The 112,829-nt window shown below is 68.1% G+C and carries 108 protein-coding genes and 1 other RNA gene (1 of these 109 only partly in view); 66 read left to right on the top strand and 43 right to left on the bottom strand.

Annotated elements, in window-relative coordinates:
- Positions 1-634: the 3' portion of a histone H1-like repetitive region-containing protein gene (locus ACV229_RS11890; RefSeq protein ID WP_448083329.1), read on the top strand. Its footprint begins 29 nt before the window's first position; 634 of the gene's 663 nt are visible here — the last part of the coding sequence; its start codon lies off the left edge, out of view; it ends in the stop codon at positions 632-634.
- Between the two features lie 202 nt (positions 635-836).
- On the opposite strand, the gene ACV229_RS11895 is transcribed toward ACV229_RS11890, so the two are convergent.
- The 10 genes from ACV229_RS11895 to ACV229_RS11940 all read right to left on the bottom strand — a co-directional run bounded on the left by ACV229_RS11895 (position 837) and on the right by ACV229_RS11940 (position 9,419).
- Positions 837-1,310, bottom strand: coding sequence for a glycine zipper 2TM domain-containing protein (locus tag ACV229_RS11895; RefSeq protein WP_448083330.1), 474 nt, complete (start codon positions 1,308-1,310; stop codon positions 837-839).
- A 19-nt stretch (positions 1,311-1,329) separates the two neighbouring features.
- Positions 1,330-2,268, bottom strand: a complete 939-nt coding sequence (locus ACV229_RS11900; RefSeq protein WP_448083331.1) for a carbohydrate kinase family protein — start codon at positions 2,266-2,268, stop codon at positions 1,330-1,332.
- A gap of 90 nt (positions 2,269-2,358) precedes the next feature.
- The gene (gene tpx, locus ACV229_RS11905; protein WP_448083332.1) at positions 2,359-2,862 is read right to left on the bottom strand and encodes a thiol peroxidase; all 504 of its coding nucleotides are present in this window, start codon (positions 2,860-2,862) and stop codon (positions 2,359-2,361) included.
- A 73-nt stretch (positions 2,863-2,935) separates the two neighbouring features.
- The gene (locus tag ACV229_RS11910; RefSeq protein WP_448083333.1) at positions 2,936-4,621 is read right to left on the bottom strand and encodes a DUF3426 domain-containing protein; all 1,686 of its coding nucleotides are present in this window, start codon (positions 4,619-4,621) and stop codon (positions 2,936-2,938) included.
- A gap of 45 nt (positions 4,622-4,666) precedes the next feature.
- Entirely contained in the window at positions 4,667-5,569 is a 903-nt protein-coding gene (gene prmA, locus ACV229_RS11915; protein WP_448083334.1) for a 50S ribosomal protein L11 methyltransferase, read from the bottom strand.
- A gap of 3 nt (positions 5,570-5,572) precedes the next feature.
- Complete coding sequence (gene accC / locus ACV229_RS11920; protein ID WP_059609294.1) at positions 5,573-6,940, bottom strand: acetyl-CoA carboxylase biotin carboxylase subunit; 1,368 nt, start codon at positions 6,938-6,940, stop codon at positions 5,573-5,575.
- Between the two features lie 85 nt (positions 6,941-7,025).
- Complete coding sequence (accB, locus tag ACV229_RS11925) at positions 7,026-7,505, bottom strand: acetyl-CoA carboxylase biotin carboxyl carrier protein (protein WP_448083335.1); 480 nt, start codon at positions 7,503-7,505, stop codon at positions 7,026-7,028.
- Between the two features lie 65 nt (positions 7,506-7,570).
- Complete coding sequence (aroQ, locus tag ACV229_RS11930) at positions 7,571-8,023, bottom strand: type II 3-dehydroquinate dehydratase (protein WP_448083336.1); 453 nt, start codon at positions 8,021-8,023, stop codon at positions 7,571-7,573.
- Positions 8,024-8,218: 195 nt separating this feature from the next.
- Positions 8,219-8,767 (bottom strand): TlpA family protein disulfide reductase, encoded by a 549-nt coding sequence (locus tag ACV229_RS11935; protein ID WP_448083511.1) that lies wholly within the window; start codon positions 8,765-8,767, stop codon positions 8,219-8,221.
- Positions 8,768-8,774: 7 nt separating this feature from the next.
- Entirely contained in the window at positions 8,775-9,419 is a 645-nt protein-coding gene (locus ACV229_RS11940) for a UDP-N-acetylmuramate--alanine ligase (RefSeq protein WP_448083337.1), read from the bottom strand.
- Positions 9,420-9,655: 236 nt separating this feature from the next.
- Here ACV229_RS11940 and mpl point away from each other — a divergent pair, with 236 nt between their 5' ends.
- The 17 genes from mpl to pyrF all read left to right on the top strand — a co-directional run bounded on the left by mpl (position 9,656) and on the right by pyrF (position 28,376).
- Positions 9,656-11,050: a UDP-N-acetylmuramate:L-alanyl-gamma-D-glutamyl-meso-diaminopimelate ligase gene (gene mpl / locus ACV229_RS11945; protein WP_448083338.1), complete on the top strand. Its 1,395-nt coding sequence runs from the start codon at positions 9,656-9,658 to the stop codon at positions 11,048-11,050.
- Positions 11,047-11,616, top strand: a complete 570-nt coding sequence (locus ACV229_RS11950; protein ID WP_448083339.1) for a YqiA/YcfP family alpha/beta fold hydrolase — start codon at positions 11,047-11,049, stop codon at positions 11,614-11,616. The genes mpl and ACV229_RS11950 overlap by 4 nt, the downstream gene beginning before the upstream one ends.
- 84 nt (positions 11,617-11,700) lie before the next feature.
- Entirely contained in the window at positions 11,701-13,803 is a 2,103-nt protein-coding gene (locus tag ACV229_RS11955) for an RNB domain-containing ribonuclease (RefSeq protein ID WP_448083340.1), read from the top strand.
- A complete protein-coding gene (aroE, locus tag ACV229_RS11960; RefSeq protein ID WP_448083341.1) occupies positions 13,800-14,666 on the top strand; it encodes a shikimate dehydrogenase in 867 nt (288 codons plus the stop codon). The genes ACV229_RS11955 and aroE overlap by 4 nt, the downstream gene beginning before the upstream one ends.
- A 17-nt stretch (positions 14,667-14,683) precedes the next feature.
- Positions 14,684-15,421: a monofunctional biosynthetic peptidoglycan transglycosylase gene (mtgA, locus tag ACV229_RS11965; RefSeq protein ID WP_448083342.1), complete on the top strand. Its 738-nt coding sequence runs from the start codon at positions 14,684-14,686 to the stop codon at positions 15,419-15,421.
- 441 nt (positions 15,422-15,862) lie between these two features.
- A complete protein-coding gene (locus tag ACV229_RS11970) occupies positions 15,863-17,479 on the top strand; it encodes a S10 family peptidase (RefSeq protein WP_448083343.1) in 1,617 nt (538 codons plus the stop codon).
- Between the two features lie 99 nt (positions 17,480-17,578).
- On the top strand, positions 17,579-17,974 hold the full coding sequence (locus ACV229_RS11975; protein ID WP_448083344.1) for an EF-hand domain-containing protein: 396 nt from the start codon (positions 17,579-17,581) through the stop codon (positions 17,972-17,974).
- A 363-nt stretch (positions 17,975-18,337) separates the two neighbouring features.
- Complete coding sequence (locus ACV229_RS11980; RefSeq protein ID WP_448083345.1) at positions 18,338-19,240, top strand: IclR family transcriptional regulator; 903 nt, start codon at positions 18,338-18,340, stop codon at positions 19,238-19,240.
- Complete coding sequence (locus tag ACV229_RS11985) at positions 19,237-20,262, top strand: 2-dehydro-3-deoxygalactonokinase (RefSeq protein ID WP_448083346.1); 1,026 nt, start codon at positions 19,237-19,239, stop codon at positions 20,260-20,262. The genes ACV229_RS11980 and ACV229_RS11985 overlap by 4 nt, the downstream gene beginning before the upstream one ends.
- 29 nt (positions 20,263-20,291) lie before the next feature.
- Positions 20,292-20,969, top strand: coding sequence for a 2-dehydro-3-deoxy-6-phosphogalactonate aldolase (locus ACV229_RS11990; RefSeq protein ID WP_448083347.1), 678 nt, complete (start codon positions 20,292-20,294; stop codon positions 20,967-20,969).
- Positions 20,969-21,748, top strand: coding sequence for an SDR family oxidoreductase (locus ACV229_RS11995; protein WP_448083348.1), 780 nt, complete (start codon positions 20,969-20,971; stop codon positions 21,746-21,748). Before ACV229_RS11990 ends, ACV229_RS11995 begins: the two co-directional genes overlap by 1 nt.
- Before the next feature lie 103 nt (positions 21,749-21,851).
- Positions 21,852-22,847, top strand: a complete 996-nt coding sequence (locus ACV229_RS12000) for an arabinose ABC transporter substrate-binding protein (RefSeq protein WP_448083349.1) — start codon at positions 21,852-21,854, stop codon at positions 22,845-22,847.
- Between the two features lie 65 nt (positions 22,848-22,912).
- A complete protein-coding gene (araG, locus tag ACV229_RS12005) occupies positions 22,913-24,433 on the top strand; it encodes an L-arabinose ABC transporter ATP-binding protein AraG (RefSeq protein WP_448083350.1) in 1,521 nt (506 codons plus the stop codon).
- A gap of 76 nt (positions 24,434-24,509) precedes the next feature.
- Entirely contained in the window at positions 24,510-25,523 is a 1,014-nt protein-coding gene (araH, locus tag ACV229_RS12010) for an L-arabinose ABC transporter permease AraH (protein ID WP_448083351.1), read from the top strand.
- A gap of 19 nt (positions 25,524-25,542) precedes the next feature.
- Positions 25,543-26,352, top strand: a complete 810-nt coding sequence (locus tag ACV229_RS12015; protein ID WP_448083352.1) for an SDR family NAD(P)-dependent oxidoreductase — start codon at positions 25,543-25,545, stop codon at positions 26,350-26,352.
- A gap of 68 nt (positions 26,353-26,420) precedes the next feature.
- On the top strand, positions 26,421-27,494 hold the full coding sequence (locus tag ACV229_RS12020; RefSeq protein WP_448083353.1) for an aldose 1-epimerase: 1,074 nt from the start codon (positions 26,421-26,423) through the stop codon (positions 27,492-27,494).
- 39 nt (positions 27,495-27,533) lie between these two features.
- On the top strand, positions 27,534-28,376 hold the full coding sequence (gene pyrF / locus ACV229_RS12025) for an orotidine-5'-phosphate decarboxylase (protein ID WP_448083354.1): 843 nt from the start codon (positions 27,534-27,536) through the stop codon (positions 28,374-28,376).
- Between the two features lie 118 nt (positions 28,377-28,494).
- Here pyrF and ACV229_RS12030 read toward each other — a convergent pair whose 3' ends face one another.
- From ACV229_RS12030 to thiL, 3 genes are read right to left on the bottom strand one after another with little or no spacing between them, the layout of a single operon-like run.
- Positions 28,495-28,995 carry a CinA family protein gene (locus ACV229_RS12030; protein ID WP_448083355.1) on the bottom strand — a complete coding sequence of 167 codons (501 nt, stop codon included), beginning with the start codon at positions 28,993-28,995 and terminating at the stop codon, positions 28,495-28,497.
- A 30-nt stretch (positions 28,996-29,025) separates the two neighbouring features.
- Positions 29,026-29,577, bottom strand: coding sequence for a phosphatidylglycerophosphatase A family protein (locus ACV229_RS12035; RefSeq protein WP_448083356.1), 552 nt, complete (start codon positions 29,575-29,577; stop codon positions 29,026-29,028).
- Entirely contained in the window at positions 29,567-30,565 is a 999-nt protein-coding gene (gene thiL, locus ACV229_RS12040; protein WP_448083357.1) for a thiamine-phosphate kinase, read from the bottom strand. Before thiL ends, ACV229_RS12035 begins: the two co-directional genes overlap by 11 nt.
- Before the next feature lie 177 nt (positions 30,566-30,742).
- On the opposite strand from thiL, the gene ACV229_RS12045 reads away from it, so the two are divergent.
- The 3 genes from ACV229_RS12045 (at position 30,743) to ACV229_RS12055 (ending at position 34,427) form a co-directional block, all read left to right on the top strand.
- On the top strand, positions 30,743-33,043 hold the full coding sequence (locus ACV229_RS12045; RefSeq protein WP_448083358.1) for an NADP-dependent malic enzyme: 2,301 nt from the start codon (positions 30,743-30,745) through the stop codon (positions 33,041-33,043).
- 369 nt (positions 33,044-33,412) lie between these two features.
- Positions 33,413-33,844 (top strand): ribonuclease, encoded by a 432-nt coding sequence (locus ACV229_RS12050; protein WP_448083359.1) that lies wholly within the window; start codon positions 33,413-33,415, stop codon positions 33,842-33,844.
- 16 nt (positions 33,845-33,860) lie between these two features.
- Positions 33,861-34,427 carry a barstar family protein gene (locus ACV229_RS12055; protein ID WP_448083360.1) on the top strand — a complete coding sequence of 189 codons (567 nt, stop codon included), beginning with the start codon at positions 33,861-33,863 and terminating at the stop codon, positions 34,425-34,427.
- Positions 34,428-34,661: 234 nt separating this feature from the next.
- On the opposite strand, the gene ACV229_RS12060 is transcribed toward ACV229_RS12055, so the two are convergent.
- From ACV229_RS12060 to speE, 3 genes are all read right to left on the bottom strand, one after another.
- A complete protein-coding gene (locus ACV229_RS12060) occupies positions 34,662-35,429 on the bottom strand; it encodes a 16S rRNA (uracil(1498)-N(3))-methyltransferase (RefSeq protein ID WP_448083361.1) in 768 nt (255 codons plus the stop codon).
- Entirely contained in the window at positions 35,426-35,842 is a 417-nt protein-coding gene (locus tag ACV229_RS12065) for a VOC family protein (RefSeq protein ID WP_448083362.1), read from the bottom strand. Before ACV229_RS12065 ends, ACV229_RS12060 begins: the two co-directional genes overlap by 4 nt.
- 167 nt (positions 35,843-36,009) lie before the next feature.
- Positions 36,010-36,867 (bottom strand): polyamine aminopropyltransferase, encoded by an 858-nt coding sequence (speE, locus tag ACV229_RS12070; RefSeq protein WP_448079337.1) that lies wholly within the window; start codon positions 36,865-36,867, stop codon positions 36,010-36,012.
- A gap of 230 nt (positions 36,868-37,097) precedes the next feature.
- On the opposite strand from speE, the gene tkt reads away from it, so the two are divergent.
- Positions 37,098-39,170 (top strand): transketolase, encoded by a 2,073-nt coding sequence (tkt, locus tag ACV229_RS12075; protein ID WP_448083512.1) that lies wholly within the window; start codon positions 37,098-37,100, stop codon positions 39,168-39,170.
- A gap of 88 nt (positions 39,171-39,258) precedes the next feature.
- Positions 39,259-40,269: a type I glyceraldehyde-3-phosphate dehydrogenase gene (gene gap, locus ACV229_RS12080; RefSeq protein WP_006485712.1), complete on the top strand. Its 1,011-nt coding sequence runs from the start codon at positions 39,259-39,261 to the stop codon at positions 40,267-40,269.
- 191 nt (positions 40,270-40,460) lie between these two features.
- Here gap and ACV229_RS12085 read toward each other — a convergent pair whose 3' ends face one another.
- Positions 40,461-41,363 (bottom strand): LysR family transcriptional regulator, encoded by a 903-nt coding sequence (locus ACV229_RS12085; RefSeq protein WP_448083363.1) that lies wholly within the window; start codon positions 41,361-41,363, stop codon positions 40,461-40,463.
- Between the two features lie 151 nt (positions 41,364-41,514).
- Here ACV229_RS12085 and ACV229_RS12090 point away from each other — a divergent pair, with 151 nt between their 5' ends.
- The 4 genes from ACV229_RS12090 to ACV229_RS12105 all read left to right on the top strand — a co-directional run bounded on the left by ACV229_RS12090 (position 41,515) and on the right by ACV229_RS12105 (position 46,051).
- A complete protein-coding gene (locus ACV229_RS12090) occupies positions 41,515-42,288 on the top strand; it encodes an SDR family NAD(P)-dependent oxidoreductase (RefSeq protein WP_448083364.1) in 774 nt (257 codons plus the stop codon).
- A 196-nt stretch (positions 42,289-42,484) separates the two neighbouring features.
- Complete coding sequence (locus ACV229_RS12095) at positions 42,485-43,954, top strand: MFS transporter (protein WP_448083365.1); 1,470 nt, start codon at positions 42,485-42,487, stop codon at positions 43,952-43,954.
- A gap of 70 nt (positions 43,955-44,024) precedes the next feature.
- Complete coding sequence (locus ACV229_RS12100) at positions 44,025-44,981, top strand: 2-hydroxyacid dehydrogenase (protein ID WP_448083366.1); 957 nt, start codon at positions 44,025-44,027, stop codon at positions 44,979-44,981.
- Positions 44,982-44,992: 11 nt separating this feature from the next.
- Positions 44,993-46,051 carry an L-idonate 5-dehydrogenase gene (locus ACV229_RS12105; protein WP_448083367.1) on the top strand — a complete coding sequence of 353 codons (1,059 nt, stop codon included), beginning with the start codon at positions 44,993-44,995 and terminating at the stop codon, positions 46,049-46,051.
- 220 nt (positions 46,052-46,271) lie between these two features.
- Here ACV229_RS12105 and ACV229_RS12110 read toward each other — a convergent pair whose 3' ends face one another.
- Positions 46,272-47,471, bottom strand: coding sequence for an MFS transporter (locus ACV229_RS12110; RefSeq protein WP_448083368.1), 1,200 nt, complete (start codon positions 47,469-47,471; stop codon positions 46,272-46,274).
- Between the two features lie 362 nt (positions 47,472-47,833).
- Between ACV229_RS12110 and cynR the strand changes: the two genes are divergently transcribed.
- A complete protein-coding gene (gene cynR, locus ACV229_RS12115) occupies positions 47,834-48,739 on the top strand; it encodes a transcriptional regulator CynR (RefSeq protein ID WP_448083369.1) in 906 nt (301 codons plus the stop codon).
- 208 nt (positions 48,740-48,947) lie between these two features.
- On the opposite strand, the gene ACV229_RS12120 is transcribed toward cynR, so the two are convergent.
- Positions 48,948-49,670, bottom strand: coding sequence for a FadR/GntR family transcriptional regulator (locus tag ACV229_RS12120; protein ID WP_448083370.1), 723 nt, complete (start codon positions 49,668-49,670; stop codon positions 48,948-48,950).
- Positions 49,671-49,885: 215 nt separating this feature from the next.
- Here ACV229_RS12120 and ACV229_RS12125 point away from each other — a divergent pair, with 215 nt between their 5' ends.
- The 3 genes from ACV229_RS12125 (at position 49,886) to ACV229_RS12135 (ending at position 52,845) form a co-directional block, all read left to right on the top strand.
- On the top strand, positions 49,886-51,208 hold the full coding sequence (locus ACV229_RS12125; RefSeq protein ID WP_448083371.1) for a C4-dicarboxylate transporter DctA: 1,323 nt from the start codon (positions 49,886-49,888) through the stop codon (positions 51,206-51,208).
- A 90-nt stretch (positions 51,209-51,298) separates the two neighbouring features.
- Positions 51,299-52,306 carry an allantoicase gene (alc, locus tag ACV229_RS12130; protein ID WP_448083372.1) on the top strand — a complete coding sequence of 336 codons (1,008 nt, stop codon included), beginning with the start codon at positions 51,299-51,301 and terminating at the stop codon, positions 52,304-52,306.
- Between the two features lie 14 nt (positions 52,307-52,320).
- Positions 52,321-52,845, top strand: a complete 525-nt coding sequence (locus tag ACV229_RS12135) for an ureidoglycolate lyase (RefSeq protein ID WP_448083373.1) — start codon at positions 52,321-52,323, stop codon at positions 52,843-52,845.
- A gap of 82 nt (positions 52,846-52,927) precedes the next feature.
- On the opposite strand, the gene fur is transcribed toward ACV229_RS12135, so the two are convergent.
- On the bottom strand, positions 52,928-53,356 hold the full coding sequence (gene fur / locus ACV229_RS12140) for a ferric iron uptake transcriptional regulator (RefSeq protein ID WP_448083374.1): 429 nt from the start codon (positions 53,354-53,356) through the stop codon (positions 52,928-52,930).
- Between the two features lie 142 nt (positions 53,357-53,498).
- Between fur and bamE the strand changes: the two genes are divergently transcribed.
- From bamE to ACV229_RS12185, 9 genes are all read left to right on the top strand, one after another.
- Positions 53,499-54,314, top strand: coding sequence for an outer membrane protein assembly factor BamE domain-containing protein (bamE, locus tag ACV229_RS12145; RefSeq protein ID WP_448083375.1), 816 nt, complete (start codon positions 53,499-53,501; stop codon positions 54,312-54,314).
- A 57-nt stretch (positions 54,315-54,371) separates the two neighbouring features.
- The gene (gene dapB / locus ACV229_RS12150; protein WP_448083376.1) at positions 54,372-55,169 is read left to right on the top strand and encodes a 4-hydroxy-tetrahydrodipicolinate reductase; all 798 of its coding nucleotides are present in this window, start codon (positions 54,372-54,374) and stop codon (positions 55,167-55,169) included.
- 18 nt (positions 55,170-55,187) lie between these two features.
- A complete protein-coding gene (locus ACV229_RS12155) occupies positions 55,188-55,856 on the top strand; it encodes a MotA/TolQ/ExbB proton channel family protein (protein WP_448083377.1) in 669 nt (222 codons plus the stop codon).
- Positions 55,857-55,880: 24 nt separating this feature from the next.
- Positions 55,881-56,342, top strand: a complete 462-nt coding sequence (locus ACV229_RS12160) for an ExbD/TolR family protein (protein WP_448083378.1) — start codon at positions 55,881-55,883, stop codon at positions 56,340-56,342.
- A gap of 287 nt (positions 56,343-56,629) precedes the next feature.
- The gene (leuS, locus tag ACV229_RS12165) at positions 56,630-59,224 is read left to right on the top strand and encodes a leucine--tRNA ligase (RefSeq protein ID WP_448083379.1); all 2,595 of its coding nucleotides are present in this window, start codon (positions 56,630-56,632) and stop codon (positions 59,222-59,224) included.
- 40 nt (positions 59,225-59,264) lie between these two features.
- Positions 59,265-59,816 (top strand): LPS-assembly lipoprotein LptE, encoded by a 552-nt coding sequence (locus ACV229_RS12170; RefSeq protein WP_448083380.1) that lies wholly within the window; start codon positions 59,265-59,267, stop codon positions 59,814-59,816.
- 19 nt (positions 59,817-59,835) lie between these two features.
- The gene (gene holA / locus ACV229_RS12175; protein ID WP_448083381.1) at positions 59,836-60,951 is read left to right on the top strand and encodes a DNA polymerase III subunit delta; all 1,116 of its coding nucleotides are present in this window, start codon (positions 59,836-59,838) and stop codon (positions 60,949-60,951) included.
- 128 nt (positions 60,952-61,079) lie between these two features.
- Positions 61,080-62,351: a glutamate-5-semialdehyde dehydrogenase gene (locus ACV229_RS12180; RefSeq protein WP_448083382.1), complete on the top strand. Its 1,272-nt coding sequence runs from the start codon at positions 61,080-61,082 to the stop codon at positions 62,349-62,351.
- 17 nt (positions 62,352-62,368) lie between these two features.
- Positions 62,369-62,791 carry a CopD family protein gene (locus ACV229_RS12185; RefSeq protein ID WP_448083383.1) on the top strand — a complete coding sequence of 141 codons (423 nt, stop codon included), beginning with the start codon at positions 62,369-62,371 and terminating at the stop codon, positions 62,789-62,791.
- A gap of 97 nt (positions 62,792-62,888) precedes the next feature.
- On the opposite strand, the gene ACV229_RS12190 is transcribed toward ACV229_RS12185, so the two are convergent.
- On the bottom strand, positions 62,889-63,737 hold the full coding sequence (locus ACV229_RS12190; protein ID WP_448083384.1) for a MurR/RpiR family transcriptional regulator: 849 nt from the start codon (positions 63,735-63,737) through the stop codon (positions 62,889-62,891).
- A gap of 295 nt (positions 63,738-64,032) precedes the next feature.
- Between ACV229_RS12190 and edd the strand changes: the two genes are divergently transcribed.
- The 4 genes from edd (at position 64,033) to ACV229_RS12210 (ending at position 68,640) form a co-directional block, all read left to right on the top strand.
- The gene (gene edd, locus ACV229_RS12195) at positions 64,033-65,889 is read left to right on the top strand and encodes a phosphogluconate dehydratase (RefSeq protein WP_448083385.1); all 1,857 of its coding nucleotides are present in this window, start codon (positions 64,033-64,035) and stop codon (positions 65,887-65,889) included.
- A 25-nt stretch (positions 65,890-65,914) separates the two neighbouring features.
- Positions 65,915-66,541, top strand: a complete 627-nt coding sequence (gene eda / locus ACV229_RS12200; RefSeq protein ID WP_448083386.1) for a bifunctional 4-hydroxy-2-oxoglutarate aldolase/2-dehydro-3-deoxy-phosphogluconate aldolase — start codon at positions 65,915-65,917, stop codon at positions 66,539-66,541.
- Between the two features lie 220 nt (positions 66,542-66,761).
- A complete protein-coding gene (locus ACV229_RS12205) occupies positions 66,762-68,123 on the top strand; it encodes a GntP family permease (RefSeq protein ID WP_448083387.1) in 1,362 nt (453 codons plus the stop codon).
- 13 nt (positions 68,124-68,136) lie between these two features.
- The gene (locus ACV229_RS12210; protein WP_448083388.1) at positions 68,137-68,640 is read left to right on the top strand and encodes a gluconokinase; all 504 of its coding nucleotides are present in this window, start codon (positions 68,137-68,139) and stop codon (positions 68,638-68,640) included.
- Positions 68,641-68,697: 57 nt separating this feature from the next.
- Here the strand turns inward: ACV229_RS12210 and ACV229_RS12215 are convergent, their stop codons facing one another.
- Positions 68,698-69,360 (bottom strand): TetR/AcrR family transcriptional regulator, encoded by a 663-nt coding sequence (locus ACV229_RS12215; RefSeq protein ID WP_448083389.1) that lies wholly within the window; start codon positions 69,358-69,360, stop codon positions 68,698-68,700.
- A 574-nt stretch (positions 69,361-69,934) separates the two neighbouring features.
- Here ACV229_RS12215 and ACV229_RS12220 point away from each other — a divergent pair.
- On the top strand, positions 69,935-71,356 hold the full coding sequence (locus tag ACV229_RS12220; protein ID WP_448083390.1) for an NAD(P)/FAD-dependent oxidoreductase: 1,422 nt from the start codon (positions 69,935-69,937) through the stop codon (positions 71,354-71,356).
- 177 nt (positions 71,357-71,533) lie between these two features.
- On the opposite strand, the gene purB is transcribed toward ACV229_RS12220, so the two are convergent.
- Together purB and ACV229_RS12230 are read right to left on the bottom strand one after the other, a co-directional pair.
- Positions 71,534-72,922 (bottom strand): adenylosuccinate lyase, encoded by a 1,389-nt coding sequence (purB, locus tag ACV229_RS12225; RefSeq protein ID WP_448083391.1) that lies wholly within the window; start codon positions 72,920-72,922, stop codon positions 71,534-71,536.
- Between the two features lie 290 nt (positions 72,923-73,212).
- The gene (locus ACV229_RS12230) at positions 73,213-74,613 is read right to left on the bottom strand and encodes an MFS transporter (protein WP_448083392.1); all 1,401 of its coding nucleotides are present in this window, start codon (positions 74,611-74,613) and stop codon (positions 73,213-73,215) included.
- A gap of 457 nt (positions 74,614-75,070) precedes the next feature.
- Between ACV229_RS12230 and ACV229_RS12235 the strand changes: the two genes are divergently transcribed.
- From ACV229_RS12235 to ACV229_RS12260, 6 genes are all read left to right on the top strand, one after another.
- Positions 75,071-76,024 carry a LysR substrate-binding domain-containing protein gene (locus ACV229_RS12235; RefSeq protein ID WP_448083393.1) on the top strand — a complete coding sequence of 318 codons (954 nt, stop codon included), beginning with the start codon at positions 75,071-75,073 and terminating at the stop codon, positions 76,022-76,024.
- 339 nt (positions 76,025-76,363) lie between these two features.
- Positions 76,364-77,650: a Glu/Leu/Phe/Val family dehydrogenase gene (locus tag ACV229_RS12240; protein ID WP_448079306.1), complete on the top strand. Its 1,287-nt coding sequence runs from the start codon at positions 76,364-76,366 to the stop codon at positions 77,648-77,650.
- Between the two features lie 218 nt (positions 77,651-77,868).
- The gene (locus ACV229_RS12245; RefSeq protein ID WP_448083394.1) at positions 77,869-78,762 is read left to right on the top strand and encodes a glutamate/aspartate ABC transporter substrate-binding protein; all 894 of its coding nucleotides are present in this window, start codon (positions 77,869-77,871) and stop codon (positions 78,760-78,762) included.
- Between the two features lie 84 nt (positions 78,763-78,846).
- Positions 78,847-79,587, top strand: a complete 741-nt coding sequence (locus tag ACV229_RS12250; RefSeq protein WP_448083395.1) for an amino acid ABC transporter permease — start codon at positions 78,847-78,849, stop codon at positions 79,585-79,587.
- Complete coding sequence (gene gltK, locus ACV229_RS12255; protein ID WP_448083396.1) at positions 79,587-80,264, top strand: glutamate/aspartate ABC transporter permease GltK; 678 nt, start codon at positions 79,587-79,589, stop codon at positions 80,262-80,264. Before ACV229_RS12250 ends, gltK begins: the two co-directional genes overlap by 1 nt.
- Positions 80,261-80,986, top strand: a complete 726-nt coding sequence (locus ACV229_RS12260; RefSeq protein WP_448083397.1) for an amino acid ABC transporter ATP-binding protein — start codon at positions 80,261-80,263, stop codon at positions 80,984-80,986. Before gltK ends, ACV229_RS12260 begins: the two co-directional genes overlap by 4 nt.
- 109 nt (positions 80,987-81,095) lie before the next feature.
- On the opposite strand, the gene ACV229_RS12265 is transcribed toward ACV229_RS12260, so the two are convergent.
- Positions 81,096-81,998 (bottom strand): class II glutamine amidotransferase, encoded by a 903-nt coding sequence (locus ACV229_RS12265; RefSeq protein ID WP_448083398.1) that lies wholly within the window; start codon positions 81,996-81,998, stop codon positions 81,096-81,098.
- Positions 81,999-82,222: 224 nt separating this feature from the next.
- Between ACV229_RS12265 and pyrC the strand changes: the two genes are divergently transcribed.
- The 3 genes from pyrC to rnpB all read left to right on the top strand — a co-directional run bounded on the left by pyrC (position 82,223) and on the right by rnpB (position 84,608).
- Positions 82,223-83,287, top strand: coding sequence for a dihydroorotase (gene pyrC, locus ACV229_RS12270; protein ID WP_448083399.1), 1,065 nt, complete (start codon positions 82,223-82,225; stop codon positions 83,285-83,287).
- A complete protein-coding gene (locus ACV229_RS12275; protein WP_448083400.1) occupies positions 83,284-84,162 on the top strand; it encodes a DUF3025 domain-containing protein in 879 nt (292 codons plus the stop codon). The genes pyrC and ACV229_RS12275 overlap by 4 nt, the downstream gene beginning before the upstream one ends.
- Positions 84,163-84,194: 32 nt before the next feature.
- Positions 84,195-84,608: RNase P RNA component class A (gene rnpB, locus ACV229_RS12280), an RNA gene on the top strand.
- Positions 84,609-84,683: 75 nt separating this feature from the next.
- Here rnpB and ACV229_RS12285 read toward each other — a convergent pair.
- Both ACV229_RS12285 and ACV229_RS12290 read right to left on the bottom strand, forming a co-directional pair.
- A complete protein-coding gene (locus ACV229_RS12285; protein ID WP_448083401.1) occupies positions 84,684-85,148 on the bottom strand; it encodes an OsmC family protein in 465 nt (154 codons plus the stop codon).
- A gap of 420 nt (positions 85,149-85,568) precedes the next feature.
- The gene (locus ACV229_RS12290; protein ID WP_448083402.1) at positions 85,569-85,868 is read right to left on the bottom strand and encodes a DUF1090 family protein; all 300 of its coding nucleotides are present in this window, start codon (positions 85,866-85,868) and stop codon (positions 85,569-85,571) included.
- Between the two features lie 305 nt (positions 85,869-86,173).
- Between ACV229_RS12290 and rplM the strand changes: the two genes are divergently transcribed.
- The 3 genes from rplM to erpA all read left to right on the top strand — a co-directional run bounded on the left by rplM (position 86,174) and on the right by erpA (position 87,643).
- Positions 86,174-86,602 (top strand): 50S ribosomal protein L13, encoded by a 429-nt coding sequence (rplM, locus tag ACV229_RS12295; RefSeq protein ID WP_009687896.1) that lies wholly within the window; start codon positions 86,174-86,176, stop codon positions 86,600-86,602.
- 11 nt (positions 86,603-86,613) lie between these two features.
- Complete coding sequence (gene rpsI, locus ACV229_RS12300) at positions 86,614-87,006, top strand: 30S ribosomal protein S9 (protein WP_009687897.1); 393 nt, start codon at positions 86,614-86,616, stop codon at positions 87,004-87,006.
- Positions 87,007-87,274: 268 nt separating this feature from the next.
- Positions 87,275-87,643 (top strand): iron-sulfur cluster insertion protein ErpA, encoded by a 369-nt coding sequence (gene erpA / locus ACV229_RS12305; protein ID WP_132028018.1) that lies wholly within the window; start codon positions 87,275-87,277, stop codon positions 87,641-87,643.
- Positions 87,644-87,732: 89 nt separating this feature from the next.
- Here erpA and ACV229_RS12310 read toward each other — a convergent pair whose 3' ends face one another.
- Entirely contained in the window at positions 87,733-88,881 is a 1,149-nt protein-coding gene (locus ACV229_RS12310; protein WP_448083403.1) for an anhydro-N-acetylmuramic acid kinase, read from the bottom strand.
- Between the two features lie 141 nt (positions 88,882-89,022).
- Here ACV229_RS12310 and tyrS point away from each other — a divergent pair, with 141 nt between their 5' ends.
- The 3 genes from tyrS to ACV229_RS12325 are packed head-to-tail and all read left to right on the top strand — an operon-like array spanning position 89,023 to position 91,405.
- The gene (tyrS, locus tag ACV229_RS12315; RefSeq protein WP_448083404.1) at positions 89,023-90,264 is read left to right on the top strand and encodes a tyrosine--tRNA ligase; all 1,242 of its coding nucleotides are present in this window, start codon (positions 89,023-89,025) and stop codon (positions 90,262-90,264) included.
- The gene (dtd, locus tag ACV229_RS12320) at positions 90,261-90,719 is read left to right on the top strand and encodes a D-aminoacyl-tRNA deacylase (RefSeq protein WP_448083405.1); all 459 of its coding nucleotides are present in this window, start codon (positions 90,261-90,263) and stop codon (positions 90,717-90,719) included. The genes tyrS and dtd overlap by 4 nt, the downstream gene beginning before the upstream one ends.
- 23 nt (positions 90,720-90,742) lie before the next feature.
- Positions 90,743-91,405 carry a histidine phosphatase family protein gene (locus ACV229_RS12325; protein ID WP_448083406.1) on the top strand — a complete coding sequence of 221 codons (663 nt, stop codon included), beginning with the start codon at positions 90,743-90,745 and terminating at the stop codon, positions 91,403-91,405.
- 143 nt (positions 91,406-91,548) lie between these two features.
- Here the strand turns inward: ACV229_RS12325 and ACV229_RS12330 are convergent, their stop codons facing one another.
- The 9 genes from ACV229_RS12330 to ACV229_RS12370 form a co-directional block, all read right to left on the bottom strand.
- Positions 91,549-92,505 carry an oxygenase MpaB family protein gene (locus ACV229_RS12330; RefSeq protein ID WP_448083407.1) on the bottom strand — a complete coding sequence of 319 codons (957 nt, stop codon included), beginning with the start codon at positions 92,503-92,505 and terminating at the stop codon, positions 91,549-91,551.
- Positions 92,506-92,530: 25 nt separating this feature from the next.
- On the bottom strand, positions 92,531-93,598 hold the full coding sequence (gene ruvB / locus ACV229_RS12335; RefSeq protein WP_448083408.1) for a Holliday junction branch migration DNA helicase RuvB: 1,068 nt from the start codon (positions 93,596-93,598) through the stop codon (positions 92,531-92,533).
- Positions 93,599-93,980: 382 nt separating this feature from the next.
- Entirely contained in the window at positions 93,981-94,562 is a 582-nt protein-coding gene (gene ruvA, locus ACV229_RS12340) for a Holliday junction branch migration protein RuvA (protein WP_448083409.1), read from the bottom strand.
- 56 nt (positions 94,563-94,618) lie between these two features.
- Complete coding sequence (gene ruvC, locus ACV229_RS12345; protein WP_448079289.1) at positions 94,619-95,161, bottom strand: crossover junction endodeoxyribonuclease RuvC; 543 nt, start codon at positions 95,159-95,161, stop codon at positions 94,619-94,621.
- A 222-nt stretch (positions 95,162-95,383) separates the two neighbouring features.
- Complete coding sequence (purH, locus tag ACV229_RS12350; protein ID WP_448083410.1) at positions 95,384-96,949, bottom strand: bifunctional phosphoribosylaminoimidazolecarboxamide formyltransferase/IMP cyclohydrolase; 1,566 nt, start codon at positions 96,947-96,949, stop codon at positions 95,384-95,386.
- A 44-nt stretch (positions 96,950-96,993) separates the two neighbouring features.
- Positions 96,994-97,227 carry a Fis family transcriptional regulator gene (locus ACV229_RS12355; RefSeq protein WP_006401675.1) on the bottom strand — a complete coding sequence of 78 codons (234 nt, stop codon included), beginning with the start codon at positions 97,225-97,227 and terminating at the stop codon, positions 96,994-96,996.
- Positions 97,224-98,294, bottom strand: a complete 1,071-nt coding sequence (gene dusB / locus ACV229_RS12360; protein ID WP_448083411.1) for a tRNA dihydrouridine synthase DusB — start codon at positions 98,292-98,294, stop codon at positions 97,224-97,226. The genes ACV229_RS12355 and dusB overlap by 4 nt, the downstream gene beginning before the upstream one ends.
- Positions 98,295-98,477: 183 nt before the next feature.
- Positions 98,478-99,656, bottom strand: a complete 1,179-nt coding sequence (locus ACV229_RS12365) for a UbiH/UbiF/VisC/COQ6 family ubiquinone biosynthesis hydroxylase (protein ID WP_448083412.1) — start codon at positions 99,654-99,656, stop codon at positions 98,478-98,480.
- A gap of 40 nt (positions 99,657-99,696) precedes the next feature.
- Positions 99,697-101,094, bottom strand: coding sequence for an aminopeptidase P N-terminal domain-containing protein (locus tag ACV229_RS12370; protein WP_448083413.1), 1,398 nt, complete (start codon positions 101,092-101,094; stop codon positions 99,697-99,699).
- A gap of 195 nt (positions 101,095-101,289) precedes the next feature.
- Here ACV229_RS12370 and ACV229_RS12375 point away from each other — a divergent pair, with 195 nt between their 5' ends.
- Positions 101,290-101,901 carry a glutathione S-transferase family protein gene (locus ACV229_RS12375; RefSeq protein WP_448083513.1) on the top strand — a complete coding sequence of 204 codons (612 nt, stop codon included), beginning with the start codon at positions 101,290-101,292 and terminating at the stop codon, positions 101,899-101,901.
- A gap of 111 nt (positions 101,902-102,012) precedes the next feature.
- Here ACV229_RS12375 and ACV229_RS12380 read toward each other — a convergent pair whose 3' ends face one another.
- Together ACV229_RS12380 and ACV229_RS12385 are read right to left on the bottom strand one after the other, a co-directional pair.
- A complete protein-coding gene (locus tag ACV229_RS12380; protein WP_448083414.1) occupies positions 102,013-103,632 on the bottom strand; it encodes an FMN-binding glutamate synthase family protein in 1,620 nt (539 codons plus the stop codon).
- 211 nt (positions 103,633-103,843) lie between these two features.
- Positions 103,844-104,614: an NAD(P)H-dependent oxidoreductase gene (locus ACV229_RS12385; protein WP_448083415.1), complete on the bottom strand. Its 771-nt coding sequence runs from the start codon at positions 104,612-104,614 to the stop codon at positions 103,844-103,846.
- 74 nt (positions 104,615-104,688) lie between these two features.
- On the opposite strand from ACV229_RS12385, the gene ACV229_RS12390 reads away from it, so the two are divergent.
- Positions 104,689-105,063, top strand: a complete 375-nt coding sequence (locus ACV229_RS12390; RefSeq protein WP_448083416.1) for a winged helix-turn-helix transcriptional regulator — start codon at positions 104,689-104,691, stop codon at positions 105,061-105,063.
- A 54-nt stretch (positions 105,064-105,117) separates the two neighbouring features.
- Here ACV229_RS12390 and mnmA read toward each other — a convergent pair whose 3' ends face one another.
- Both mnmA and ACV229_RS12400 read right to left on the bottom strand, forming a co-directional pair.
- Positions 105,118-106,299 (bottom strand): tRNA 2-thiouridine(34) synthase MnmA, encoded by a 1,182-nt coding sequence (mnmA, locus tag ACV229_RS12395; RefSeq protein ID WP_448083417.1) that lies wholly within the window; start codon positions 106,297-106,299, stop codon positions 105,118-105,120.
- Positions 106,296-106,805, bottom strand: a complete 510-nt coding sequence (locus tag ACV229_RS12400; RefSeq protein WP_448083418.1) for an NUDIX hydrolase — start codon at positions 106,803-106,805, stop codon at positions 106,296-106,298. The genes mnmA and ACV229_RS12400 overlap by 4 nt, the downstream gene beginning before the upstream one ends.
- Before the next feature lie 282 nt (positions 106,806-107,087).
- Here ACV229_RS12400 and ACV229_RS12405 point away from each other — a divergent pair, with 282 nt between their 5' ends.
- The 3 genes from ACV229_RS12405 to ACV229_RS12415 are packed head-to-tail and all read left to right on the top strand — an operon-like array spanning position 107,088 to position 110,008.
- A complete protein-coding gene (locus ACV229_RS12405; protein WP_448083419.1) occupies positions 107,088-108,227 on the top strand; it encodes a Re/Si-specific NAD(P)(+) transhydrogenase subunit alpha in 1,140 nt (379 codons plus the stop codon).
- Positions 108,228-108,239: 12 nt separating this feature from the next.
- Positions 108,240-108,557 carry an NAD(P) transhydrogenase subunit alpha gene (locus tag ACV229_RS12410; protein WP_448083420.1) on the top strand — a complete coding sequence of 106 codons (318 nt, stop codon included), beginning with the start codon at positions 108,240-108,242 and terminating at the stop codon, positions 108,555-108,557.
- A complete protein-coding gene (locus ACV229_RS12415; RefSeq protein WP_448083421.1) occupies positions 108,554-110,008 on the top strand; it encodes an NAD(P)(+) transhydrogenase (Re/Si-specific) subunit beta in 1,455 nt (484 codons plus the stop codon). The genes ACV229_RS12410 and ACV229_RS12415 overlap by 4 nt, the downstream gene beginning before the upstream one ends.
- A gap of 67 nt (positions 110,009-110,075) precedes the next feature.
- On the opposite strand, the gene ACV229_RS12420 is transcribed toward ACV229_RS12415, so the two are convergent.
- A complete protein-coding gene (locus tag ACV229_RS12420) occupies positions 110,076-110,996 on the bottom strand; it encodes a LysR family transcriptional regulator (protein ID WP_448083422.1) in 921 nt (306 codons plus the stop codon).
- Between the two features lie 80 nt (positions 110,997-111,076).
- On the opposite strand from ACV229_RS12420, the gene ACV229_RS12425 reads away from it, so the two are divergent.
- Positions 111,077-112,000, top strand: coding sequence for a carbon-nitrogen hydrolase family protein (locus ACV229_RS12425; protein ID WP_448083423.1), 924 nt, complete (start codon positions 111,077-111,079; stop codon positions 111,998-112,000).
- 59 nt (positions 112,001-112,059) lie between these two features.
- On the opposite strand, the gene ACV229_RS12430 is transcribed toward ACV229_RS12425, so the two are convergent.
- On the bottom strand, positions 112,060-112,746 hold the full coding sequence (locus tag ACV229_RS12430) for a helix-turn-helix transcriptional regulator (protein ID WP_448083424.1): 687 nt from the start codon (positions 112,744-112,746) through the stop codon (positions 112,060-112,062).
- Positions 112,747-112,829: the final 83 nt, after the last annotated feature.

Raw genomic sequence — 112,829 nt, forward strand, 5'->3', positions numbered from 1 at the left:
AAAGAAGGCAGCTGCGAAGAAGACCGTTGCGAAGAAGGCTGCTGCGCCGGCGAAGAAGGCCGCTGCAGTGAAGAAGGTTGCGGCCAAGAAGGTCGCAGTGAAGAAGGTTGCTGCGAAGAAGGCGGCACCGGCGAAGAAGGCGGCAGCAAAGAAGGTTGCTGCGAAGAAGGTCGCAACGAAGAAGGTTGCTGCCAAGAAGGTCGCTGCGAAGAAGGTCGCAGTGAAGAAGGTTGCTGCGAAGAAGGCGGCACCGGCCAAGAAGGCGGCAGTCAAGAAGGTCGCAGCGAAGAAGGTTGCAGTGAAGAAGGTCGCGGCGAAGAAGGCTGCACCGGCGAAGAAGGCTGCTGCTGCGAAGAAGGCCGCACCGGCGAAGAAGGCAGCTGCGAAGAAGGCTGCGCCTGCGAAGAAGGCTGCAGCGAAGAAGGCTGCTGCGCCCGCCACGACGGCCGCGGCTCCCGCTCCCGCGAAGAAGGCCGCTGCGCCGAAGAAGGCTGCTGCACCGAAGAAGGCCGTCGTGAAGAAGGCCGCACCGGCGACGACCGCGTCGACGGCATCGGTTGCGCCGGCATCGGGCGTGAAGACCGCGCTCAACCCGGCAGCAGCGTGGCCGTTCCCGACCGGCAGCCGTCCGTAATCGCGGATTGCACCGTCACCCGGACACTCATGCGGTGTCCGCGGGTTGAGTAGCGCTACTCAATCAGTCCCGCCATCTGGTTCAGGTGGCGGGATTTTTTTCGTCCGTGCGTGGCAGCGCGACGCGTGCAGACGAAAAAAACGCATGCGCAACTTCGCGCATGCGTTCGACCGCGGCTTGCGCCGCGTGCTGAGGATACCGGTCAGTGCGTGACGCGCGTGACGCCGCCGCTCGACAGCAACCGAACACGTTCGCCGGCGCGGAACACTTCGCCGCTTGCCGCCTGCGTGATCGAGCGCAGATCGCCGTTGTCGAGGCGCACGGTGATTTCGACACCGTTCGCGGTGCTGAGGTTTTCGCCGATCGCGTTGCCTGCAACCGCGCCCGCGAGACCGCCCGCGATCGCGGTCAGGATCGAGCCCTTGCCGCCGCCGATCGCACTGCCCGCGACCGCGCCGAGTGCGCCGCCGCCAAGCGTGCCGATTGCGCTGCCGCCGCCGTCGGACTGGATCCGCACCGCGCGGACGCTGTCGACCGTGCCCATCCGCACGGTCTGCTCGCGCTGCGCCTGGCCGACGCTATAGACGTCGGCCGAGCCCGGCGCCGTGAAGCAGCCCGCCAGCGTCAGCGTGGCGGTCAGCATGGCCCCGAGCGTGAGGGTCTTTTTCGTCAACATTTGTGCTCTCCCACAATATTCATTTGAGACTGTAGCCGAACGCAGCCTCGAAGCGTGCGTCGATCTCGGCACGAGTCAGCGAGTAGGTTTGCGGCCCCTGGTGGGCGATCTTGATCGAGCCCATCAGGCTGGCCAGGCGCCCCGTGGTCGCCCAGTCGAGGCCGTTTTCGATGCCGTACAGCAGGCCGCCCCGGAAGGCGTCGCCGCAGCCGGTGGGATCGACGACGCGCTCGGCGGGCACCGCGGGAATCTGTTCTTCGCCGTTTTTGTGAAGAATGGTGGCACCGTGCTCGCCGCGCGTAATGATCAACGCCTGAACCCGGCTGACGATCTCCTGTTCCGACCAGCCCGTCTTGTCGCTGACGAGCTTGCCTTCGTAGTCGTTGACCGCGACGAACGTCGCGAGTTCAATGATGCGGCGCAGCGTCGCACCGTCGAAAAGGGGCAGGCCCTGGCCCGGATCGAAGATGAACGGGATGCCCGCGCGCGCGAATTGCTCGGCGTGCTGCACCATCCCGTCGAAGCCGTCCGGCGCGACGATGCCGAGCTTCACGCCCGGCACTTCGTCCGCGCGGTTCGCGTGCGATTGCATCATCGCGCCCGGGTGGAAGGCCGTGATCTGGTTGTTCTCGAGATCGGTCGTGATCATCGCCTGGGCGGTGTGCGTGTCGGGCAACACGCGCACGTTTTCCTTCGACAGGCCGAGGCTGTCGAGACGCTCGAGATAGCGGTCCGCGTCGTTTGCGCCGAGCGTCGCCATGATGCGCGCATCGCCGCCCAGCATGTGCAGCGCGTACGCGATGTTGCCTGCGCAGCCGCCGAATTCGCGGCGCATCGTCGGCACGAGAAAGCTCACATTGAGAAGGTGAACCTGGTCGGGCAGGATGTGCTCGCGAAACCGGCCCTCGAAAGTCATGATGTTGTCGTAGGCGAGCGAGCCGCAGATCAGCGTAGTCAAGGCGTGCGTTCCTGTAGAGAGCGTGTGGGTGGCGCCGCCCGGCCTGCGCGCGCCCGGCGGGCGCTGCGCGGCACGGGCGGCAGCCGTGGATTACTTGAGGGCGGCGAGCGCGGCGTCGTAGTTCGGCTCGTCCTTGATCTCGCCGACGAGCTGCGCATGCAGCACCTTGTCGTTGGCGTCGAGCACGACGACGGCGCGTGCGGTCAGGCCGTTCAGCGGGCCGTTCGTCACGTCGACGCCATACGCGTTCGCGAACGCGCGGCCGGTGCGGAACGTCGATGCGGTCAGCACGTTCGCGAGGCCTTCGGTCGTGCAGAAGCGCGTCGCGGCGAACGGCAGGTCGGCCGACACCACGACCACGACGGTGTTGTCGAGCGACGATGCGGCTTCGTTGAACTTGCGGGTCGACGTCGCGCAGGTCGGCGTGTCGAGGCTCGGTACGATGTTCAGCACCTTGCGCTTGCCGGCGAAGCTGGCGAGCGACAGGTCGGCGAGATCCTTGCCGACCAGCGAGAAATCGGGGGCCTGCGAGCCGACGGCCGGGAACGTGCCGGCGATCTCGATCGGGTTGCCACCCAGCGTAACTTTGCTCATGTTCGTGCTCCGAAATAGCGCGTCGCCAGGACGCGCGGGTTGAGAGCGGCGCGCGTGTGCGCGCCGCGGGGCGTCACGGATAGAAGATCTGGACGCGGAAATTCGATGCGGGGGTGCCGTTCGTCTCGAGGCGGACGATCATCGTCTGTGTCGCGCCGGCCGGCAGCCCGGCTTCGATCGGCGTGCCGGGGCGCACATAATCGCGCGGGGCGAGCACGCGGCGCGCGGTCACGTGATTCGTGTCGTCGAGCAGCGTCAGTTCGAGCGACGGGTACGCGAGCGCGACACGGTAGCGGTTGGTCAGCGGCGCCTTCAGCTCGAGCACGCGCGGGCCGTCGATCTGGCGCAGGTCGGTCGCGTCGAGCCGAAGCCCGTCGATCGCGCGCGGCGGCGCGACCGTGCAGCCGAGCGGCGCGCACAGTTGCCGGAACCAGCCCTGCGTGACCGGCCAGTAGATCATCAGCGACTCGCGCTGCCACCACGCGAGCTGCACGACGAGCAGCGCCGCGAGTGCGGCGGCCACGAGGCCGCCTAGGAAGCCGCCGAGCAGGCCGCGCCGCGCCGGTGCGCGTGTTTCGCGCGTGACGGCGAAATGCGGACGGTCGTCGTCGGTGGGGGAGGCCGTGAACGGTTCGCGTGACGCATCGGCCGCGAAACGCGGCTCATGTGCAGTGCGATCGACTGCGCGATCGTCATCGGCGGATGTTGCCGAGGCCGATGCGTGATGGATATCGGCGACGAAGCGCGGTTCGTGCGCATCGCGGGGCGCGGAAAGCGGTGCGCGATCGAAGGTGTCCGCGGCCTGCGGCACGGGATCGGCGGCGGCCCGGGCTTCGTCGGGCGATGCGGGGGGCAGGTCGGCGGCGAGGTGCGGTTCGCGCGCGTCGTGCGTGTCGACGAAGGCTGCAAATGCCGAAGCTGCCGGTTCGTCGCCATGCGCCGGCGAAATCGGCGGCAATGCGTCTGAGGCGGACGCATTGGTGGTTGCCGGGGAAACGGGGGACGGTTGCTGCGGCGTACCGGTCAGGCGGACGACGCCCGGCTCGGCTCCGGATGTCACGCCGCTATTGGGTAGCGCGACGGGAACGAGCGGTTCCGCATTGACGCTGCGGACGCTGTGCTGAAGCGCCGGATCGACGTTGCCGTCGAGCCACGGCGCCCACATGTCCCAGTGATCGGGCCGGAAATCGGCATGCGCGGGTTGTCCTGCGTGCGGGTTCTCGACGAACAGCCGCGGCGGGGACGCAGCGTGCTGATCTTCGCGATGCGCCGCTTCGGCAGCGGGCAGCTCGGCAATCGGGACTTCGGCAGCAGGGGCTTCGGCAGCAGGCGCTTTGGCAGCAGGCGCTTCGGCAGCAGGCGCTTCGGCAGCAGGGGCTTCGGCAGCAGGGACTTCAGCAGCAGGGACTTCAGCAGCAGGGACTTCAGCAGCAGGGGCTTCAGCACCAGGAGCCTCGACAGCAGAGCGGTCGGCGTCGTGCGCTTCGACGGCGGGTTCGCCGGCGGCATGCACGTCGACGGCAGCGCTTTCGGCGGTGCTTGCCGCATCGGCCGGGCCGGCGACGACCTCGTCGCCGCGTGCTGCCGCTTCGGCAACGGCCGGCTCGGGCTGCGATGCGTGTTCGTCGACGAGCGACGCGGACGCATCGAAGACCTGCCGGCAGTGCCCGCAGCGCACGAGCCCGCCGTGCAGCGCGAGCTGTTCCTGCTGCAGGCGGAACACGGTTTCGCAATGAGGACAGCGCGTCGCAAGAAGCATGTCGAGCCGGTCGGCCTGCTGGCCAGAGTGAAGGACAGCGCTATTCTAATGGCTTTCCCGCCGCGTTCCGGCGAGGCATACCCAACCTTCGTGCTCGCGCCAGACCGAGATGTCGACCCAGCGTGCATAGACGGCCGCGACTTCGTCCGCCTGGCGCGCGAGCACGCCCGACAGCGCGATGCGCCCGCCCGGTTTCACCTTCGACGCGAGCATCGACGCCATCAGCTTCAGCGGATTCGACAGGATGTTGGCGACGACGATGTCGAATTCGCCGGCCGGGCATTCGTCCGGCAGGCCGTACGTGACGTCGGCGCGGTTGCGTTCGCTGTTCTGCCGCGCCGATTCGACCGCTTGTGGATCGATGTCGATGCCGACGACGGGGTTCGCCCCGCATTTCCGCGCGAGGATCGCGAGGATCCCCGAGCCGCAGCCGTAGTCGAGCACCGACTGGCCGGGCTTCACCGACTGCTCGAGCCATTCCATGCAGAGGCGCGTCGTCGGATGGCTGCCGGTGCCGAACGCGAGGCCCGGATCGAGCTCGAGCACGAGCGCGTCGGGGTCCGGCGCGTCGTGCCACGACGGCACGACCCAGATCCGCTCGCCAATCGGGATCGGATCGAATTGCGACTGCGTGAGACGCACCCAGTCCTGTTCCTCGACTTCGCGCACGTCGAACTTCGGCACTGCCGAAAGACCGATGTCGTTCGCGGCGGCCGCGAGCAGCACGGCCGGATCGTGATCGGGCGGCAGCAGCGCGACCACGCGCGAGTGCTGCCAAGCGGTGCGCTCGGGCACGAGGCCCGGTTCGCCGAAGAGCGGCTGCTCGTCCGGCGTGTCGGCATCGGCGTCCTCGACGGACACCGACAGCGCGCCCAGCTCGAGCAATGTGTCGGACAGCGCCTCTGCGTGCTCCCGGGCCAGTTCGACGACGAGTTCGCGATAGCTCATGCGTTACGCTTCTTCCGGTGCGACCTGCTGCTTCTGCGCGAGCCGGTTTTCGAGGTAGTGGATGCTGGTGCCGCCTTCGACGAACTTCGAGTCGATCATCAGCTCGCGGTGCAGCGGGATGTTGGTCTGGATGCCTTCGACCACCATTTCCGACAGTGCGATGCGCATCCGGCTGATCGCCTGCTCGCGGGTCGCGCCGTAGGTGATCAGCTTGCCGATCATCGAATCATAGTTCGGCGGCACGAAATAGCCATTGTACGCATGTGAGTCGACGCGCACGCCCGGGCCGCCCGGCGTATGCCACGACGTGATCCGGCCCGGCGACGGCGTGAACTTGAACGGATCTTCCGCGTTGATCCGGCATTCGATCGCATGTCCGCGGAACTGGATGTCGCGCTGGCGCAGCGTGAGCTTCTCGCCGGCCGCGATGCGGATCTGTTCCTGCACGATGTCGACGCCCGTGATCAGCTCCGACACCGGGTGCTCGACCTGCACGCGCGTGTTCATCTCGATGAAGTAGAACTCGCCGTTCTCGTACAGGAATTCGAACGTGCCCGCGCCGAGGTAGCCCATCTTCTTGCACGCGTCCGCGCAGCGATCGCCGATCCGGTCGATCAGGCGGCGCGGGATGCCGGGCGCCGGCGCTTCCTCGATCACCTTCTGGTGGCGACGCTGCATCGAGCAGTCGCGCTCGCCGAGCCACAGCGCATTCTTGTGCGCGTCGGACAGCACCTGGATCTCGATATGGCGCGGGTTCTCGAGGAACTTCTCCATGTAGACCTGCGGGTTGCCGAACGCGCGGCCCGCTTCCTCGCGGGTCATGTTCACCGCATTGACGAGCGCCGCCTCGGTGTGCACGACGCGCATCCCGCGGCCGCCGCCGCCGCCCGCGGCCTTGATGATGACCGGGTAGCCGATCGCGCGCGCAATCTTCACGATCTCCTTCGGATCGTCCGGCAACGCGCCTTCCGAGCCCGGCACGCACGGCACGCCGGTCTTGATCATTGTCTGCTTCGCGGTGACCTTGTCGCCCATCAGGCGGATCGTTTCCGGGCGCGGGCCGATGAACGTGAAGCCCGATTGTTCGACGCGCTCCGCGAAGTCGGCGTTCTCCGACAGGAAGCCGTAGCCGGGGTGGATCGCCTCGGCGTCGGTGACTTCCGCCGCGCTGATCAGCGCGGGCATGTTCAGGTAGCTCAGGTTCGACGGGGCAGGGCCGATGCAGACGGCTTCGTCCGCGAGGCGCACGTACTTGGCTTCCTTGTCGGCTTCCGAGTAGACGACCACCGTCTTGACGCCCAGCTCGCGGCACGCGCGCTGGATGCGCAGCGCGATTTCACCGCGATTGGCAATGAGGATTTTTTCAAACATAGCGATTATTCGTCTCGTCGAGGGGCGCGCGAGCGGCGCCTGGAGAGCATCGGCGGCGCGCGGCGGGGAGGCCGCGCGGCGGACTTTAGCCGATCACGAAAAGCGGCTGGCCGTATTCGACGGCCTGGCCGTTCTCGACGAGGATTTCCTTGATCACGCCGGCCTTGTCCGACTCGATCTCGTTGAGGAGCTTCATCGCTTCGATGATGCAGAGCGTCTGGCCTTCCTTGACCGTGTCGCCGACCTGGGCGAACGGGTCCGCGCCCGGCGACGGCGAGCGGTAGAAGGTGCCGACCATCGGCGACGTCACGACGTGGCCCTGCGGCGCGGCAGCCGCGGGCGCAGCGCCGCCGGCCGACGCTGCAGCGGCCGCGCCGTCGGTCGGCAGTGCCATGGGTTGCGCGGGCACGCTGATTTGCGGGGCATATCCGCCCGTCGGCTGCACGTAGACCGGCGGCGCGTTCTTGACGATACGCACCTTGCCTTCGCCTTCCGTCACTTCCAGCTCGGAGATGCCGGACTCGGAGACGAGGTCGATCAGTGTTTTCAGCTTACGAAGATCCATCGGGAATTCCCCTTTCAATGCGTGAAAGCGCCGGCTGGGGCCGGCGCTGAATCTAGATCGTGAAATCAGCCGCGCGACGCGCCTTGCAGCTTGTCGAGCGCGTATTCGAGCGCGTACAGGTAGCCTTTCCAGCCGAGCCCGCAGATGACGCCTTCGGCCTGGTCGGAAAAGTAGGAGTGGTGCCTGAACGCTTCGCGGCGGTGCACGTTCGACAGGTGAATCTCGACGAACGGGATGCCGACGCCGGCGATCGCGTCCCGGATTGCGACGCTCGTGTGCGTATACGCGGCCGGATTGATCAGGATGAAATCGGTCTGTTCATCCCGCGCGGCCTGGATGCGGTCGACGAGCGCGCCTTCGTGGTTGCTCTGGAACGACGTCAGTTCGGCACCGGCTTCCTGCGCGCGCGCGGCGAGCGCCTGATCGATCTGCGGGAGCGTCACGCGGCCATACACCTCCGGTTCCCGGGTGCCGAGAAGGTTCAGGTTCGGGCCGTGCAGCACCAGCAATCGTGTCATGGTCGCTTCTATTTCTGCGGAATTGCGCGAACTTTAGCGCTATTTAGAGAAATTTGTCTAGTTTTGCCGAACGGCCGATCTTGCGGCGCCTGTAAGAATTACCGGCGTGCGCGCAAAGTATCGGCGAATTCACGCGAAATTGCGTCGATCGCAATACAAATCGCCGGCAACGTGCAGCACGCGCGCACGTCCGGCTCAAAGCGCGTCAAGCGTCTTTTTCAGTTCGGCCGGCTGGATCTGGCCTAATTTTGTCTCGCGAATTTTGCCATGTTCGTCGATCACGACGGTAAAAGGCAGTGCGCCGGCCGTATTTCCGAAATTACGGGCCAGATCGGCGCCGGCGTAGCCGCTGACGAAAACCGGATAGTCGACCTTCACTTTCTGCAGGAAGGTCTTCACGTTCTGCCCGGAATCGACGCCGATCCCGACGAAGCGGATGCCTTTCTTCTTGTACTCGTGCGACAGCGCGACGAGTTCCGGCATCTCCTCGACGCACGGGCCGCACCACGACGCCCAGAAGTTCACGACGATCTTCTGGCCCTTGAACGAAGCCAGTGTCGCCGGTTTGCCGTCGACGTCGGTCACCGCGGCGGCCCAGAGCTGGTCGACCGGGTTGCCGGGGGCGGGCGCCGCGTCGGCGACGGCGTCGACCGGGTCGCCCCGGAGCCAGTGGCCGGCGGCGAGGCCGCCCGCGACGGCGGCCGCCGCGACGACGGCGAGCGTCAGCATGCGTTTCATATTCATCATCGGATCAGGTGGGTTCGGAAGGGGCGTCGCTCGCGGCGAGGAGCGCGCGCAGCGCGGCCGCATCGGCGCGCGGCAGCCGGCCGCGCGCGTCGGCCTTGACCGCGCCGCGCAGGTCGTCGCTCGCATACAGCGCGACGTGGATGCCCACGGCATCCGCGCCGCGCTGGGCGCGCCACAGGAAGCTCAGCGTCTCGACGTCACCGCGGCCCGCGAAGTGGCGGGTTTCGGACACGTCGTACTGGACGTTCTGGTTCAGCAGCGAGATCGCGACGTCCTTCGGGTTGTCGGTAAACGTCTGCAGGTAAATGTCCGAATGCGCGTTCGCGGTGCCGTTCAGCACGGCACCCGTCACATACGGATTGAAGTCGGCGAGCCGGCGCATCCAGTCGAGCGCGACTTCGCGCAGGTGGCGCAGCTCGTCCGGCTGCGTGTCGCTCTGGAACAGCGCGAGATATTCGCGCAGTTCCTCCTCGATCAGGTCGTTATCCGGCAGCCATTCGCCGGCGACGCGCGAGTCGCCAAGCAACTGGCGCGCGGCCTTGCGCTTCGCGCCGGCATAGTCCAGGCCGTCCTCCGCGATGAGGCGCGCGGCGGCCTGGGCAATTTCCTCGCGGACGCGCCGCGGATCGACTAAGGGTTTGCGAGACATGATGCGGCAATCATACTCGATCGCCGCGCGGCCCGAACGCGGCGCGGCCGCTTGCCGCCCGGCGTTCGCGGCGGGGCCCGCCTGCGTCACGCGGGGCGCCGGGCCCGGCTGGCCGTCAGTTACAATAGCGCTCTTTGTGTCGCGGCGACGTGCGCCGGCCGCGCGGCCTGTCCGGCGTGCCGCAGACCCATCCTTTCCGAATCGACGGCGCCCGGCGGCGCGAAAGCATTCACCTTATGCACATCCACATTCTTGGCATCTGCGGCACCTTCATGGGCGGTCTGGCCGTTCTCGCGCGCGCGGCGGGGCACACGGTCACCGGCTGCGACACGGGCGTCTATCCGCCGATGAGCACGCAGCTCGAGGCGCAGGGCATCCAGCTGGTCGAAGGTTACGGCGCCGAGCAGATCGACCTGAAGCCGGACCTGTTCGTGATCGGCAACGTCGTGACGCGCGGCAATCCGCTGATGGAAGCGATCCTCGATCGCGGCCTGCCCTACGTGTCGGGCCCGCAGTGGCTCGGCGAGCATGTGCTGGCCGGCAAGTGGGTGCTCGCGGTCGCGGGCACGCACGGCAAGACGACGACGTCGTCGATGCTCGCGTGGCTGCTCGAGGATGCCGGCCTGAACCCGGGCTTCCTGATCGGCGGCGTGCCGCTGAACTTCGGCGTGTCCGCGCGGCTGACCGATTCGAGCTTCTTCGTGATCGAGGCCGACGAATACGACACCGCGTTCTTCGACAAGCGCTCGAAGTTCGTCCATTACCGGCCGCGCACCGCGGTGCTGAACAACCTGGAATTCGATCACGCCGACATCTTCCCGGATCTCGCCGCGATCGAGACGCAATTCCACCACCTCGTGCGCACCGTGCCGGGCGTCGGCCGGCTCGTGTCGAACGGCCGCGAAGACGCGCTCGAGCGCGTGCTCGCGCGCGGCTGCTGGAGCGAGGTCGAGCGCTTCGGCGTCGACGGCGGCTGGCAGGCGCTGCCCGCCGAGGACGGCGTGCCGGTCGACGAGCGCTTCGCTGTTTACTGGCGCGGCGAACGGCTCGGCGAAGTCGCGTGGCAGGTGCAGGGCGAGCACAACCGGATGAACGCGCTCGCGGCGATCGCCGCCGCGCGCCACGTCGGCGTGCCGCCCGCGCAGGCGGCAGCTTCCCTCGCGTCGTTCCGCAACGTGAAGCGCCGCATGGAAGTGCGCGGCAGCGTGAACGGCGTGACCGTCTACGACGACTTCGCGCATCACCCGACCGCGATCGAAACCACGATCGCCGGCCTTCGTGCGCGTATCGGCGGGCAAAACACCCGCATTCTTGCTGTGCTCGAGCCGCGTTCGAACACGATGAAGCTCGGCGTGATGAAGTCGCAATTGCCGGCGAGCCTCGCCGATGCCGATCTCGTGTTCGGCTACGGCGCGCCGACCGGCCGCGACGCGCTCGGCTGGAACCTCGGCGAAGCGCTCGCGCCGCTCGGCGACAAGGCGCACGCGTTCGACGACCTTCATCTGCTGGTGAAGGCTGTCGCGGCGGCCGCGCGTCCTGGCGACCACGTGCTCGTGATGAGCAACGGCGGCTTCGGCGGCGTCCACCAGAAACTGCTCGACGCGCTCGACGCGGGCGGGAGCCGCGCGTGATCCTGTATCTGCACGGCTTTCGCTCGTCGCCGCAGTCGATGAAGTCGCAGCTGCTCGCCGCACGCATGGACGAACTCGGCCGCACTGCCGAATGGCGCTGCCCGATGCTGTCGATGGCGCCGCTCGACGCGATCGCGGCGGCGGAGGCCGAAGTCGCCGGCGCGCACGACGTGACGGTGATCGGCAGCTCGCTCGGCGGCTATTACGCGACATGGCTCGCGGAGAAGCACGGCTGGAAGGCCGTGCTGCTGAATCCGGCGACCGTGCCGCAGCGCGACCTCGAGCAGCATCTCGGCGAACAGCCGCTATGGCATGGCGGCGGCACGATCGTCGTCGAGCGGCATCATCTGGAGGAGCTCGACGCGCTGCGCGTGCCGGCGATCACGCGCCCCGAGCGCTACTATCTGTTCGCGGCCACGGGCGACGAAGTGCTCGACTATCGCGAGATGCTCGACCATTACCCGGGCGCGCGAACCCGCGTGATCGAAGGCAGCGATCACGGAATCAGCGAATTTGCCGACTATGTCGACGACGTTCTCGCATTTTGCGACGGCCACGCGACATAAACCGGCCGCAGGCCATCGAACCCCAATCATCACGCGGCGCCGACCGTCGACGGCGGCGCCCGGCAGTCTGAACGAGAGTACTGAGTGAACGTTTTCTTCGAGGAATCGGGCAGTTTCAAGGCGGGCAGCGTGCTGTCGCGCCAGGGCGACGCGTTTCAGGTCGAGTTGCCCGGCGGGCGACGCGCGAAGGTGCGCGCGAAGGACGTGCTGATCGAATTCGAGAAGCCGGCCGCGGGCGAACTGATGCAGCAGGCCGATGCGGCCGCGCAGCAGATCGACCTGGATTTCCTGTGGGAATGCGCGCCGGCCGAGGAATTTGCGTATGCGACGCTCGCCGACGAGTACTTCGGCGCGTCGTACGGCCCGGTCGAGCGCGCGGCGCTCGTGCTGCGCCTGCACGGCTCGCCCGTCTATTTCCGCCGCAAGGGGCGCGGCCAGTACCAGCGCGCGCCGGAAGAGCAGCTCAAGATGGCGCTCGCGTCGCTCGAGCGCAAGCGCCAGCAGGCGCTCGTCCAGGCGCAGTACGAAGAAGAGCTGAAGGCCGGCAAGCTGCCGGAAGCGTTCGACGGCAAGGTGCTCGCGCTGTTGACCCGTCCGGACAAGAACGCGATCGAATACAAGGCGCTCGAGGCGGCGGCCGGCGCGCGCGGCGTGTCGCCCGCGCGGCTGATGCTCGACTGCGGCGGCATCGCGTCCGCGCGCGCGCTGCACGAGGCGCGCTTCCTCGCCGAATTCTTCCCGCACGGCACCGGCTTTCCGCCCGTCAGCGTCGGCGCGCTGCCCGACGACCTGCCGCGCGCGGACGTCGAGGCGTTCTCGATCGACGACATCACGACGACCGAAATCGACGACGCATTCTCGGTCGAGCACCTGTCCGACGGCCGCGTACGGATCGGCGTGCACATCGCGGCGCCGGCGCTCGGCATCGTGCGCGGCGACGCGGTCGACGGGATCGCGCGCACGCGCCTGTCGACGGTCTACATGCCCGGCGACAAGATCACGATGCTGCCGGACGACGTCGTCGACGTGTTCACGCTGAAGGAGGGCGACTACCGCCCGGCGCTGTCGCTGTACATCATCGTGAACCGCGACACGCAGGAGATCGTCGCGAACGAGACGCGCGCGGAGCTCGTGTTCGTGAAGAGCAACCTGCGCCACAACACGCTCGACGAGCTCGTCACCGAACAGACGCTCGCCGACGGCAGCGGCGACTATCCGCACAAGGACGACATCGCGGTGCTGTGGCCACTCGCGCAGGCGCTGTTCGAGAAGCGCCAGCAGGCGCGCGCGGGCTACGGGCTGAAGCGCGAAGTGCAGCGCAACACCGACTACAACTTCTACGTCGACGGCGAGCGCGTGACGATCACGCCGCGCCGGCGCGGCTCGCCGCTCGACCTGATCGTGTCCGAGCTCGCGATCCTCGCGAACTCGACGTGGGGCGCGTTCCTGCACGACCACACGGTGCCGGGCATCTATCGCTCCCAGCGCGGCTTCGGCGCGCCGGGCCCGAAGCGCACGCGGATGCAGACCACGGCCGCGCCGCACGAAGGCCTCGGCGTGCCGCAGTACGCGTGGAGCACGTCGCCGCTGCGCCGCTACGTCGACCTCGTCAACCAGTGGCAGCTGCTCGCGTGCGTGCAGCACGGTGTGACCGCGAAGCTCGCCGCGCCGTTCAAGCCGAAGGACGCCGATCTCTACGCCGTCGTGCAGGGCTTCGACGACACGTACTCCGCGTATGCCGACTACCAGCGCCGGATGGAATATTTCTGGTGTCTGCGCTGGCTTGCGCAGGAAGGCAAGAAGCAGGTCGTCGCGAGCGTCGTGAAGGGCGATCTCGTGCGCCTCGAGGACGTGCCGCTGCTGCTGCACGTGCCGGCGCTCGGCGTCCATGCGCGCGGCACGCGCGTGGTGCTCGACGTAATGTCGATCGACGAGCTGACGATCGAGGCGTCGGTGCGGCTGCTGAACGTGCTCGACGCGCCGTCCGTGACCGGCGGCGAAGCGGCTGAGGACGAGGAAGACGGCGACAACGGTGAAAGCGGCGACGACGTGCTGCTCGACGCGGACGATGCATCGGCGGAATCCGAGGCCGAGGCGCTCGCCGAAGCGCAGACGGACGCCGGCGCGGCCGCCAGCGATGGCGCCGCCGCCGAAAACAACGACAACGAGGAGGAGCGCGCATCATGAATTCGGCCGTGTCGGCGAGCGGGCAGGACCGCTACGTCGTGTTCGGTAATCCGGTGGCACACAGCAAGTCGCCGTTCATCCACGCGCAGTTCGCCGCTCAGACGGGCGAGCCGATCGTCTACGAGCACCGGCTTGCGCCCGTCGACGGCTTCGAGGCCGCCGTGCGCGCATTCATCGCCGAAGGCGGGCGCGGCGCGAACGTGACGGTGCCGTTCAAGCTCGACGCGCATGCGCTCGCCGATTCGCTGTCGCCGCGCGCGGCGGCTGCCGGCGCGGTGAATACGCTGCGCTTCGACGCTGATGGCCGGATTCATGGCGACAACACCGACGGCGTTGGCCTCGTGCGCGACATCGAGACAAATCTCGGCGTGCAACTCGCCGGCACACGCATCCTGCTGCTCGGCGCGGGCGGCGCCGCACGCGGCGTCGTGCTGCCGCTGCTCGATCGCGCGCCGCTGTCGATCACGATCGTGAACCGCACCGCGAGCAAGGCGGAAACGCTCGTCGGCCAGTTCACCCAGGCCGCGCACGACGCGGGGTGTACGCTCGCGGGCGGCGGCCCGGACACCGTGCGTGCCGAACCGTACGACGTGGTGATCAACGCGACGGCCGGCAGCCTCGACGCCGCACTGCCGGAATGCGACCCGGCCGTGTTCGGTGCGGGCACGCTCGCGTACGACATGATGTACGGCGCACACCCGACCGTGTTCATGCAGCATGCGGCGTCGCTCGGCGCGCGCGTGGCCGACGGGCTCGGCATGCTCGTCGAGCAGGCAGCGGAATCGTTCTTCGTCTGGCGCGGCGTGCGGCCGGACGGCACGCCGGTGCTCGCGGCGCTGCGCCAGGCGCTCGCCGCGCACTGAGCGGGAGCACGCAAGCGGTGGTGGCGGTGAGCGTCGCGCAGCGCGCGCGGGCGGTCGGTCCGGCCCGCTGGATCGTCTATGCGGGTGCGGTGTTCGCCGGCGCGTGGCTCGCGACGCAACTCTTCTACTTCGCGCAGATCGCGATCTGGTCGGTCGTGAATCCGGGCTCGACCGCGTTCATGCGCACCGATGCGTGGTGGCTGTCGCGCGACAATTCACCGGCGTCGATCCGGCATCAATGGGTGCCGTACGACCAGATCTCGCGCAACCTGAAGCGCGCGATCATCGCGTCGGAGGACGCGACCTTCGCGACCAACAACGGCTACGACGTCGACGCGATCCTGCAGGCGTGGGAGAAGAACAAGGCGCGCGGCCGCATCGTCGCCGGCGGCTCGACGATCACGCAGCAGCTCGCGCGCAACCTGTTCCTGTCGCGCGAGAAGAGCTACATCCGCAAAGGACAGGAACTGATCATCACGTGGATGCTCGAGACACTGCTCGACAAGGAGCGGATCTTCGAGATCTACCTGAATTCCGTCGAATGGGGGCGCGGCGTCTATGGCGCCGACGCGGCCGCGCGCTACTACTACCGGATTCCCGCGAGCCGGCTCGGCGCGTGGCAGTCCGCGCGGCTCGCGGTGATGCTGCCGAAGCCGCGCTGGTTCGACGCGCATCGCGGTACCGCGTACCAGGCGCAGCGTGCGGCCGTCATCGCGCGGCGCATGGGCGCGGCCGCGCTGCCGCAGACGGAGTGAGCGCGCGGGTTTCGCCCGCTTGTCCGTCACGCCGTTGCAACGTCATTGTTGCGCCGCAGCGAATGCGCGTTGTCGCGCACCACGCGCGCAATGTTTAGACGAATTCGTCTATTTCACTTTCCTGAGCAATGCCGCCGTCCGGGCAGGTCTGTTTGCAGATGTGTCCCGAATTGTGTCCCGAATTTCGCACGGTTTTAGCGGCGACGGATAAACAGACATCGGTGTGAAAGGTGTGTGAAATTCAATGTTTCGGAACTCGAAGTTGTTCCGAAAGGTGTGCGCCGCACCGTGCTTCGCTCAAATATTTCCAAATTTTTCAAAAAGGGTCGGCTCGCGTATATTGGCCAGCGCCTCGGCCTATCGGCCGCGCATATGAGGCGGGGGGCGGCTTACCCGGCTGCTCGACACAACAAACGACATTCGAGAGAAGGAAAAACAACGATGCCAGCGAGCAAAGCGAAGCTGCTATTTGGTGTGGTTCTCTCTTCGCTGATCCTGGCGGCGTGCAACGGAGACGACGTATCGTCGGCCTCCGGTTCCGCAAGCGCCGACAGCTCAGCCGATCCCGCCGCCGTGGCGGACAAGGCGTACAACGATCCCAACAGTTACTCCTCGAGTCCGACCGCGTCGATCGACGCGGCCGCCGCGCTCGAACGTGCCGCCGTCACGCATCACCAGATCACGCTGAACGGCAAGACGATCCACTACACGGCCACGACCGGCCACCTGACCGCACGCAATCCGCAGACGGGCGCGCCCGAAGCGTCGTTCTTCTACGTCGCGTATACGGCCGACAACCAGCCGGCCGCGAAGCGGCCCGTTACGTTCCTGTACAACGGCGGCCCCGGTTCCGCGTCGGTGTGGCTGCATCTCGGCTCGTTCGGGCCGCGACGCGTCGCGACGGGTGACCCGAACGCGAACACGTCTTCGTTCCCGTTCGTCGATAACGCCGAGAGCCTGCTCGACACGACCGATCTCGTGTTCGTCGATGCGATCGGCACCGGCTACTCCGAAGCGATCGCGCCGAACACGAACCAGAGCTTCTGGGGCGTCGACGAGGACGCGGGCGCGTTCCGCGACTTCGTGATGCGCTACCTGACGGTGAACCAGCGCAACGATTCGCCGAAATACCTGTTCGGCGAGTCGTACGGCACGCCGCGCACCGACGTGCTCGCGAACCTGCTCGAGACCGCCGGCGTGAATCTGTCGGGCATCGTGCTGCAGTCGTCGATCCTCGACTACAACGTCAACTGCGACATGGCGAGCAACAACATCGGCAACTCGAACAACGGTTCGAGCCCGGTGAGCTGCGCGGGCTTCGTGCCGAGCTACGGCACCGTCGGCGCGTACTACCAGCTCGACAATCCGAACCCGTCGAACCTGCCGCAGTATGCGGACCAGATGCGCCTGTTGACGGCCGGCTCGTACGTGCCCGCGGTGAACGCGTATCTCGCGAGCCACACGCCGCCGCCGAACGGCCTCGTCACGACGATGGTGAACGCGACGGGCGTGAAGGCATCGCTGTGGAATGCCGATTTCAACGTGGTCCCGACGTTCTACGACAACAGCTACCAGCTGTCGCTGATCCCGGGCACGCTGATCGGCCGCTACGATGCACGCGTGAACGTGCCGCTGTCGAGCCCGCTCGCGGCAGACGGCGATCCGTCGAGCACGTTCATCACGAAGCCGTTCACGGACAGGATCGGCAGCTACCTGCCGAACGAGCTGAAGTACTCGGCGCAATCGGCCTATTCTTTAAGCAGCAATGCGATCCAGACGTGGGACTGGAGCCACGACGGTCTCGCGATGCCCGACACGATCCCCGATCTCGCCGCGGCGCTGACGCTGAATCCGGCGCTGAAGGTGCTGTCGCTGAACGGGTATCACGACATCGCGACGCCGTTCTACCAGACGGAGCTCGATCTCAAGCGGCTCGGGTCGCAACCGAACCTGACGATCCGAGACTATCAGGGTGGACACATGGTCTATCTCGACGACACGTCGCGCCCGCAGGAGAAAGCCGACCTGGTGACCTTCTACAACGCGGCCGCGCATTGATGCGATGCGCGAACCCGGCGACGGGCATCCGGCGGCGCGCGCGCCGCGCGGCGCCCGCCCGCCGGTTGTCGACGACCTCATTCCAGACTGGAGCCTGACATGAAGAAGCGATTTTCCGTCGTTGCAGTGGCGCTCGCGTGCGGGAGCCTCGTGACGTCCCTGTCCGCATTTGCACAGGCGAGCGATGCCGCGCCCGTACGGTCCCGCCAGGCGCAGCTCGGCGATCCGTACGTGCCGCCCGCCGCGCGCAAGCCGACCGCGGGCACGCAGACGTCCGGCGCCGCGCTGCACGCGCAGGTGGTGGCCAAGCTCGCGCGGCAGTTCCGCGCGGCCGACACGCAGAACACCGGCACGGTGACCGAAGCGCAGGCGCGCGCAGCCGGGCTCGGCTACGTCGCGAACCACTTCAAGCAGATCGACTCGACCGGCAGCGGACGCGTGTCGTTCAGCGACGTGCAGCATTACATGCAGCAGCAGAGCACGAGCCAGCAGTAAATCCGCGCACCGGAAAACGGGGAGGGACCCGCGGCGGATCGCGGGTTCCGACACCGTTCCCGCGGGCGCGCGGCTCACCGCTCGCCCGTCCTTGCGCACCCCGCCGCATCGATCCATCCGATCTCAGTATCTGGACAACGCATTCAAATATTGGAGCTGAATGCGTGCGCTCCTACAATCCGAAGCACATCGACAGGCTTCGGACTCACGCATCGCGCGGTGCCCGACGCCCACGGAGACACTTTCCATGACGTTCGCCGGGCGCTTTCCTCGGTGCATCGACCACCGCGCCGCCGCGGCGCCGGACCTTGGTCCGGCACGCGCGCGAGCGGTATCCGCGATTCCGTTGAAGACAGCCCGCCCATGACCAAGATGCCCGCATCCCTTGCCCTCGACGGCCGCCGTCCGGTAGCGGACGACGCGCCCGCGCTCACCGACAGCATCGGCGCGACCAGCACGCCGCTCGACCTCGCTGCTCAGCAGGCCGGCACGCAGACGCTGCTGCGCGGCCTCGCGATCCTCGAGGCGATCGCGAATGGCGCGCGCGACATGCGCTCGATCGGCGCCGCGCTCGGGACGACGCGCAGCACCACGCACCGTCTCGTCAGCAGCCTCGTGCAGGCGCGCTACCTGCGCCAGGTGCAGGGCGGCTACCTGCTCGGCCCGAAGCTGATCGAACTCGGCACGATCGCGCTCGAGCAGATGCCGCTGACCGCCGTTGCGCGGCCGCACCTCGAAGCGCTTGCCGAAGCGACGCTCGACACGATCCACCTCGGCGTGCGCGACGGCGACGACGTGCTCTACATCGACAAGATTCCCGGCACCCGCGGGCTCGAAATGCGCTCGCGGGTCGGCCACCGGATGCCGCTCGCGTCGACCGGCATCGGCAAGGCGATGATGCTCGACCTCGATCCCGACACGTGGCGCGCGCTGTTCGAAGCCGCGCGGCGCGCGCTCGCCGGCGTGAACTTCAAGCCCGACCACCGGCCGGATGCCAGCGCGTTCCTGCAGCGCATGGCGCACTACGCGGCCGGCGGCTACACGTTCGATCTCGAGGAGAACGAAGCGTCGATCCGCTGCGTCGCCGCGCCGATCCGCGACGCGTCCGGCGCGATCGTCGCGGCCGTGTCGGTGGCCAGCACGATTCCGTACATGCCGCACGATCGGATGGACGAACTGATTCCGCTCGTGCAGCGCGAAGCGCGAGCGATTTCCGCGGAGCTGGGCTGGAGCCCGCCGCAAGGTACACGCAGGATCAAACGATGACGAACCCGACCCGGACCGCTCCGGAATCCATTACCACCGCCCCGTCGCTGATCGCGCTCGACTGGGGAACGACGTCGCTGCGCGCGTACCTGTACGACGCGCACGGCGCAGTGCTTGCGACGAAGAGCCGCGCAGCGGGCGTGATGCACGTGCCGGCCGGCGGCGCGCGCGCGTTCGACGCCGTGTTCGAGGACGTGTGCGGCGACTGGCTCGATCGCGCGCCCGGCGTGCCGGTGCTGGCCGCCGGCATGGTCGGCAGCGCGCAGGGCTGGCGCGACGTGCCGTATGTCGCGTTGCCCGCCGGCGCCGATGCGCTCGTCGCCGGCATCGTCGCGGTCGGGACCGCGCGCGGCACGACCGTATCGATCGTGCCGGGCGTGATCGCGACGGGCGAATTGCCCGACGTGATGCGCGGCGAAGAAACGCAGATATTCGGCACACTCGCGGACAACGCTATGTTTGAACCTGATCGTTCAGGGGTACTGATCGGATTGCCGGGCACGCACGCGAAATGGGCGTGGGTGAAGGACGGGCTCATCGAGCGTTTCCAGACCTTCATGACAGGCGAGCTGTTCGCCGTGCTGCGCGATCACACGATTCTCGGCCGCACGATGCGCGTGCCCGAAACGCCGGATCGCGCCGCGTTCCTGCGCGGCGTGGCGGTCGCGCGCAGCGCGCAGCGCGCCGGCATGCTGGCGACGATCTTCAGCACACGCACGCTCGGCCTGACCGGGCGTCTCGCGCCGGACGCGCAGGGCGACTACCTGTCCGGCCTGCTGATCGGCCACGAGCTGAACGCGCTCGACGCGATGCTCGCGGAGCGTGGCGCGACACTCGCGCATCAGCCGCTGCTGCTGATCGGCGACGACGGCCTGTGCGCGCGCTACGTCGACGCACTGCACGCATTCGGCTGCGCGCATGCGCGCGTCGCCGCGCACGCGACCGAGCGCGGCCTGTGGCAGATCGCGTCGCGCGCGGGGCTCGTCCGCGCGGACGGCGCGCCGGTCTGCGCCGATCAATGAACCGAACCGTTTGCAGAGGAAAGTCCTTCATGTCGTCCGAACTCACGCTGCCCGCGCCGTACGCACCGCATTCCGCGCTGATGCGCGCATTCGATGCGTGCCCGCTGATCGCGATCCTGCGTGGCATCACGTCGGCCGAAGCGGCCGCGCACGGCCACGCGCTCTATGAAGCCGGCTTGCGCATCGTCGAGGTGCCGCTCAACTCGCCCGATCCGTTCGACAGCATCGCCGCGCTGCGCCGTGCGCTGCCCGACGACGCGATCGTCGGCGCCGGCACCGTGCTGCGGCCGGAATACGTCGACCGCGTGCAGGACGCGGGCGGTGCGCTGATCGTGATGCCGCACAGCGACGGCGCCGTGATCCGCCGCGCGCGCGAGCTTGGCCTCGCGAGCGCGCCGGGCGTCGCGACGCCGACCGAGGCGTTCGCCGCGCTCGTGAACGGCGCGGATGTGCTGAAGATGTTCCCGGGCGAGCAGCTTGGCGTGACTGTCGTGAAGGCGTGGCGCGCGGTGATCGATCGCGCGGTACCGCTGATCCCGGTCGGCGGCGTGACGCCCGACAACATGCAGCCGTTTCTCGCCGCCGGCGCGAACGGTTTCGGGCTCGGCTCGGCGCTGTACCGGCCCGGCCAGTCCGCCGAAGCGACAGCGGCGAACGCGCGCGCGTTCCAGGCCGGCCTGCGCGCGGCGCGCGGCGGAGCCGCGTGATGAACCGCCTCGCGGGCAAGGTCTCGATGGTGACGGGCGCGGGCCGCGGGATCGGCGCGGCGATCGCACACGCGTTTGCGCGCGAAGGCGCGGCGGTGGCGCTCGTCGATCTCGATCTGCCGCAGGCGCACGCGACCGCGGACGCAATCGCACGCGAGGTTGGCGATGCGCGCGTGTTGCCGCTCCAGGCCGACGTCGCGCGCCAGGAGGCGGTCGATGAAGCGCTCGCGCGGACCGAAGCGGCGCTCGGCGCGCTCGACGTGCTCGTCAACAACGCGGGCATCAACGTGTTCTGCGATCCGCTGACGATGACCGACGACGACTGGCGGCGCTGCTTCGCGGTCGATCTCGACGGCGTGTGGCACGGCTGCCGCGCGGTGCTGTCCGGCATGGTCGAGCGCGGGCGCGGCAGCATCGTGAACATCGCGTCCACGCATGCGTTCCGGATCATCCCGGGCTGCTTTCCATACCCGGTCGCGAAGCACGGCGTGCTCGGCCTCACGCGCGCGCTCGGCATCGAATACGCGGCGCGCAACGTGCGCGTGAACGCGATCGCGCCGGGCTACATCGAGACGCAACTGACGCGCGACTGGTGGGACGGGCAGTCCGATCCGGCCGCCGCGCGGGCCGAGACGCTCGCGCTTCAGCCGATGAAGCGGATCGGCCGGCCGGAGGAGGTCGCGATGACGGCAGTGTTCCTCGCGTCCGACGAAGCGCCGTTCATCAATGCCGCGTGCATTACCGTCGACGGCGGGCGCGCGGCGCTGTACCACGACTGACGCAACGATTCGAAAGACCGCAGCGTGCGACGGCCGCGCGCACGCTGCGTCGATACAAGCAAGCGGCCGCATCCTGTTCGATGAAGACAAGGAGACACTGGAGATGAAACGCAGAACGTTCGTCACGCTGGCCGCCGCGACCGCGGTGCTGGCCGGCAGCCCGCTCGCGCATGCGGCCGACCCGGTCAAGATCGGCTTCCTCGTGAAGCAGCCGGAGGAGCCGTGGTTTCAGGACGAGTGGAAGTTCGCGGAGATCGCCGCGAAGGACAAGGGCTTCACGCTCGTAAAGATCGGCGCGCCGTCCGGCGAGAAGGTGATGAGCGCGATCGACAACCTCGCCGCGCAGAAGGTGCAGGGCTTCATCATCTGCACGCCCGACGTGAAGCTCGGGCCCGGCATCGTCGCGAAGGCGAAGTCGCACAACCTGAAGATGATGACGGTCGACGATCGCCTCGTCGACGGCGGCGGCAAGCCGATCGAGGCCGTGCCGCACATGGGCATCTCCGCGTACAACATCGGCAAGCAGGTCGGCGACGGCATCGCGGCCGAGATCAAGAAGCGCGGCTGGGACATGAAGGACGTCGGCGCGATCGACATCACGTACGAGCAGCTGCCGACCGCGCACGACCGCACGACCGGCGCGACCGATGCGCTCGTCGCCGCGGGCTTTCCGAAGGCGAACGTGATCGCCGCGCCGCAGGCGAAGACCGATACCGAGAACGCATTCAACGCGGCGAACATCGCGCTGACGAAGAACCCGCAGTTCAAGCACTGGGTCGCGTACGGCCTCAACGACGAAGCGGTGCTCGGCGCGGTGCGCGCGGCCGAAGGGCGCGGCTTCAAGGCGGCCGACATGGTCGGGATCGGCATCGGCGGCTCCGATTCGGCGCTGAACGAATTCAAGAAACCGCAGCCGACCGGCTTCTACGGCACCGTGATCATCAGCCCGAAACGCCACGGCGAGGAAACGTCGGACCTGATGTACGCGTGGATCACGCAGGGCAAGGCGCCGCCGGCGCTCACGCTGACGACCGGCATGCTCGCGACGCGCGACAACGTCGGCAAGGTGCGCGACGAGATGGGGCTCGCGTCGAAGTAACCGGCCCGGGCGGCTGCGGCGCAAGCGGCGGCCGACGGTCGATCGATCGAAAGTGGAGAAGCGACGTGTCAGCGGCACTGCGTTTTGACAATATCGGCAAGGTATTCCCCGGCGTGCGCGCGCTCGACGGCATCTCGTTCGACGTGCATGCCGGCGAGGTGCACGGCCTGATGGGCGAGAACGGCGCGGGCAAGTCGACGCTGCTGAAGATTCTCGGCGGCGAATATCAGCCCGATGCGGGCGGCGTGCTGGTCGACGGCCGGCCCGTGCATTTTTCCAGCGCGGCCGCGTCGATCGCGGCCGGCATCGCGGTGATCCACCAGGAGCTGCAGTACGTGCCGGACCTGACGGTCGCGGAGAACCTGCTGCTCGGCCGCCTGCCGAACGCGTTCGGCTGGGTGAGGAAGGGGGAAGCGAAGCGCCACGTGCGCGAGCGGCTCGCCGCGATGGGCGTCGACCTCGATCCCGATGCGAAGCTCGGCCGGCTGTCGATCGCGCAGCGGCAGATGGTCGAGATTTGCAAGGCGCTGATGCGCAACGCGCGCGTGATCGCGCTCGACGAGCCGACGAGCTCGCTGTCGCACCGCGAGACCGAGGTGCTGTTCAAGCTCGTCGACGACCTGCGCGCCGACGGCCGCGCGCTGATCTACATCTCGCACCGGATGGACGAGATCTACCGGCTGTGCGACGCGTGCACGATCTTCCGCGACGGCCGCAAGATCGCGTCGCACGCGTCGCTCGCCGACGTGCCGCGCGAGCGCCTCGTCGCCGAGATGGTCGGGCGCGAGATCGCCGACATCTATCACTATGCGCCGCGTGCGCTCGGCAACGTGCGGCTCGCCGCCGAAGGAATCGAAGGCGACGCGCTGCGCGAGCCGGCGAGCTTCGCGGTGCGCGCGGGCGAGATCGTCGGCTTCTTCGGCCTCGTCGGCGCGGGGCGCAGCGAGCTGATGCGGCTCGTGTACGGCGCCGACCGCAAGCGTGCGGGCACGCTCGTGCTCGACGGTGCGCGCATCGACGTGAAGCGCACCGGCGATGCGATCCGCCACGGCATCGTGCTGTGCCCCGAGGACCGCAAGGAAGAGGGGATCATCGCGATGGCGTCGGTCGCGGAGAACATCAACATCAGCTGCCGCCGCCATTCGCTGCGCGCGGGCCTGTTCATTGACCGCAAGACGGAGAGCGACACGGCCGACCGCTTCATCCAGCGGCTGAAGATCAAGACGCCGAGCCGCCGCCAGAAGATCCGCTTCCTGTCGGGCGGCAACCAGCAGAAGGCGATCCTGTCGCGCTGGCTCGCGGAGCCCGACCTGAAGGTCGTGATCCTCGACGAGCCGACGCGCGGCATCGACGTCGGCGCGAAGCATGAAATCTACGACGTGATCTACCGGCTCGCGGAGCGCGGCTGCGCGATCGTGATGGTGTCGTCGGAGCTGCCGGAAGTGCTCGGCGTGTCCGACCGCATCGTCGTGATGCGCGAAGGCCGGATCGCGGGCGAGCTGCCGCGCGCGCAGGCGAACGAGCATGCGGTGCTGAATCTCGCGCTGCCGCAGGCGACCGGTTTCACGGCGGCGCAGGCGGCCTGAAGCCACGACACGACATTCGATTCGATCACGCGCGGCGCGTGCTGCGCCGCGCGATGGAGGAGCAGGAGACATGACCATGCAAGTCAGAGAAAACCTCGCCAGCGCCGCCGTGAAGCCGGCCGCCGACGCGCTGGCACCGCAGGGCGAGCGCCAGAAATGGTGGCAGACGCTCGCCGAATACAGCCTGATCGCGATCTTCGCGGTGATGTTCGTGACGATGTCGCTGACCGTCGATCACTTCTTCTCGATCGACAACATGCTCGGCCTCGCGCTGTCGATCTCGCAGATCGGCATGGTCGCGTGCACGATGATGTTCTGCCTCGCGTCGCGCGATTTCGACCTGTCGATCGGCTCGACGGTCGCGTTCTCGGGCGTGCTGTGCGCGATGGTGCTCAATGCGACCGACAACACGTTCGTCGCGATTCTCGCGGCGGTCGCGGCGGGCGCGGCGATCGGCTTCGTCAACGGTGCGGTGATCGCGTACCTGCGCATCAACGCGCTGATCACGACGCTCGCGACGATGGAGATCGTGCGCGGGCTCGGCTTCATCGTGTCGAAGGGGCAGGCGGTCGGCGTGTCGTCCGATACGTTCATCGCGCTCGGCGGGCTGACGATGTTCGGCATCTCGCTGCCGATCTGGGTCACGCTGCTGTGCTTCATCGTGTTCGGCGTGCTGCTGAACCAGACCGTATACGGCCGCAATACGCTCGCGATCGGCGGCAACCCGGAAGCGTCGCGACTCGCGGGGATCAACGTCGAGCGCACGCGTGTCTACATCTTCCTGATCCAGGGCGCGGTGACGGCGCTCGCGGGCGTGATCCTCGCGTCGCGCATCACGTCGGGCCAGCCGAACGCCGCGCAGGGCTTCGAGCTGAACGTGATCTCCGCGTGCGTGCTCGGCGGCGTGTCGCTGATGGGCGGGCGCGCGACGATCTCCGGCGTCGTGATCGGCGTGCTGATCATGGGCACGGTCGAGAACGTGATGAACCTGCTGAACATCGACGCGTTCTACCAGTACCTCGTGCGCGGCGCGATCCTGCTCGCGGCCGTGCTGCTCGACCAGCTGAAGAACCGCGGCGTGCGGGACTGATTCCAAGGAGACGAACGGCATGACCACCGACACTTCCGCGCAACCCGCACTCGATGCGCGCTATGCAACGTATCCGAGCCTCGCCGATCGCGCGGTGCTGATCACCGGCGGCGCGACCGGCATCGGCGCCGCGTTCGTCGAGCACTTCGTCGCGCAGGGCGCGCGCGTCGCGTTCGTCGATCTCGACGCCGACGCGGGGCGCGCGCTCGCCGAACGTCTCGCGCACGCGGGTCACCACACACGCCATGCGCCGCTCTTCATCGAATGCGACCTGACCGACATCGATGCGCTGCGCCACGCGATCGACGCGGCCCGCGCGCGGATCGGCGCGATCGCGGTGCTCGTCAGCAACGCGGCGAACGACGTGCGCCACAGGATCGCCGACGTGACGCCCGAATCGTTCGACGCGGGCATCGCGGTGAACCTGCGTCACCAGTTCTTCGCCGCGCAGGCGGTGATCGACGACATGAAGCAGCTCGGCGGCGGCGCGATCATCAATCTCGGCTCGATCAGCTGGATGCTGAAGAACGGCGGCTATCCGGTGTACGTGACCGCGAAGGCGGCCGTGCAGGGGCTGACGCGCGGCCTCGCGCGCGATCTCGGCCCGTTCGGGATCCGTGTCAATTCGCTCGTGCCGGGCTGGGTGATGACCGACAAGCAGCGCCGGCTGTGGCTCGACGATGCGGGGCGCGCGGCGACCAAGGCGGGGCAATGCCTCGACGCCGAGCTGCTGCCTGCCGACCTCGCACGCATGGCGCTGTTCCTCGCAGCCGACGACAGCCGGATGATCACCGGGCAGGACGTGATCGTCGACGGCGGCTGGGCGTGACCGGCCGCGCATCTGCTGAATCTCGCCCGAACCTTGCCTGACCCGATTCTTCGACGAAGGAGCCCATCATGACCGCCACGTCCGCGCGTGCATCGACATCGACGACCCAATCGCGCCGAGCGCGCCTCGCCGCCGCCGCGCAGCCGGTCAGCGCCGGCCCGCAGACCGCCGCGTTCGCGCAGGGCGTCGGCGCGACGCACGCGGCGGCCGTCACGCTGTCGAACGCGGCGTTGCGGCTCGACGTGCTGCCGCACCTCGGCGGCGGGATCGCGCGCTTCGACTGGCGGCGCGACGACGGCGCGCTGGCGCCGGTGTTTCGCCGTTGCGCGCATCCGGAGACAGTCACCGATCCGAACGAGCTCGCGTGCTATCCGCTGCTGCCGTACTCGAACCGGATCGGCGGCGCGCGCTTCGAATGCGACGGCCGCAGCGTCGCGGTGCCGCGCAACCGCCGCGACGAGCCGCTGCCGATCCACGGCGACGGCTGGCTCGCGCACTGGCAGGTCGACGACGCGACCGACACGACACTGCAGCTGTCGCTCGATCGCGCGCACGGCGCGCCGTACGCGTTTCGCGCGACGCAGACCTACCTGCTCGACGACGCGACGCTGACGATCGTGCTGACGGTCGAGAACGCCGGCCGCGCGCGGCTGCCGTTCGGGCTCGGCGTGCATCCGTTCGTCGTGCGCGACGACGCGACCGAGCTCGCGGCCGCGGCGGGCGGGCTGTGGCTGTCGGGCGCGGATTTCCTGCCGGTGCGGCACGTGAGCGTGCCGCCCGCGTGGCAGTTCGGCGTCGCGTATCCGCTGCCGGCCGCGCTCGTCAACCATGCATTCACGGGCTGGGGCGGCCATGCAACGGTGAGCTGGCCGCGCCGCGGGATCACGCTGACGGTCGCGGCCGAAGCCGATGCGTACGTGCTGTATACACCGCCGGGCGAAGATTTCTTCTGCTTCGAGCCGGTCGATCATCCGATCAATGCGGTGAACCTGCCGGGCGGCGCGGCCGCGCACGGGATGACGCTGCTCGCGCCGGGCGAGCGCCTCGCGCGGCGCTTCTCGTTCACCGTCGGGCGCGGCGATGCGCGCGGTGATGCACGTGGTGGCGCACCCGCGCGCGAAAGCCGCCGGCGACGCGGGTAAAATACGCGGTTTACCAACGGTTTGCCGCGAGTACCCGCCATGTCATCCCCGCTTACTTTCATCGAATCGCTGCGCGCCGCGTGGCAGCGCACGAATTCGCTGCTGTGCGTCGGCCTCGATCCCGAGCCGTCGCGCTTTCCCGTGCAGTTCGACGGCCAGCCGGACGCGATCTTCGAATTCTGCCGGCAGATCGTCGACGCGACCGCGTCATACGCGAGCGCGTTCAAGCCGCAGATCGCGTACTTCGCCGCGCACCGCGCGGAGGATCAGCTCGAGCGGCTGATCGCGCACATCCACCTGCAGCATCCGGGCCTGCCGGTGATCCTCGACGCGAAGCGCGGCGACATCGGCAGCACCGCCGAGCAGTACGCGCGCGAGGCGTTCGAGCGCTACCGCGCGGACGCGGTGACGGTGAACCCGTACATGGGCTTCGATTCGGTCGAGCCGTATTTCGAGCACGAAGGCAAGGGCGTGATCGTGCTGTGCCGCACGTCGAACCCGGGCGGCTCGGACCTGCAGTTCCTCGAGACGAACGGGTCCGGCCATCCGGGGCGGCCGCTGTACCAGGTCGTCGCCGATCTCGCGGCGAACAAGTGGAACGCGAAGAACGGCCAGCTCGGCCTCGTCGTCGGCGCGACGTTCCCGAAGGAAATCGAGGTCGTGCGCGGGATCGTCGGCGACATGCCGCTCCTGATCCCCGGCATCGGCGCGCAGGGCGGCGACGTGCAGGCGACCGTCAATGCAGGCCGCACGGCCGACGGCACCGGCATGATGATCAACTCGTCGCGCGCGATCCTGTATGCGAGCAAGGACGAGGATTTCGCAGAAGCCGCGGCGCTCGCCGCGCAGAAGACCCGCGACGCGATCAACGCATATCGTTGAGCGGGACGGGCCGCCTGTCCGGGCGGCTCGCTTCCGATGGCCCGCGCTCGCGGGCTTGCATCCACATTGCATTGCACCGGCGCGGCACCGTGAGGCGCCGCGCGCGGCCCGCCGCGCGTCAGCGCTCGTGCTCTTCGAGCAGCTTCAGCAGCCCGCGCAGCGCGTGCGCCGCGGCTTGCGTCCGGATCTGCTCGCGGTCGCCCTTGAACACGAGCGTCTCGACGTCGGTATGCAGCCGGTTGCTCCACGCGAACGACACGGTGCCGACCGGCTTCTTCTCGCTGCCGCCGGCCGGGCCGGCGATGCCGGTCACCGCGAGCGCCACCTGCGCGCGGCTGTTGCGCAGCGCGCCTTCGGCCATCGCGCGCGCGACCGGCTCGCTGACGGCGCCGTGCTTGTCGATCAGCTCATGCGGCACGCCGATCATCTCGCTCTTGGCCTGGTTCGAATACGTGACGAAGCCGCGCTCGAACCACTGGCTGCTGCCGGAGATATCGGTGATCGCGGCGGCGACCATCCCGCCGGTACAGGATTCGGCGGTGGCGAGCATCAGGTGCCCGTCACGCAGCTGGTTGCCTGCGCGGATCGCAAGCTGATGGACGACGGAATCGGTGGGCATGCGAATGGGTGAACAGGAGTCGGAAAGGCGTCAGCCGACGAAGGACCGCCACAGCGCGATGACGAGCAGTGTCATGAACGCGGCGATCAGGTCGTCGACCATGATGCCGAGCCCGCCTGCGAGGCGGCGCTCGACGTAGCGGATCGGGGGCGGCTTCAGCATGTCGAACATGCGGAACACGACGAAGGCCCAGAGCTGGCCGATGAACGTCGCCGGCGTGACGAACAGCATCACGATCCAGATCGCGACGATCTCGTCCCAGACGACCGGGCCCGGGTCTGCGTTGCCCATCTTCTTCGCGGTGAAACCGGTGAACCAGACGCCGGCGACGACGCCGGCCACGATCAGTACCCACCATTCGGGCACCGTCAGGTAGCGGTTGAGCACGACGAACGTCAGCCAGCCGAACAGCGTGCCGAACGTGCCTGGCATCAGCGGCGCGAGCCCGCTGCCGAACCCGAGCGACAGGATGTGCGCCGGATGCGACAACATGAAGCGGGCGGTCGCGCGCTTCGGCGCGGTCTGCGTGGCGCCGCTGCCGGCGTCGGCCGCGGCGCGCGGGGGCGTCGGGTCAGTCTGCATGGAAGTGGTCGAAACCGTGCAACGTGAGGGCGAGGGGCGCGCCGGCGGCGTCGCGCCACGCAATCGCGGGCCGTTCCGACGGTGCGGACAACGCGCGTATTGTACCGATTCGCGTGACCGCGACGCCGGCCGCGGCACCCGCCGCATCGACCGCCGCGCGGGCCGCGGCCGGTGCGGTGAAGCACAGTTCGTAGTCGTCGCCGCCCGCGAGCGTGCAGCGGCGCTGCACGTCGGGCGGCAGCGTCGCGAGCGCGGCCGAGCGGGGCACTGCGTCGGCGTCGATTTCCGCGCGCACGCGTGAGCGCTCGAGAATGTGCTGCAGGTCGCCCGCGAGGCCGTCCGAGATGTCGAGCGCCGCGTGCGCGACGCCGGCGAGCGCAAGCCCGAGCGCGATACGCGGCTCGGGGCGCTCGAGCGCCGCTTTGAACGCGGCCGCTTCGCGCGCGCCGGCCGGCCATTCGCCGCGCGCGACGCCGAGCCCCGCGCGCGCGTCGCCGAGGGTGCCGGATACCCAGACGTCGTCGCCGTCGCGCGCGGCATCGCGTCGCAGCGCGTCGCCGGGGGCGACGTCGCCGAACACGGTCACGCACAGGTTCAGCGGCCCGCTCGTCGTGTCGCCGCCGACCAGTTCGCAGCCGAACCGCTCGGCGAGCGCGAAGAGCCCGTCGCTGAACGCCTCGAGCCACGCCGCGTCGGCGCGCGGCAGCGCGCACGCGAGCGTGAATGCGCGCGGCTCGGCGCCCATCGCCGCGAGGTCGGACAGGTTGACCGCGAGCGTCTTGTGGCCGAGCGCGTCCGGCGCGACATCGGGAAAGAAGTGGCGGCCTTCGACCAGCATGTCCGTCGAAATGGCAAGCAACTTACCGGATCGTGGTTCGATCAGCGCGCAATCGTCGCCGATTCCGAGCGTCGCGGCGCGTGCGCCCTGTGCCGCGCGGCGCGCGAAGAAGCGGTCGATCAACGAAAACTCGGACAAGGAGGCTGGCACGGCGGACGGACTCGTAGCGGTTGAGTGAACGGCATTGTAACGAGGCGAACGGGTGGCGTTCTTACACCGTTCGGTACATTTTTGTCGCGGCTGTTGCACCCGAATCGCAGTTTGGGAGCCGTCGAATGGCGCTACAATGCGTCGACTAGGTATTCTAATCCGCTCGTCACGAGACACATGTCCACTCAAGCCTCCTCCAAAGCCAAGCTCCGCGAAGCCGCCCTCGACTACCACGAATTTCCGACCCCCGGCAAGGTCGCGATCGCCCCGACCAAGCAGATGATCAACCAGCGCGACCTGGCGCTAGCGTATTCGCCGGGCGTCGCGTTCGCGTGCGAGGAGATCGTCGAGAACCCGCTGAATGCCGCCCGCTTCACCGCGCGCAGCAACCTGGTCGGCGTCGTGACGAACGGCACCGCGGTGCTCGGCCTCGGCAACATCGGCCCGCTGGCATCGAAGCCGGTGATGGAAGGCAAGGCCGTGCTGTTCAAGAAGTTTGCCGGCATCGACGTGTTCGACATCGAGCTGAACGAGTCCGACCCGCACAAGCTGGTCGACGTGATCGCCGCGCTCGAACCGACGTTCGGCGGGATCAACCTCGAAGACATCAAGGCGCCGGACTGCTTCATCGTCGAGCGCGAGTGCCGCAAGCGGATGAAGATCCCGGTCTTCCACGACGACCAGCACGGCACCGCGATCGTCGTCGCGGCGGCGGTCACGAACGGCCTGAAGGTGGTCGGCAAGGACATCAAGAAGGTGAAGCTCGTCGCGTCCGGCGCGGGCGCGGCCGCGCTTGCGTGCCTCGACCTGCTCGTCGATATCGGCCTGCCGCTCGAAAACATCACCGTCACCGACCTGGCCGGCGTGGTCTACAAGGGCCGCACCGAGCTGATGGACCCGGACAAGGAGCGCTTCGCGCGCGAAACGGAAGCCCGCTCGCTCGCCGACGTGATCGGCGGCGCGGACATCTTCCTCGGGCTGTCGGCGGCCGGCGTGCTGAAGCAGGAGATGGTCAAGGAGATGGCGGAGCGTCCGCTGATCCTCGCGCTCGCGAACCCGACGCCGGAAATCCTGCCGGAACTGGCGCTCGAAGTGCGCCCCGACGCGATCCTCGCGACCGGCCGCACCGACTATCCGAACCAGGTCAACAACGTCCTGTGCTTCCCGTTCATCTTCCGCGGCGCGCTCGACGTCGGCGCGACGACGATCACGCGTGAAATGGAGATCGCCGCGGTGAACGCGATCGCCGAGCTCGCGCAGCAGGAGCAGAGCGACATCGTCGCGACCGCGTATGGCATCCAGGACCTGTCGTTCGGGCCCGAATACCTGATTCCGAAGCCGTTCGATCCGCGCCTGATCGTGAAGATCGCGCCGGCCGTAGCTCAAGCCGCGATGGACGGCGGCGTCGCGACGCGCGCGATCGAGGACATGGACGCGTACAAGCAGCACCTGCAGCAGTTCGTGTACCACAGCGGCACGACGATGAAGCCGATCTTCCAGCTCGCGCGCAGCGCGGCGGCGGAGAAGAAGCGCGTCGTGTTCGCGGAAGGCGAAGAAGAGCGCGTGTTGCGCGCAGTTCAGATCGTCGTCGACGAAAAGCTCGCGACGCCGATCCTGATCGGCCGCCCGGCCGTGATCGAGCACCGTATCCAGCGCTACGGCCTGCGCCTGACGCCGGGCGTCGACTTCACGGTCGTCAACACCGAGCATGACGAGCGCTACCGCGAGTTCTGGCAGGACTACGCGAAGATGATGGCGCGCAAGGGTATCAGCGAGCAGCTCGCGCGCGTCGAGATGCGCCGCCGCACGACGCTGATCGGCTCGATGATGGTGAAGAAGGGCCAGGCGGACGGCATGATCTGCGGCACGATCAGCACGACGCACCGCCACCTGCACTTCATCGACCAGGTGATCGGCAAGCGCGCGGGCTGCAGCGTCTACGCGGCGATGAACGGCCTCGTGCTGCCGGGCCGCCAGATCTTCCTCGTCGACACGCACGTGAACGTCGATCCGACCCCGGAACAGCTGGCCGAGATCACGATCATGGCGGCGGAAGAAGTGCGCCGCTTCGGTATCGAGCCGAAGGTCGCGCTGCTGTCGCACTCGAACTTCGGCACGAGCAACGCGCCTTCCGCGAAGAAGATGCGCGATACGCTCGCGATCCTGCAGGAACGCGCGCCGGAGCTGAAGGTCGACGGCGAGATGCACGGCGACGTGGCACTCGACGCGGCGCTGCGCAAGGAAATCCTGCCGGCATCGACGCTGGAAGGTGACGCGAACCTGCTGGTGCTGCCGAACATCGACGCGGCGAACATCGCGTACAACCTGCTGAAGACGGCCGCGGGCAACAACATCGCGATCGGGCCGATCCTGCTCGGCGCCGCGCAGCCGGTGCACGTGCTGACCGAATCGGCGACGGTGCGCCGGATCGTCAACATGGCCGCGCTGCTGGTGGCCGACGTGAACGCTGCGCGTTAAAGAGAACGCTGCGCGTTCAGCGAGCGCGCGCAGCGTCAGGCGAATTTGTAAGAAATAGAAAAAAAGGCGTGCCCGCAATGGGCACGCCGCTGGGCATGGCGCGAACGCGCTTCCCGCAAGCAACAGCAGCATCTCTCCACTCCGGGTAGCGAGCGTGGCAAGGAGGCAGGGTCTTGCCATGCGAGAGATGCCGTACGCATTTTATCCTATGAAGGATAAAAATGGCGGGAATCCGGTAATTTTTCCCTGGATCGCCGCTGCGCCAGCCTTTCAACTCCCAAACGAACATTGATTCGCGCGGACAATAGCGCTACGCTAACGCCTTCGTTGGTCGTCAACTACTTGATTTAACAGCGGGAACCCCGGTTCATGGCACGCAAGTGGCTCCGCAACGGCGCGCTCGCGTCCGTCTTCGCGATGTTCGCGATGGGTATCGTCGGCACGCCGACGGGCAGTCTGGTTTCCGCCGCCTACGCACGGGAGGCCGTTTCGGCCGACGTGGCCGCCGGCGGGTTCGACACGATCCCGGCCGCCCGTCTACCGCGCGAGGCCGTGACCACGCTCGGCCTGATCGCCGCCGGCGGTCCCTATCCGTACGAGAAAGACGGCGTCGTATTCGGCAACCGCGAGCGGATCTTGCCGAAGGCGAAGCGCGGCTTCTATCACGAATACACCGTGCCGACCCCGCGCGCGCGCAACCGCGGCGCGCGCCGGATCGTCTGCGGCGGACCGCCGCGCCGGGTCGACAACTGTTATTACACGGACGACCACTACAACAGTTTTAAACGCATTATTGAATGACTTCGGGAAGAACGGCATGAGCGACTCCATCTACACGCACGACACGGCGTCGACGGCGGAACTGTTCGCGGCCGGCGACGGCAATCTGTTTCAGCGCGTGATGCAACTGCGCGCAACGGCACAGACCGGCGACGCGCCCGCGCAGCAGGACGCCTGCCCCGGGCCTTCATCGAACGAGGAGCCTATGAGCCTTTTCACGACCGTGCGACCCAATCTCGTCCAGTCGATCCGCGCGTTCCGCGTGCAGGATCTCGCCGACGAAGCCGGTCGGCTCGGCCAGCATTTCCTGTATGCGTACTGCGGCGCGGCACAGTCGAAGCAGGAAGTGATGGAAACGATCGCGACGTCGTTCCTGTTTCCGAAGCACTTCGGCAAGAACTACGACGCGTTGTACGACTGCCTGACCGATCTCGTCGCGAAGGCGGGTTCCCAGCCCGGTTTCGTGATCGTGCTCGAAGGGCTGCCGATCGCGCAGAAGTTCGACAAGGAAGGCCGCGAGACGCTGCTCGACGTGTTCCGCGAGGCCGCGGAGTTCTGGTCCGAGCGCAAGGTCGCGTTCCGCGTGTTCTACTCGTTCGCCTGAGCGCGAGCCTGCCGGCCGCGGGACGGCCGGCCCGGCAGCGCTACGAAAACGCCCGCTTCGAGCGGGCGTTTTTGCGTCCGCGCGTCCCGCATCGGTCGGCGCGGATCGTACTTCCGGCGTGATCGACATCGAGCCGATGAACGCGGCACGCCGACGGGCAGCGTCGCCTTCACGTCCATGCTGCCGCGCCAGCCACGCCAGTCGATCGCTGCGCGCGGCCGGACCGCTGACTCGTCACCACCCGCCCCAGCGCGCCGCGAGCGCGGCGAGCACCGCCGCGCCGGCCGTTTCGGTGCGCAGCACGCGCGGGCCGAGCGACAGCGCGGTGAAGCCGCGCGCGCGCGCGGCGTTTTCCTCGTCGGGGGACAGCCCGCCTTCCGGTCCGATCAGCAGCGTCACGGGCGCGGCGGGCGGCGCGGCGGGCAGCGACGCGAACGGAATGCTCGCGCGCGGCGACAGCAGCAGCCGCAGCTCGCCGTCGGCCGGCGCGGCCGGCAGCGCGTCGAGCCACGCGTCGATGCCACGCACCGGCGCGACCTCGGGCACACGGTTGCGTCCGCACTGTTCGCACGACGCGCGCACGATGCCGCGCCAGTGCGCGACGCGTTTCTCCGCGCGCTCGCCCGACAGCCGCACGACGCCGCGCGCCGTCGACAGCGGCACGATCGCCGCGGCGCCGAGTTCGACCGCCTTCTCGATCACCCAATCCATCTTGTCGCCGCCGGCGATCCCCTGCGCGAGCGTCACGCGGTAAGGCGGCTCCGCTTCGGCGAGTTCGAACGCATCGAGCTGCGCGATCGCGCTGCGCTTGTCGATCTCGACGAGCCGGGCACGGTACTGGCCGCCGGTGCCGTCGAACAGCGCGAGTGCGTCGCCCGGCTGCAGCCGCAGCACCTGCGCGTGGCGCGCGACGTCGGCGGGCAGCGACAGCATCGCGTCGACGCGCAGCGCCGCGTCGACGAAAAAGCGCGGCACGGCCGCGGTGGTGGTGGATTCGGTCATGTTTCGAGATGGCGCGCGAGCGCCCAGCGGTAACCGTCGAGATCCTCGATCTGCGCGAAGCGATCGCCCCAGAACTGGTCCTGCGGCGCGGTCAGCGATTTCGCGCCGGCATCGAGGGCGCGCTGCCAGGTCGCGTCCACGTCGTCGACGTACAGATAGAACGATTGCGGCGCGGTCGCGCCCGCGCTTTTCGGTGTGCGCGCGAGCGAGCCGAACGCGCCTTCGGGCGCGAACATCACGATCAGCTGGCCGCGGTAGACCATCTCGACGTGCATGATCGCGCCGTCCTCGTCGAGCACGTCGCGCAATTCGAAGCCGAATGCGGCCTGGAAGAAATCGATCGCAGCGCGCGCGTTGCGCACGGCCAGATAGGGTGTCAACCAAGGCACGTTGGCCGGACGTGGATCGGTCACGAAAATCTCCTGTCGATCAGATGGCGACCGGAGCGAGTGCATCGGCACTGACTCCGGTTCCATGCAAAGCGGTGGGTGCATTGGCGCATGCTTCGGTCCCGTGCTTCGCATGCTGATCCCATGCGAAGCCGCGACGAACGAGCGGCGCGCCGCGACGGCGCGAAGGCTCAGCGGCGAACGCCCAGTGTATCGCGCAGCGCGCGCGGCAGCGCGAACAGCGCCGGGTGCAGCCGCGCGTCGTAGTAGCGCAATCCTTCGATGCCGCGATTGGCGAGACGTTCCTCGATGTCGTGCATGAAGAGCGATGCCGCGTCGAGCGTGTCGCTCGCGATCGCCATCAGCCACACCGAGCCGTACAGCGGGACATGGGCGGACAGCGGATCGACGACCGCGAAGCTCGCGCGCAGGTCGGCGAGCAGCGCGGCGATGCGCGGCGCGTGGAACACCGGCGAGCCGAGATGCATCGTGATCGCGCCGCATGGCGTCAGGATCCGCTTCAGATGCGCGTAGAAGTCGCGCGTGTAGAGGCCGGCCGCCGGCGAGTCCGGCGGCGTGAGGTCGAACACGACGAGGTCGAAGTGCTCGACGGTCGATTCGACGAAGTGCGCGGCGTCGCCGATCACGACCTCGACGCGCGGATCGTCGAGCGCGCCCTGGTGCACGTCGTCGAGGAAGCGGCGCGCCATGCCGACGACCTCGTCGTCGAGCTCCGCGACGACGATGCGCTCGATGCACGCGTGCTTGAGCAGCTGGCGCGCCGCGCCGCCGTCGCCGCCGCCGAGCACGAGCGCCTTTCTCGGCGCCGGGTGCGCGAGCGCGGCCGGGTGGGTCATGCACTCGTGGTAGATGTATTCGTCGCCGACGGATGTCATCGGCCGGCCGTCGAGCGTGAACAGGCGGCCGAGCTGCGGCGTTTCCCACACCTCGATCTGCTGGTGCGGCGACGCGACGTGTGCGAGCCGCCGCGCATGCGGGAAGCCGTATGTGGAGTCGGGCGTCGGGTGGAAGAGAAGCGTCGTGCTCACGGGCGGGCCGCGCGGGGCGGGCGGTTCCAATTTTTGAATTATAGAAGGCGCGACATCGCGGGCGGGAAGTTTGACGGAAATCGGTGCCGGAACGCTGACCGACTGGAAGGGAAATGTCGGCCGTTCTGCTAAAATGACGCGCTTTGCAGCCTCGTCCGTTGGCTCCGTCCGCTTCGCGTCCGTCTGGCGCCGCACTGTGCGCCGGGAGCAGCCGGCCCGCGAGCTTCCGGATACCGCACGTGCCCCGTTTTCCCGACTCGTTCTCCGGACTCGACATGACGACTTCGTCTCCCGCCTCCACCACCCTGATGGCCAACGCGATCCGCGCGCTCGCGATGGATGCCGTCCAGCAAGCGAACTCCGGCCACCCCGGCATGCCGATGGGCATGGCCGAAATCGGCGTCGCGCTCTGGTCGCGCCATCTCAAGCACAACCCGGCGAACCCGCACTGGTCGGACCGTGACCGCTTCGTGCTGTCGAACGGCCATGGCTCGATGCTGCTGTACGCGCTGCTGCACCTGACCGGCTACGACCTGCCGATGGAAGAGCTGAAGAACTTCCGCCAGATGCACTCGAAGACGCCGGGTCACCCGGAGTACGGCATCACGCCGGGCGTCGAGACGACGACGGGGCCGCTCGGCCAGGGTCTCGCGAACGCGGTCGGCATGGCGCTCGGCGAAGCGCTGATGGCCGCCGAGTTCAACCGCGACGACGCGAAGATCGTCGATCACCACACGTACGTGTTCCTCGGCGACGGCTGCCTGATGGAAGGCATCTCGCACGAGGCCTGCTCGCTGGCCGGCACGCTGAAGCTGAACAAGCTGATCGGGCTGTACGACGACAACGGCATCTCGATCGACGGCGATGTCGTCAACTGGTTCCACGACGACACCCCGAAGCGCTTCGAGGCGTACGGCTGGAACGTGATCCCGAACGTGAACGGCCATGACGTCGACGCGGTCGACGCAGCGATCGCGAAGGCGAAGCTGTCGGACAAGCCGACGATCATCTGCTGCAAGACCGTGATCGGCCAGGGCGCGGCGACGAAGGCGGGCGGCCACGACGTGCACGGCGCGGCGCTCGGCGCGGAAGAAATCGCGAAGACGCGTGAGGCGCTGGGCTGGAAGTGGGCGCCGTTCGTGATTCCGCAGGAAGTCTATGCGGCGTGGGACGCGAAGGAAGCCGGCACGCGCAGCGAGTCCGACTGGAACGCCGCGTTCGCGCAGTATCGCGCGAAGTATCCGACGGAAGCGGCCGAGTTCGAGCGCCGGATGGCCGGCAAGCTGCCTGCCGACTGGGCGCAGAAGGCCGCGGCGATCGTCGCCGGCGCGAACGAGCGCGCTGAAACGGTCGCGACCCGCAAGGCGTCGCAGCAGGCGATCGAAGGCCTCGCCGCGGCGCTGCCGGAGCTGCTCGGCGGCTCGGCCGACCTGACCGGCTCGAACCTGACCAACTGGAAGGCGTCGAAGGCCGTGCGCGCGAAGGCGGAAGGCCCGGGCGTCCAGTATGGCAACCACATCAACTACGGCGTGCGCGAATTCGGCATGAGCGCCGCGATCAACGGCCTCGCGCTGCACGGTGGCCACAAGCCGTTCGGCGGCACGTTCCTGACGTTCTCCGACTACAGCCGCAACGCGCTGCGCGTCGCCGCGCTGATGAAGGTGCCGTCGATCTTCGTGTTCACGCACGATTCGATCGGTCTCGGCGAGGACGGCCCGACGCACCAGTCGATCGAGCACGTGTCGAGCCTGCGCCTGATCCCGAACCACGACGTGTGGCGTCCGGCCGACACGGTCGAGACGGCCGTCGCATGGACCCACGCGGTCGCCGCGGATCGTCCGTCGAGCCTGATCTTCAGCCGCCAGAACCTCGCGTTCAACCCGCGCACCGATGCGCAGATCGCGAACATCGAGAAGGGCGGCTACGTGCTGAAGGACTGGGACGAAGAGATCGTCGCGCGCAAGATCATCCTGATCGCGACGGGCTCGGAAGTCGAACTCGCGATGAAGGCCGTCGAGCCGCTCGCGCAGCAGGGGATCGCCGCGCGCGTCGTGTCGATGCCCGCGACGACGGTGTTCGACCGCCAGGACGCCGAGTACCGCGAGCGCGTGCTGCCGCACGGCGTGCGCCGCGTCGCGATCGAAGCGGGCGTGACGAGCTTCTGGCACAAGTACGTCGGCCTCGAGGGCGGCGTGGTCGGGATCGACACGTTCGGCGAATCGGCGCCGGCCGGCGTGCTGTTCAAGCACTTCGGCTTCACCGTCGACAAGGTCGTCGAGACGGCCAAGGCCGTGCTGGCCTAAAAGCATTCGCGGCGCGCACGTGCCCCACGCGCGCGCCGCACCGTGAAGCTGCACGAAACGAATTTTTTCAGCCATCAGGAGATAGACCATGACGATCCGCGTCGCAATCAACGGCTACGGCCGCATCGGCCGCAATACGCTGCGCGCGTTCTATGAAAACGGCAAGAAGCACGATCTCGAGATCGTCGCGATCAACGACCTGGGCGATGCGAAGACCAACGCGCACCTGACCCAGTACGACACCGCGCACGGCAAGTTCCCGGGCGAAGTGTCGGTCGACGGCGACTACCTGGTCGTCAACGGCGACAAGATCCGCGTGCTCGCGAACCGCAACCCGGCCGAACTGCCGTGGGGCGAGCTGGGCGTCGACGTCGTGATGGAATGCACGGGCTTCTTCACGACGAAGGAAAAGGCGAGCGCGCACCTGAAGGGCGGCGCGAAGAAGGTGATCATCTCGGCGCCGGGCGGCAAGGACGTCGACGCGACGATCGTCTACGGCGTGAACCATGATGTGCTGAAGGCCGAGCACACCGTCATCTCGAACGCATCGTGCACGACGAACTGCCTCGCGCCGCTCGTCAAGCCGCTGAACGACAAGATCGGCCTCGAAACCGGTCTGATGACGACGATCCACGCGTACACGAACGACCAGGTGCTGACGGACGTCTACCACGAAGACCTGCGCCGCGCGCGTTCGGCCACGCACAGCCAGATCCCGACGAAGACGGGCGCTGCTTCGGCGGTCGGCCTCGTGCTGCCGGAACTGAACGGCAAGCTGGACGGCTACGCGATCCGGGTCCCGACCATCAACGTGTCGATCGTCGACCTGTCGTTCATCGCGAAGCGCGACACGACGGTCGAGGAAGTCAACGCGATCATGAAGGAAGCGTCGGAAGGCGCGCTGAAGGGCATCCTCGGCTACAACGACGCACCGCTGGTGTCGATCGACTTCAACCACAACCCGGCGTCGTCGACGTTCGACGCAACGCTGACCAAGGTGTCGGGCCGTCTCGTCAAGGTGTCGAGCTGGTACGACAACGAGTGGGGCTTCTCGAACCGCATGCTGGATACCGCAGTCGCGTTCGCGAACGCGAAGTAATCCCGCACGACGCTCGGCCGCCGCGAGGCGGCCGGTGTCGGTCGCGATCGGGCCCGGCCCGGCTTCATGCCGGCCGGGCTTTTTTATTGCCGTCGGCGATGGGCGGCCGGCCGGGTCGGCTGCCGCGTCGCCATCGCCATCGCCGCGTCGTCGTCGGCGTTCCGCGTCCGGCGCATGCGGCGGCGTCGCAGTCAGCAATTCGCGTCCGGCGCATGCGCCGCCGTCACCTGTTCGACCGCGTCGACGAACGCCCGCTTGAGCGGGCTGTCGAGGTCGGTCCACGCGAGGCCGATGCCGGTCCGGTGCCCGGCCAGATCGAGCGGCCGCGCGAGCACGTTCGGCGGCAACGCGCTCGCCGCTTCCGCCGGGATCAGTCCGATTCCCATCCCTGCCGCGACAAGCGCGAGCATTGTCGTGAACTCGCCGAACTCCTGCGCGATCTCGAGCGTCGTGCCCGCGCGGCTCAGCGCGAGCAGCATGTCGTCGTGGAAGCCGGGCGCATAGCGCCGCGCGAGCACGAACGCCGGATGGCCGCGCAGGTCGGCCGGTGCCAGCGTGTCCTGCGCGGCGAGCGGATGCTCGAGCGGCAGCGCGACGACGAACCCTTCCTCGAGCACCACGCGCGTGTCGATGCCCGCATACGCGGCCGGCAGCCGGATCATCCCGAAGTCGATCCGGCGATCGCGCAGCGCCGCGACCTGGTCGGGTGTCGGCATGTCCTTCAGTTCAACCGTGATCAGCGGATAACGTGCGCGCATCACGCGCAGCACCGCGGGCAACAGCGCCGGCAGCACCGACGACACGAACGCGATGCGCAGCGTGCCGATCTCGCCACGGCTCGACAGCCGCGCGAGCTGCTCGGCGCGCGCGGCCTGCTGCAGCGTCGCCCGCGCTTCCGGCAGGAACACACGCCCGGTGTCGCTCAGTTCGACCTTGTGGCGATCGCGTTCGAACAGGCGTGCGCCGAGTTCCTCCTCGAGCGCCTTGATCTGCATGCTCAATGCGGGCTGAACGATGAACAGGCGCTGCGCGGCGCGCCCGAAGTGCAGTTCTTCCGCAAGGGTGACGAACGCGCGCAATTGCTTGAGTTCCATGGGTGTCGCCATCCGGAATCCGGTGATCAGATTCCATGATAACCACATCAAAAAAGACCATTGGCGCCGGACCGGGCTGCGCGCCGAAGATAAGGTCAACGCGAGGCCGGCTGCGACGGGCGGCCGGCTCGACTGGCACGAGGAGGCACACATGACGAACGCGCTTGACCGGTTCCGCCTGGACGGCCGCCGTGCGCTGATTACCGGATCGGGACGCGGGATCGGGCTGACGCTCGCCCGCGGACTGGCGGAGGCGGGTGCGGCGATCGTCATCAACGATCGCAATGAGGACAAGGCAGCGTCGCTCGCGCGGCATTTCCGCGAGGAGGGCTTCACGGCCGACTACGCGGTGTTCGACGTGGCCGATCATGGCCAGGTGCGCGCGGCGATCGACGATGCCGAGGCGCGCGTCGGCGCGATCGACATCCTCGTGAACAACGCCGGCATCCAGCGCCGCGCGCCGCTCGACGCATTCGATCCCGACGACTGGCATGCGCTGATGCGCGTGAACCTCGACGGCGTGTTCAACGTCGCGCAGGCCGTCGCGCGGCACATGATCGCGCGCGGGCGCGGCAAGATCATCAACATCTGCTCGGTGCAGAGCGAGCTCGCGCGGCCGTCGATCGCGCCGTATGCGGCCACCAAGGGCGCGGTGCGGATGCTGACGAAGGGCATGTGCGCGGACTGGGCGCGGCACGGCATCCAGGCCAACGGCCTCGCGCCCGGCTATTTCGAGACGGAGCTGAACCGCGCGCTGGTCGACGATCCCGCGTTTTCCGACTGGCTGTGCAAGCGCACGCCGGCCGGCCGCTGGGGGCGCGTCGACGAGCTGTGCGGCGCGGCGATCTTCCTCGCGTCGGCGGCATCCGATTTCGTGAACGGCCAGACGCTGTTCGTCGACGGCGGGCTGACGAGCGCCGTCTGACGGGCCGCCACTTTCGATGTTCCGCCTGCGCGCACGGGGCGCGACGGGCAGGCGGCGGCAATACGCATCGAGCTGATGCATCCGAATCGGTGCACCTGAATCAATGCGCCCGACTCCCAGAGCCCGCCGCACGAGCGGGCCGATGCCCCGGCCGCGTCCGCGCAGCCGGGATCCGGAACAGAGAAAGGAGACAACGATGGCCCGTATTTCCCCGCCGCTCGCAGAACGCGATACGCATCCCGCAATGGATCCCCGCACGGCGGCCGACTCCGGCGCGCGACGCGAGGTCGACGAGAAACAGCTGAACCGCGCCGCGTGGACCTGCTCGCTCGGCAGCGCGCTCGAGTACTACGATTTCGCGCTGTACACGCTCGCGGCCGCGCTGGTCTTCGGGCCGCTGTTCTTCCCCGCGCAAACCGCCGAGATGCGGCTGATCGCGAGCTTCGGCACGTACTTCGTCGGCTTTGCGGTGCGGCCGCTCGGCGGCGTCGTGTTCGGCGTGCTCGGCGACCGCATCGGCCGCAAGTTCGTGCTGACGGCGACCGTGCTGCTGATGGGTGTCGCGAGCACGCTGATCGGCGTGCTGCCGACCTTTGCGACGGCCGGCTACTGGGCGCCCGCGCTGCTCGTGCTGCTGCGCATCCTGCAGGGGCTCGGCGCCGGCGCGGAGCAGGCGGGTGCGGCGGTGCTGATGACCGAATACGCACCGGCCGGCCGGCGCGGCTGGTATGCGTCGCTGCCGTTTCTCGGCATCCAGCTCGGCACCGTGCTCGCGGCCGCCGTGTATTTCGTGCTGCTTGCGAACATCGGCCGCGTGACCGATGGCTGGGGCTGGCGCGTGCCGTTCCTGCTGAGCGCGGTGATCGTCGGCGTCGGCATCTACATGCGGATGCGGCTGCACGAGTCGCCGACCTTCGTGCGGCTCGAGAAGCGCGCGCAGGTTGCGGCGAACCCGCTGAAGAGCGTCGTCGGGCATTCGAAGCGCTCGCTGCTGATCGGCATCGGGCTGCGGATGGCCGAGAACGGCGGCTCGTCGATCTACCAGGCACTCGCGATCAGCTATCTCGCCGGCGTGATCGGCATGAAGGGGCCGATCGGTGCACTCGCGCTGGTGTGCGCGGCGACGGTCGGCGCCGCGACGGTGCCGCTCGCGGGGCGCCTGAGCGATCGCTTCGGCCGGGTGCGCGTGTACCGCGCGTTCGCGTGGCTGCAGCTCGCGCTCGCGTTTCCGGTGTGGTGGATCTTCAGCCAGGGCAACGTGGTCGCGAGCGTGATCGCGATCTCGATCGCGCAGGGCTTCGCGAACTGGGGGATGCTCGGCGCGCAGGCGGCGCTGCTGCCCGAACTGTTCGGCGCGCGGCACCGTTACATGGGCGTGTCGTTCTCGCGCGAGGCGTCCGCGGTGCTCGCCGGCGGCATTGCACCGCTGGTCGGCGCGACGATCATCGCGATGGTGATTGCGCTGCACGGCGGTGACCACGCGGCCGGCGTGCGCGCGTGGCTGCCGATTGCCGCGTATCTGGCCGTGCTGACGCTGATCACGCTGTTCACCACGTCGCGGATGCCGGAAACGCTGAATCGCGACCTCGACGATCCGTTCGACGCGCTCGACGCGGCCGGCTCGTCAACCTCGTCGGTCGGCGACGCTGTCGCGCGGCATGCATGAGCCGCCGGCCTCCGATCGCCGCGACGGAACCGACACCTTCATCTCACTCAACTCGACAGGAGCAGCGCAGATGGCGCACGCATCGAACCCCCGGCCCGGACTGCTGATGACCGGCCCTTACCAGCCGTGGGATACGGAATGGCTCGACGCCGGTTACGACGTTCACCGGCTGTGGGAGGCGCACGATCGCGCCGCGTATCTGGCCGAGCACGGCGCCGGCGTGCGCGCGATCGCAACGCGCGGCGACCTCGGCGCCGACGCGGCGCTGATCGCGGCGCTGCCGAACCTCGAGATCATCGCGTGCTACGGCGTCGGTACCGACGCGATAGATCTTGCCGCCGCGCGCGAGCGCGGCATCCGCGTGACGAACACGCCCGACGTGCTGACGGGCGACGTCGCCGATCTCGGCGTCGGGCTCGCGCTCGCGCTGCTGCGCCGGATCGGCGCTGGCGATGCGTACGTGCGCTCGGGCGCGTGGCGCGACGGCGACATGCCGCTCGTCACGCGCCTGTACGGGAAGCGGGTCGGGATCGTCGGCTTCGGCCGGATCGGCTCGACGCTCGCGCGGCGGCTGTCGGGATTCGACGTCGAGATCGGCTACTTCGATGTCGCGTCGCGCGATGACGCGCCGCACCGTTTCTTCGGCGATCTCGCCGAGCTGGCCGGCTGGTGCGACCTGCTGATCGTGACGCTCGCGGGCGGGCCGTCGACGCGCGGTCTCGTCGATGCGCGCGCGCTCGACGCGCTCGGGCCGCGCAGCTATCTCGTGAACGTGTCGCGCGGCACGACTGTCGACGAGCCCGCGCTGATCGACGCGCTCGAGCGCCGGGCCATTGCCGGCGCGGCGCTCGACGTGTTCTGGAACGAGCCGCACATCGACCCGCGCTTCACCGCGTTGCCGAACGTGCTGCTGCAGCCGCATCATGCGAGCGGTACCGTCGAGACGCGCCAGGCGATGGGCTGGCTCGTGCGCGACAACCTGCACGCGCACTTCGCCGGCTTGCCGTTGCTCACTCCCGTCGTCTGAGGAAAACCATCATGCGTATGCGTTGCATGTGTGTCGTGATCCACGGGCCGAACGACCTGCGGCTCGAGGAGCAGGACCCGGGCGAGATCGGCCCGGGGCAGGTGCGGGTCGACGTCGCGATGGGCGGCATCTGCGGATCGGACCTGCATTACTTCCGGCATGGCGGCTTCGGGACGGTGCGCCTGCAGCAGCCGATGGTGCTCGGTCACGAGGTGGCCGGCACGGTGGCCGAGGTCGCGCCGGACGTGACGTCGGTGAAGGTCGGCGATCGCGTCGCCGTCAATCCGAGCCGCCCGTGCGGTGCTTGCCGGTACTGCCTCGAGGGCTTGCCGAACCAGTGTCTCGACATGCGCTTCTACGGCAGCGCGATGCGGATGCCGCACTTGCAGGGTGCGTTCCGCAACGCGCTGGTATGTGACGCGCGCCAGTGCGTGAAGGTCGCGGACCACGTGCCGCTGTCGCTCGCCGCGCTCGCGGAGCCGTTCTCGGTCGGGCTGCACGCGGTGTCGCGCGCCGGTCCGCTGATCGGCCGGCGCGTGCTGGTGTCGGGCTGCGGGCCGATCGGCGTGCTCGCGGTGGCCGCCGCCCGCGCGCATGGCGCGGCGGAAATAGTCGCCACCGATGTCGTCGACGAGCCGCTGGCGATCGCCCGCGCACTCGGCGCCGATCGCACGATCAACGCCGCGACCGATACGGAATGGGTCGCGCGCTACGCCGCGGACAAGGGCACGTTCGACGTGATGATCGAGTGCTCGGGCAACGCGCGCGCACTGCGCGACGGGCTCGACGTGATGCGGCCGCGCGGCGTCGTCGTGCAGCTCGGGCTCGGCGGCGACGTGAGCCTGCCGCAGAACGTCGTGGTCGCGAAGGAGCTGTCGATCTGCGGGTCGTTCCGCTTCCACGCCGAATTCGCGCTGGCCGTCCAGCTGATCAACGCGGGGCGGGTGGATTTGCGGCCGGCCGTGACCGGCGTGTTCCCGATGCGCGATGCGCACCGCGCGTTCGAACTCGCGGGCGACCGGCGGCGCGCGATGAAGGTGCTGATCGATTTCGCGGACGCGGCGGCGTGATGGTGTGATGGCGTGATGGCCGCATGGCGGGTGCCGCGGCAGCGAGCGGGCGGCCGTAGCGGCGGCTGCCCCACGGGCGGGTGCGCGGCCCGCCGCCGGCGCGTGGAACGGCCGACATCACGTCGGGCAGGCGCCGGCCGCGCCACACGCCGGTGACGGGGGGCGCGGTCACCATCGTGTGCCGCCCGGCGCGTCGCTGCCGCTTTCTTCGCAGAACGGCTCATTGCGTAGCCTGCGGCGCACCGACGCGCTGCGACGCGGCCCACAGCGCGAGCAGCAGCCCCGCCAGCATCGCGCCGGCGAGGCACACGCCGCGCCAGCCGTCGACGCCGAACGCGACGCTCGCCGCGAACGACCCGAGCGCGCCGCCGACGAAATAGCTCGTCAGGTAGATCGTCGTCACGCGGCTGCGCGCGTCGCCGGCGAGCGCGTAGATCACGCTCTGGTTCGAGATGTGCATCCCCTGCACGCCGACGTCGAGCAGCAGGATCCCGGCGATCAGCGCCGCGAGCGAGTGCGCGCCGGTCGCGATCAGCGCGAACGATGCGAGCACCACGGCCGCGAACAGGCCGGTCGCCGTGTTGCCGTGCCCGCGGTCGACGAGCCGTCCCGCGGACGTCGCGGCGAGCGCGCCCACTGCACCGACCACGCCGAACAGGCCGATCCGGCCTTCCGTGTAGCCGTAGGGCGGCTGGCTCAGCAGGAACGTGAGGCCCGTCCACAGCAGGCTGAAGCACGCGAACACGAGTGCGCCGTACGCCGAGCGCAGCGCGATCAGCGGCTGCGCGCGCACGAGCGCGGCGAGCGACTTCATCAGTGCCGGGTAATCGAGCCGCGAATCGCGCCGATCCTTCGGCAGCTTCACGGCGAGCACGCCGGTCAGCCCCAGCACCATCAGCGCGGCGATCGCGTAGACCGCGCGCCAGCCGAGCCAGTCGGCCACCGCGCCGGCCGCGACGCGCGCGAGCAGGATGCCGAGCAGCAGGCCGCTCATCACCGTGCCGACCGCGCGGCCTCGCGTGCGTGCGTCGGCGAGCGACGCGGCGAACGGCACCAAGAGCTGCGTCGAGCAGGTCACGAAGCCGAGTGCCATGTTCGCGGCAATGAATGCGTAGAAGTTCGCGCTGCACGCGACGGCCACCAGCGCGACGACGTTCAGCGCGAGCAGACGCACGATCAGCGTGTGGCGGTTGAGCGCGTCGCCGAGTGGCACGATCAGCAGCAGGCTCGCCGCATAGCCGAGCTGCGTGAGCGTGACGAGAAAGCCGAGTTCGGCCGGTGCGCGCCCGAAGCTGTGCGCGATCGCGGCGAGCAGTGGCTGCGCGTAATAGATGTTGCCGATGACGATGCCGCATGCGCAGGCAAACAGCAGCGTCATGCCGCGCGTCAGGGTGGGGTGGGTGTCGTGGTGCGGCTTCATGGATCCGGAAAGTGGCGGCGCAGGCCGGCGGCTGCCGCCGTCGGCGTGGTGCGGGTTACGGGGGACGGACCGGTGGCGAGCCGCCGGTTCGGCGAGGCGGGCGGCAGGCGTCAGGCGTTGGCGTCGAGCCGCCGGTCCGGCGTGTCGGTCGGCGGGCGTCAGGGTCGGGCCGCCGATCCGTGGCGGACGGGATGAGCTGTCGCTGCGGTGGCGCGGGCCGGGTGAGCCCGTGCGGGCTCACCGGATGCGGGCGGCACGCGCGGTGCACCGGCACGGATGTCCGTATGATGCGGATATCCGGCCATAGCGTCCAAGACTGGCTTGCTATGATTTCTATTGGATTTGCCAATACCTGATCAGCGATGCTCCTCCGCCACATCCGCTATTTCCTGGCCGTCGCCGAGCAGCGCAATTTCACGCGCGCGGCCGAGGTGCTGCACGTATCGCAACCGACGCTGTCGCAGCAGATCCGCCAGCTCGAGGATCAGCTCGGCGTGCAGCTGTTCGACCGCTCGGGCCGCGCGGTGCGCCTCACCGAATTCGGCGAGGCCTACGCGCGCCACGCGCGGGAGGCGCTGCACGCGCTCGACGCCGGGCAGCGCGCGGTCCACGACGTCGCGGACCTGAGCAGCGGGTCGCTGCGGCTCGCGATGACGCCGACCTTCACCGCGTACCTGATCGGCTCGCTCGTCGATGCATTCAACACCGCGTACCCGAACGTCACGCTGACGATCGACGCGATGCCGCAGGAGCGGATCGAGGCGCTGCTCGCCGACGACCGGCTTGACGCGGGCTTCGCGTTCACGCCCGCGCGGCTGCCGGACATCGACGTGACGCCGCTGTGGGACGAATCGCTCGTGCTGGTGGCGGGCCGCACGCATCGTCTCGCGCGCCGCCGCCGCGCGCTGACGCCGGCTGAACTCGGCGACGAACCGCTGGTCCTGCTGAGCCGCGCGTTCGCGACGCGCGCGAGCATCGACCAGTATTTCGTCGATCACGGCGCGCGGCCGCGCATCGCGATCGAGGTGAACGCGATCAACGCAATTCTCGAGCTGGTGCGGCGCGGCCGCCTCGCGACGGTGCTGCCGGATGCGATCGCGCGGGCAAACGGCGATCTGTGCGCGCTGGAACTCGATCCGCCGCTGCCGAAGCGCACGGCTGCGTTGCTGACGCGCAAGGGCGCGTACCGCAGTGTCGCGGTGCGCGCGTTCGCCGAGCGCACGCTCGCGTATGGCGGCGCGCTGGCGAGCGGACACAAGCGGACATAGGCGAACGTTGCCCGGACGGCGGCGCAACGCGACGAGCGGCAGGGACTCGCGCCGCAGGGCGGGAAGGCTGGCGGCCGGGCGTTCGACGGAATGACGGAAACGCTGGAACGACCGCTCGGACAGGAAACGCTGAAGAACGCCGGAAGCGCCGGAAGCGCCGGAAGCGCCGGAAGCGCCGGAAAGACGAAACGTCCGGCCGTTCCGCCGCTCAGGCGCCCGGCGTCGGGAAGAACACGCCCGCGCGCTGCGCGGCGTTCGAGATGTGCGCCTCGATTGCCGCGCCGGCGGCGTCCGGGTCGCGCGCGATCAGCGCATCGACGATCGCGCGATGCTCGTGCCACGTCGAGAACAGCAGCTCGCGCCGGTAGAACGGCATGCGCTGGCTTTCCTTCATGATGTCGGCGCTGCTGCGCAGGATCGACTCGATCGCCGCGTTGCCGGCGAGATTGATGATCCGCATGTGGAATTCGAAGTCGAGCTGCGACGCGTCGTCGAGTTCGTTTTCGGTCAGCGTCACGTGCAGCTCGGCGAGGTTGTCCTCGAACCACGCGATGTCGTCGTCGGTGACGACGCGCGCGGCCATCCGCGCGGCGAAGCCCTCGAGCGCGTAGCGCATCTGGTAGGTGTCGGGCGGCGACGACTGCTCGGCGAACCGCCATGCATGGCCGGTGGTCGCCTGCGCGCTTTCGACGTACACGCCCTTGCCGGCGCGGATGCGCAGCATCCCGAGCGCCTCGAGCGTGGACAGCGCCTCGCGCAGCGACGCGCGGCTGATCTCCAGCTCCTCGGAGAGCTGGCGCTGGGCCGGCAGCAGGCTGCCGACCGGATACACGCCTGCCTCGATACGGTCGCGGATCGTCGCGATGGCGGCGTCGGTCACGGTGTGCGGAACGTTTTTCATGATGTGAACGATGGCCGGTCTGACCGGCATTGTAATCCGCCCATGCACGCTGCACCGCCGGCCTACGGGAAAGTCTCGATTCGTCCGGCGATCCGGCACCGTCGGACGGGCCGCAAGGGGGGCGGGAAATCCCTATTTGGTTCGTCCTTGACTCGACTATATCGGCTTCCTACTATCGTCCATAACATCACTGGTCTTACCAGTATGAACAGACGAAACTGCAACCGTTGGTTCGGGAGAGCGCCGTGTCGAAATTCCTCAATTCGCTGTTTGGCCGGGTAGTCGTCGCATTGATCCTGGGGGTCGCGCTAGGCGCGTTCTTCCCGCATTTCGCCGAGTCGCTGAGACCGCTCGGCGATGGTTTCCTGAAGCTCATCAAGATGGTCATCGGCCCGATCGTGTTCTGCGTCGTGGTCAGCGGGATGGCCAATGCGGGCGACCTGAAGAAGGTCGGCCGGGTCGGCCTGAAGGCCGTCGTCTACTTCGAGGTGATGACGACGCTCGCGCTCGGCATCGGGCTCGTGCTCGCGTGGCTCACGCGCCCCGGCGTCGGCATGAACATCGACCTGCATTCGCTCGACGCGGCGTCGCTCGCGTCGTACGCGAAAAACGCCGAAAGCCTGAAGGACACGGCCGGCTACCTGATGAAGATCATCCCCGACACCGCGATCGATGCGTTCGCGAAGGGCGACATCCTGCAGATCCTCGTGTTCGCGGTGCTGTTCGGCTCGGCGCTGTCGCTGCTCGGCGACAAGGCGACGCGCGTCAATTCGCTGATCGAGGAGCTGTCGCACGTGTTCTTCCGCGTGATCGGCTTCATCATCAAGCTCGCGCCGCTCGGCGTGCTCGGCGCGATCGCGTTCACGACCGGCAAGTACGGCGTCGCGTCGCTCAAGCAGCTCGGCTATCTCGTCGCGGTGTTCTACCTGAGCTGCTTCGTGTTCGTGTCCGTGGTGCTCGGCATCGTGATGCGGCTCGCGGGCTTCTCGGTGTTCAAGCTGATCCGCTACCTGCGCGAGGAGCTGTCGATCGTGCTCGGCACGGCGTCGTCGGACGCGGTGCTGCCGCAGGTGATGCGCAAGCTCGAGTACATGGGCATCAAGGATTCGACCGTCGGCCTCGTGATCCCGACCGGCTACTCGTTCAACCTCGACGGCTTCTCGATCTACCTGACGCTCGCGGTGCTGTTCATCGCGCAGGCGACCAACACGCCGCTGTCGACGCACGACCTGATCGTCGTGCTGCTCGTGTCGCTCGTCACGTCGAAGGGCGCGCACGGGATTCCGGGCTCGGCGATCGTGATCCTCGCGGCGACGCTGTCGGCGATTCCCGCGATTCCGGTGCTCGGCCTCGTGCTGATCCTGCCGGTCGACTGGTTCGTCGGCATCGCCCGCGCGCTGACCAACCTGATCGGCAACTGCGTCGCGACGGTCGTCGTCGCGGTGTGGGAGAACGACATCGACCGCGCCCGTGCGAAGCGCGTGCTGAACCGCGAACTGCGCTACGTGCCGGCCGAGGACGAGGACGTCGCCGCGCCGCTCGCCGGCGATCAGGCCCACGCGATCTGAGCGCGCGGTTCGATCCTCATCCGATCCTCATTCGCAACATTGCGCCGGCGCCGCGACGTGCCGGCGCGCCAGTCAAAATCTGGAGACGACATGGCAGCCCCCATCCTCGATCCGAACGCGCCGGCCTTCACGCGGCGCTACATGAACCTCGCCGATCCGCGCGTCGGTGCGCAGGCGCTCTACGCGAGCGACGAGTTCTTCGCGCCGAAGGAGCGCATGCTGAGCCCCGAGCCGGCCGTGTTCATTCCCGGCAAGTACGACGACCATGGCAAGTGGATGGACGGCTGGGAGACGCGCCGCAAGCGCACGACCGGCCACGATTTCTGCGTGGTCCGGCTCGCGCGGCCGGGCGTGATCCACGGCGTCGACCTCGACACCAGCCACTTCACCGGCAACTTCCCGCCGGCCGCGTCGATCGACGCATGCGTCGCCGACGGCGACACGCCGCCCGACGACGCCGAATGGCGCACGATCGTCCCCGCGACGACGCTGCAGGGCAACAGCCATCACTACGTCGGCGTGACCGATCCGCAGCCGTACACGCACCTGCGCGTGAACCTGTATCCGGACGGCGGGCTCGCGCGGCTGCGCGTGTACGGCCAGCCGCAGCGCGACTGGAGCCGCGTGCCGCAGGGCGAGCGGGTCGACCTGGCCGCGATCGAGAACGGCGGCTATCTGGTGGCCGCGAACAACCAGCACTTCGGTGCGGCGTCGCAGATGCTGATGCCGGGGCGGGGCGTGAACATGGGCGACGGCTGGGAAACCCGCCGCCGCCGCGAGCCCGGCAACGACTGGGCGATCGTCGCGCTCGCGCGGCCGGGCATCATCCGGCGCGTCGAGGTCGACACGGCGTTCTTCAAGGGCAATTTCCCGGACCGCTGTTCGCTGCAGGCCGCGCATGTGACGGGCGGCACCGACGATTCGCTGGTCACGCAGGCGATGTTCTGGCCCGAACTGCTCGGCGAGCAAAAGCTGGCGATGGACCACGTCCACACGTTCGACACGCTTGCCGCGCTCGGCCCGGTCACGCACGTGCGCTTCAACATCTTCCCGGACGGCGGCGTGTCGCGCCTGCGTCTGTGGGGCGAACCGGCTTGACGGCGGAGGCGAACATGACCCGGCTTCAGACCTTGCGCGTCGAGCGCCTGACCCGCGAAGCGTTCGCGCCGTTCGGCGACGTGATCGCACTCGAAGGCGCGCGGCATTTTCCGATCAACGGCGGCACGACCGAGCGGTTCCACGATCTCGCGACCGTCGACGTCTGCGACGACGGCGGTCGCCCGCTCGTCAGCGTGTTCCGCGCGCAGCCGCGCGCGCTGCCGGTCGAGATCACGATGATGGAGCGGCATCCGCACGGCAGCCAGGCGTTCGTGCCGCTCGCGGCGGTGTCGCGCTACGCGATCGTCGTCGCGCCGGCGGGCGAGTTCCGGCCCGACGCGATGCGCGCGTTCCTGGCCGTCGGGTGGCAGGGCGTGAATTACGCGAAGGGCGTCTGGCACCATCCGCTGCTCGCGCTCGACGCGGTCAGCGATTTCGTCGTCGTCGACCGCGGCGGCACGCAGCCGAACTGCGACGAGATTCCGCTCGACGGCGTGTGGCAGCTCGATTTCGAGCCGGCCTGCGCGAGCGCGGCCTGACGCACGCCCGGCGCGCCCCAAAAGACGACGGCCCGGCCGGCGAGATGCCGGTCGGGCCGTCTTGCTTGCGCTTGTGTGCGGATCAGTGCTTGCGGTGCGGGCAGTTTTCGGTCGTGCAGGTGCCGTACATCGCGAGCGAATGTTCCTGGAGCTTGAAGCCGCGCTCCTTCGCGATCGACTGCTGGCGGGTTTCGATCTCCGGGTCGAAAAACTCCTCGACGCGCCCGCAGTCGAGGCAGACGAGGTGGTCGTGGTGCTGGCCCTCGTTCAGCTCGAACACGGCCTTGCCGGATTCGAAGTTGCTGCGGGTCAGCAGGCCGGCCTGCTCGAACTGCGTCAGCACCCGATACACGGTGGCCAGGCCGATGTCGAGCTGTTCGTTCAGCAGGTTGCGGTAGACGTCTTCGGCCGTCAGGTGGCGGACGGGACTCTGCTGGAAGATCTCGAGAATCTTGAGGCGCGGTAGGGTGGCCTTCAGCCCGATATTCTTGAGATCCGTCGGATTGGTCATGGCTAGGCATCCCTAGAGTACAATGCAGGGCTTCAATGTTACCGGCTTTTGGCCGTTCCAGAAACACGCGCGGCCTGCGAAGCGGGCCAGCACGGTGAGGGAAATGATTCCAGAATCTCTTTCGCACTATCAAAGGAACCGCATGCGGAGTGTCATCATCGCTGCCGCCGCCGTTGCCGCGCTGGCTGGTTGTTCGTCGTACGACAGCGTGACGCAACGCATCGCGCAAAGCATCACGCCCTACCGGATCACGGTCGTGCAGGGCAACTTCGTGTCGCAGGAGAAGGCGTCGCAGCTGCAGGTCGGCATGGCGCGCGACCAGGTCCGCGCGCTGCTCGGCACCCCGCTGCTGACGGACATGTTCCACGCCGACCGCTGGGATTACATCTTCTACTTCAAGCGCGGCTCGACGTCCGTCGTCCAGCAGCGCGACCTCGTGCTGACGTTCTCGGGCGATCGCCTCACGGGCTGGACGGGAGCCGACAACCTGCCGTCCGAGCTTGACCTGCTGGCCGACATCGACGGCGACAAGCGCGGCAAGAAGGCGAAGAAGGCCGCTGAAGCGGCCGCCGCCGCGAGCGGTGCAAGCGGCGCGAGCGCCGTGCAGGCGACGAGCGAGCCGGCTCCGGCAGCGGCCGTGGTGCCGGAAGCGGCGAGCGCCGCCGTCGACCAGGACGCGAACGCGCAAGCCGCACGCGCGGCGAACCGCGCGACCAACCAGGTGTCCAGCCAGGGCGGCACCGCGCGCCGCTTCACGCCGTCCGCGCAAGCAGCGGCCGGCGGCGCGCCGACGCCGGGCGGGCAGCCGCCGGGCACGAATCCGGCGATCCAGCCGCAGTTCCAGTTCCATCGCCCGCCGCAGCCTGCCGCGTCGAACGAGGCGGCGCCGCCCGTCGGCCCGCAGGGCTCGGACTCGCTGCAGAACCAGCCGATCACCGCGCCGGGCCAGTCCCAGTAAGCGCGTGAAAACGGGGCGGCATGCGCCGTCCCCACTCAACCTGTCGTACAGAAAGCCATGAAGATTGCGATTGCCGGTGCGTCGGGCCGTATGGGCCGGATGCTGATCGAAGCCGTTCTCAACGATTCCGACGCGCAGCTGGTCGGCGCGCTCGACCGCGCCGACTCGCCGCACCTCGGCCAGGACGCGGGCGCGTTCCTCGGCAAGGAAACCGGCATCAAGCTGACCGACGATCTCGATGCCGTGTTCGCGCAGGCCGACTACCTGATCGATTTCACGCGCCCGGAAGGCACGATCGCGCATGTCGAGGCCGCGCTGCGCCACGACGTGAAGCTCGTGATCGGCACGACCGGCTTCACCGACGAGCAGAAGGCCACGCTGCAGGCGGCCGCCGGGAAGATCGGCATCGTGTTCTCGGCGAACATGAGCGTCGGCGTGAACGTCACGCTGAAGCTGCTCGAATTCGCCGCGAAGCATTTCTCGCACGGCTACGACATCGAGATCATCGAAGCCCATCACCGTCACAAGGTCGATGCGCCGTCGGGCACCGCGCTGATGATGGGCGAAGCCGTCGCCGGCGCGCTCGGGCGCTCGCTCGACGACTGCGCGGTGTATGGCCGCCACGGCGTGACGGGCGAGCGCGATCCGTCGACGATCGGCTTCTCCGCGATCCGCGGCGGCGACATCGTCGGCGACCACACCGTGCTGTTCGCGGGGATCGGCGAGCGGATCGAGATCACGCACAAGTCGTCGAGCCGCGTGTCGTACGCACAGGGCGCGCTGCGCGCGGTGCGCTTCCTGTCCGAGCGCGGCGCCGGCCTGTACGAGATGCAGGACGTGCTCGGCCTGCGCTGACGCGCGCCGGACACTCCGATGGCGATCCCCACCGGCGTTATCCATTACCTCGAAAGCGGTGACGCCGTCACGCACGCGGTCGCCTATGTGCTGCTGGCGATGTCCGTCGCCAGCTGGTGTTTCCTCTTCCTGAAAGCCTGGCTGCTGGTCCGCGCGAAGCGGCAGGGGCCGGGCGCGGTCGCCGCGTTCTGGCGCGCGCCGACGCTCGACGCGGGCATTGCGGCGCTGGCCGGCGCCGACCGCGAGCGCGTGTTCGTGCCGCTTGCCGAAGCCGCACGCGACGCGTCCCGCGACCATGATCCCGCTGCGCTGGCCGCGCGCGTCGAGCACGGCGAACGCGTGTTGCGCGCGTTGCGCCACGCGATGCTGCGTTCGCAGCGGCGGCTGGAATTCGGCCAGGTGCTGCTCGCGTCGATCGGCAGCACCGCGCCGTTCGTCGGGCTGCTCGGCACCGTCTGGGGCATCTACCACGCGCTCGGCAGCATCGCCGCGAGCGGGCAGGCGCAGATCGAGAACGTCGCAGGGCCGGTCGGCGAGGCGCTGATCATGACCGCGTTCGGGCTCGTCGTCGCGATCCCGGCCGTGCTCGCGTACAACATCCTCGGGCGCCTCGTGCGCCAGCTCGCCGAGGAGCTCGACGGCTTCGCGCGCGACCTGCACGTGTTCGTGTGCGCGAACGACGCCTGACGCGCGCCTTCCGGAGGGACGACCATGGCATTCGGCGGACTGGAGCATCACAAGACGTCCGCGCCGATGGCGGAGATCAACATGACTCCGCTGATCGACGTGATGCTCGTGCTGCTCGTCATCTTCATCGTGACCGCGCCGCTGATGACGCACGCGATCCGGCTCGACCTGCCGAAAGTCGCGGCCAGCGCCGCGCGCGACACGCCGCAAAGCATCACGCTGTCGATCGACGATACGGGCAAGCTCTACTGGGAAGACACGCCGGTCGCGCTCGATGCGCTGCCCGCGCGCTTTCGGGCCGCCGCCGAGGGCGGCCAGCCGCCCGAGCTGCGCCTGCGCGCGTCGCGCGCGACCCGCTACGACGTGATCGCGCAGGTGATGGGCGCCGCGCAGGCAGCGGGCCTCACGCGGATCGGTTTCGTGACCGACCTGCCGGCGCTGCACGGCGGTTCCGCGGCGCCGTCCGGCGCGCCCGCGCCGCGCTGAGCGGTTCGGGGCCGGTCGTGCGGGCGAAGGCGGGCGGCGGGAACCGGCCCTCACGGCCGCGAGACCGGCCGTGAGGGCCGGCGCGGACGGTATAATCGACGTTTTTCCCGGTTGGCAGAGGTTTTCCCGGTCACCCGGAGCGTTCCAGGTCACCCGGAAAACCTCCGGAAACGCCGGGCAGGCCTGGAAGCAGCGAGCCTGTCCCGCCACCGGGCAAGCACGATTTTCGATCCACTTCCGCGCGAGCCGTCGCGGCGCGCCGCTTAAAGCCTAGTCCGAACCACACCATGCACGAGAGATACGTACCCGCCGACGTCGAAGCCGCCGCCCAGCGTGACTGGCGCGCAGCCGATGCTTACAAGACGAAGGAAGACACGCAGAAGCCCAAGTTCTACTGCGTGTCGATGCTGCCGTACCCGTCCGGCAAGCTGCACATGGGTCACGTGCGCAACTACACGATCAACGACGTGATGTACCGCTATCTGCGGATGAACGGCTACAACACGCTGATGCCGATGGGCTGGGACGCATTCGGGATGCCGGCCGAGAACGCCGCGATGGCGAACGGCGTGCCGCCCGCGAAGTGGACCTACGACAACATCGACTACATGAAGGGCCAGATGCAGTCGATGGGGCTCGCGATCGACTGGTCGCGCGAGATCGCGACCTGCAAGCCCGACTACTACAAGTGGAACCAGTGGCTGTTCCTGAAGATGCTGGAGAAGGGCATCGCGTACAAGAAGACGGGCACCGTGAACTGGGACCCGGTCGACCAGACCGTGCTCGCGAACGAGCAGGTGATCGACGGCCGCGGCTGGCGTTCGGGTGCACTCGTCGAGAAGCGCGAGATCCCGATGTACTACCTGCGCATCACGCAGTACGCCGATGAGCTGCTGAACGACCTCGACGGCCTCGGCTGGCCCGAGCGCGTGAAGATCATGCAGCAGAACTGGATCGGCAAGAGCTTCGGCGTGAACTTCGGCTTCCCGTACGAACTCGACGGCGAGCAGAAGCTGCTGCGTGTGTTCACCACGCGCGCCGACACGATCATGGGTGTGACGTTCTGCGCGATCGCCGCCGAGCACCCGCTCGCGACGCATCTCGCGCAGGGCAAGCCGGAACTGCAGGCGTTCATCGACGAGTGCAAGCGCGGCGGCGTCGCCGAGGCCGACATGGCGACGATGGAGAAGAAGGGCGTGCCGACCGGCTTCACGGTCAAGCATCCGCTGACGGGCGAGCCGGTCGAGGTGTGGATCGGCAACTACGTGCTGATGAGCTACGGCGAAGGCGCGGTGATGGGCGTGCCCGCACACGACGAGCGCGACTTCGCGTTCGCGAAGAAGTACAGCCTGCCGATCCGGCAGGTGATCGCGGCCGAAGGCCAGACCTGGTCGACCGACGCATGGCAGGAGTGGTACGGCGACAAGGACGTCGCCGTGTGCGTGAACAGCGGCAAGTACGACGGCCTGAACTACGGCGCCGCGGTCGACGCGATCGCGGCCGACCTGAAGGCGGGCGGCTTCGGCGACAAGCAGGTCACGTGGCGCCTGCGCGACTGGGGCGTCTCGCGCCAGCGCTACTGGGGCACGCCGATCCCGATCATCCACTGCCCGTCGTGCGGCGACGTGCCGGTGCCGGAGCAGGACCTGCCGGTCGTGCTGCCGGAAGACCTCGTGCCGGACGGCTCGGGCAATCCGCTCGCGAAGTCGGAAGCATTCCTGAACTGCACGTGCCCGAAGTGCGGCGCGGCCGCGAAGCGCGAAACCGACACGATGGATACCTTCGTCGATTCGTCGTGGTACTTCTCGCGCTACACGGCGCCGGACGCCGAAACCATGGTCGACGCGCGCACCGACTACTGGATGCCGATGGACCAGTACATCGGCGGCATCGAGCACGCGATCCTGCACCTGCTGTACTCGCGCTTCTGGACCAAGGTGATGCGCGACCTCGGCCTCGTGAAGTTCGGCGAGCCGGCGAAGAACCTGCTGACGCAGGGGATGGTGCTGAACGAGACGTTCTACCGCGAGGACGCATCCGGCAAGAAGACCTGGTACAACCCGGCCGACGTGACCGTCACGTTCGACGAGAAGGGCCGCCCGGTCGGCGCGACGCTGAACGCCGACGGCCAGCCGGTCGTGCTCGGCGGCATCGAGAAGATGTCGAAGTCGAAGAACAACGGCGTCGATCCGCAGGTGCTGATCGATCAGTACGGCGCGGACACCGCGCGCCTGTTCACGATGTTCGCCGCGCCGCCCGAGCAGCAGCTCGAGTGGTCGGGCGCAGGCGTCGAGGGCGCGAGCCGCTTCCTGCGCCGTGTGTGGAGCTTCGGCGCGACGAACCGCGCGGCGCTCGCAGAGCGCGCGGCGTTCGACGCAGCGACGCTCGGCGAGGCCGACAAGGCACTGCGCCGCGAGATCTACAGCGTGCTCAAGCAGGCCGATTTCGACTACCAGCGCCTGCAGTACAACACGGTCGTGTCCGCCGCGATGAAGATGCTCAACGCGGTCGACGGCGCGAAGGGCGCGACGCCCGCGGTGCTGCGCGAGACCTACGGCGTGCTGCTGCGCGTGCTGTACCCGGTCGTGCCGCATGTCACGTTCGAGCTGTGGAAGGTGCTCGGCTACGCGGACGAGTTCGGCCCGTTGCTGGACGCGCCGTGGCCGAAGGTCGACGAGGCCGCGCTCGAGCAGGCCGAGATCGAACTCGTGCTGCAGATCAACGGCAAGGTGCGCGGCGCGCTGAGGGTCGCGAAGGACGCGAGCCGCGACGCGATTGAAGCCGCGGCGCAAGCTGACGAGATGTTCGCGAAGTTTGGCGAGGGCAAGCCGGCGAAGAAGATCGTCGTCGTGCCGGGCCGCCTCGTGAACATCGTCGTCTGACGGCCGAAGGGCCGTTCGGACGCAAACTGAAGGAGCGAAGGTGATCCGCAGATCGTTTTTGATGCTGGTCGGCAGCGCGGTCGCGCTGTCGGCATGCGGTTTCCAGTTGCGGGGCCAGCAGGACTACGCGTTCAAGCACCTGTTGATCGTCGGCGCGCAGCCCGCGGTCCTGGCGCGCTTCACGCGGCTCGTCGAGGCCGGCAGCGACACGAAGATCGTCAAGGTGCCGGACCAGGCGGACGCGGTGCTGCAGATGTCGGAATCGCGCGGCCAGAGCACGCTGACGCTCAACAAGTACGGCTCGGCCGAGGAGTATGCGCTCAGCTACTCGCTGAGCTACACGCTGTTCGGCAAGGACGGCACCGTGCTGATCCCGCCGAGCATGATCGCGCTGAACCGCGCGATGACGTACAGCGACCAGTACACGAACGCGAAGGCGCAGGAGGCCGACATCCTCTACGCGGACATGCAGAACGACGCGGTCGACCAGCTGATGCGGCGTCTCGCGATCGTCCACTCGCTGAATCCGGCGCCGGAGGACGTGGTGCCGGGCGTGGCGCCGCGCGCGCCGCTGCCGCCGCCGCCGCTTTGATACGCGAGCGCACGTAGCGATGCAACTGCGACTTGACGCGCTGGAGCCGCACCTCGCGAAGGGGCTGGCCGGGCTCTACACCGTATTCGGCGACGAGCCGCTGCTCGCGCAGGAGGCGTGCGACCGGATCCGCGCCGCCGCGCGCGCGGCCGGCTTCACCGAGCGGTCGGTGCACACCGTCGAGCGCGGCTTCGACTGGAGCGTGCTGCTCGGCGCTACCCAGGCGATGTCGCTGTTCGGCGAACGCCAGCTGATCGAGCTGCGCATTCCGTCGGGCAAGCCGGGCAAGGAAGGCGCGGACGCGCTGAAGGCGCTCGCCGCCGCGAGCAATCCGGACGCGCTGATGCTCGTCACGCTGCCGCGCCTCGACGCGGCGACGCAGAAATCCGCGTGGTTCACCGCGCTCCTGAACGGCGGCGTCGCGCTGAAGATCGACCCGGTCGACCGCGCGCAGCTGCCGAACTGGATCGGCCAGCGTCTGTCGATGCAGGGCCAGCGGGTCGCGGCCGGCGAGGACGGCCGGCGTGCGCTGCAGTTCATCGCCGAGCGCGTCGAAGGCAACCTGCTCGCCGCGCACCAGGAAATCCAGAAGCTCGGCCTGCTGTATCCGCAGGGCGCGCTGTCGTTCGAGCAGGTGCACGACGCGGTGCTGAACGTCGCGCGCTACGACGTCTTCAAGCTGAATGAGGCGATGCTCGCCGGCGACGCCGCGCGGCTCGCGCGGATGATCGACGGCCTGAAGGGCGAGGGCGAGGCGATCGTGCTCGTGATGTGGGCGGTCGTCGAGGAATTGCGCACGTTGCTGCGGATCAAGCGCGGCGTGACGGCCGGCAAGCCGCTCGCGACGCTGTTGCGCGAGAACCGCGTGTGGGGACCGCGCGAGCGGCTGATCGGTCCCGCACTCAATCACGTGACCGAAGCCGTGCTCGAGAAGGCGCTCGCGTTCGCCGCGCGGCTCGACCGGCAGGTCAAGGGACTCGCCGCGGTGACGCCCGGCCGGCGCCCGCAGGACGAGCCGCCGCCCGATCCGTGGGACGGCCTGTTCCAGCTCGCGATGACGGTCGCGGGCGCCACGGGTGCGCCGCGTGCGCAAGCCGAGCGACCGCCGACCGCGGGTCGCGGCGTGCGGCGCTAAGCCCCGGTTCCGGCCTCAGCGCGCCGTCCGCAACCCGCATACAATTGCTTCGACAGCCGGCGCGGCTGCGCCGCGCGCTTCCCGATGATTTCATGCCGCACTGAGCGGCTCGCTTTTCGAGTCACACGATGGATATCGATCAGTACATGACCGACCTGGGCCGCCGCGCCCGGCACGCTTCCCGCGCGATGGCGCGCGCCAGCACGGCGGCGAAGAATGCTGCGCTCGATGCGGTTGCCCGCGCGATCGAGCGCGATGCACAGGCGCTGAAGGATGCGAACGCCCGCGACGTCGCGCGCGCCCGCGAAAAAGGGCTGGATGCGGCGTTCGTCGATCGCCTCACGCTGTCCGACAAGGCGCTGAAGACGATGGTCGAAGGCCTGCGCCAGGTCGCGTCGCTTGCCGATCCGATCGGCGAGATCGGCAATCTCAAGTTCCGCCCGAGCGGCATCCAGGTCGGCCAGATGCGCGTGCCGCTCGGCGTGATCGGCATCATCTACGAGTCGCGCCCGAACGTGACGATCGACGCGGCCGCGCTGTGCCTGAAATCCGGCAACGCGACGATCCTGCGCGGCGGCTCCGAGGCGCTCGAGTCGAATGCCGCGCTCGCGAAGCTGATCGGCGAGGGGCTCGCCGCCGCGGGCCTGCCGCAGGACGCGGTGCAGGTGGTCGCGACGGCCGACCGCGCGGCGGTCGGCAAGCTGATCACGATGAACGAATACGTCGACGTGATCGTGCCGCGCGGCGGCAAGAGCCTGATCGAGCGCCTGATCAACGAGGCGCGCGTGCCGATGATCAAGCACCTCGACGGGATCTGCCACGTGTACGTCGACGATCGCGCGGACCTGGCCAAGGCGCTCACCGTCTGCGACAACGCGAAGACGCACCGCTACGGCACCTGCAACACGATGGAGACGTTGCTCGTCGCGAGCGGCATCGCGCAAGCCGTGCTGCCGCCGCTCGGCCGCCTGTATCGCGACAAGGGCGTCGAGCTGCGCGTCGACGCCGCTGCGCGCGCGGTGCTTGCCGACGCCGGCGTCGGCGAGCTCGTCGACGCGACCGAGGAAGACTGGCACACCGAATACCTCGCGCCGGTGCTCGCGATCAAGGTCGTCGACGGCCTCGACGCCGCGATCGAGCACATCAACCATTACGGCTCGCACCACACGGACGCGATCGTCACCGAGGATCACGACCGCGCGATGCGCTTCCTGCGCGAAGTCGATTCGGCGAGCGTGATGGTCAACGCGTCGACGCGCTTCGCCGACGGCTTCGAGTTCGGCCTCGGCGCGGAGATCGGCATCTCGAACGACAAGCTGCATGCGCGCGGGCCGGTGGGCCTCGAAGGGCTGACGTCGCTGAAGTACGTCGTGCTCGGGCACGGCGAAGGCCGTCAGTAACCGCGAGGACACGACCGATGGCGATGCTCTGGGTCAAGACGTTCCATATCGTATTGATCGCCGCATGGTTCGCGGGGCTGTTCTACCTGCCGCGCATCTACGTGAACCTCGCGATGGAAACCGATCCGGCCGCGGTACGGCGCCTGCTCGTGATGGCGCGCAAGCTGTTCCGCTTCATGACGTTCATCGCGGTGCCGGCGCTCGCATGCGGGCTGTGGCTGTGGCTCGTGATCGGCATCGGCCAGGGGCAGGGCTGGGTGCACGCGAAGGTCGGCGTCGTGCTGCTGCTGATCGTCTATCACGCGTATTGCGGCCATCTGCTGAAGGTGTTCGAGCGCGGCGAGAACCGCCGCTCCGACAAGTGGTATCGCGTGTTCAACGAGCTGCCGGTGCTCGGGATGCTCGCGGCGGTCGCGCTCGTGGTCATCAAGCCGTTCTGATCCGGCAGTCCGCCGTTTCGGCGGCCGCATGCGAAACGGCGCCCCGCGGGGCGCCGTTTTTCGTTTATGCGGTCGCGCGGCGCACGGTCGCTCGGCGCTATTCCTTCGCGTTCGCGTCGATCCGGCGGCGCGTGATCGCTTCCTTCGCGCGGCCGACGCGTTCCATCAGCGCGGGGCCGCGAGACAGCGCGACGCCGACCGCGAGGATGTCGCCGATCGCGAGGTGCGACATCCGCGACGTCATCGGCGAGAACACGTCGGTTTCCTCGGCGACGTTCGACGCGAGGCTCACCGTCGCGAGCCTCGCAAGCGGCGAGTGGCTGTGCGTGATCGCGACGACCTTCGCGCCGCACGCGAGCGCCGAACGCGCGGCGTCGACGATGTCGCGCGTGCGGCCGGTGTTCGAGATCGCGACGACGACGTCCTGCGGGCCGAGCAGCGCCGACGACATCGAGAACGTGTGCGGATCGGAATACGCGACGCTCGGCACGCCGAGCCGGAAGAACTTGTGCTGGATGTCCTGCGCGGCGATGCCCGAGCCGCCCGCGCCGTAGAACTCGATCCGCGACGCGTTCGACAGCAGCGCGATCGCCTCGGCGACGCTGCCGGCCGACAGGCTGTTGCGCACTTCGATCAGCGCGCCGATCGTGCGGTCGAACACCTTGCCGATGATGCCGGGCGCGGGCTCGTCGGGTTCGACGTCGCGGTAGACCGACGACACGCCCGGCGCGACGCTCTGCGCGAGCCGGATCTTGAATTCGCGAAAGCCGCTGCAGCCGAGCGCCTGGCAGAAGCGCGCGATGGTCGGCTGGCTGACGCCTGCGCGCGCGGACAGCTCGGTCATTGCGAGGTCGAGCACCTCGCGCGGCGCGGCGAGGATGTAGTCGGCAAGCTTGCGCTCGGACGGGCGCAGTTCGGGGCGGATCGCTTCGATGCGGGGCAGCATGGGGCAGCTAACGTCAATCGGGTTCGGATGAGCGAGTGTATCGCAACCGAATTGTAGAAAATCCACAAGAAATTGCTAGCGGTGATGACGTGCGTGATCGAGCGCGGCTGATGCCGGAAACCTATGGTTAATACCAATATTTGCCGGAAATAGCGCGTCTTTTTGCTGGATGGGCTTGAGAATCCGCATTGCGCGCTTGTAGTTTTTCTACTAGACTGCCTGCGTTCAGTCGTTGCATTCGACCGTCCCCACGATTCCAACCGCCGGTGTCGGCCGGCATACAGGAGCGCCCAGCATGTCCTCGCTGCATCCCATCCTCGCGAAAGTCACCGCACGCGTGATCGCGCGCAGCCAGTCGACCCGTTCCGCCTACCTGAAGCGCATCGATGGCGCGCAGGGCAAGTTCCCGGCGCGCGGCGCGCTGTCGTGCGCGAACCTGGCGCATGGTTTCGCGGGCCTCGAAGGCAACGACAAGTTCGAAATCAAGGCGATCAAGCAACCAAACATCGGCATCGTGTCCTCGTACAACGAGATGTTGTCCGCGCACGCGCCGTACAAGGATTTCCCGGACATCATCAAGGCGGCCGCGCGCGACAACGGCGGCGTCGCGCAGTTCGCGGGCGGCGTGCCGGCGATGTGCGACGGCGTCACGCAGGGCAACCCGGGGATGGAGCTGTCGCTGTTTTCGCGCGAGGCGATCGCGATGGGCACGGCGATCGCGCTCACGCACAACATGTTCGACGCGGCGCTGTGCCTCGGCATCTGCGACAAGATCGTGCCGGGCCTGTTGATCGGCGCGCTGCAGTTCGGCCACCTGCCGACGATCTTCGTGCCGGCCGGCCCGATGACGAGCGGCCTGTCCAATGACGACAAGGCGAAGATCCGCCAGCAGTTCGCGACGGGCCAGGTCGGCCGCGACGCGCTGCTCGAGGCCGAATCGGCCGCGTATCACGGCCACGGCACCTGCACGTTCTACGGCACCGCGAACAGCAACCAGATGCTGATGGAGCTGATGGGCCTGCATCTGCCGGGCTCGGCGTTCGTCCACCCGCACACGCCGCTGCGCACCGCGCTGACGGCCGAGGCCGCGCGTCGCGTGCTCGACCTGACCGTCGAGCGCGGCAACTACACGCCGATCGGCCACGTGATCGACGAGAAGGCGATCGTCAACGGGATCGTCGCGCTGCTCGCGACCGGCGGCTCGACCAACCACACGCTGCACCTCGTCGCGATCGCACGCGCGGCCGGCATCCTGATCGACTGGGACGATTTCGACGAACTGTCCGCCGCGGTGCCGCTGCTCGCGAAGATCTATCCGAACGGCAAGGCCGACGTGAACCACTTCCACGCGGCGGGCGGCGTCGCGTTCCTGGTGCGCAACCTGCTCGAAGGCGGGCTGCTGCACGAAGACGTGACGACGGTCGCGGGCCGGGGCCTGTCGCACTACACGAAGGAGCCGAAGCTGATCGACGGCAAGCTCACGTGGGTCGACGGCGCGGCCGAAAGCCACGACACGAAGGTGCTGCGCGGCATCCGCGAGCCGTTCCAGCCGGACGGCGGCCTGCGCCTGATGCAGGGCCGGCTCGGCCGCGGCGTGATCAAGATCTCGGCGGTTGCGCCCGAGCATCGCAAGGTGAAGGCGCCTGCGATCGTGTTCGATTCGCAGGAGGCCGTGCAGGCAGCGTTCGATCGCGGCGAGCTGAAGCGCGATTTCGTCGCGGTGGTGCGCTTCCAGGGCGCGCGCGCGAACGGGATGCCGGAACTGCACCGTTTGACGCCGTTGCTCGGCGTGCTGCAGGATCAGGGCTTCCACGTCGCGCTCGTCACCGACGGCCGCATGTCGGGCGCGTCGGGCAAGGTGCCGGCCGTGATCCACGTGTCGCCGGAGGCGCTGCTGAACGGGCCGCTGGGCAAGGTGCAGACGGGCGACACGCTCGTGATCGATGCGGAGGCCGGGGTGCTCGACATCGAGGTCGACGACGCCGAATGGCAGGCGCGCCCGGTCGCGCAGCCGCTGCACCAGGCGGACAACGAAGTGGGCTTCGGCCGCGAGCTGTTCGGCGTGTTCCGTGCGGCGGCCGCGCCGGCCGAGCACGGCGCGTCGGTGTTCGGGACGCTGGTCGGCGAAGCGGCCGAGCGCGTCACCGCGTAATTTCAAGGTTCAAGGAGAGATATCGATGATGACGATTGGCGAAATCGTGAAGCTGGGCCCGGTGATTCCGGTGCTCGCGTTCGACACGGTCGAGCAGGGCGAGCACGTGTCGCGCGCACTGCATGCAGGCGGCGTGAAGGTGCTCGAGATCACGCTGCGCACCGCGGCGGGGCTGGAAGCGATCGAACGCGCGAGCCAGCTCGCGGACGACATCGTCGTCGGCGTCGGCACGATCACGAAGCCCGAACATTGCGCGCAGGCGAAGCGCGCGGGCGCGAAGTTCGCCGTGTCGCCCGGCCTGACTAAGGAACTGCACCTCGCCGCGCTGGACGCGGACCTGCCGCTGCTGCCGGGCGTGATGACGCCGAGCGACATCATCCAGGCGCTCGAATTCGGCTATGAGATCGTCAAGTTCTTCCCGGCCCAGCAGGCGGGCGGCGTGCCGATGCTGCAGGCGTTCCACGGCCCGTTCCCGAATCTCAAGTTCTGCCCGACGGGCGGCATCACGGCCGATACGGCGCCGAATTTCCTGAAGCTGCCGAACGTCGTGTGCGTCGGCGGCTCGTGGCTGACGCCGAAGGCCGCGCTCGCGGCGCAGGACTGGGCGGAGGTCACGCGTCTCGCGCAAGCTGCAAGCCAGCTCGCCCGCTAATACTTGTACGAAATGGCAGATTGACCCTCGGTAAACTAGCGCTTAGTGCTTGTTTTACCGAGGGTTTTTGCCTATGGAACCGGTTCTATCGCTCGACCGTAAAGATAAGTAAAATTCAGCGTCCTGATGGCGGGGTTCGCCCGCTGTTTCGGAGACCTGCATAGCCGGGCATACTCGCGTCAATCCGCCCGGTTCGAATAATCCCAAGGAGGAGTGCCACATGGGGGCTGTCCAAGGCAGCATGCTGCTCGTATTCACCTTGATCGCGATTGCCGCGCTGATCCTGATGATCGCGCGCTTCAAGATTTATCCGTTCCTGGTGCTGATCATCGTCTCGCTCGGCCTCGGCCTCGTCGTCGGCATGCCGATGGACAAGATCGTCAAGTCGTTCGAGGCGGGCACGGGCGGCACGCTCGGCCACATCGCGATCGTCGTCGGCCTCGGCACGATGCTCGGCAAGATGATGGCCGAGTCGGGCGGCGCGGAGCGGATCGCGACCACGCTGATCAGCTGGTTCGGTGAAAAGAACATTCACTGGGCGATGATGTTCGTCGCGATCATCGTCGGCCTGCCGGTGTTCTTCGAAGTCGGCTTCGTGCTGCTGATCCCGATCGCGTTCAACGTCGCGAAGCGCACCGGCAAGTCGCTGCTCGTCGTCGGCCTGCCGATGGTGGCCGGCCTGTCGGTCGTGCACGGGCTGATCCCGCCGCACCCGGCGGCCCTGCTCGCGGTGCAGCAATACGGCGCCGACATCGGCAAGACGATCGCATTCGGCCTGATCGTCGGCGTGCCGACCGCGATTGTCGCCGGTCCGCTGTTCGCGCTGACGATCTCGAAGTACGTGAAGCTGCCGAACAACAACCCGCTCGCCGCGCAATTCGTCGAGTCGCATGTCGAAGGCAAGAAGCGCGAGCTGCCGAGCTTCGGCATCACGCTGTTCACGATCCTGCTGCCGGTGGTGCTGATGCTGGTCGGCAGCTGGGCCGACCTGCTGTTCGCGCCGAAGTCGCTGCCGAACAACCTGCTGCGCTTCGCGGGCAACTCGGACGTCGCGCTGCTGATCGCGGTGCTGGTCAGCTTCTGGACGTTCGGCGCGAAGCAGGGCTTCAACCGCGACCAGATCCAGAAGTTCTGCAGCGAGTGTCTCGCGCCGATCGCCGGGATCACGCTGATCGTCGGCGCGGGCGGCGGCTTCGGCGGTATCCTGCGTGACAGCGGGATCTCGCAGCAGATCGTCGCGACCGCGACGCAGGCGCATCTGTCGCCGCTGCTGCTCGGCTGGTTCGTCGCGGCGCTGATTCGTCTGGCCACCGGCTCGGCGACGGTCGCGATGACGACCGCATGCGGCATCGTCGCACCGATCGCAGCCGCGTCGGGCGTGACGGTTCGTCCGGAACTGCTGGTGCTGGCGACGGGTTCGGGCTCGCTGATCTTCTCGCACGTCAACGACGGCGGTTTCTGGCTGATCAAGGAGTATTTCGGGATGACGGTCGGCCAGACGTTCAAGACCTGGACGCTGCTGGAAACGATCATCTCGGTGCTCGGCCTCACGTTTACGTTGTTGCTGAGCACGTTTCTGTAACAAGGGGTAGTCAATGATTCTGATCGCAATGGGCGTGTCGGGCGCGGGTAAATCGCGGATCGGCGAAATGCTGGCGGAACGCCTGTCGTGCACCTATACCGACGGCGACGCGTTTCACAGCGCCGCCAACAAGGAAAAGATGCACCAGGGGATTCCGCTGACCGACGACGACCGCTGGCCTTGGCTGCAGTCGATTCGTGCGGCCATCGAGGACAAGCAGCGCGCGGGGGAGACGGCCGTCTTCACCTGCTCGTCGCTGAAGCGCGCGTATCGCGACGTGCTGCGCGGCTCCGATACCGACGTGCGGTTCGTCTACCTGAAGGGCTCGTTCGACATGCTGCACGAGCGCCTGAAGACCCGCACCGGCCATTTCTTCGATCCGTCGCTGCTGCAGAGCCAGCTCGACACGCTCGAGGAGCCGGGCCCGGACGAAGCGATCGAGGTCAGCATCGCGCTGACGCCCGAACAGATCGTCGATCAGGTGATGGTGAAGATCGGCGTCGCGCAGCAGCACTGAGCGCGGTTCGCGGCAATCGGAAGTCGGTATGCAAAGGCGCCCTCGGGGCGCCTTTGTTCATTTCGGGGCGGCGACAGCCGTGTCTGCGTGGCGCGCAATGCCGTCGAGCAGGATCTCGAGCATCGTGTCGTGCACGGCGGCCGGGTCGAGCCGCGCATAGCGCGGCGCGGCTGACTTGACGAGCGGCTGGTCGGCGTCGGACAGCGCAGCCATTTCCGCAAGCTCGACGTCGTTCGCCGGCCGCGTCAGCCCGCCGGCTTCGGCCGCGGCGAGCCCGATCACGCTCGCGTACCAGCCGACGCACACGCACGGCAGCGCCGCGTGCGCGATGCCGGCGTCGGCGAGCGCGCGGTGCACGGTTTCGACATGCGCGAGATCGGCCGGCCCGGTGCTGACATGGCGCTGCAGCAGCGCGAACGCGGCCGGATAGCGCAGCGCAAGCGCGCGATACTGGCGCGCGAGGTCGCGCAGCCGTTCGCGCCAAGGCAGGCTTTCGTCGACCGGCACGAGCGAGCGCGACAGCGCGTTCGCGATCGCGCGGCTCAGCCCTTCCTTCGACTTGAAGTGGTAGAGCACGCTCATCGGATCGCAGCCGACCGCCTGCGCGAGCTTGCGCACGCTGAACGCCGTTTCGCCGACGTCTTCGAGCAAGGACAGCGCGGCGGCGACGATCGCGTCCTTGTCGAGGCCGCGCGGGCCCTGGGCGGGTTTGTCTTTCATCGGGGCTGGTGGCTTTTCCGTACCCGGCGCCGGGCCGGACAGGGCGTAAACTTGACGAAAATTTATTCTACACTGTAGAATTATTTCTGCGGTGTAGAAATTGGGTGTCCCGGCACCTTTCAATACGTGCTTCCGCACGGTCCGGGATCCAGGCGACACGAGCGTGTCCGCCGTCAACACGGGCCATCGCGCCCGCCTCTCGTTGACACCCAAGTGGAACCGGCTGCCCCACCCGCGAAGCCAGTATGGCTATTCGACAGGCGGCCTAGGGCCTGTTCACGCTAATAACGGGCTTGCGAACGTGCCTTGCCGGCTGCAGTGCAAGGAGTGAGGAGCGCCGTTTGGCCGAGCCAAACAAGTGACGATCGACGCCGCAATGCGGCCGGCAAGGCACGTTCCCCTGATCTTGAAAAAATCATTTGTGGGGCTGGCCGCCAGAAGGGCCGATCGCTGCGTCATGCTCCTTGCGAATACGTCCGGTATTCGCTTCGTCGCATTCCTTGCGCTCGGCCCTTCTGGCGGCCAGCGCAAGCCCGTTATTAGCGTGAACAGGCCCTACCATGCAAGTGCAAACATGACGTCGAGCAATAAACCCCTGATTCAGGACGAATCGCGCTTTGAACAAACGCAACTGAATATCGAGAAAGACAACTGGAACTGGTGCGATCCGGCCCGTTACGACGGTGAGCGTCCGGCGAACTGGTATGAGGCGTCGCTGTCGCGCTGGGAAAACAGCGCGCCGCTCGCGCGCGACGCGGTGTGCGACGTGCTCGTGATCGGCGCGGGCCTGCTCGGCGCATCGGCGGCGCTGCACCTCGCCGAGTCGGGCGTCGATACGATCCTCGTCGACAAGCACCACGTGGGCTCCGCGGCGTCGGGCCGCAACGGCGGGCAGCTCACGCCGGGCCTCGCGCGCTGGGAAGCGGCCGACATGATCGAACACCTGTCGCACGACGACGCGAAGCGTCTGTGGCGTTTCGCGTCGGCCGAGTCGATGGACCTGATCGACGCGATCGGCGCGCGCTACGCGCTCGATCTCGACCGCAAGCGCGGCCACATCACGGCGGCGGTTCACCCGGGCCACATGAGCGCGCTGCTCGACGGCGCGGATGCGCGCCACTATCTCGGCGACGCGAGCGTGACGCTCGCCGGCAAGCACCAGCTGCAGCACGAATACGTGCGCTCGGCGCTGTACCACGGCGCGGCGATCGACGCGATGGGCGGCCAGATCCATCCGCTCGCGCTGGTGCGCGGTCTCGTCCACGGTTTCCGGCTGAACGGCGGCGCGCTGTTCGAGGGCACCGAGGTGCTCGAGCTCGACGAGACGCCGGCCGGCGTCGTCGCGACCACGGGCGGCGGCACGATCACGGCCCGCAAGGGCGTCGTGCTCGCGCTGCACAACGCGACGTTCCGGCTGCTCGACGACGGCGGCGCGACGACCGTGCCGTTCTTCACGTACGTGAGCGTGACGGCGCCGCTCGACGTCGACGTCGCGACGCTGATGCCGGCCGGCATGCCGGTCTACGACACGCAGTTCCAGATCGACTACTACCGGCCCGTGCGCGGCAACCGCCTGCTGTTCGGCGGGCAGGGCACCGGCACCTGCTGGGCGCAGCCGGACGTCAACGCGTACCTGCTCACGCGGCTGAACACGGTGTTCCCGCAGATCGACGGCCACTTCGCGCTCGACTGCTGCTGGAGCGGCGTCAGCGACTTCACGCTGAACGGCGCGACGGACAGCCGCAAGACCGACAGCCGCGTGCCCGTGTACATGGTGCAGGGCTGGAGCGGCCACGGCGTCGCGCAGACGGTGCGGATCGGCAAGGCGATCTGCGACGACTTCGTCGGCCGCAACGACGATTTCTCGATGCTGACCGGCATCGATCACCGCGAGATTCCGCTCGGCCGCCAGCTGTCGCCGATCGCGATTCCGGCCGCGAAGGCGGCGATGAGCGTGATGAGCGCGCTCAATCCGGGGAAGATGATTTCGTTCTGATCGGCTTCGGCCGGCGTGGCGGCGGATCGATGAATCGACGAATCGACTGATTCCCGGCCGCGTCGGCGCCAATACGATGCCGGAAACGAAAACGCCCGATGCGGTGCAGTGCACGCATCGGGCGTTTTCCTTGAAAGCGGCGGCGGCCGTCGGCCGGGCGCCGCGATCGGACGTGTGTTACGCGATCCGCTTCGCGAGTTCGACGGCCTTGCCGATGTACGACGCCGGCGTCATCGCGAGCAGGCGGTCCTTCGCGTCCTGCGGGATCGCGAGCGTGCCGACGAACTGCTGCAGCGCCTCGCGCGTGATGCCCTTGCCGCGCGTCAGTTCCTTCAGCTGCTCGTACGGGTTCTCGATGCCGTAGCGGCGCATCACCGTCTGCACCGGCTCGGCGAGCACTTCCCAGCAGTTGTCGAGGTCTTCGTTCAGGCGTTGCGGGTTCACTTCGAGCTTGTCGAGGCCGCGGATCAGCGAGTCATAGGCGAGCAGCGAGTAGCCGAGCGCGACGCCCATGTTGCGCAGCACCGTCGAATCGGTCAGGTCGCGCTGCCAGCGCGACACCGGCAGCTTGTCGGCGAGGTGGCGCAGCGTCGCGTTCGCGAGGCCGAGGTTGCCTTCCGAGTTCTCGAAGTCGATCGGGTTGACCTTGTGCGGCATCGTCGACGAGCCGATCTCGCCGGCCTTCGTCTTCTGCTTGAAGTAGCCGACCGAGATGTAGCCCCACACGTCGCGGTCGAGGTCGAGCAGGATCGTGTTCGCGCGCGCGACCGCGTCGAACAGCTCGGCCATGTAGTCGTGCGGCTCGATCTGGATCGTGTACGGGTTGAACGTGAGCTTCAGGCGGTTCTCGATCACGTCGCGCGAGAACGCTTCCCAGTCGAATTCCGGATACGCGGACAGGTGCGCGTTGAAGTTGCCGACCGCGCCGTTCATCTTGCCGAGGATCTCGACCTTCTCGATGCGCACGATCGCGCGCGCGAGGCGCGCGGCGACGTTCGCGAGTTCCTTGCCGAGCGTCGTCGGGCTGGCCGGCTGGCCGTGCGTGCGCGACAGCATCGGCTGGTCGGCGAGCGCATGCGCGAGCGCGACGAGGCGCTGGTGCACCGTGCGCAGCGCCGGCAGGATCACGTGCTCGCGCGCGCCGGCGAGCATCATCCCGTGCGACGTGTTGTTGATGTCTTCGGACGTGCACGCGAAGTGGATGAACTCGCTCGCCTTCTCGAGTTCGGCCTGGCCCTTGACCGATTCCTTCAGCCAGTATTCGACGGCCTTCACGTCGTGGTTCGTCACGCGCTCGATTTCCTTGATGCGCGCGGCGTCGTGTGCTGTGAAGCGCTCGACGAGCTGCAGCAGGAACTGCTCGGCGGCGTCGGAGAAGCGCGGGACTTCGGCGAAGCCGGCGCGCGACAGCGCGATCAGCCAGTGCACTTCGACGGTGACGCGGTGGCGCATGAAGGCGGCTTCGGAGAGCCAGTCGCGCAGCGCTTCGGTCTTGCTGGCGTAGCGGCCGTCGATGGGCGAGAGCGCGGTGAGGGCGAAAAGCGTATCGGGACGAGTGTCGGACATGGTCGGGCGGGCCTTGGGGCCGGGTCGAACGAGGGGGAGGAGAATCCGCGATTTTACCATCGGCGCGCGGCCGTCCCCAGTCGCGCGCCGATCGGGTCCGGGCGGCGCCTGCCGTCATCGACCGCGCGGCCCTGTCCGCGGCCGGGCCCGCCCGTGCAGGGTGGCCGCCGCCCGGCGCGGGCGGGGGCGTTCAGGCGCGCGCGGGCGGCGGTGTGCGCCGCGTCCGCTACCGGTCGATGCCGCGCCGCACGGCTGGCCTGCACCCTGCGAGTGCGGCCGGCCGGCTGCCGTCACTCGGCGACATGCGCCGCGGCGTTCAGCGGCGCGGCAGCGAGGCCGGCCGGTGCCGCATCGGCCGGTGCAGCCCAGCGCAGCCACTGTGCGCGGAGCAGCACGAGCGCGCCGCACGCGCATGCGGCGAGCGCGCCGAACGTCGCGAAGCCGAGCTGGTAGCTGCCGGTGCTTTCCTTCGCGATACCCATCACGACCGGCAGGTAGAAGCCGCCGATCCCGCCCGCCGCGCCGACGATGCCGGACAGCAGCCCCGTCTTGCCTTGCCAGCGGTGCGGGACGAGCTGGAACGTCGCGCCGTTGCCGAGCCCGAACGCGATGTACAGGCAGATCAGCAGCGCGATGCCGCCCTCGAGCGGCGGCATCCACGCGGCGAACGCGAAGTCGGCGGCGGCGATCGCCGCCAGCAGGACGAGCAGCGCACGCACGCCGGTCACGCGGTCGGCGAGATGCCCGCCGAACGGCCGCACGATCGCGCCGAGGAACGCGAGCAGCGACATGAACAGGCCCGCTTCGATCTTCGGCATCTGGTAGAGGGTCGTGAGCAGCAGCGTGACGTACGACGACATGCCGACGAACCCGCCGAACGTAATGCTGTAGATCAGCATGATGACCCACGTGTCGCGTTCCGCGAGCACGGTGCGATAGCGCGCGGGCAGCACGGCGATCGCGAGCAGCGCGCCCATCACCGGCAGCAGCAGCACGCCGGTCTTCCCGGCGCCGAACAGCCCGCCGTGCACCGCGAGCACGAGCGCGACGAGGCCCGCGAGCGTGACCGCGAACGCGCCGAGCGCGCGCGGTGCGCTGCCCGATTTCTCGCCGCGGTCGTCGGCCCACGCGAACAGCGCGAAGCCGGCGATCGCGAGCAGCGGCAGCGCGGCGGCCGTCGAGAACTTCCAGCCGAGCGCGGCCGCGATGTGCGGAAACATGAAGCCGTCGAGCACCGCGCCGATGTTGCCGGCGGCGGCCAGGCCGAGCACGAGGCCCTGCACCTTCGGCGGATAGCTGCTGCCCGCCATCGGCAGCGCGACCGCGAAGCTCGCGCCGCCGATCCCGAGGAACACGCCGAGCACGAGCAGCAACGCATACGACGGCGTGCCGGGCACGCACGGCAGCACCACCGCGGGCAGCGCGGACAGCAACACGCCCATCAGCGCGACGCGGCGTCCGTTGGCGGACTGGTACAGGTTGCCGAGCGTCACGCGCAGGATCGCGGCGGCGAGCACCGGCACCGCGACGAGAAAGCCCTGCTGCGCGGCGGTCATCGCGATGTCCTTGCCGATGAACGGCGCGAGCGGGCCGTACAGCACCCAGACGGTGAAGCCGGTGTCGAAATACAGGAAGCACGCGAGCAGCGAACGCCAGTTGCCGCTTTGCAGGGAAATGCGCAAGTTCTTCATCGGTGGGGCCTCTCCGGATTGCCGGCCGGGAGGGCCGGGCGAGGTCGGACGAAATGTCGGGCGGCGCGCCGCGCGGCGGCGCCGGGTACGTGTTCCGCAATGTCCATGCCAACGGTTGGCATGTTTTGTCCGGCGTGGCGTCCGGCCTTGTCCGGCAACGCGGGGCGGGAAGCTGCGGCCCGTCAGTCGGCGCCGGCGCCGGCACCGTGCGCGTGCGTGCGGCGCGGCGCTGGTGCGGCGATGCACAACGACTGCCGCTTTCCGTGCGCAGGGGCGCCCATGCCGGTGCGCGCGCCGACACCGGGAGCTGGAAGCCGGGGAAGCCGGCGCGCCACGCCCGCGACCGGCTCGCACGCCCGGACGCGTCGGCCCGTCGGGCGCGCCCGGGCACCGCCAGCCGATCCCCGCCGGTAAAATGCTGGCTTCTTCCCGATTGCCGCCCGCCGCGGCCGCCCGCATGGAACTGAAATGGCTCGAAGACTTCGTCTCGCTCGCGGAGACGCGCAGCTTTAGCCGGTCCGCCGAATTGCGGCACGTGTCGCAGCCGGCGTTCTCGCGCCGCATCCAGGCGCTCGAGGCTTGGCTCGCGACCGAATTGATCGATCGTTCGGTCTATCCGACCCGGCTCACGCAGGCCGGCCAGATCTTCTACGAGCAGGCGCTGACGATGCTGTCGCAGGCGCACGAAGCGCGCACGCTGTTGCGCGGCCACGTCGGCGCGCCGGTGCCGACGATCGAGTTCGCGGTGCCGCACACGCTGTCGCTCACCTATTTCCCGCGCTGGCTGCAGCGGATCGAGGCGAAGATGGGGCCGGTTCATACGCGGCTGCGCGCGCTGAACGTTCACGACGCGGTGCTGTCGCTCGTCGAGGGCGGCTGCGATCTCGTGATGGGCTATCACCATCCGAGCCACCCCGTCGCGCTCGATCCCGCACGCTACGACATGCTGACGCTCGGCAGCGAGCCGATCAGCCCGTTCTCGGCACCCGGCCGCGCGGGGCGGCCGCGCTATACGCTGCCGGGCACCGCGGACGCGCGCGTGCCGTACCTGTCATATACGCCGAACGCGTATCTCGGCCGGATGACCGAGGTGATCATCGCGAACGCGCCGACGCCGCTGTTTCTCGACCGCGTCTACGAAACCGACATGGCCGAAGGGCTGAAGGCGATGGCGCTCGCGGGCCACGGCGTCGCGTTCCTGCCGCACAGCGCGGTGGAGGACGCGGTCGCGGGTGGCCGCCTGATCCGGCTCGACCGCGCGGTGCGCGGCGGCGCGCATCCGTTCACGCTGACGATGGAGATCCGGCTCTACTGCGACAAGGTCGCGGTGCAGGGCGACGAGCCGCGGCAAAAACTCGTGCGAGCGCTGTGGGAGGTGGTCAGCGACGAGCTGCGCGAGGCGGCCGGCTGACGCCCGCTTTGCTGACTAACGGACTGCAAACGGGCTGCAAACGCCCTGCAAGCGGCTTGCGCCGACGACCGGAAGCGCGGGCGCGACGCAGGCAACGCAGCGAATTGTCCGCGCACACGCGCGACGAGCACGGTGCGGCGAACGGCGCCGCACCCGACCAACACGATTTTTTGCGCACCGGATCGACGGCCGATCGCAGCCGTTCTTGCGCAAATCGACCGCGTAATTGCGAAAAATCGCGATCATGCATGAAACGCATAATCGAATAAGCAAACGGCATTGGATAAAAAAAACGGGTTTTTCGACAATGTGCGCCATCCGTTGACCGTTGGAGAATCCATGTCTTCGCAATTGCAGTCCATCCCGTCCTACCTGCACGCCGACGATCTCGGCCCATGGGGTAACTACCTTCAGCAGGTCGATCGCGTCGCGCCGTACCTCGGCTCGCTGTCGCGCTGGCTCGAAACGCTGAAGCGCCCGAAGCGCATCCTGGTCGTCGACGTGCCGATCGAGCTCGACAACGGCACCGTCGCGCACTTCGAAGGCTATCGCGTACAGCACAACGTGTCGCGCGGTCCGGGCAAGGGTGGCGTGCGTTATCACCAGGACGTGACGCTGTCGGAAGTGATGGCGCTGTCCGCGTGGATGTCGGTGAAGAACGCGGCCGTGAACGTGCCGTACGGCGGCGCGAAGGGCGGCATCCGTGTCGACCCGCGCAAGCTGTCGCGCGGTGAGCTCGAGCGCGTGACGCGTCGCTACACCAGCGAAATCGGCATCATCATCGGCCCGAACACCGACATTCCGGCACCGGACGTCAACACCAACGAACAGGTGATGGCGTGGATGATGGACACGTTCTCGATGAACCAGGGCCAGACGTCGACGGGCGTCGTGACCGGCAAGCCGATCTCGCTCGGCGGTTCGCTCGGCCGCAAGGAAGCAACGGGCCGCGGCGTGTTCGTCGTCGGCTCCGAAGCGGCGAAGAAGAAGGGCCTCGAGATCGCAGGCGCGCGCATCGCGGTGCAGGGCTTCGGCAACGTCGGCGGCATCGCGGCGAAGCTGTTCCAGGAAGCAGGCGCGAAGGTGATCGCGGTGCAGGATCACACCGGCACGATCTATCAGCCGGCCGGCCTCGACGCGAACAAGCTGCTCGACCATGTGGGCCGCACGGGCGGCGTCGCGGGCTTCGAAGGCTCGGAGCCGATGCCGAATGACGAGTTCTGGACGGTCGAGACCGACATCCTGATCCCGGCTGCGCTGGAAAACCAGATCACCGAGAAGAACGCATCGAAGATCCGCACGAAGATCATCGTCGAAGGCGCAAACGGCCCGACGACGACCGCGGCGGACGACATCCTGAGCGCAAACGGCGTGCTCGTGATCCCGGACGTGATCGCGAACGCGGGCGGCGTGACCGTATCGTACTTCGAGTGGGTGCAGGACTTCTCGAGCTTCTTCTGGACGGAAGACGAGATCAACCACCGTCTCGAGCGCGTGATGCGCGAAGCGTTCGCCGGCGTGTGGGCGGTCGCGGAAGAGCACAAGGTATCGGTGCGTACCGCGGCGTTCATCGTTGCGTGCAAGCGCATCCTGATGGCGCGCGAAATGCGCGGTCTGTACCCCTGATCATTTGATTCCGATCAAGCCATGACGCAATCCATCCGATTGCGTGCATGAACCCTCGCGGGCGGCACCGGATCCGGTGCCGCCCGCGCGCGCATTCGGGCGCCGGAGCCGGGGGGACGGCTTCGACCACGGCGATCCGTAGTGCGGTAAACAACCAGTACTTTCAAAAATATTACTTTGATACACTGGCGCGGGTATTAGCCAAGGAGATGAACAAAATGAAATTCCACAAGGCAGTCCTGATGGCAGCGGCGTGCGTCGCGTTCGCAAGCGGCGCGCATGCCCAGGAGACCGGCACGCTGAAGAAGATCAAGGACACGGGGGTGATCGCGCTGGGCCACCGCGAATCGTCGATCCCGTTCTCCTACTACGACGAAAAGCAGCAGGTCGTCGGCTACTCGCGTGACTTCCAGATGAAGGTCGTCGACGCTGTGAAGAAGAAGCTGAACCTGCCGAACCTGCAGGTCCGCAACATCCCCGTCACGTCGCAGAACCGCATCCCGCTCGTGCAGAACGGCACGGTCGACATCGAGTGCGGCTCGACGACGAACAACCTCGACCGCCAGAAGCAGGCGGCGTTCTCGGACACGATCTTCGTGATCGGCACGCGCCTGATGACGAACAAGAGTTCGGGCGTGAAGGACTTCCCGGACCTGAAGGGCAAGACCGTCGTGACGACGGCCGGCACGACGTCCGAGCGCCTGCTGCGTGCGATGAACAACGAGAAGCAGATGGGCATGACGATCATCAGCGCGAAGGATCACGGCGAGTCGTTCCAGACGCTCGAGACGGGCCGCGCGGTCGCGTTCATGATGGACGACGCGCTGCTCGCGGGCGAGCGTGCGAAGGCGAAGAAGCCGGACGATTGGGTGATCGTCGGCACGCCGCAATCGCAGGAAGCGTACGGCTGCATGATGCGCAAGGACGACCCGGCGTTCAAGAAGCTCGTCGACGACGCGATCCAGCAGGTCGAGAAGTCGGGCGACGCCGCGAAGATCTACGCGAAGTGGTTCGAGAACCCGATCCCGCCGAAGGGGCTGAACCTGAAGTTCCCGCTTTCCGACGCGATGAAGAATCTCTACGCGAACCCGAACGACAAGGCGCTCGACTGACCACGCGTCCGTTGACGCAGAATTGACGCTAATGGAACGGAAGAGGCCACGCTTCTTCCGTTTCTTTTTGCTGGAGTCTTGTCCATGTCATACCACTGGAACTGGGGCATCTTCCTGAGCCCCGTGTCGACCGGCGAGCCCACCACTTACTTCGGATGGCTGATGTCCGGGTTCTGGGTGACGATCAAGGTGTCGCTCACCGCCTGGGTGATCGCGCTGATCGTCGGCTCGCTGTTCGGCGTGCTGCGCACCGTCCCGAACAAATGGCTGTCTGCGATCGGCACGGTGTACGTGTCGATCTTCCGGAACATCCCGCTGATCGTGCAGTTCTTCGTCTGGTACCTCGTCGTGCCGGAACTGTTGCCGCCGGCGATCGGCACCTGGATCAAGCAGTTGCCGCCGGGCACGCAGTTCTTCACCGCGTCGATCGTCTGTCTCGGCCTGTTCACCGGCGCGCGCGTGTGCGAGCAGGTGCGCTCGGGCATCAACGCGCTGCCGAAGGGTCAGCGCGCCGCGGGCCTCGCGATGGGCTTCACGCAGTGGCAGACGTATCGCTACGTGCTGCTGCCGGTCGCGTACCGGATCATCGTGCCGCCGCTCACGTCGGAATTCCTGAACATCTTCAAGAACTCCGCGGTCGCGTCGACGATCGGCCTGCTCGACCTGTCCGCGCAGGCACGCCAGCTCGTCGACTACACCGCGCAGACGTACGAGTCGTTCATCGCGGTCACGCTCGCGTACGTGATCATCAACCTCGTCGTGATGTCGTTCATGCGCTGGGTCGAAAGCAAGTCGAAGCTGCCCGGCTACATTGGAGGCAAGTGATGCATCAGTTCGACTGGAGTAGTCTCCCCGGCGCGATGCCGGCGCTGTGGACGGGGGCGGTCATCACGTTTCAGATCACGGCGCTCGCGATCGTGGTCGGGATCATCTGGGGCACGCTGCTCGCGCTGATGCGGCTGTCGGGCATCAAGCCGCTCGCGTGGTTCGCGCAGGGCTACGTGACCGTGTTCCGTTCGATCCCGCTCGTGATGGTGCTGCTGTGGTTCTTCCTGATCGTGCCGCAGGTGCTGCAGGGCGTGCTCGGGCTGTCGCCGACGATCGACATCCGGCTCGCGTCGGCGATGGTCGCGTTCTCGCTGTTCGAAGCCGCGTATTATTCGGAGATCATCCGCGCCGGCATCCAGGCGGTGCCGCGCGGGCAGATGAATGCCGCGTTCGCGCTCGGCATGAACTACGCGCAGGCGATGCGCCTCGTGATCCTGCCGCAGGCCTTCCGCGCGATGGTGCCGCTCCTGCTCACGCAGGCGATCGTGCTGTTCCAGGACACGTCGCTCGTCTACGTGATCAGTCTCGCGGACTTCTTCCGCACGGCCGCGAACATCGGCGATCGCGACGGCACGAGCGTCGAGATGATCCTGTTCGCGGGCGCATGCTATTTCGTGATTTGCACGGTGGCATCCGCCCTCGTCAAAGGTCTCCAGAAAAAGGTCACAAGATGATTTCCATCAAGAACGTTTCGAAGTGGTACGGCCAGTTTCAGGTCCTCGCCGATTGCACGACCGAGGTCAAGAAGGGCGAGGTGGTGGTCGTCTGCGGGCCGTCGGGCTCGGGCAAGTCGACGCTGATCAAGACCGTGAACGGCCTCGAGCCGTTCCAGCAGGGCGAAATCCTCGTCAACGGCCAGTCGGTCGGCGACAAGAAGACAAACCTGTCGAAGCTGCGCTCGAAGGTCGGGATGGTGTTCCAGCATTTCGAGCTGTTCCCGCACCTGTCGATCACCGAGAACCTGACGCTCGCGCAGGTCAAGGTGCTCGGCCGCAGCAAGGACGAGGCGAACGACAAGGGGCTGAAGCTGCTCGACCGCGTGGGTCTCAACGCGCACGCGCACAAGTATCCGGGCCAGCTGTCCGGCGGCCAGCAGCAGCGGGTCGCGATTGCGCGCGCGCTGTCGATGGACCCGATCGCGATGCTGTTCGACGAGCCGACGTCCGCACTCGACCCCGAGATGATCAACGAAGTGCTCGACGTGATGGTCGAACTCGCGAAGGAAGGGATGACGATGATGGTCGTCACGCACGAGATGGGCTTCGCGAAGAAGGTCGCGCATCGCGTGATCTTCATGGACAAGGGGGCGATCGTCGAGGACGACCGCAAGGAAGATTTCTTCGCGAATCCGCGGTCGGACCGCGCGAAGGACTTCCTCGCGAAGATCCTGCACTGAGCGGGAAGGGCGGCGGGGCCGCCCTCGATGCCGTGCTGCAAATGGAAACGCCCGGCGATGCCGGGCGTTTTGTCATCTGCAGGCCGTTGTCCGCAGGCGGGCGGCGCGCTCAGAAATCGAACGCATCCTCGCTGACGTCCGCTTCGACCGCGTGCAGCGGCCGCGCGGGCGCGGACGCCGACGCGTCCAGCGCCGGGTTGCGCAGCTTCTCGAGCACGGCGGGCGGCACCGGGATCTGCATCCGCGCCGAGACGTCGCCGCACTGGAACATGATCAGTTCGCCGGGCTCGAACGCGGTCCACACTTCGTTGTCGGTGAGCGGCTGCGTCGCGATCACCGCGACCCGATCCTCGGGCGTCGTGTACTTCGCGAAATCGATCGACAGGTCTTCGTCGACGAGGTGCGCGGTCGAGAACGGCCAGCGGCGCACGAGGTAGTGCAGCCGCGTCGAGCAGTGCGCGAACAGCGCCTGCCCGTTCGACATCAGGAAATTGAATACGCCGTGATCGGTGATGTCGCGAGTCAGTTCGCCGACCCGCTCGAACAGCTCGGGCAGCGGCGGCTGCGCGCCGGGGAACGCTTCGCGCAGCCCCTGCATCAGCACGCAGAACGCCTTTTCGCTGTCCGTGGTGCCGACCGGGTGATAGACGCTGCCGTCCATGTCCGGTTCGTAATCCTGCAGGTCGCCGTTATGCGCGAAGATCCAGTGCCGGCCCCACAGCTCGCGCATGAACGGATGGCTGTTCTCGAGCAGGATATGGCCCTGCGTCGCCTTGCGGATGTGCGCGATCGTGTTCTTCGACTTGATCGGGTAGCGCTTCACCATTTCGGCGATCGGCGACGTGGCCGATGCCTGGTGATCGATGAACAGGCGGCAGGCCTTGTCCTCGAAGAATGCGATGCCCCAGCCGTCGGCATGGTGATCGGTGAGCCCGCCCCGGGCCGCGAAGCCGGTGAAGGAGAATGTGACGTCCGTCGGCGCGGCGCAGTTCATTCCTAAGAGTTGGCACATTTTACTTGGGGCGGCAGGCTGAAGCGGGGTATCGAACCGGTTGGGACCGGGTGAACCCCGGTACAATGTGTGCTTCTAGCATATCACCGAGCCAACAGCGGTAAAAAGCGGATTCCACCGGCGAGCGGCCCCGTGTTGCGGTTTGCCGTCAATCGGCCCGCGCCGGCGCCTTCCGGCACCGTTTTCCGCCCCCGCTGTTCGCCCGATTCCTCACGACGCCTCCTATGACTGCCTCGAACGCACCTTCTCCGGCGACGCTGACGCTCGCCCGTCCCGACGACTGGCACCTGCACGTGCGCGACGGCGACATGCTCGCCGCGGTGCTGCCGCATACCGCGCGCCAGTTCGGCCGCGCGATCATCATGCCGAACCTGAAGCCACCCGTGACGACCACCGAACAGGCGCATGCATACCGCGAGCGGATCCTCGCCGCGGTGCCTGCCGGCGTGACGTTCGAGCCGCTGATGACGCTGTACCTGACCGACAACACGCCGCCCGACGAGATTCGCCGCGCCCGCGAAAGCGGCTTCGTGCACGGCGTGAAGCTGTATCCGGCGGGCGCCACGACCAACTCGGATCACGGCGTGACCGATCTCGCGAAATGCGCGAAGACGCTCGAGACGATGCAGGAGGTCGGCATGCCGCTGCTCGTGCACGGCGAGGTGACCGACGCGTCGATCGACCTGTTCGACCGCGAGAAGGTCTTCATCGACCGCGTGATGACGCCGCTGCGCCGCGATTTCCCGGGCCTCAAGGTCGTGTTCGAGCACATCACGACGAAGGACGCGGCCGACTACGTGCGCGACGCCGACGCCGCCCCGGGCCTGATCGGCGCGACGATCACCGCGCACCACCTGCTGTACAACCGCAACGCGATCTTCGTCGGCGGGATTCGTCCGCATTACTACTGCCTGCCGGTGCTCAAGCGCGAGACCCACCGTATCGCGCTCGTCGAGGCGGCGACGTCGGGCAACCCGCGCTTCTTCCTCGGCACCGACAGCGCGCCGCACGCGCGCAATGCAAAGGAAACCGCGTGCGGCTGCGCGGGCTGCTACACGGCGCTGCACGCGCTCGAGCTGTATGCGGAAGCGTTCGACAACGCCGGCGCGCTCGACAAGCTCGAAGCCTTCGCGAGCTTCTTCGGCGCGGATTTCTACGGCCTGCCGCGCAGCAACGAGACGGTGACGCTGCGCCGCGAACCGTGGGAACTGCCGCTCGAAATCCTCGCGGGCGACACGCCGGTCGTGCCGCTGCGTGCGGGCGAGTCGATCGGCTGGAAACTCGCGTGAACGCCGCGCCGCCGCGCGCGGCCGGCCAGCCGGCCGGTACGGACGCGGCGGCATTCGAACGGATCGACTGGTCCGCGCCGTGGCTCGCGGGCTTCGACGAACCGGGCCGCGCGGTGCACACGGCCGCGCTCGACGGCGCGCCCGCGTTGCTCGCCGCGCTGAACCGCGCTGCACACGCCAGGCGCGCCGAGCGGGTGACCGCGCTCGTCAGCGGCCGTGGCGAGCCGCTGCGCTTCGTGCCGCAGGCCGATCTGCCGGCGGGCGTCGCGTACGAGACCCATATCGCCGCAACGGGCGGCGTGCCGACGCGGCACAATCTCCACGACTTCTTCAATGCGCTCGTCTGGTTCGCGTATCCGCGCATCAAGGCGGCGCTGAACGCGCGCCAGGCAGCCGCGATCGACGCGGCCGGCGGCGTCGGGCCCGTGCGCGGCACGTTGCGCGATGCGCTGACGCTGTTCGACGAAAACGCTGCGCTGTTCGTGACGGCCGACCCGGCGCTCGCCGGCGCGCTGCGGGGTTTCGACTGGCAGCGGCTGCTGGTCGTCGCGCGTGACGCGTGGGGCACGCGCTGCGAGACGCGCATCGTCGGACACGCGCTGCTCGAGAAGCTCGTCGCGCCGTACAAGTCCTGCACCGCGCATGTGTGGATCGTCGAAGTCAGCGCCGACTATTTCACGTGGCCCGCTGCACGCCAGGCGGCCCACGTCGACGAGCAGGTCGCGCATGCGCTCGCGACGTGCGCGCTGACGAGCCGCGATTTCTCGCCGCTGCCGGTGCTGGGCGTGCCGGGCTGGTGCGCGGCCAATGCCGATCCGTCGTTCTACGACGATCCGGCGGTGTTTCGCAGCGGGCGGCGCACGCGAGCGCTGTGACGCGCGGCGTGCAGTGCTAGAATGCGCGTCGCAAAGCAGGCCAGGCAGTCGCGGCCCCGCCGCCTTCGGGCAGGCGGGGGCGAGGAAAGTCCGGACTCCACAGGGCAGGGTGATGGCTAACGGCCATCCGTGGCGACACGCGGAACAGGGCAACAGAAAGCAAACCGCCGATGGCCCGGCGCAAGCCGGGATCAGGTAAGGGTGAAACGGTGCGGTAAGAGCGCACCGCGGCGACGGCGACGTTCGCCGGCACGGTAACCTCCACCCGGAGCAATTCCAAGTAGGCAGGCGCGCATCTCCGGATGCAGGACGGGGCCCCCGTCTCGTCTGCGGGTAGGAAGCTTGAGCGCGTCAGCAATGGCGCGCCTAGAGGAATGGCTGCCACGCGCCGCACGTCTTCGGACGCGCGGCGTGCACAGAATCCGGCTTATCGGCCTGCTTTGCCGCTCGAATGCAAGAAGGGCCGGCGTCTCGTTGCGAGACGCCGGCCCTTTTTTTCATCGGTGCGACCGGGCGCCGGATCAGGCGGCGACGATGTCGAACGAATGCGTGAGTTCGGCCGTCTTCGCGATCATGATCGACGCCGAGCAGTACTTGTCGTGCGACAGGTTGATCGCGCGCTCGACGGTGGCCGGGTTCAGGTTGCGGCCGGAGACGGTGAAGTGGAAGTGGATCTTCGTGAAGACCTTCGGGTCTTCGCTCGCGCGCTCGGCCTTCAGCGTGACCGAGCAGCCGGTGACTTCCTGGCGGCTCTTCTTCAGGATCAGCACGACGTCGTAGGCGGTGCAGCCGCCGGTACCGACCAGCACCATCTCCATCGGCCGCGCCGCCAGGTTGTGGCCGCCGCCCTCCGGCGCGCCATCCATCGCGATGAGGTGTCCGCTCCCGGTCTGGGCGGAAAAGGCCATGCCGTCCTGACCCAACCAGCTTACTTTGCATTCCATGCTTGCGCTCCAGCGTTGCCTGATTCGAATTCGATCCGGCATTGTAGCCCGCGACGCAACGGTCGGCTGATGCGCTGCACGATGTTGAACGGCGGGCGCCGGCCTGCCGCGCGCAGCGGGCGGCAGGGCGCCGATTTCCCCTGGATTTTTAGGGGTTTTACTCTAGGCGCGTGCGATGCAGGTCTGTCGTCCTGGCAGGCAAGTGACTGATTTTTCGAATGAAATCACCCGGGCCAAGTCGTGCGACGAAATTTCATATCGTGATGTCAGATTTCGTAATGCAAATTTTCTTGTGCTGTCGCGGGTGCGTTCGTATAATGCGTCTCATTGGTTGTCGCGCTGCGGCAACCTCCGAATGTCTCCTCCACCCTCCTCCAATGGTGGATTAAGCCCGAACCAGCCGTTCGGGCTTTTTTTCGTCCCATGCAAGGATCGACGCGCATTTCGCGCGTCAGGCGACCGTTATGCGGGCTGCCGGCCGGCGGGCTGCGCGGCCGTGCCGGACGCCGCGGCGCGCGGATGAGCCGGCGGTGCGTGCACGGCGGACGCATGGCCGTGGCGGTGCGAACAGAAATGCCGGACCCGTTCGCGCACCGCGCGCAGGCGGGCGACGCGATCCTCGGCGTGGGCCTCGCGGGCGGCGGCGATCCGCGCGTCGAGCGCCTCGAGCTTGGCGTTGCAGCCGGCCGGATCGGCGGCGGCGGGCGTGGCGGCACCGATCAGCAGGGCGACCGCGAAGAAGGGCGTGAGTTGTGGCTTCATCGTGTTTGTTGTTCTCCTTGTCCGGCGCGCACAAGGGTGAAGATGGCGCGTGCCGCTGCGTGCCCCAGGACGCTCGGATTCGTCCGTTTTAACGGGGCACGACCGGATTTTCGCCGATTTCGCGCGCGCCGCGTATCCAGACGCGGATTCCCTTTGACCGCGGCACGCCATTTCCTTTATAATTCAGGGCTTTTCCGCATTCATGCCCACGGAAAAAGAACAGGGAGAGCCTGCACCGCGCCTCGAAGCGCACCTACACAAGCAGGAAAGAACACATCGGGCAAAGCATTTTTTTTGGATCGATCATGAAGACGTTTTCCGCAAAAGCCCATGAGGTGACGCGCGAATGGTACGTGATTGACGCGACGGATAAGGTTCTCGGCCGTGTTGCCAGCGAAGTGGCACGCCGTCTGCGCGGCAAGCACAAGCCTGAGTTCACCCCGCACGTCGACACCGGTGATTTCATCATCATCATCAACGCGAGCAAGTTGAAGGTCACGGGCAACAAGACTCTGGACAAGAAGTACTACCGTCACTCGGGCTACCCGGGCGGTATCTATGAAACGACGTTCGGCAAGATGCAGGAACGCTTCCCGGGCCGCGCGCTCGAGAAGGCGGTCAAGGGCATGCTGCCGAAGGGCCCGCTCGGCTACGCGATGATCAAGAAGCTGAAGGTCTACGCAGAAGCGACGCATCCGCATTCGGCGCAACAGCCGAAGGCGCTCGAGATCTAAGGGGAGCCCACATGATCGGTAACTGGAACTACGGTACGGGCCGCCGCAAGAGCGCAGTCGCACGTGTCTTCATCAAGGCTGGCAAGGGCGACATCATCGTCAACGGCAAGCCCATCGCTGACTACTTCTCGCGCGAAACGTCGCTGATGATCGTGCGTCAACCGCTGGAACTCACGAACCACGGCCAGACGTTCGACATCAAGGTGAACGTGACCGGCGGCGGTGAAACGGGTCAGGCAGGCGCAGTGCGCCACGGCATCACCCGTGCACTGATCGACTACGATGCGACGCTGAAGCCGTCGCTGTCGAACGCAGGCTTCGTCACGCGCGATGCACGTGAAGTCGAGCGTAAGAAGGTCGGTCTGCGCAAGGCACGCCGCGCCAAGCAGTTCTCGAAGCGTTAAGCGCTTCACGGTCGTGCGCCGCTTTCGGGCGGCGCCTGCCGGAAAAAACCGCCAGCTTTTGCGCTGGCGGTTTTTTTATGCGCGTCCGGTTCGTCGTTGCGCGCCGATGGCGGCGGCCTGTGGGGCGCGCGCGCCGGCCGGCAAAGCCGGTCGCCCACGCCGGTCGCCCACTTTGACGAAATCGACAAGAACCTGTTGATTTCATGGACATCAGCACGATATTGAGATCAGCCCTACAATAGCGGCTAAAGCTTATTGGAGAGTTCGCATGAACGCTGTTACCGAATCCGCAGCCACGACCGAAATGCCGGCACCGTTCGTCTTCACCGATGCGGCGGCCGAGAAGGTCAAGCAACTGATCGACGAAGAAGGCAACCCTGACCTGAAGCTGCGCGTGTTCGTGCAAGGCGGCGGCTGCTCGGGCTTCCAGTATGGCTTCACGTTCGACGAGGAAGTCAACGAGGACGACACCGTGATGAACAAGAACGGCGTCCAGCTGCTGATCGACTCGATGAGCTACCAGTATCTGGTCGGCGCGGAAATCGACTACAAGGACGACCTGAACGGCGCGCAGTTCGTGATCAAGAACCCGAACGCCTCGACCACCTGCGGGTGCGGTTCGTCGTTCTCGGTCTGAGCACGCGCCGGATCCGATCCGGTTCGCCGACATGAAAAACGGGGCATCAAGCCCCGTTTTTTGTGCCCGAATGATCGGCGTGCAGCGCTTCAGCGCGGATAGAGCGCGCCGAGCACGCGGTCGCCGGCGGCGCCGGTGACCGACGCGAGATTGCCGGGCTCGCGCGCGTTGAAGCGGCGTGCGAGCCACGCGAACGCGAGCGCTTCGACCTGCTGCGGCGGCACGCCGAGCGCGGTCGTCGTGTCGACCGCCGCGCGTACGCCGCGCTCGCGCAGCGCACGCGTGAGCGCATCGAGCAGCACGGGGTTGCGGGCGCCGCCGCCGCACACATAAACAGCCGTGCAGTCGGGCGCATGCTGTGCGACTTCGTGTGCGATCGACACGGCCGTCAGCGCCGTGAGCGTGGCCTGGACGTCCTCCGGCGCGAGCTGAGCGAATGCGGCCAGCCTGGCATCGAGCCAGGCCGGATTGAACAGGTCGCGTCCGGTGCTCTTCGGCGGCGGCGCGTCGAAATAGGGCTCGTCGAGCAGCACATCGAGCAGCGGCGCATGGACGGTGCCGCGCGCCGCGAACCGGCCGCCTTCATCGTAGGGTTTGCCGAGGTGGCGGCTCGCCCATTCGTCGATCAGCGCATTCGCGGGGCCGCAGTCGAAGCCGCGCACATCGCCGCCTTCGCCGGGCAGGATCGTGATATTGCTGATGCCGCCGAGATTGCAGACGACGCGCGTCTCGCCCGGCGCGCCGAACACGGTCGCGTGGAACGCGGGCACGAGCGGCGCGCCTTGGCCGCCCGCGGCGACGTCACGGCTGCGGAAATCGGCGATCACGTCGATATGCGTGAGTTCGGCGAGCAGCGCCGGATTGTTGATCTGCCGCGTATAGCCACGCTCGGGGCGATGTCGCACTGTCTGGCCGTGCACGCCGATCGCGCGCACCTGGTCGGGCGCAAGCCCCGCCGTGCGCTGCAGTTCGTGGCAGCACACCGCATAGCGCGTCGCGAGCGCGTTGGCCGCGAGCGCTTCGCACTCGATCTCGTCGTCCCCCGGCTGCTGCAGCGCGAACAGCGCGTCGCGCAGCGACTGCGCAAACCCGACGAACGCTTCGGCGAGCACCGCCGGCGGCTTGCCGTGCTCGAAGCGCACGGCGACGCCGTCGACGCCGTCCATGCTCGTTCCCGACATCAACCCGAAGTAAACGCCATCGGCCGGATGGCCGGGTGGCGGACGTCTTAGCGGCACGTGATCTCTCCCGAATCATGCGGCGCGGGCCAGTACCGCGCGCCTTGTGCCCGATTATCCGCGCAACCATGGCCGCCGTTAAGCGATGCGCGCGCAAGTTATGGGAAAATCCTTGTCTTTGCGACATTCCTTCTGGCACCGATGAGCACCGAACCCAGTTCCAAGCCTGTATTCCCGATCACCGACGAAGTCCGGCATGCGCTCGCCGTCACGAAGCGCGGCGTCGACGAACTGCTGATCGAGGAAGAGTTCGCGCAGAAGCTCGCGCGCAGCGCGGCCACCGGCAAGCCGCTTCGCATCAAGCTCGGCCTCGATCCGACCGCACCGGACATCCACATCGGCCACACGGTCGTGCTGAACAAGATGCGCCAGCTGCAGGACCTCGGCCACACGGTGATCTTCCTGATCGGCGATTTCACGTCGCTGATCGGCGATCCGTCCGGCCGCAACGCAACGCGCCCGCCGCTCACGCGCGAGCAGATCGAGTCGAACGCGAAGACCTATTTCGAACAGGCATCGCTCGTGCTCGACCGCGCGAAGACCGAGATCCGCTACAACAGCGAATGGTCGATGCCGCTCGGCGCGGACGGGATGATCAAGCTCGCGTCGCGCTACACGGTCGCGCGGATTCTCGAGCGCGAAGACTTCACGAAGCGCTTCCAGGGCGGCGTGCCGATCTCGATCCACGAGTTCCTGTACCCGCTGATGCAGGGCTACGATTCGGTCGCGCTGAATGCCGATCTCGAACTGGGCGGCACCGACCAGAAGTTCAACCTGCTCGTCGGCCGCGAACTGCAGAAGCAGTACGGCCAGGAACAGCAGTGCATCCTGACGATGCCGCTGCTCGAAGGCGTCGACGGCGTCGAGAAGATGTCGAAGTCGAAGGGCAACTATGTCGGCATCAGCGAGAAGCCGACCGACATGTTCGGCAAGCTGATGAGCATCTCGGACACGCTGATGTGGCGTTACTTCGAGCTGCTGTCGTTCCGCAGCATGGACGAGATCGTCGGCTTCCGGCGCGAGGCCGAGGCGGGCCGCAACCCGCGCGACTTCAAGGTGCTGCTCGCGCAGGAAATCGTCGCGCGCTTCCATTCGCAGGCCGACGCCGAGCGCGCGCTCGAGGACTTCAACCACCGCGCGAAGGGCGGCGTGCCGGACGACATCCCGTCGGTGACGCTCGCGGGCGCGCCGCTCGCGATCGGCCAGCTGCTGAAACAGGCGGGCCTCGTGCCGTCGACGAGCGAAGCGCTGCGCAACATCGAGCAGGGCGGCGTGAAGATCGACGGCGCGACCGTGTCGGACAAGGGCCTCAAGGTCGAGGCAGGCGAGTACGTCGTTCAGGTCGGCAAGCGCCGCTTCGCGCGCGTGACGCTGACCGCATGATCGCGCTGATCCAGCGCGTGAAGCGCGCCGACGTGCGCGTCGGCGACCGCGTGACGGGCGAGATCGGCGCGGGCCTGCTCGCGCTCGTCTGCGCGGAGCGGGGCGACACCGACGCGGCGGCCGACAAGCTGCTCGCGAAGGTCCTCGGCTACCGCGTGTTCAGCGATGCGGCCGGCAAGATGAACCTGCCGGTGTCGAACATCGACGGCGAAGGGCGCGCGGGCGGCTTGCTGCTCGTGTCGCAGTTCACGCTTGCAGCCGATACGAACAGCGGGCTGCGCCCGAGCTTCACGCCCGCGGCGCCGCCCGACGAGGGTGCGCGGCTGTTCGATTATTTCGTTGCCGCGGCGCGTGCGCGCCATCCGCTCGTCGCGACCGGCGAATTCGGCGCCGACATGCAGGTCTCGCTCGTCAACGACGGGCCGGTGACGTTCTGGCTGCAAGTGCGGCCCTGATTCTTTCCGGGAGCGCCGTCGCGATGGCTACCACGCAGATTCTCTTCATCCGTCATGGCGAGACGGCCTGGAACCGCATCAAGCGCATCCAGGGCCATATCGACATTCCGCTCGCCGATTCGGGGCTCGCGCAGGCGCAGCGGCTCGCCACGCGTCTTGCGCGCGATGCGCGCGACGGTGCGCGCGTCGACGCGATCTACTCGAGCGACCTGATGCGCGCGCAGCAGACCGCGCAGCCGGCCGCCGATGCGCTCGGCCTGCCGCTCGTGCTGCACGAAGGCCTGCGCGAGCGCGCATACGGCATCTTCCAGGGGCATGACAGCGGGGAGATCGAGGCGCGCTTTCCGGATGCGTATGCCGCATGGCAGACGCGCGACCCGGGTTTCGAACCCGAAGGCGGCGAGTCGCAGCGCGCGTTCTATCATCGCGTGCTGCATGCGCTCGAGCCGATCGTCGCCGCGCATCCGGGCGGCCGGATCGCGTGCGTTGCGCACGGCGGCGTGCTCGATTGCGTGTATCGATTCGCAAACGGGCTCGATCTCGACGCGCCGCGCAACTATCAGCTGCTCAATACGAGCATCAACGTCGTCGACTACGTGGACGGACGCGCGAACGTCGTGCAGTGGGCCGACATCTCGCATCTGAACGAGGCGAGCGACGACGACGGCTACAGCAGGGTCTTGTAGGCGCAGGCCGCGCGCCGCAACGGCGTCGTCGTTGCAGGTCGCGTGCATTATGCGCGCGGGCTCGGCGGCCGGTCTGCCGCCTGCGTGAGCCGTTGCTTCACCCGACGGGACCGCGGGCGGGCAGCGCACCGGGCGTCAGCTCGTCAGCTTCCTTTCCGTTCCGATTGCAACTCGTTGTGCGCCGTCGCCCGCCGACGCGCGCGCTTCGACGCGCCATTGACGAGCGCCCAGCGCAACACCGGCGCAACGGCGCGCACACCGGGCCGCACGAATGCGCGCCGCAACGGCGCGAATGCGGAGACCCCGAGCATGTCCTGCGCCCAGAGCGGCAGCAGGTCGATACCGGCGTGCATCACGAGGGTCGCGGCGGGCCGCATGACCGGCCTCGCGACCGGCGCGTTGAGCAGGATCCGCATGACCTCGAACGTGCGCGGCCCGGCCTCGAGTTCGGGCCGCATGCGCGTCAGGTACGCGGAGATCTCGGCGCGCGAGCGGGGCACGTCCTGTGCGCCGAGCATTTCGGCAATACGCGCCGTTTCCGCGTAGTAGCGATCCTGCAGTTCGCCCGGCAATGCCGGGTTCACGTAGCGCAAGTGCGCGGCGAGAAAGTTCGAGACTTCGGCAACGTGCACCCAGGTCAGCAGCGCCGGGTCGTCGGCCCGGTATGGCCGCCCGTCGGGTGCGGTGCCGTGCACCCTGGCGTGAATCGCCTTCACGCGCTCGATCAGCGCGAGCGCGTCCGCACTGTTGCCGAACGTGGTGCCGGAAATGAACGTCGCGGTGCGCCGCAGCCGCCCGAGGATGTCGGTGCGAAACGACGAATGATCCCATACGCCGGCGAGCGCGAGCGGATGCAGCGCCTGAAGCAACAGCGCGGAAATGCCGCCCGTCATCATCGACGCGAAATCCGCGTGCACGCGCCAGCAGACCGCATTGGGGCCGAACAGGCCCGGATCGCCGGGCGGCGTCGAGAAGTCGAGCGACGGGCCGCTGCCTGTCGTCAGATGCGTGACGCCGGCCACGAGCCGCTTGCGGAACGGCTCGAGCCAGCGCGGGTGCGAGGCGGGCGCGCCGGGGGGCGGGTTGGAGGGCGTCGTCATCGCTTGCGCGGCGTCGGGCGGGCCGTCATTGCCCGTCGGACGTCTCCCACGTGCCGCGTGCCGGGTTGCCCGCGTCGGGCGCGGCGAGCCCGAAGTGGCGGTAGGTCATCAGCGTCGCCACGCGCCCGCGCGGCGTGCGCTGCAGGAAGCCTTGCTGGATCAGGTACGGCTCGAGGACGTCCTCGATCGTGTCGCGCTCCTCGCCGATCGCCGCGGCGAGGTTGTCGATGCCGACCGGGCCGCCGTCGAACTTGTGCAGGATCGCTTCGAGCAGCTTGCGGTCCATCAGGTCGAAGCCGACCGGATCGACGTCGAGCATCGCGAGCGCCGCATCGGCGACGGACGCGGTGATGTTGCCGTCGGCCTTTACTTCCGCATAGTCGCGCACGCGGCGCAGCAGCCGGTTCGCGATCCGCGGCGTGCCGCGCGAGCGCTTTGCGATCTCGAGCGCACCGTTCGGATCGATCTGCGCGTGGAGTAGCGATGCCGAGCGGCGCACGATGCGCGACAGTTGCTCCGCGTCGTAGAACTCGAGCCGCGCGACGATCCCGAAACGGTCGCGCAGCGGGTTGGTCAGCATGCCGGCGCGGGTGGTCGCGCCGACGAGCGTGAACGGCTGCAGGTCGAGCTTCACGCTGCGCGCGGCCGGACCTTCGCCGATCATGATGTCGATCTGGTAATCCTCGAGCGCCGGATACAGGATTTCCTCGACGACCGGCGACAGCCGGTGGATCTCGTCGATGAACAGCACGTCGTTTGCCTCGAGGTTCGTCAGCAGCGCCGCGAGGTCGCCCGCGCGTTCGAGCACCGGGCCCGACGTCTGGCGCAGGTTGACGCCCATCTCGCGCGCGATGATGTGCGCGAGCGTGGTCTTGCCGAGACCCGGCGGGCCGAACAGCAGCACGTGGTCGAGCGGCTCGGAACGGCGCTTCGCGGCCTCGATGAAGATCTCGAGCTGGCCGCGCACCTTTTCCTGGCCGACGTATTCGTCGAGCTGGCGCGGCCGCAGCGCACGTTCGAACACCTCCTCGTGCGACGAGGCGGGCGTGGCGGCGATGATCCGCTCGGTGGCGAGTTTGTCGGTTTCAATCATGCGGCCATTGTACCGCGCGCCGCTGCCGGACCCAGGGCCTGTTCACGCTAATAACGGGCTTGCGCTGGCCGTCAGAAGGGCCGAGCGCAAGGATGGGACGCAGCGAATACCGGGCGTATTCGCAAGGAGCATGACGCGGCGATCGGCCCTTCTGGCGGCCAGCCCCAAGAGAGAATCTTTTAGTTACGGGAACGTGCCTTGCCGGCCGCATTGCGGCGTCGCGCATCGCTTGTTTGGCTTGGCCAAACGGCGCTCCTTGCTCCTTGCACTGCGACCGGCAAGGCACGTTCGCAAGCCCGTTATTAGCGTGAACAGGCCCTAGCCGAACGGCCGACTGGCGCGCCGCGTGCGGCGGCGCGATACTGCGTCGGACGCGTGGCCGTTACACCTTCGACAGCGCCTTGAGCGCGAGCTTGATGCCCTCGGACACACCCGTGCCGGCCGGCACGTTCTTGATCGCGGCGAGGCCTTCCTTCTCCGAGTAGCCGAGCGCGAGCAGCGCGTTGAGGATGTCGGTCGCGTGGTCGGACGGCGACGCGGCGCCGGCGAGCGCACCGAGGTCGGCGCCGAGCTTGCCCTTCAGTTCCAGCAGCAGGCGCTCGGCCGTTTTCTTGCCGATGCCGGGCAGGCGGGTCAGGCGGGCGGCGTCCTGCATCGTCACGACCTGCGCGAGCTCCGGCACGCTCATGCCGGACAGCACGGCGAGCGCCATGCGCGCGCCGATGCCGGTGATCTTGAGCAGCTCGCGGAAGGTCGTGCGCTCCTGGGCGGTCAGGAAACCGTACAGCAGGTGCGCATCCTCGCGGACGATCTGCTGCGTGAGCAGGACGACCCGTTCGCCGGTTTGCGGCAGGTTGTAGAACGTGCTCATCGGCACGTCGATTTCGTAGCCGACGCCGTTGCAGTCGACGAGCAGGTGAGGCGGGTTCTTTTCGAGCAGGATGCCGGCGATGCGACCGATCATGGATTGAGCGAGGCGAGGAAGAAAGCGCGAGTGTAGCGCACGCGCGCGTCAGCCGGTCAGCCGACGAGCCGGCCGCGCCGCACGCGCAGCCCTTTCTTCGCGAGCGCCGGCGCAAGGCCGCCAAGCGTGCTGAGCGTGTTGCCGCCGTGCGCGTGGCAGATCGCCATGCCGAGCGCGTCGGCGGCGTCGGAGCCCGGCTGCCCGGACAGGTTCAGCAGCCGCGTGACCATTTCCTGCATCTGCGCCTTGGTCGCGCGGCCGTAGCCGACGACGGCCTGCTTGAGCTGCAGCGCCGTGTACTCGGCGACCGGCAGCCCGCCCGACACGAGGCCGCAGATCGCGGCGCCGCGCGCCTGGCCGAGCAGCAGCGTCGATTGCGGGTTGACGTTGACGAACACCTTTTCGATCGCGGACTGGTCGGGCGCGTGTTCACGGATCAGCGTCGACACGCCTTCGAAGATCGTGCCGAGCCGCGTCGCGAGGTCCGCGGTCGACGTGCGGATCACGCCGCTCGCGACGTAGGCGAGATGGTGGCCGTGGACGTCGATGATGCCAAAGCCCGTGACGCGCAGGCCGGGGTCGATGCCGATAATTCGCATGATGAAGAGGATTGCTTGATGCAGCGATACTACAACGAATGGCGCCGCGCACCGTCGGGTCAGCGCCCGTTTGCGCGAAGAGCGGGCTTGCGAACACGCATGGCCGTCCACGGCGCAGCGCGTGACGCGCACCGTCCGGCCGGGCGTCGCGCAATAAAAAACCCGGCGGGTGCGACGCCGCCGGGCCTTCGTATCGCGGCCTCGCGGGCCGCGCGCAGTCGATCAGTGACGGAAGTGGCGCACGCCCGTCAGGATCATCGCGATGTTGTGCTCGTCGGCTGCCGCGATCACTTCGTCGTCGCGCACCGAGCCGCCCGGCTGGATCACGCAGGTCGCGCCCGCTGCGACGACGACGTCGAGGCCGTCACGGAACGGGAAGAACGCGTCCGACGCGACGGCCGAACCGGCGAGCGTGAGGCCCGCGTTCTGCGCCTTGATGCTCGCGATGCGCGCCGAGTCGACGCGGCTCATCTGGCCCGCGCCGACGCCGAGCGTCATGCCGTTGCCGCAGAACACGATCGCGTTCGACTTCACGTACTTCGCGACGCGCCATGCGAACAGCAGGTCGTCCATTTCCTTCGGCGTCGGGTGACGCTTCGTGACGACGCGCAGTTCACGCGGCTGCACGTTCTTCGCATCGAGCGACTGCACGAGCAGGCCGCCGCCGACACGCTTCAGGTCGAATGCGTTATGGCCGTCGCCGAGCGCGATCTCGAGCAGGCGCACGTTCTGCTTCGCGGCGAACACCTGCTTCGCGGCGTCGGTGAACGACGGCGCGATCAGCACTTCGACGAACTGCTTCGCAACGGCTTGCGCGGCCGCTTCGTCCACTTCGCGGTTGAACGCGATGATGCCGCCGAACGCCGACGTCGGGTCGGTCTGGAATGCCTTCGCGTACGCGTCGGCCGAATCGTTGCCGACTGCGACGCCGCACGGGTTCGCGTGCTTGATGATCACGCAGGCGGGCGCGTCGAACGTCTTCACGCATTCCCATGCCGCGTCCGAATCGGCGATGTTGTTGTACGACAGTTCCTTGCCCTGCAGCTGGCGGTAGTTCGCGAGCGCGCCGGCTTGCGGCGCGATATCGCGGTAGAACGCCGCGCTCTGGTGCGGGTTCTCGCCGTAGCGCAGGTCCTGCACTTTCTCGAACGCCATGTTCAGCGTCGCCGGGTAAGCATTGCGCGACGCATGCTTCAGCTCGTCGGTCAGGCTCGTCAGGTAGTTCGTGATCGCACCGTCGTACTGCGCGGTGTGCGCGAACACCTTCGTCGCGAGGCGGAAGTTGGTCGGGTAGCCGACCGTATTGCCGTTCGCCTTCATCTCGTCGAGCACGACTGCGTAGTCGGCCGGATCGACGATCACCGTCACGTCGCGGTGGTTCTTCGCGGCCGAGCGCAGCATCGTCGGGCCGCCGATGTCGATGTTCTCGATCGCGTCGGCAAGCGTGCAGTCGTCCTTCGCGATCGTCGCGACGAACGGATACAGGTTCACGACGAGCAGGTCGATCGTCGGGATGCCGTGCTGCTCGAGCGCCTGCATGTGTTCCGGCAAGTCGCGGCGCGCAAGGATGCCGCCGTGCACTTTCGGATGCAGCGTCTTCACGCGCCCATCGAGCATTTCCGGGAAGCCCGTGTAGTCGGCCACTTCGGTAACGGGCAGGCCCGCGTCGGCGAGCAGTTTCGCGGTGCCGCCCGTCGACAGCAGCTTGACGCCGAGGTCGGACAGCGACTTTGCGAAATCGACGATGCCGGTCTTGTCGGAAACGGAAATGAGCGCTTGCTTGATCATGATGGAACCACCAATAGCCAGGGAAACGGGGATAGGGCGGCCGGCTACAGCAGGCCGTGCTGCTGCAGCTTCTTGCGCAGCGTGTTGCGGTTGATGCCGAGGTACTCCGCGGCGAGCGACTGGTTGCCGCCCGCCTGTTCGAGCACGACCTCGAGCATCGGCTTTTCGACGCAGGACATCACCATTTCATAGACGTCGTGCGGATTGGAGCCGTCTAGATCCCGGAAATACACGTCCAGGCTCTCGCGGACACATTGTTCGATGTTGTGCTTGCTCATGCTGCTAACTGGTTATGGTCGTCCGCCTCGCGCTGGCCTGGCTCGTCTTCGTCCTCGTCGACATAGACGAGGTGATCGGACAGCGCCTTTTGCGCCTCGAAGAACGCATTGACGGCGGCGAGCTGCTCGCGGGTGGAATCGAGCGTGTTCATCCGGTGCCGGAACCCGTTGGCTCCGGAAAGGCCGCGAGTGTACCAGCCGATGTGCTTGCGCGCAGTACGGACTCCCGTGAATTCTCCGTAGAACGCGTAGTGGTCTTCCAGATGCTCGTTCATCACCTGCTGGATCTCGTTGATCAGCGGCGGCGGCAGCAGCTCGCCGGTTTGCAGGAAATGATCGATTTCGCGGAACAGCCACGGCCGACCTTGCGCGGCACGACCGATCATCAGCGCATCGGCGCCCGTCGCGTCGAGCACCGCCTTCGCCTTTTGCGGCGACGTGATGTCGCCGTTCGCGACGACCGGAATGCCGACGGCCGCCTTCACGGCCGCGATCGTCTCGTATTCGGCGTCGCCGCGGTACAGATCGGCGCGCGTACGGCCGTGCACGGTGAGCATCGAGATGCCGGCGGCCTCGGCGAGGCGCGCGACGGTGATCGCGTTCTTGTGCTCGCGGTCCCAGCCGGTGCGGATCTTCAGCGTGACGGGCACGGCATCCGGCCCGATGCCGACCGCGCCGACGACCGCCTCGACGATCTGCTTCACGAGCGGCTCGTTCTGCAGCAGCGCGGAGCCGGCCGCGACGTTGCAGACCTTCTTCGCCGGGCAGCCCATGTTGATGTCGATGATCTGCGCGCCGTTGTCGACGTTGTAGCGGGCGGCTTCGGCCATCATCGCCGGATCGGCGCCGGCGATCTGCACGGCGATCGGCTCGACTTCGCCTTCGTGGTTCGCGCGGCGCATCGTCTTGGCGCTTTTCCACAACTGGGCGTTCGATGCGACCATTTCGGACACGGCGTAGCCGGCCCCCAGCCGTTTGCAGAGCTGGCGGAACGGACGGTCCGTCACACCCGCCATCGGGGCGACGAACAGGTTGTTACGCAATACGTGAGAGCCGATAACGGGCATCGCAATGGCACCGCCCGCGACCAGCGCGGGCACGAAAAGGGCGGAGGGAAAACGCGCATTTTACCGTATTCCCCCGCCATGCCGATTTGACCCGGTTTGTGTGACGCGCCGTACGTCGCACCGGCACAAGTCCGGCGCCATGCGCGTGCAGGCGGCGGAGCATTGCGCCGGCTGCGCTTTGCGTCAGCCGCGCTGGCCGAACATCATCTGGCGGGCGATCGCGGTCTTGAGCGGCGGCACGAACTCGAGCGCGGTGAGCGCCGCGCCGCGCAGCAACGCAAACGGTGCCGATTCGATCGTGAAAAGCCGCGCGAGCGTATCGGTCGCGCCGATCGTGAGCCGGCGGTCGAGCGCGCGCCGCGCATTGAAGGCCGCGAGCGCGGCCGGTTCGGCGCCGTGCGTGGACAGTGCGTCGACGAGCGTGTGCGCGTCGCGCAGGCCAAGGTTCAGCCCCTGGCCCGCGACCGGGTGCAGCGTCTGCGCGGCATTGCCGACGATCGCGATGCGGCGGTCGACCAGCGTCTGCGCGACGTTGAGCCCGAGCGGGAACGATGCGCGCCCTGCGATCGCGACGAAGCGGCCCATCCGCTCGCCGAATGCGCGGCCGAGCTCGCGCAGGAACGCGTCGTCGGGCAGTGCGGCGCGGCGTGCGGCTTCGCCGGGCTCGCAGCACCACACGAGCGCGTAATCGGCGCCGCCGAGCGGCAGCAGCGCGAGCGGCCCTTCGTGCGTGAAGCGCTCCCACGCGACGTTCGGACGCGGCGCGGATACCGTCACCGTGCCGACGAGCGCGGTCTGGCCGTAGTCGCGGCGATGCTTGCCGGCGTCGGCCTGCTGCTCGTGGAACAGCCCGCCTTCGGCATTGACGACGACGCGCGCCCGCAGCGTGCGTTCGCCGTGCGGGCCGTCGAGCGTCAGCGTGACGCCGTCGGCGTCCTGCTGCGGCGCGCGTGCGGACGTCGACGTAAGCCAGTCGACGCGCGTGCCGCGGACCGCGCCGGCAAGCGCCTGCACGAGCGAGCCGTAGCGCACGACGTAGCCGAGCGCGGCGAGGTCGTGTTCGTCGCGGTCGATCAGCGTGCGGCCGAAATGACCGCGCTGCGATACGTGGATGTGCTCAATCGGCGTCGCGTCGGCGGGCCATGCGAGCGTGTCGAGCAGCACGCGGCTGCCGTGCGACACCGCGATCGCGCGCGGATCGTTCGCGCTCGCCGCGGGTTCGCGCGCGTCGATCAGCGCGATCGACCACGGCTGCGTCGCGCTGCGCCGTGCGAGCCAGCCGGCCAGCGCGAGCCCGACCGGGCCCGCGCCGACGATGGCGATGTCATGGTCCGGCGTGGCCGGGGAGGAGTCGGTCGTCATCGGGAATCGTGAAACGGATGAAACGGTCTGCGCCGCACGTTCAGGCGCCGTGCGCCGTGCCCGCACGCATCAGCGCCTCGATCTCGGCGGCCGCAACGGGCACGTCGCGCGTGATCAGCTCGCAGCCGTTCTCGCGCACGATCGCGTCGTCCTCGATGCGGATGCCGATGTTCCAGTATTCGGGCGGCACGTCGTCGGCCGCGCGCACGTACAGGCCCGGCTCGACGGTCAGCGCCATCCCGGCCTTCAGCGTGCGCCACGGCAGCGCGCCTTTGTCGTCGCGCGCGGCGAGCCGCTCGCGGTAGTCGCCGCAATCGTGCACGTCCATGCCGATCCAGTGGCCCGTGCGGTGCATGTAGAAGCGCGCGTACGCGCGTTCGGCGATCACGTCGTCGACACTCGAGAAGCGCGCTTTCGGGATGATGTCGGTGTCGAGCAGCCCCTGCGCGAGCACGCGCACCGCGGCGTCGTGCGGCGCCTCGAACGGCACGCCGGCGCGCGTCGCGTCGATCGCCGCCTGCTGCGCGGCGAGCACGATGTCGTACAGCGCGCGCTGTGCGGGCGAGAAGCGGCCGCTCGCCGGGAACGTGCGCGTGATGTCCGACGCATAGCCGTCGAGCTCGCAAGCCGCGTCGATCAGGATCAGGTCGCCGTCCTGCGCGACCGCGTTGCCGGCCGGGTAGTGCAGCACGCATGCGTTCGCGCCCGCCGCGACGATCGAGCCGTACGCGGGCGCCTGCGCGCCATGCTTGCGGAACGTGTAGAGCAGCTCGGCCTCGAGTTCGTACTCGCGCACGCCGGGCCGGCAGGCCTGCATCGCGCGCCGATGCGCGAGCGCCGAGATGTGCGCGGCGCGCATCATGATCGCGAGCTCGTGTTCGTCCTTGACGAGCCGCATGTCGTCGAGCACCGGCGTGAGGTCGAGCAGCGCGTCCGGCGCGGCGACGCCCGTGCGTGCCTGCGCGCGCACCGCGTCGAGCCAGCGGTCGAGGCGGCCGTCGAACTCGGCCGATGCGCCGAACCGGTAGTGCACGGTGCCCGCGTCGGCGAGCAGGCGCGGCATTTCCGTGTCGAGCACGTCGATGGCGAACGCCGCGTCGAAGCCGAACGCGTCGCACGCAGCCTCGGGGCCGTAGTGGAAGCCTTCCCAGATTTCGCGGTCGGCGTTCTTCGCGCGGCAGAACAGGATCGATTGCGGCGCGCCGTGTGGTGCGGACGCGTTCAGCACCAGCACCGCGTCAGGCTCCGCGAAGCCCGTCAGGTAATAGAAGTAGCTGTCATGGCGATACGGGTAGCCCGTGTCGCGATTGCGCAGCACTTCGGGCGCGGTGGGGACGATGGCGATGCCGCCGCCCGCGGCGCGCAGTGCGGCAAGCACGCGCTCGCGGCGCTGGCGGTAGACGTCGACGGCGATGGCAGATTCGTGGGGCGCATTCATCGTGCGATTGTAGCGCCGCCGGACGCGGCGTGTGAGAGGGGACGGAACGGAACGCGCAAGGGGGCGGGCAAGGAGGCCGCCGCGGCTGTTGCAAACCATCCACAGGCCGGACGGGCGATTTTCTACCGACTGTCGCTGGCCGGTTATGATCGGCGACAACGTATACTCTCGGCGGTTCCCCAACAAAGGCAGATGATGAAATTAATCGGTTCGCTCAGCAGCCCGTACGTCCGAAAGGCGCGAATCGTGCTTGCTGAAAAGAAAATCGACTACAAGCTGGAGCTCGACAATGTCTGGGCGCCGGACACGAACATTCATGCCTCGAACCCGCTCGGCAAGGTTCCGTGTCTCGTGATGGAAGATGGCGCCGCGGTGTTCGACTCCCGCGTGATCTGCGAATACGTCGACACGCTGTCCCCGGTCGGCAAGCTGATTCCGCCGTCCGGCCGCGAGCGCGTCGAGGTGCGCTGCTGGGAAGCACTGTGCGACGGCGCGCTCGACGCGTCGGTCGCGATTCGCCTCGAGCATACGATGCGCGACGAGGCGCAGCGCAGCGCGAGCTGGATCGAGCGCCAGCAGCGCAAGATCGACGATGCGCTCGTCGCGATGTCGCAGGGCCTCGGCGGCAAGACCTGGTGCGTCGGTAATCATTACACGCTCGCCGACATCGCGCTCGGCTGCGCGCTCGGCTATCTCGACTTCCGGATGCCCGAACTCAACTGGCGCGACCGCCATCCGAACCTCGACAAGCATTTCGTGAAGCTGATGCAGCGGCAGTCGTTCGTCGACACGGTGCCGCAGGGGTGACACGGACGGCACGGCCGCCGATGCAGCCCATGCATTCCGCAGATGAAAAACGCGCCCGAGGGGCGCGTTTTTCGTTGCTGCTCGCTCGGCCCGGTCAAGCGGCCGGCTTCGTCACTCGATCGACGTGTAGACGGCGTCGCCGAGCGTGAACGAATCGCTGCGCGCGAGCGGCCACCATTTGTCATACAGCGTGAAGCCGCAAACGTTGCCGTCCAGCAGCGCGCCCGGCTTCAGGTACTTCAGCAGCTGCGACATCAGCCGGACCTCGTGCGGCGCGATGCGCTGCACGATGTGATGCGCGCGCAGCTCGGACGGATGCGACAGGCCGGCCGCCTGCACGAGTTCCTGCAGCGCGTGCAGCGTGTTGCGGTGGAAGTTGAAGACGCGATCGGACTTGTCCGGCACGACGAGCGCGCGCTGGCGCACGGGGTCCTGCGTCGCGACGCCGGTCGGGCAGCGGCCCGTGTGGCAGGTCTGCGCCTGGATGCAGCCGACCGCGAACATGAAGCCGCGCGCCGAGTTCACCCAGTCCGCGCCGATCGCGAGCGTGCGCGCAACGTCGAACGCGGTGATGATCTTGCCGCTCGCGCCGATCTTCACGCGGTCGCGCACGCCGATCCCGACGAGCGTGTTGTGCACGACCAGCAGCCCTTCCTGCAGCGGCACGCCGACGTGGTCGGTGAATTCGAGCGGCGCGGCGCCGGTGCCGCCTTCCGCGCCGTCGACGACGATGAAGTCCGGCACGATGCCGGTCTCGAGCATCGCCTTCGCGATGCCGAAGAATTCCCACGGATGGCCGATGCACAGCTTGAAGCCGGTCGGCTTGCCGCCGGACAGGGTGCGCAGCCGCTCGACGAATTCGAGCAGGCCGCGCGGCGTCGAGAATTCCGAGTGCGTCGCGGGCGAGATGCAGTCCTTGCCCATCGGCACGCCGCGCGTCTCCGCGATCTCCGGCGTGATCTTCGCGGCCGGCAGCACGCCGCCGTGGCCGGGCTTCGCGCCCTGCGACAGCTTGATCTCGATCATCTTCACCTGCGGATCGGCCGCCTGCTTCGCGAACTTGTCCGGGCTGAACGTGCCGTCGTCGTTGCGGCAGCCGAAGTAGCCGGACGCGATTTCCCAGATGATGTCGCCGCCGTTCTCGCGGTGGTATTTCGACAGCGAGCCTTCGCCGGTGTCATGCGCGAAGCCGCCTTTCTTCGCGCCGAGGTTCAGCGCGCGGATCGCGTTCGCGGACAGCGAGCCGAAGCTCATCGCCGAGATGTTGAAGATCGAGATGTCGTACGGCTGCGCGCGGCTCGCGCCGACGCGGATGCGGAAATCGTGGTTCGGCAGCTTCGTCGGCGCGAGCGAATGGCTGATCCATTCATGCGCGACCGCCTTCACGTTCAGCTCGGTGCCGTACGGCCGGTTGTCGCCGACGTTCTTCGCGCGCTGGTACACGAGGCTGCGTTGCGCGCGTGAAAACGGTTTCTCGTCGGTGTCGTCCTCGACGAAGTACTGGCGGATTTCCGGGCGGATGAATTCGAACAGGAAGCGCAGGTGGCCCCACAGCGGGTAGTTGCGCAGGATCGCGTGGCGGTCCTGGTTGAGATCGTAGAGGCCGAGGGCGACGAGGGCGGCGGGGATCGCAAGCCAGAGCCACGCGATCGCATGGCCGGCGGCGAGGGCCGCGACCGCCACGAACAGGACGACGGCGCACCACATCGCGAGATAGCGTCGGGAAAACATTGGGGACTCCCTGTACATTTTCTGAATCGCCGCGATGCGCGATGCGTCGGCGCGGCGGCGGGCGCAACAGCCGGCGGCCGCCTGTGCCGGGTGCGCGGCGACATCCGTCTCGCGGGACCGCGCATGCGCGCTGCGACCGGCGCCGATGCTGGGCCAGAGTCTACTACGGGAACCGGAAAGCCTGCGCTGAAGTGCCGCACGGCCGGGCGCGTCAGCCCTCGCGTCGCGCGTGGCGGATGAACGGGCTGTACACGGGGGCGTCCGGCTTCAGCGTGACGCCGGCGTCGAAGTCCTCGTCCCGGTTGAACGGCATCCGTGGCCACGCGGACCAGTCGCGCACCCGCGCGCGATAGGCGTCGACCCGTTCCTGCAGGGCGGCGTCCCGTCGCCGGGCGGCCGCGCTGCCGGGATCGTCTCGCACGTCGTGGATCAGGTGCGGCTCGAGCACGTCGAAGCCGACATAGTGCAGCGCGTACATGAGCGGCCACAGCAGCAGGCGCGTATCGCCTTCGCGCCCGTCGGGCGCACAGGCTGTCGCCGACGATCCGGTCGTCACGCTCAGCAGCGCGCGGCGCCCCCGCATGACGCCGCGTTCGTGGCGCCGGCGGCTGTCGTAGAGGCCGCCATACACGAACACGCGGTCCATCCAGCCCTTGAGGATCGCGGGCGCGCCGAACCACCACAGCGGGAATTGCAGGACCAGCGCGTCGGCCGCATGCAGCATGTCGACGTGCTGCCGGATCTCGGGAGCGAGCGAGCCGCGCTGCCAGTGATGGCGTTGCTCGCGCTGCGCGTCGAAACGCGCCGGATCGAGCCGGTCGGCGTGGTGCCACGGGGCCTCGCGCGCGTCGAAGCCGTCCGCGTACAGGTCGACGACGGTCGCGGCATGCCCCTGCTCGTGCCAGGTGGCTGCCGCCGCGCCGGCCAGGTGCGCGTTGAACGAGCGGGGTTCCGGATGGGCGACGAGGATCAGTGCGTGCATGAGCGGGCTCCGACGATGTGCGACGATGATGGCCCGCGGCTGCCGGCCGCGCAATTACGCACCCGGAGGTAACCATGGCATTCCCCGGCGACGTCTACGCGGCCGACTGTTCGGCGCGCGACGCGCTCACGCTGGTCGCCGGCAAATGGACGTTGCTGATCCTGCCCGCGCTGGCGGCGGGGCCGTTGCGCAACGGCGAGTTGCTGGCGCGCATCGGCGGCATTTCGCAGAAGGTGTTGACGCAGAATTTGCGCGAGCTGGAGCGCAACGGGCTGATCGTGCGCGTGGACTTTCGCGCGCGGCCCGCGCGCGTCGAGTACCGGTTGACGCCGGTGGCGGAATCGCTGGTGGTCACGCTGATCGCGCTCGACCGGTGGGCCGAGCGGCATTTTCCCGAACTCGACGCGGCGCGCGAGCGCTACGACGCCGCGTTGCGCCGCACGGCCTGATGGACGCGGCGCAGCGCGGTTCGGGGGAGGGCCGGGAGCTGGCCGGCAGGCCGCTCAGCGTGCTGCGACGAGCGCCGGCGCGCCGGCCTCCGCGGCCTCCGCGGCCTCCGCGGGCGCCGCGTGGCCGGGCTGGCCGGTCGCCGCGAACTCGATGATGCCGCCGCCGAGGCAGATCTCGCCGTCGTACAGCACCGCCGACTGGCCGGGCGTGACCGCCCATTGCGCATCGTCGAACGCGAGCGAGAAGCGCTCGCCGCCGGCCCGGCCTGACGCGGCCCGCGCGAACGTGCACGCGGCGTCGGCCTGCCGGTAGCGGGTCTTCGCGCCGCACGCGACGCCGTCGGCCGGCGGCTCGCCGGCGGTCCAGCTGACGTTGCCGGCGACGAGCTCGCGCGACAGCAGCCACGGGTGATCGTGGCCCTGCACGACGTAGAGCGTGTTCGACGGGATGTCCTTCGCGGCGACGAACCACGGTTCGCCGCTGCCGTCCTTGCTGCCGCCGAGGCCGATGCCCTTGCGCTGGCCGAACGTGTAGAACGCGAGGCCGATGTGCTCGCCGACCGTCTTGCCGTCGGGCGTCTTCATCGGGCCGGGTTTCGTCGGCAGATAGCGGTTCAGGAAATCGCGGAACGGCCGCTCGCCGATGAAGCAGATGCCCGTCGAATCCTTTTTCTTCGCGTTCGGCAGGCCGATCTGCGCGGCGATCTCGCGCACCTTCGTCTTCGGGATCTCGCCGAGCGGGAACATCGTCTTCGACAGCTGCGCCTGGTTCAGCCGGTGCAGGAAGTACGACTGGTCCTTCGTATGGTCGAACGCCTTCAGCAGCTCGAAGCGGCCGTCGCGCTCGCGCACGCGCGCGTAGTGGCCGGTCGCGATCGTTTCCGCGCCGAGCGTCATCGCGTGGTCGAGAAACGCCTTGAACTTGATCTCGGCGTTGCACAGCACGTCCGGGTTCGGTGTGCGGCCCGCCGAGTATTCGCGCAGGAATTCGGCGAACACGCGGTCCTTGTATTCGGCGGCGAAGTTGACGGCCTCGACGTCGATGCCGATCAGGTCGGCGACCGACACGACGTCGATCCAGTCCTGGCGCGTCGAGCAGTATTCGCCGTCGTCGTCGTCTTCCCAGTTCTTCATGAACAGGCCGACGACGTCGTAACCCTGTTCCTTCAGCAGCCAGGCGGTCACCGACGAATCGACGCCGCCCGACATGCCCACTACCACACGGCGCTTGCTCATTTGTCCACCGCCTGACGGTCGAACGCGTCCGGCCGCGGCGCGACCGAATGCGTGTGCACGAATTCGAGCGGAATGCGCCGCCCGGCGAGATAGTCGTCGACGCAGCGCATCACCGCCGGCGAGCGATGGCGCTCGCTGCATGCGCGCAGCTCGTCGGCCGTCATCCACAGCGTGCGGACGATGCCGTCGTCGAGCCGGTGCCCGGCGAGCGGCTCGCCGGCCGTGCCGCAGAACGTGAAGCGCAGGTACGTCGCGCCGGCGTTGCCGGGGCGTTCGTAGTGCGCGAGGTACACGCCGACGAGCGCGGCGGGTTCGAACGGATGCGCGGTTTCCTCGAGTGTCTCGCGAATCACCGCGTCGGCAAGCGATTCGCCGGCTTCGAGATGGCCGGCCGGCTGATTGATGCGCAGGCCCGTCGACGTCTCTTCCTCGATCATGAGGAAGCGGCCGGCGTGCTCGACGAGCGCCGCGACGGTCACATGCGGGGTCCAGATTTCGGGTTTCATGGGTGGGCATTTTACCGGTTGCGCCCGGACGCTGCCGGGTGCAACGTGATGACGGTTCCGACCCCGGCTGATCGTCCGCATGTGCGAGGCGCGCGCGCTTGTCAAGTGCTGCAATGCAACAGTGCCGCACGATCGTGCGCAAAGCGCTGGCGCAGCCCCCGCTTTCGGTTAAAGTGCAGCGTGAACGCCGTTGCTCGTGAGCCGGTATGACAGCCTGTCCGGCTTGCCATCGCAGTAAGAATCGAAAGAAAGAATTACTGACAATGACTGGAGGAACAGACAATGCATATCGGAGTGCCTGCTGAAACGCGGGCGAACGAGGCGCGCGTGGCCGCGACGCCGGAGACCGTCAAGAAATACGCGGCCGGCGGCCACCGCGTGAGCGTCGCGAAGGGGGCCGGCGTCGCGGCCAGCTATCCCGACGACGCGTACGCGGCCGCCGGCGCCGAATTGACCGACCAGTCGGCCGCTTTCGACGCCGACATCGTGCTGAAGGTCCAGGCGCCCACTGACACCGAAATTCCATTGCTCAAGCGCGGCTCCGTGCTCGTCGGCATGCTCGACCCGTTCAACGGCGAGCAGGCCGCGCAGCTCGCGGCGGCCGGCGTGACGGGCTTCGCGCTCGAAGCCGCGCCACGCACGACGCGCGCGCAAAGCCTCGACGTGCTGTCGTCGCAGGCCAACATCGCCGGCTACAAGGCGGTGCTCGTCGCCGCCGCGCTGTATCCGCGCTTCCTGCCGATGCTGATGACGGCCGCCGGCACCGTGAAGGCCGCGCGCGTGCTGATCCTTGGCGCGGGCGTGGCCGGGCTGCAGGCGATCGCGACCGCGAAGCGCCTCGGCGCGGTGATCGAGGCGTCCGACGTGCGTCCGGCCGTGAAGGAGCAGATCGAGTCGCTCGGCGCGAAGTTCCTCGACGTGCCGTACGAAACCGACGAGGAGCGCGAAGCCGCGCAAGGCGTCGGCGGCTACGCGCGGCCGATGCCCGCGTCGTGGCTCGGCCGCCAGGCCGCGCTCGTGCACGAGCGTGCGAAGCAGGCCGACATCGTCATCACCACCGCGCTGATCCCGGGCCGTCCCGCGCCGACGCTGATCTCGGTCGAGACCGTGCAGTCGATGAAGCCCGGCTCGGTGCTGATCGACCTGGCCGCCGGCCGCGGGCCGGAATTCGACGGCCGGAAGAGCGGCAACTGCCCGCTGACCGTCGCCGATCAGGTGATCGTCCACAACGGCGTGACGATCGCCGGCCATACGAACCTCGCGTCGATGGTCGCGTCGGATGCGTCGGCGCTGTACGCGCGCAACCTGCTCGACTTCATGAAGCTGATCGTCGCGAAGGACGGCACGCTGAACATCGACCTGACCGACGACATCGTCGCCGCGACGCTGCTGTGCCGCGACGGCGCAGTGACGCGCAAATAACCGGAGGAGACCATGGAAGTCATCAATCACACGGTGATCGACGTGATCATCTTCGTGCTGGCGGTGTACGTCGGCTACCACGTGGTGTGGAACGTCACGCCCGCGCTGCATACGCCGCTGATGGCGGTGACGAACGCGATCTCGGCGATCGTGATCGTCGGCGCGATGCTCGCGGCCGCGCTCACGCTCGGCGGCGCGGGCAAGTTCTTCGGCACGCTCGCGGTCGCGCTGGCGGCCGTCAACGTGTTCGGCGGGTTCCTCGTCACGAGGCGAATGCTCGAGATGTTCCGCAAGAAGGAACCGAAGGCTGCGAAGGAGGGCGCGCGATGAGCATGAACGTCGTCACGCTGCTGTACCTCGTCGCGTCGGTGTGCTTCATCCAGGCGCTGAAGGGGCTGTCGAACCCGAAGAGCGCCCGGCGCGGCAACCTGTTCGGGATGGTCGGGATGGCGATCGCGATCCTCACGACGCTCGCGCTGATCTTCAAGCAGGCCATGTCGCTCGGCGCGAACCTGCCGCTCGGGATCGGGCTCGTGCTCGGCGCGCTGGTGGTCGGCGGCGCGGTCGGCGCATTCGTCGCCGCGCGCGTCGAGATGACGAAGATGCCCGAACTCGTCGCGGCAATGCACTCGCTGATCGGTCTTGCCGCGGTGTGCATTGCTTATGCGGTGGTGGCCGAGCCCGAGGCGTTCGGGCTCGTGCCGCCGGACGCGACGTCGGCGAACTTCATCCCGTACGGCAACCGGATCGAGCTGTTCATCGGCACGTTCGTCGGCGCGATCACGTTCTCGGGGTCGGTGATCGCGTTCGGCAAGCTGTCGGGCAAGTACAAGTTCCGGCTGTTCCAGGGTGCGCCGGTCGTCTACGCGGGCCAGCACCTGATCAACCTGATGCTTGCGCTCGCGATGATCGGCTTCGGCGTGATCTTCTTCGTCACGCAATCGTGGCTGCCGTTCATCATCATGACGGCGATCGCGTTCGTGCTCGGCGTGCTGATCATCATCCCGATCGGCGGCGCGGACATGCCGGTGGTCGTGTCGATGCTGAACTCGTACTCGGGCTGGGCGGCGGCGGGCATCGGCTTCTCGCTGAACAACGCGATGCTGATCATCGCGGGCTCGCTGGTCGGCTCGTCGGGTGCGATCCTGTCGTACATCATGTGCCACGCGATGAACCGCTCGTTCTTCAACGTGATCCTCGGCGGCTTCGGCGGCGAGGCGTCGGCCGGCGCTGCCGGCGGCTCGAAGGAGCAGCGGCCGGTGAAGTCGGGTTCGGCGGAGGACGCGTCGTTCATGCTCGGCAACGCGGAAACGGTCGTGATCGTGCCGGGCTACGGCCTGGCAGTGGCGCGCGCGCAGCACGCGCTGAAGGAGCTGACCGACAAGCTGGTCGAGAAGGGGATCGACGTGAAGTACGCGATCCACCCGGTCGCCGGGCGGATGCCGGGGCACATGAACGTGCTGCTCGCGGAAGCGGAAGTGCCGTACGAGATCGTGCACGAGATGGAGGACATCAACGGCGAGTTCGGCCAGGTCGATGTCGTGCTGGTGCTGGGCGCGAACGACGTGGTGAACCCGGCCGCGAAGAACGATCCGAAGTCGCCGATCGCGGGGATGCCGATCATCGAGGCGTACAAGGCACGCACGGTGATCGTCAACAAGCGGTCGATGGCGGCGGGTTACGCGGGGCTCGACAACGACCTGTTCTACATGGACAAGACGATGATGGTCTTCGGGGATGCGAAGAAAGTCATCGAGGACATGGTGAAGTCGGTCGACTGACGTTACTCGAGTAACGCACGCGCGTGCACGGCGGGCGACGGTTGATCCGTTCGCCCGCCGTTTTTTTTCACAGCGTGACGAGCCGTTCGATGCACGCGGCGACGGTGTCCCTCACGCGCACGATCGCCGGATCGCGCTGCGCGCTCGTGCGCCAGCCGATCTCCACCGGATAGCCCGGCAGCGCGACCGGGCACGCGACGCAGTGCAGCGGCGTCGCATGCGCGATCGCCCGCGCCGCATGCGCGGGGATCGTCGCGACGGCATCGGAGCCGAGCAGCAGATACGGCAGCGCGGCGAAATGCGTGGTCGACGCGGCGACGTGCCGCTTGTGCCCGAGCGCGGCCAGCGCTTCGTCGACGATCCCGATCACGCCGCCCGACGACACCAGCAGATGGTCGCGCCGCAGATAATCGGCGAGCGTCAGCGTGCGCGCCGGGCGTGCACGCGCCGCCGGATCGATCAGGCACGCGTAGCCGCCGGTCGTGACCGCGCGCCGGCTCAGCCCGCTCGCCGAAAACCCGCCCGACGCGATCGCGAGATCGACGCCGTGGCGCAGCAGCGCGTCGCCGGCGATCCCGCTGTGGGTCTGCCGGAAGATCAGCCGGATGCCGGCCGCCTCCTTCGCGACCGCGGCAATCAGCGCGCTGCCGAGCGCGATCTCGAAGTCGTCCGACAGCCCGATCGAGATCGTGCGGCCGAGCCGGTCGCCGCTGTCGGCCGCGATCGCGAGGCTTTGCCGGCAGCGGTCGAGTGCGTCGGACAGGATCGGCTTCAGCTCGTCCGCGCGCGGCGTCGGCGCGAGCCCGCGGCCGGTGCGCACGAACAGCGGATCGGCATACAGCACGCGCAGCCGCGCGAGCGCCGCGCTGACGGCCGACTGCGTGAGGTCGAGCCGCAGTGCCGCGCGGCTCGCGCCGCCTTCTTCGTACAGCGCTTCGAACACCTTCAGCAGGTTCAGGTCGACGCGCGAGATATCATCGCCGTTCATGACACTTATCGTTCCATCGATTTGATCGATGACATCTTATCGATAAAGATGGCGTCACCCACTTCACCGGAGACGCGTTCATGTCCACCTCAGTCATCGCCGCGCTGCAGCTCGGCGCGTCGCCCGCCGGCACGCGCGCGACGCTCGACACGATCCTCGGCTACGAAACCGCGATCCGCGACAGCGGCGCATCGCTCGTCGTGCTGCCCGAAGCCGTGCTCGGCGGCTATCCGAAAGGCGAGATCTTCGGCACGCGGCTCGGCTACCGGCTGCCGGAAGGCCGCGACGCGTATGCGCGCTACGCGGCGCAGGCGATCGACGTGCCGGGGCCCGAGACCGACGAGCTCGCCGCGCTGTCGCAGCGCACCGGCGCGAGCCTCGTGGTCGGCGTGATCGAGCGCGGCGGCAGCACGCTCTATTGCACGGCGCTGTTCTTCGATCCGCGCGACGGGCTCGTCGCGAAGCACCGCAAGCTGATGCCGACCGGCACCGAGCGCCTGATCTGGGGGCAGGGCGACGGCTCGACGCTGCCCGTCGTCGAGACCGCCGCGGGCCGCGCCGGCGCCGCGATCTGCTGGGAGAACCACATGCCGCTGCTGCGCTGCGCGATGTATGCGAAAGGCGTGCAGATCTGGTGCGCGCCGACCGTCGACGAGCGCGACGTCTGGCAGAGCTCGATGCGCCATATCGCGCACGAAGGGCGCTGCTTCGTCGTCAGCGCATGCCAGGTGCAGCCGGCGCCGCGCGCGCTCGGGATCGACGTGCCGGGCTGGGACCCCGAACGGCCGCTGATCCGCGGCGGCAGCGTGATCGTCGGGCCGCTCGGCGAGCTGCTGACGGAACCGCTGATCGGCGAGGAAGGGCTCGTGACCGCGCGCATCGATCTCGACGAGCTCGTGCGCGCGCGTTACGACTTCGACGTGGTCGGCCACTATGCGCGCGCCGACGTGTTCTCGCTGCAGGTCGACGAGCGGCCGAAGCGCGCGGTGGTGTTCGGGGCGTGAGCGAACGGCCGGCGGCGCACGCAACCGTGTCGCGGCGCGCTGCCCGCCGCCCGGGTACGTCAGCGCATGGGCGCTTCCGCGATCCGCATGTAATCGGCGATCCGGCGTCCTTCCATGTCCGGAAACTGCTCGTGCACGGTGATGTCGCCCATCCGCGCGATGTCGAAGGTGCGAAAGTCGCCGCGCAGCTCGCACCACGCGCCGATCGTCCAGCGCCCGCCCCAGTAGACGAGCCCGAGCGGCCACACGCGGCGTTGCGTGTGCGCGCCGAGCCGGTCGCGGTATGCGAAGCCGACGACGTGGCGCGTGTCGACGGCCTGGTGGATCGCATCGACCTTCAGCGAGAACGCGGCGTCGATGTGGAACGACGGCGCGAACACCGGCAGGCGGTCGAGCGTGGTGCGCTTGTCGGCCGGCATCGCCGACGCGATTTTCGCGAGCGCAGATCGTGCGCCGCCGGCGAAACGCGCACCGCCCCACGTCTCGAGCATCCGCGCGCCCGCGGCGAGCGCCGCGAGCTCCTCCGCGGTGAAGGTGAGCGGCGGCAGGCTCGCGTTGCGGTTCAGCCGGTAGCCGATGCCCGCCTCGCCTTCGATCGGCACGCCCGACAACTGCAGGTCGCGCACGTCGCGGTACACGGTGCGCGGCGACACCGACAGCCAGTCGGCCAGCTGCTGCGCGGTCGTGAGGCGCCGGCCGCGCAGCAGCTCGGCAATCTGGAACAGGCGGTCGGCACGGCGCGTCATGGGTGTCCCTCGTTGTGTACGTCGATTCCGTCGAAGGCGGCGATCCCGCGATGATAGCGCCGCGCCTGCCGAACCTGCCGCCC

Source organism: Burkholderia sp. MR1-5-21 (genome assembly GCF_053427715.1).

Coding starts and splice junctions, on each gene's coding strand:
- ACV229_RS11895 (WP_448083330.1), bottom strand. CDS start 1,310: ATGTTGACGAAAAAGACCCTCACGCTCGGGGCCATGCTGACCGCCACG.
- tpx (WP_448083332.1), bottom strand. CDS start 2,862: ATGAGCAAAGTTACGCTGGGTGGCAACCCGATCGAGATCGCCGGCACG.
- ACV229_RS11910 (WP_448083333.1), bottom strand. CDS start 4,621: ATGCTTCTTGCGACGCGCTGTCCTCATTGCGAAACCGTGTTCCGCCTG.
- prmA (WP_448083334.1), bottom strand. CDS start 5,569: ATGAGCTATCGCGAACTCGTCGTCGAACTGGCCCGGGAGCACGCAGAG.
- accC (WP_059609294.1), bottom strand. CDS start 6,940: ATGTTTGAAAAAATCCTCATTGCCAATCGCGGTGAAATCGCGCTGCGC.
- accB (WP_448083335.1), bottom strand. CDS start 7,505: ATGGATCTTCGTAAGCTGAAAACACTGATCGACCTCGTCTCCGAGTCC.
- aroQ (WP_448083336.1), bottom strand. CDS start 8,023: ATGACACGATTGCTGGTGCTGCACGGCCCGAACCTGAACCTTCTCGGC.
- ACV229_RS11935 (WP_448083511.1), bottom strand. CDS start 8,767: ATGAATATGAAACGCATGCTGACGCTCGCCGTCGTCGCGGCGGCCGCC.
- ACV229_RS11940 (WP_448083337.1), bottom strand. CDS start 9,419: ATGTCTCGCAAACCCTTAGTCGATCCGCGGCGCGTCCGCGAGGAAATT.
- mpl (WP_448083338.1), top strand. CDS start 9,656: ATGCACATCCACATTCTTGGCATCTGCGGCACCTTCATGGGCGGTCTG.
- aroE (WP_448083341.1), top strand. CDS start 13,800: ATGAATTCGGCCGTGTCGGCGAGCGGGCAGGACCGCTACGTCGTGTTC.
- ACV229_RS11970 (WP_448083343.1), top strand. CDS start 15,863: ATGCCAGCGAGCAAAGCGAAGCTGCTATTTGGTGTGGTTCTCTCTTCG.
- ACV229_RS11975 (WP_448083344.1), top strand. CDS start 17,579: ATGAAGAAGCGATTTTCCGTCGTTGCAGTGGCGCTCGCGTGCGGGAGC.
- ACV229_RS11980 (WP_448083345.1), top strand. CDS start 18,338: ATGACCAAGATGCCCGCATCCCTTGCCCTCGACGGCCGCCGTCCGGTA.
- ACV229_RS11985 (WP_448083346.1), top strand. CDS start 19,237: ATGACGAACCCGACCCGGACCGCTCCGGAATCCATTACCACCGCCCCG.
- ACV229_RS11990 (WP_448083347.1), top strand. CDS start 20,292: ATGTCGTCCGAACTCACGCTGCCCGCGCCGTACGCACCGCATTCCGCG.
- ACV229_RS11995 (WP_448083348.1), top strand. CDS start 20,969: ATGAACCGCCTCGCGGGCAAGGTCTCGATGGTGACGGGCGCGGGCCGC.
- ACV229_RS12000 (WP_448083349.1), top strand. CDS start 21,852: ATGAAACGCAGAACGTTCGTCACGCTGGCCGCCGCGACCGCGGTGCTG.
- araH (WP_448083351.1), top strand. CDS start 24,510: ATGCAAGTCAGAGAAAACCTCGCCAGCGCCGCCGTGAAGCCGGCCGCC.
- ACV229_RS12015 (WP_448083352.1), top strand. CDS start 25,543: ATGACCACCGACACTTCCGCGCAACCCGCACTCGATGCGCGCTATGCA.
- ACV229_RS12020 (WP_448083353.1), top strand. CDS start 26,421: ATGACCGCCACGTCCGCGCGTGCATCGACATCGACGACCCAATCGCGC.
- pyrF (WP_448083354.1), top strand. CDS start 27,534: ATGTCATCCCCGCTTACTTTCATCGAATCGCTGCGCGCCGCGTGGCAG.
- ACV229_RS12030 (WP_448083355.1), bottom strand. CDS start 28,995: ATGCCCACCGATTCCGTCGTCCATCAGCTTGCGATCCGCGCAGGCAAC.
- ACV229_RS12035 (WP_448083356.1), bottom strand. CDS start 29,577: ATGCAGACTGACCCGACGCCCCCGCGCGCCGCGGCCGACGCCGGCAGC.
- ACV229_RS12045 (WP_448083358.1), top strand. CDS start 30,743: ATGTCCACTCAAGCCTCCTCCAAAGCCAAGCTCCGCGAAGCCGCCCTC.
- ACV229_RS12050 (WP_448083359.1), top strand. CDS start 33,413: ATGGCACGCAAGTGGCTCCGCAACGGCGCGCTCGCGTCCGTCTTCGCG.
- ACV229_RS12055 (WP_448083360.1), top strand. CDS start 33,861: ATGAGCGACTCCATCTACACGCACGACACGGCGTCGACGGCGGAACTG.
- ACV229_RS12060 (WP_448083361.1), bottom strand. CDS start 35,429: ATGACCGAATCCACCACCACCGCGGCCGTGCCGCGCTTTTTCGTCGAC.
- gap (WP_006485712.1), top strand. CDS start 39,259: ATGACGATCCGCGTCGCAATCAACGGCTACGGCCGCATCGGCCGCAAT.
- ACV229_RS12085 (WP_448083363.1), bottom strand. CDS start 41,363: ATGGAACTCAAGCAATTGCGCGCGTTCGTCACCCTTGCGGAAGAACTG.
- ACV229_RS12090 (WP_448083364.1), top strand. CDS start 41,515: ATGACGAACGCGCTTGACCGGTTCCGCCTGGACGGCCGCCGTGCGCTG.
- ACV229_RS12095 (WP_448083365.1), top strand. CDS start 42,485: ATGGCCCGTATTTCCCCGCCGCTCGCAGAACGCGATACGCATCCCGCA.
- ACV229_RS12100 (WP_448083366.1), top strand. CDS start 44,025: ATGGCGCACGCATCGAACCCCCGGCCCGGACTGCTGATGACCGGCCCT.
- ACV229_RS12105 (WP_448083367.1), top strand. CDS start 44,993: ATGCGTATGCGTTGCATGTGTGTCGTGATCCACGGGCCGAACGACCTG.
- ACV229_RS12110 (WP_448083368.1), bottom strand. CDS start 47,471: ATGAAGCCGCACCACGACACCCACCCCACCCTGACGCGCGGCATGACG.
- cynR (WP_448083369.1), top strand. CDS start 47,834: ATGCTCCTCCGCCACATCCGCTATTTCCTGGCCGTCGCCGAGCAGCGC.
- ACV229_RS12120 (WP_448083370.1), bottom strand. CDS start 49,670: ATGCCGGTCAGACCGGCCATCGTTCACATCATGAAAAACGTTCCGCAC.
- alc (WP_448083372.1), top strand. CDS start 51,299: ATGGCAGCCCCCATCCTCGATCCGAACGCGCCGGCCTTCACGCGGCGC.
- ACV229_RS12135 (WP_448083373.1), top strand. CDS start 52,321: ATGACCCGGCTTCAGACCTTGCGCGTCGAGCGCCTGACCCGCGAAGCG.
- fur (WP_448083374.1), bottom strand. CDS start 53,356: ATGACCAATCCGACGGATCTCAAGAATATCGGGCTGAAGGCCACCCTA.
- bamE (WP_448083375.1), top strand. CDS start 53,499: ATGCGGAGTGTCATCATCGCTGCCGCCGCCGTTGCCGCGCTGGCTGGT.
- dapB (WP_448083376.1), top strand. CDS start 54,372: ATGAAGATTGCGATTGCCGGTGCGTCGGGCCGTATGGGCCGGATGCTG.
- ACV229_RS12155 (WP_448083377.1), top strand. CDS start 55,188: ATGGCGATCCCCACCGGCGTTATCCATTACCTCGAAAGCGGTGACGCC.
- ACV229_RS12160 (WP_448083378.1), top strand. CDS start 55,881: ATGGCATTCGGCGGACTGGAGCATCACAAGACGTCCGCGCCGATGGCG.
- leuS (WP_448083379.1), top strand. CDS start 56,630: ATGCACGAGAGATACGTACCCGCCGACGTCGAAGCCGCCGCCCAGCGT.
- holA (WP_448083381.1), top strand. CDS start 59,836: ATGCAACTGCGACTTGACGCGCTGGAGCCGCACCTCGCGAAGGGGCTG.
- ACV229_RS12180 (WP_448083382.1), top strand. CDS start 61,080: ATGGATATCGATCAGTACATGACCGACCTGGGCCGCCGCGCCCGGCAC.
- ACV229_RS12185 (WP_448083383.1), top strand. CDS start 62,369: ATGGCGATGCTCTGGGTCAAGACGTTCCATATCGTATTGATCGCCGCA.
- ACV229_RS12190 (WP_448083384.1), bottom strand. CDS start 63,737: ATGCTGCCCCGCATCGAAGCGATCCGCCCCGAACTGCGCCCGTCCGAG.
- edd (WP_448083385.1), top strand. CDS start 64,033: ATGTCCTCGCTGCATCCCATCCTCGCGAAAGTCACCGCACGCGTGATC.
- eda (WP_448083386.1), top strand. CDS start 65,915: ATGATGACGATTGGCGAAATCGTGAAGCTGGGCCCGGTGATTCCGGTG.
- ACV229_RS12205 (WP_448083387.1), top strand. CDS start 66,762: ATGGGGGCTGTCCAAGGCAGCATGCTGCTCGTATTCACCTTGATCGCG.
- ACV229_RS12210 (WP_448083388.1), top strand. CDS start 68,137: ATGATTCTGATCGCAATGGGCGTGTCGGGCGCGGGTAAATCGCGGATC.
- ACV229_RS12215 (WP_448083389.1), bottom strand. CDS start 69,360: ATGAAAGACAAACCCGCCCAGGGCCCGCGCGGCCTCGACAAGGACGCG.
- ACV229_RS12220 (WP_448083390.1), top strand. CDS start 69,935: ATGACGTCGAGCAATAAACCCCTGATTCAGGACGAATCGCGCTTTGAA.
- purB (WP_448083391.1), bottom strand. CDS start 72,922: ATGTCCGACACTCGTCCCGATACGCTTTTCGCCCTCACCGCGCTCTCG.
- ACV229_RS12230 (WP_448083392.1), bottom strand. CDS start 74,613: ATGAAGAACTTGCGCATTTCCCTGCAAAGCGGCAACTGGCGTTCGCTG.
- ACV229_RS12235 (WP_448083393.1), top strand. CDS start 75,071: ATGGAACTGAAATGGCTCGAAGACTTCGTCTCGCTCGCGGAGACGCGC.
- ACV229_RS12240 (WP_448079306.1), top strand. CDS start 76,364: ATGTCTTCGCAATTGCAGTCCATCCCGTCCTACCTGCACGCCGACGAT.
- ACV229_RS12245 (WP_448083394.1), top strand. CDS start 77,869: ATGAAATTCCACAAGGCAGTCCTGATGGCAGCGGCGTGCGTCGCGTTC.
- ACV229_RS12250 (WP_448083395.1), top strand. CDS start 78,847: ATGTCATACCACTGGAACTGGGGCATCTTCCTGAGCCCCGTGTCGACC.
- gltK (WP_448083396.1), top strand. CDS start 79,587: ATGCATCAGTTCGACTGGAGTAGTCTCCCCGGCGCGATGCCGGCGCTG.
- ACV229_RS12260 (WP_448083397.1), top strand. CDS start 80,261: ATGATTTCCATCAAGAACGTTTCGAAGTGGTACGGCCAGTTTCAGGTC.
- ACV229_RS12265 (WP_448083398.1), bottom strand. CDS start 81,998: ATGTGCCAACTCTTAGGAATGAACTGCGCCGCGCCGACGGACGTCACA.
- pyrC (WP_448083399.1), top strand. CDS start 82,223: ATGACTGCCTCGAACGCACCTTCTCCGGCGACGCTGACGCTCGCCCGT.
- ACV229_RS12285 (WP_448083401.1), bottom strand. CDS start 85,148: ATGCCGGATCGAATTCGAATCAGGCAACGCTGGAGCGCAAGCATGGAA.
- ACV229_RS12290 (WP_448083402.1), bottom strand. CDS start 85,868: ATGAAGCCACAACTCACGCCCTTCTTCGCGGTCGCCCTGCTGATCGGT.
- rplM (WP_009687896.1), top strand. CDS start 86,174: ATGAAGACGTTTTCCGCAAAAGCCCATGAGGTGACGCGCGAATGGTAC.
- rpsI (WP_009687897.1), top strand. CDS start 86,614: ATGATCGGTAACTGGAACTACGGTACGGGCCGCCGCAAGAGCGCAGTC.
- erpA (WP_132028018.1), top strand. CDS start 87,275: ATGAACGCTGTTACCGAATCCGCAGCCACGACCGAAATGCCGGCACCG.
- tyrS (WP_448083404.1), top strand. CDS start 89,023: ATGAGCACCGAACCCAGTTCCAAGCCTGTATTCCCGATCACCGACGAA.
- dtd (WP_448083405.1), top strand. CDS start 90,261: ATGATCGCGCTGATCCAGCGCGTGAAGCGCGCCGACGTGCGCGTCGGC.
- ACV229_RS12325 (WP_448083406.1), top strand. CDS start 90,743: ATGGCTACCACGCAGATTCTCTTCATCCGTCATGGCGAGACGGCCTGG.
- ACV229_RS12330 (WP_448083407.1), bottom strand. CDS start 92,505: ATGACGACGCCCTCCAACCCGCCCCCCGGCGCGCCCGCCTCGCACCCG.
- ruvB (WP_448083408.1), bottom strand. CDS start 93,598: ATGATTGAAACCGACAAACTCGCCACCGAGCGGATCATCGCCGCCACG.
- ruvA (WP_448083409.1), bottom strand. CDS start 94,562: ATGATCGGTCGCATCGCCGGCATCCTGCTCGAAAAGAACCCGCCTCAC.
- ruvC (WP_448079289.1), bottom strand. CDS start 95,161: ATGCGAATTATCGGCATCGACCCCGGCCTGCGCGTCACGGGCTTTGGC.
- purH (WP_448083410.1), bottom strand. CDS start 96,949: ATGATCAAGCAAGCGCTCATTTCCGTTTCCGACAAGACCGGCATCGTC.
- ACV229_RS12355 (WP_006401675.1), bottom strand. CDS start 97,227: ATGAGCAAGCACAACATCGAACAATGTGTCCGCGAGAGCCTGGACGTG.
- dusB (WP_448083411.1), bottom strand. CDS start 98,294: ATGCCCGTTATCGGCTCTCACGTATTGCGTAACAACCTGTTCGTCGCC.
- ACV229_RS12365 (WP_448083412.1), bottom strand. CDS start 99,656: ATGACGACCGACTCCTCCCCGGCCACGCCGGACCATGACATCGCCATC.
- ACV229_RS12370 (WP_448083413.1), bottom strand. CDS start 101,094: ATGAATGCGCCCCACGAATCTGCCATCGCCGTCGACGTCTACCGCCAG.
- ACV229_RS12375 (WP_448083513.1), top strand. CDS start 101,290: ATGAAATTAATCGGTTCGCTCAGCAGCCCGTACGTCCGAAAGGCGCGA.
- ACV229_RS12380 (WP_448083414.1), bottom strand. CDS start 103,632: ATGTTTTCCCGACGCTATCTCGCGATGTGGTGCGCCGTCGTCCTGTTC.
- ACV229_RS12385 (WP_448083415.1), bottom strand. CDS start 104,614: ATGCACGCACTGATCCTCGTCGCCCATCCGGAACCCCGCTCGTTCAAC.
- ACV229_RS12390 (WP_448083416.1), top strand. CDS start 104,689: ATGGCATTCCCCGGCGACGTCTACGCGGCCGACTGTTCGGCGCGCGAC.
- mnmA (WP_448083417.1), bottom strand. CDS start 106,299: ATGAGCAAGCGCCGTGTGGTAGTGGGCATGTCGGGCGGCGTCGATTCG.
- ACV229_RS12400 (WP_448083418.1), bottom strand. CDS start 106,805: ATGAAACCCGAAATCTGGACCCCGCATGTGACCGTCGCGGCGCTCGTC.
- ACV229_RS12405 (WP_448083419.1), top strand. CDS start 107,088: ATGCATATCGGAGTGCCTGCTGAAACGCGGGCGAACGAGGCGCGCGTG.
- ACV229_RS12410 (WP_448083420.1), top strand. CDS start 108,240: ATGGAAGTCATCAATCACACGGTGATCGACGTGATCATCTTCGTGCTG.
- ACV229_RS12415 (WP_448083421.1), top strand. CDS start 108,554: ATGAGCATGAACGTCGTCACGCTGCTGTACCTCGTCGCGTCGGTGTGC.
- ACV229_RS12420 (WP_448083422.1), bottom strand. CDS start 110,996: ATGAACGGCGATGATATCTCGCGCGTCGACCTGAACCTGCTGAAGGTG.
- ACV229_RS12425 (WP_448083423.1), top strand. CDS start 111,077: ATGTCCACCTCAGTCATCGCCGCGCTGCAGCTCGGCGCGTCGCCCGCC.
- ACV229_RS12430 (WP_448083424.1), bottom strand. CDS start 112,746: ATGACGCGCCGTGCCGACCGCCTGTTCCAGATTGCCGAGCTGCTGCGC.